Source organism: Saccharopolyspora hordei, from assembly GCF_013410345.1.
Lineage (GTDB): Bacteria > Actinomycetota > Actinomycetes > Mycobacteriales > Pseudonocardiaceae > Saccharopolyspora > Saccharopolyspora hordei.
On record NZ_JACCFJ010000001.1, the window covers coordinates 2780788 to 2896130 of the forward strand.

Annotated in this window: 103 protein-coding genes and 2 pseudogenes (1 of these 105 running past the window's edge); 60 read left to right on the top strand and 45 right to left on the bottom strand. The window is 71.8% G+C overall.

What is annotated here, in order from left to right; genetic code table 11:
* Positions 1-4: 4 nt before the first annotated feature.
* A complete protein-coding gene (locus HNR68_RS12965) occupies positions 5-922 on the bottom strand; it encodes a LysR family transcriptional regulator (protein ID WP_179720798.1) in 918 nt (305 codons plus the stop codon).
* A 114-nt stretch (positions 923-1036) separates the two neighbouring features.
* On the opposite strand from HNR68_RS12965, the gene HNR68_RS12970 reads away from it, so the two are divergent.
* The 9 genes and pseudogenes from HNR68_RS12970 to HNR68_RS27420 all read left to right on the top strand — a co-directional run bounded on the left by HNR68_RS12970 (position 1037) and on the right by HNR68_RS27420 (position 9789).
* Positions 1037-1327 carry a hypothetical protein gene (locus tag HNR68_RS12970; protein ID WP_179720800.1) on the top strand — a complete coding sequence of 97 codons (291 nt, stop codon included), beginning with the start codon at positions 1037-1039 and terminating at the stop codon, positions 1325-1327.
* Positions 1328-1335: 8 nt separating this feature from the next.
* The gene (locus HNR68_RS12975; protein ID WP_179720802.1) at positions 1336-2463 is read left to right on the top strand and encodes an FAD-dependent monooxygenase; all 1128 of its coding nucleotides are present in this window, start codon (positions 1336-1338) and stop codon (positions 2461-2463) included.
* Positions 2464-2499: 36 nt separating this feature from the next.
* On the top strand, positions 2500-3471 hold the full coding sequence (locus tag HNR68_RS12980; RefSeq protein ID WP_179724989.1) for a fumarylacetoacetate hydrolase family protein: 972 nt from the start codon (positions 2500-2502) through the stop codon (positions 3469-3471).
* A gap of 81 nt (positions 3472-3552) precedes the next feature.
* The gene (locus HNR68_RS12985) at positions 3553-4716 is read left to right on the top strand and encodes an alpha/beta hydrolase family protein (protein ID WP_179720804.1); all 1164 of its coding nucleotides are present in this window, start codon (positions 3553-3555) and stop codon (positions 4714-4716) included.
* A gap of 36 nt (positions 4717-4752) precedes the next feature.
* Entirely contained in the window at positions 4753-5790 is a 1038-nt protein-coding gene (locus tag HNR68_RS12990; protein WP_179720806.1) for a VOC family protein, read from the top strand.
* Positions 5791-6232: 442 nt separating this feature from the next.
* Positions 6233-7115 (top strand): annotated as a pseudogene (locus HNR68_RS12995) (manganese catalase).
* Positions 7116-7490: 375 nt separating this feature from the next.
* Positions 7491-8078, top strand: a complete 588-nt coding sequence (locus HNR68_RS13000; protein ID WP_179720808.1) for a VanZ family protein — start codon at positions 7491-7493, stop codon at positions 8076-8078.
* A gap of 93 nt (positions 8079-8171) precedes the next feature.
* A pseudogene (locus HNR68_RS27605) lies at positions 8172-9043 on the top strand (cytochrome ubiquinol oxidase subunit I); the annotation flags it as partial.
* 107 nt (positions 9044-9150) lie between these two features.
* Positions 9151-9789 carry a cytochrome d ubiquinol oxidase subunit II gene (locus tag HNR68_RS27420; RefSeq protein ID WP_218889817.1) on the top strand — a complete coding sequence of 213 codons (639 nt, stop codon included), beginning with the start codon at positions 9151-9153 and terminating at the stop codon, positions 9787-9789.
* Here the strand turns inward: HNR68_RS27420 and HNR68_RS13015 are convergent.
* Positions 9786-10292: a very short patch repair endonuclease gene (locus tag HNR68_RS13015; RefSeq protein ID WP_343050113.1), complete on the bottom strand. Its 507-nt coding sequence runs from the start codon at positions 10290-10292 to the stop codon at positions 9786-9788. The two genes, HNR68_RS27420 and HNR68_RS13015, sit on opposite strands and share 4 nt — an antisense overlap.
* Positions 10293-10600: 308 nt before the next feature.
* Here HNR68_RS13015 and HNR68_RS13020 point away from each other — a divergent pair, with 308 nt between their 5' ends.
* On the top strand, positions 10601-11110 hold the full coding sequence (locus HNR68_RS13020) for a hypothetical protein (RefSeq protein ID WP_179720812.1): 510 nt from the start codon (positions 10601-10603) through the stop codon (positions 11108-11110).
* Here the strand turns inward: HNR68_RS13020 and HNR68_RS13025 are convergent.
* Entirely contained in the window at positions 11070-12236 is a 1167-nt protein-coding gene (locus HNR68_RS13025; RefSeq protein ID WP_179720814.1) for a hypothetical protein, read from the bottom strand. The two genes, HNR68_RS13020 and HNR68_RS13025, sit on opposite strands and share 41 nt — an antisense overlap.
* 498 nt (positions 12237-12734) lie before the next feature.
* On the opposite strand from HNR68_RS13025, the gene HNR68_RS13030 reads away from it, so the two are divergent.
* Entirely contained in the window at positions 12735-14114 is a 1380-nt protein-coding gene (locus tag HNR68_RS13030; protein ID WP_179720816.1) for an MFS transporter, read from the top strand.
* A 981-nt stretch (positions 14115-15095) separates the two neighbouring features.
* Here HNR68_RS13030 and HNR68_RS13035 read toward each other — a convergent pair.
* The 4 genes from HNR68_RS13035 to HNR68_RS13050 all read right to left on the bottom strand — a co-directional run bounded on the left by HNR68_RS13035 (position 15096) and on the right by HNR68_RS13050 (position 19275).
* The gene (locus tag HNR68_RS13035; protein ID WP_179720818.1) at positions 15096-16889 is read right to left on the bottom strand and encodes a thiamine pyrophosphate-requiring protein; all 1794 of its coding nucleotides are present in this window, start codon (positions 16887-16889) and stop codon (positions 15096-15098) included.
* A 102-nt stretch (positions 16890-16991) separates the two neighbouring features.
* Complete coding sequence (locus tag HNR68_RS13040; RefSeq protein WP_246330442.1) at positions 16992-17222, bottom strand: non-oxidative hydroxyarylic acid decarboxylases subunit D; 231 nt, start codon at positions 17220-17222, stop codon at positions 16992-16994.
* Positions 17223-17245: 23 nt separating this feature from the next.
* Positions 17246-18670 (bottom strand): non-oxidative hydroxyarylic acid decarboxylases subunit C, encoded by a 1425-nt coding sequence (locus HNR68_RS13045; protein ID WP_179720822.1) that lies wholly within the window; start codon positions 18668-18670, stop codon positions 17246-17248.
* A 20-nt stretch (positions 18671-18690) separates the two neighbouring features.
* Positions 18691-19275, bottom strand: a complete 585-nt coding sequence (locus tag HNR68_RS13050; RefSeq protein ID WP_343050115.1) for a non-oxidative hydroxyarylic acid decarboxylases subunit B — start codon at positions 19273-19275, stop codon at positions 18691-18693.
* Positions 19276-19384: 109 nt separating this feature from the next.
* On the opposite strand from HNR68_RS13050, the gene HNR68_RS13055 reads away from it, so the two are divergent.
* A complete protein-coding gene (locus HNR68_RS13055; RefSeq protein WP_218888289.1) occupies positions 19385-20269 on the top strand; it encodes a helix-turn-helix domain-containing protein in 885 nt (294 codons plus the stop codon).
* On the opposite strand, the gene HNR68_RS13060 is transcribed toward HNR68_RS13055, so the two are convergent.
* Both HNR68_RS13060 and HNR68_RS13065 read right to left on the bottom strand, forming a co-directional pair.
* The gene (locus HNR68_RS13060; RefSeq protein WP_179720824.1) at positions 20239-20478 is read right to left on the bottom strand and encodes a hypothetical protein; all 240 of its coding nucleotides are present in this window, start codon (positions 20476-20478) and stop codon (positions 20239-20241) included. The genes HNR68_RS13055 and HNR68_RS13060 overlap by 31 nt on opposite strands.
* Positions 20475-21638, bottom strand: coding sequence for a putative sodium/potassium/calcium exchanger (locus HNR68_RS13065; protein WP_179720826.1), 1164 nt, complete (start codon positions 21636-21638; stop codon positions 20475-20477). The genes HNR68_RS13060 and HNR68_RS13065 overlap by 4 nt, the downstream gene beginning before the upstream one ends.
* A gap of 207 nt (positions 21639-21845) precedes the next feature.
* Here HNR68_RS13065 and HNR68_RS13070 point away from each other — a divergent pair, with 207 nt between their 5' ends.
* Positions 21846-22571, top strand: coding sequence for a hypothetical protein (locus tag HNR68_RS13070; protein ID WP_179720829.1), 726 nt, complete (start codon positions 21846-21848; stop codon positions 22569-22571).
* Between the two features lie 85 nt (positions 22572-22656).
* Here the strand turns inward: HNR68_RS13070 and HNR68_RS13075 are convergent, their stop codons facing one another.
* The 3 genes from HNR68_RS13075 to HNR68_RS13085 all read right to left on the bottom strand — a co-directional run bounded on the left by HNR68_RS13075 (position 22657) and on the right by HNR68_RS13085 (position 27882).
* Complete coding sequence (locus tag HNR68_RS13075; RefSeq protein ID WP_179720831.1) at positions 22657-26031, bottom strand: TM0106 family RecB-like putative nuclease; 3375 nt, start codon at positions 26029-26031, stop codon at positions 22657-22659.
* Positions 26032-26191: 160 nt separating this feature from the next.
* On the bottom strand, positions 26192-26782 hold the full coding sequence (locus HNR68_RS13080; RefSeq protein WP_218888290.1) for a hypothetical protein: 591 nt from the start codon (positions 26780-26782) through the stop codon (positions 26192-26194).
* Positions 26783-26937: 155 nt separating this feature from the next.
* Positions 26938-27882 (bottom strand): SDR family oxidoreductase, encoded by a 945-nt coding sequence (locus tag HNR68_RS13085; protein ID WP_179720835.1) that lies wholly within the window; start codon positions 27880-27882, stop codon positions 26938-26940.
* A 165-nt stretch (positions 27883-28047) separates the two neighbouring features.
* On the opposite strand from HNR68_RS13085, the gene HNR68_RS13090 reads away from it, so the two are divergent.
* Positions 28048-28887 (top strand): MmyB family transcriptional regulator, encoded by an 840-nt coding sequence (locus HNR68_RS13090; RefSeq protein WP_179720837.1) that lies wholly within the window; start codon positions 28048-28050, stop codon positions 28885-28887.
* A gap of 24 nt (positions 28888-28911) precedes the next feature.
* Here the strand turns inward: HNR68_RS13090 and HNR68_RS13095 are convergent, their stop codons facing one another.
* From HNR68_RS13095 to HNR68_RS13110, 4 genes are all read right to left on the bottom strand, one after another.
* Complete coding sequence (locus tag HNR68_RS13095) at positions 28912-30369, bottom strand: hypothetical protein (protein ID WP_179720839.1); 1458 nt, start codon at positions 30367-30369, stop codon at positions 28912-28914.
* A 243-nt stretch (positions 30370-30612) separates the two neighbouring features.
* Positions 30613-32028 (bottom strand): sugar porter family MFS transporter, encoded by a 1416-nt coding sequence (locus HNR68_RS13100; RefSeq protein ID WP_179720841.1) that lies wholly within the window; start codon positions 32026-32028, stop codon positions 30613-30615.
* A gap of 96 nt (positions 32029-32124) precedes the next feature.
* Complete coding sequence (locus HNR68_RS13105; RefSeq protein WP_179720843.1) at positions 32125-33138, bottom strand: sugar phosphate isomerase/epimerase family protein; 1014 nt, start codon at positions 33136-33138, stop codon at positions 32125-32127.
* Positions 33139-33170: 32 nt separating this feature from the next.
* On the bottom strand, positions 33171-34352 hold the full coding sequence (locus tag HNR68_RS13110; RefSeq protein WP_179720846.1) for a Gfo/Idh/MocA family protein: 1182 nt from the start codon (positions 34350-34352) through the stop codon (positions 33171-33173).
* A 238-nt stretch (positions 34353-34590) separates the two neighbouring features.
* On the opposite strand from HNR68_RS13110, the gene HNR68_RS13115 reads away from it, so the two are divergent.
* Entirely contained in the window at positions 34591-35613 is a 1023-nt protein-coding gene (locus HNR68_RS13115) for a substrate-binding domain-containing protein (protein ID WP_179720848.1), read from the top strand.
* Here the strand turns inward: HNR68_RS13115 and HNR68_RS13120 are convergent, their stop codons facing one another.
* Together HNR68_RS13120 and HNR68_RS13125 are read right to left on the bottom strand one after the other, a co-directional pair.
* Positions 35614-36507, bottom strand: coding sequence for a TIM barrel protein (locus tag HNR68_RS13120; RefSeq protein WP_179720849.1), 894 nt, complete (start codon positions 36505-36507; stop codon positions 35614-35616).
* On the bottom strand, positions 36504-37508 hold the full coding sequence (locus tag HNR68_RS13125; protein ID WP_179720851.1) for a Gfo/Idh/MocA family protein: 1005 nt from the start codon (positions 37506-37508) through the stop codon (positions 36504-36506). The genes HNR68_RS13120 and HNR68_RS13125 overlap by 4 nt, the downstream gene beginning before the upstream one ends.
* A gap of 136 nt (positions 37509-37644) precedes the next feature.
* On the opposite strand from HNR68_RS13125, the gene HNR68_RS13130 reads away from it, so the two are divergent.
* The 3 genes from HNR68_RS13130 to HNR68_RS13140 all read left to right on the top strand — a co-directional run bounded on the left by HNR68_RS13130 (position 37645) and on the right by HNR68_RS13140 (position 40113).
* Complete coding sequence (locus HNR68_RS13130) at positions 37645-38628, top strand: LacI family DNA-binding transcriptional regulator (protein WP_179724997.1); 984 nt, start codon at positions 37645-37647, stop codon at positions 38626-38628.
* Positions 38629-38783: 155 nt separating this feature from the next.
* Entirely contained in the window at positions 38784-38999 is a 216-nt protein-coding gene (locus HNR68_RS13135) for a hypothetical protein (RefSeq protein WP_179720853.1), read from the top strand.
* A 319-nt stretch (positions 39000-39318) separates the two neighbouring features.
* Complete coding sequence (locus HNR68_RS13140; RefSeq protein ID WP_179720855.1) at positions 39319-40113, top strand: mechanosensitive ion channel family protein; 795 nt, start codon at positions 39319-39321, stop codon at positions 40111-40113.
* Between the two features lie 165 nt (positions 40114-40278).
* Here HNR68_RS13140 and HNR68_RS27425 read toward each other — a convergent pair whose 3' ends face one another.
* On the bottom strand, positions 40279-40644 hold the full coding sequence (locus tag HNR68_RS27425) for an MmyB family transcriptional regulator (RefSeq protein WP_218888291.1): 366 nt from the start codon (positions 40642-40644) through the stop codon (positions 40279-40281).
* Between the two features lie 162 nt (positions 40645-40806).
* Positions 40807-42705: a glycogen debranching N-terminal domain-containing protein gene (locus HNR68_RS13150; RefSeq protein ID WP_179720857.1), complete on the bottom strand. Its 1899-nt coding sequence runs from the start codon at positions 42703-42705 to the stop codon at positions 40807-40809.
* Between the two features lie 157 nt (positions 42706-42862).
* On the opposite strand from HNR68_RS13150, the gene HNR68_RS13155 reads away from it, so the two are divergent.
* Genes HNR68_RS13155 through HNR68_RS13170 form a run of 4 tightly spaced genes read left to right on the top strand, consistent with a single transcriptional unit; the run spans position 42863 to position 47046 of the window.
* The gene (locus HNR68_RS13155) at positions 42863-43891 is read left to right on the top strand and encodes a substrate-binding domain-containing protein (protein WP_179720859.1); all 1029 of its coding nucleotides are present in this window, start codon (positions 42863-42865) and stop codon (positions 43889-43891) included.
* Positions 43888-45117 (top strand): sugar ABC transporter substrate-binding protein, encoded by a 1230-nt coding sequence (locus HNR68_RS13160; RefSeq protein ID WP_179720861.1) that lies wholly within the window; start codon positions 43888-43890, stop codon positions 45115-45117. The genes HNR68_RS13155 and HNR68_RS13160 overlap by 4 nt, the downstream gene beginning before the upstream one ends.
* Before the next feature lie 4 nt (positions 45118-45121).
* Positions 45122-46201, top strand: a complete 1080-nt coding sequence (locus HNR68_RS13165) for a carbohydrate ABC transporter permease (RefSeq protein WP_179720863.1) — start codon at positions 45122-45124, stop codon at positions 46199-46201.
* On the top strand, positions 46198-47046 hold the full coding sequence (locus tag HNR68_RS13170) for an ABC transporter permease subunit (protein ID WP_179720865.1): 849 nt from the start codon (positions 46198-46200) through the stop codon (positions 47044-47046). Before HNR68_RS13165 ends, HNR68_RS13170 begins: the two co-directional genes overlap by 4 nt.
* A 320-nt stretch (positions 47047-47366) precedes the next feature.
* Here HNR68_RS13170 and rpiA read toward each other — a convergent pair whose 3' ends face one another.
* The 5 genes from rpiA to HNR68_RS13195 all read right to left on the bottom strand — a co-directional run bounded on the left by rpiA (position 47367) and on the right by HNR68_RS13195 (position 52829).
* Positions 47367-48128, bottom strand: coding sequence for a ribose-5-phosphate isomerase RpiA (gene rpiA, locus HNR68_RS13175; RefSeq protein ID WP_179720867.1), 762 nt, complete (start codon positions 48126-48128; stop codon positions 47367-47369).
* 23 nt (positions 48129-48151) lie between these two features.
* Complete coding sequence (locus HNR68_RS13180; RefSeq protein WP_179720869.1) at positions 48152-48799, bottom strand: HAD family hydrolase; 648 nt, start codon at positions 48797-48799, stop codon at positions 48152-48154.
* Positions 48796-50295, bottom strand: coding sequence for a xylulokinase (gene xylB, locus HNR68_RS13185; protein ID WP_179720871.1), 1500 nt, complete (start codon positions 50293-50295; stop codon positions 48796-48798). The genes HNR68_RS13180 and xylB overlap by 4 nt, the downstream gene beginning before the upstream one ends.
* A 21-nt stretch (positions 50296-50316) precedes the next feature.
* Positions 50317-51765, bottom strand: a complete 1449-nt coding sequence (locus HNR68_RS13190; protein ID WP_179720873.1) for an aldehyde dehydrogenase family protein — start codon at positions 51763-51765, stop codon at positions 50317-50319.
* A 350-nt stretch (positions 51766-52115) separates the two neighbouring features.
* The gene (locus HNR68_RS13195) at positions 52116-52829 is read right to left on the bottom strand and encodes a FadR/GntR family transcriptional regulator (RefSeq protein ID WP_179720875.1); all 714 of its coding nucleotides are present in this window, start codon (positions 52827-52829) and stop codon (positions 52116-52118) included.
* Between the two features lie 244 nt (positions 52830-53073).
* Between HNR68_RS13195 and HNR68_RS13200 the strand changes: the two genes are divergently transcribed.
* Positions 53074-54270 (top strand): fumarylacetoacetate hydrolase family protein, encoded by a 1197-nt coding sequence (locus HNR68_RS13200; RefSeq protein WP_179720877.1) that lies wholly within the window; start codon positions 53074-53076, stop codon positions 54268-54270.
* Positions 54271-54350: 80 nt separating this feature from the next.
* Here HNR68_RS13200 and HNR68_RS13205 read toward each other — a convergent pair whose 3' ends face one another.
* The 6 genes from HNR68_RS13205 to HNR68_RS13230 form a co-directional block, all read right to left on the bottom strand.
* On the bottom strand, positions 54351-54845 hold the full coding sequence (locus HNR68_RS13205; protein ID WP_179720879.1) for a hypothetical protein: 495 nt from the start codon (positions 54843-54845) through the stop codon (positions 54351-54353).
* Between the two features lie 15 nt (positions 54846-54860).
* The gene (locus tag HNR68_RS13210) at positions 54861-55010 is read right to left on the bottom strand and encodes a hypothetical protein (RefSeq protein WP_179720881.1); all 150 of its coding nucleotides are present in this window, start codon (positions 55008-55010) and stop codon (positions 54861-54863) included.
* A gap of 22 nt (positions 55011-55032) precedes the next feature.
* Positions 55033-55308 (bottom strand): hypothetical protein, encoded by a 276-nt coding sequence (locus tag HNR68_RS13215; RefSeq protein ID WP_179720883.1) that lies wholly within the window; start codon positions 55306-55308, stop codon positions 55033-55035.
* A gap of 72 nt (positions 55309-55380) precedes the next feature.
* On the bottom strand, positions 55381-55839 hold the full coding sequence (locus tag HNR68_RS13220) for a YetF domain-containing protein (RefSeq protein WP_179720885.1): 459 nt from the start codon (positions 55837-55839) through the stop codon (positions 55381-55383).
* A 21-nt stretch (positions 55840-55860) separates the two neighbouring features.
* Positions 55861-57417 carry a meso-2,3-butanediol dehydrogenase gene (budC, locus tag HNR68_RS13225; RefSeq protein ID WP_179720887.1) on the bottom strand — a complete coding sequence of 519 codons (1557 nt, stop codon included), beginning with the start codon at positions 57415-57417 and terminating at the stop codon, positions 55861-55863.
* 133 nt (positions 57418-57550) lie between these two features.
* On the bottom strand, positions 57551-57832 hold the full coding sequence (locus HNR68_RS13230; protein WP_343050463.1) for a cytochrome P450: 282 nt from the start codon (positions 57830-57832) through the stop codon (positions 57551-57553).
* Between the two features lie 496 nt (positions 57833-58328).
* On the opposite strand from HNR68_RS13230, the gene HNR68_RS13235 reads away from it, so the two are divergent.
* The 4 genes from HNR68_RS13235 (at position 58329) to HNR68_RS13250 (ending at position 64372) form a co-directional block, all read left to right on the top strand.
* Positions 58329-59234, top strand: a complete 906-nt coding sequence (locus HNR68_RS13235; protein WP_179720891.1) for an alpha/beta fold hydrolase — start codon at positions 58329-58331, stop codon at positions 59232-59234.
* Positions 59235-59793: 559 nt separating this feature from the next.
* Positions 59794-61761 (top strand): beta-ketoacyl synthase N-terminal-like domain-containing protein, encoded by a 1968-nt coding sequence (locus HNR68_RS13240; protein WP_179720894.1) that lies wholly within the window; start codon positions 59794-59796, stop codon positions 61759-61761.
* Positions 61758-63170 carry an AMP-binding protein gene (locus tag HNR68_RS13245; RefSeq protein WP_179720896.1) on the top strand — a complete coding sequence of 471 codons (1413 nt, stop codon included), beginning with the start codon at positions 61758-61760 and terminating at the stop codon, positions 63168-63170. Before HNR68_RS13240 ends, HNR68_RS13245 begins: the two co-directional genes overlap by 4 nt.
* 5 nt (positions 63171-63175) lie before the next feature.
* A complete protein-coding gene (locus HNR68_RS13250) occupies positions 63176-64372 on the top strand; it encodes an NAD(P)/FAD-dependent oxidoreductase (protein WP_179720898.1) in 1197 nt (398 codons plus the stop codon).
* Positions 64373-64376: 4 nt separating this feature from the next.
* Here HNR68_RS13250 and HNR68_RS13255 read toward each other — a convergent pair whose 3' ends face one another.
* The 5 genes from HNR68_RS13255 to HNR68_RS13275 form a co-directional block, all read right to left on the bottom strand.
* Positions 64377-65954: a helix-turn-helix domain-containing protein gene (locus tag HNR68_RS13255; protein WP_179720900.1), complete on the bottom strand. Its 1578-nt coding sequence runs from the start codon at positions 65952-65954 to the stop codon at positions 64377-64379.
* A gap of 272 nt (positions 65955-66226) precedes the next feature.
* A complete protein-coding gene (locus tag HNR68_RS13260; protein WP_179720902.1) occupies positions 66227-67411 on the bottom strand; it encodes an NAD(P)/FAD-dependent oxidoreductase in 1185 nt (394 codons plus the stop codon).
* Entirely contained in the window at positions 67408-67599 is a 192-nt protein-coding gene (locus tag HNR68_RS13265; protein WP_179720904.1) for a ferredoxin, read from the bottom strand. The genes HNR68_RS13260 and HNR68_RS13265 overlap by 4 nt, the downstream gene beginning before the upstream one ends.
* 22 nt (positions 67600-67621) lie before the next feature.
* Complete coding sequence (locus tag HNR68_RS13270; RefSeq protein ID WP_179720906.1) at positions 67622-68848, bottom strand: cytochrome P450; 1227 nt, start codon at positions 68846-68848, stop codon at positions 67622-67624.
* Positions 68849-68913: 65 nt separating this feature from the next.
* The gene (locus HNR68_RS13275) at positions 68914-69348 is read right to left on the bottom strand and encodes a MarR family transcriptional regulator (protein ID WP_218888293.1); all 435 of its coding nucleotides are present in this window, start codon (positions 69346-69348) and stop codon (positions 68914-68916) included.
* 279 nt (positions 69349-69627) lie between these two features.
* Between HNR68_RS13275 and HNR68_RS13280 the strand changes: the two genes are divergently transcribed.
* The gene (locus HNR68_RS13280) at positions 69628-70056 is read left to right on the top strand and encodes a CBS domain-containing protein (protein ID WP_179720908.1); all 429 of its coding nucleotides are present in this window, start codon (positions 69628-69630) and stop codon (positions 70054-70056) included.
* A 130-nt stretch (positions 70057-70186) separates the two neighbouring features.
* Positions 70187-70684 (top strand): universal stress protein, encoded by a 498-nt coding sequence (locus tag HNR68_RS13285; protein WP_179720910.1) that lies wholly within the window; start codon positions 70187-70189, stop codon positions 70682-70684.
* Positions 70685-70722: 38 nt separating this feature from the next.
* Here the strand turns inward: HNR68_RS13285 and HNR68_RS13290 are convergent, their stop codons facing one another.
* The 5 genes from HNR68_RS13290 to HNR68_RS13305 form a co-directional block, all read right to left on the bottom strand.
* Positions 70723-71094 (bottom strand): CBS domain-containing protein, encoded by a 372-nt coding sequence (locus HNR68_RS13290; RefSeq protein ID WP_179720913.1) that lies wholly within the window; start codon positions 71092-71094, stop codon positions 70723-70725.
* Positions 71095-71175: 81 nt separating this feature from the next.
* Positions 71176-73851, bottom strand: coding sequence for a formate dehydrogenase subunit alpha (fdhF, locus tag HNR68_RS13295; RefSeq protein ID WP_179720915.1), 2676 nt, complete (start codon positions 73849-73851; stop codon positions 71176-71178).
* Positions 73851-74546: an NADH-ubiquinone oxidoreductase-F iron-sulfur binding region domain-containing protein gene (locus HNR68_RS26800; protein ID WP_343050118.1), complete on the bottom strand. Its 696-nt coding sequence runs from the start codon at positions 74544-74546 to the stop codon at positions 73851-73853. The genes fdhF and HNR68_RS26800 overlap by 1 nt, the downstream gene beginning before the upstream one ends.
* A 21-nt stretch (positions 74547-74567) precedes the next feature.
* Positions 74568-75536: an NAD(P)H-dependent oxidoreductase subunit E gene (locus HNR68_RS26805; protein ID WP_246331040.1), complete on the bottom strand. Its 969-nt coding sequence runs from the start codon at positions 75534-75536 to the stop codon at positions 74568-74570.
* Between the two features lie 13 nt (positions 75537-75549).
* Complete coding sequence (locus HNR68_RS13305) at positions 75550-76380, bottom strand: universal stress protein (protein ID WP_179720917.1); 831 nt, start codon at positions 76378-76380, stop codon at positions 75550-75552.
* Positions 76381-76561: 181 nt separating this feature from the next.
* Here HNR68_RS13305 and HNR68_RS13310 point away from each other — a divergent pair, with 181 nt between their 5' ends.
* The 5 genes from HNR68_RS13310 to HNR68_RS13330 all read left to right on the top strand — a co-directional run bounded on the left by HNR68_RS13310 (position 76562) and on the right by HNR68_RS13330 (position 83616).
* Complete coding sequence (locus HNR68_RS13310) at positions 76562-79213, top strand: acetate--CoA ligase family protein (RefSeq protein ID WP_343050119.1); 2652 nt, start codon at positions 76562-76564, stop codon at positions 79211-79213.
* Between the two features lie 184 nt (positions 79214-79397).
* Positions 79398-80282 (top strand): universal stress protein, encoded by an 885-nt coding sequence (locus HNR68_RS13315; RefSeq protein ID WP_179720919.1) that lies wholly within the window; start codon positions 79398-79400, stop codon positions 80280-80282.
* A 77-nt stretch (positions 80283-80359) separates the two neighbouring features.
* Entirely contained in the window at positions 80360-81688 is a 1329-nt protein-coding gene (locus HNR68_RS13320) for a nicotinate phosphoribosyltransferase (RefSeq protein ID WP_179720921.1), read from the top strand.
* A gap of 85 nt (positions 81689-81773) precedes the next feature.
* Positions 81774-82346, top strand: a complete 573-nt coding sequence (locus HNR68_RS13325) for a hypothetical protein (RefSeq protein ID WP_179720923.1) — start codon at positions 81774-81776, stop codon at positions 82344-82346.
* A gap of 316 nt (positions 82347-82662) precedes the next feature.
* Positions 82663-83616: a manganese catalase family protein gene (locus tag HNR68_RS13330; protein ID WP_179720925.1), complete on the top strand. Its 954-nt coding sequence runs from the start codon at positions 82663-82665 to the stop codon at positions 83614-83616.
* A 69-nt stretch (positions 83617-83685) separates the two neighbouring features.
* Here HNR68_RS13330 and HNR68_RS13335 read toward each other — a convergent pair whose 3' ends face one another.
* The 3 genes from HNR68_RS13335 to HNR68_RS13345 form a co-directional block, all read right to left on the bottom strand.
* Positions 83686-84093 (bottom strand): SRPBCC family protein, encoded by a 408-nt coding sequence (locus tag HNR68_RS13335; RefSeq protein WP_179720927.1) that lies wholly within the window; start codon positions 84091-84093, stop codon positions 83686-83688.
* 208 nt (positions 84094-84301) lie between these two features.
* On the bottom strand, positions 84302-84763 hold the full coding sequence (locus HNR68_RS13340; protein WP_179720929.1) for an SRPBCC family protein: 462 nt from the start codon (positions 84761-84763) through the stop codon (positions 84302-84304).
* Positions 84764-85083: 320 nt separating this feature from the next.
* Entirely contained in the window at positions 85084-85719 is a 636-nt protein-coding gene (locus tag HNR68_RS13345) for a PadR family transcriptional regulator (protein ID WP_343050121.1), read from the bottom strand.
* Positions 85720-85825: 106 nt separating this feature from the next.
* Between HNR68_RS13345 and HNR68_RS13350 the strand changes: the two genes are divergently transcribed.
* The 15 genes from HNR68_RS13350 to HNR68_RS13420 all read left to right on the top strand — a co-directional run bounded on the left by HNR68_RS13350 (position 85826) and on the right by HNR68_RS13420 (position 104973).
* Positions 85826-87394, top strand: a complete 1569-nt coding sequence (locus tag HNR68_RS13350; RefSeq protein ID WP_179720931.1) for a class I adenylate-forming enzyme family protein — start codon at positions 85826-85828, stop codon at positions 87392-87394.
* Between the two features lie 10 nt (positions 87395-87404).
* A complete protein-coding gene (locus tag HNR68_RS13355; RefSeq protein ID WP_179720933.1) occupies positions 87405-89849 on the top strand; it encodes a xanthine dehydrogenase family protein molybdopterin-binding subunit in 2445 nt (814 codons plus the stop codon).
* Between the two features lie 4 nt (positions 89850-89853).
* The gene (locus tag HNR68_RS13360; RefSeq protein WP_179720935.1) at positions 89854-90633 is read left to right on the top strand and encodes an enoyl-CoA hydratase/isomerase family protein; all 780 of its coding nucleotides are present in this window, start codon (positions 89854-89856) and stop codon (positions 90631-90633) included.
* A gap of 8 nt (positions 90634-90641) precedes the next feature.
* Positions 90642-91529: an FAD binding domain-containing protein gene (locus HNR68_RS13365; RefSeq protein ID WP_179720937.1), complete on the top strand. Its 888-nt coding sequence runs from the start codon at positions 90642-90644 to the stop codon at positions 91527-91529.
* Positions 91526-92749 (top strand): xanthine dehydrogenase family Fe-S subunit, encoded by a 1224-nt coding sequence (locus HNR68_RS13370; RefSeq protein WP_179720939.1) that lies wholly within the window; start codon positions 91526-91528, stop codon positions 92747-92749. The genes HNR68_RS13365 and HNR68_RS13370 overlap by 4 nt, the downstream gene beginning before the upstream one ends.
* 409 nt (positions 92750-93158) lie before the next feature.
* On the top strand, positions 93159-94499 hold the full coding sequence (locus HNR68_RS13375) for an MFS transporter (protein ID WP_343050122.1): 1341 nt from the start codon (positions 93159-93161) through the stop codon (positions 94497-94499).
* A 198-nt stretch (positions 94500-94697) separates the two neighbouring features.
* A complete protein-coding gene (locus tag HNR68_RS13380; RefSeq protein ID WP_343050123.1) occupies positions 94698-95972 on the top strand; it encodes a CaiB/BaiF CoA transferase family protein in 1275 nt (424 codons plus the stop codon).
* 48 nt (positions 95973-96020) lie between these two features.
* Positions 96021-97151: an acyl-CoA dehydrogenase family protein gene (locus HNR68_RS13385; protein WP_179720941.1), complete on the top strand. Its 1131-nt coding sequence runs from the start codon at positions 96021-96023 to the stop codon at positions 97149-97151.
* Positions 97148-98338: a CaiB/BaiF CoA transferase family protein gene (locus HNR68_RS13390; RefSeq protein WP_179720943.1), complete on the top strand. Its 1191-nt coding sequence runs from the start codon at positions 97148-97150 to the stop codon at positions 98336-98338. Before HNR68_RS13385 ends, HNR68_RS13390 begins: the two co-directional genes overlap by 4 nt.
* A 46-nt stretch (positions 98339-98384) precedes the next feature.
* The gene (locus HNR68_RS13395; protein ID WP_343050124.1) at positions 98385-99500 is read left to right on the top strand and encodes a zinc-binding dehydrogenase; all 1116 of its coding nucleotides are present in this window, start codon (positions 98385-98387) and stop codon (positions 99498-99500) included.
* Positions 99497-100630: a glycoside hydrolase family 88 protein gene (locus HNR68_RS13400; RefSeq protein ID WP_246330444.1), complete on the top strand. Its 1134-nt coding sequence runs from the start codon at positions 99497-99499 to the stop codon at positions 100628-100630. The genes HNR68_RS13395 and HNR68_RS13400 overlap by 4 nt, the downstream gene beginning before the upstream one ends.
* A gap of 47 nt (positions 100631-100677) precedes the next feature.
* Positions 100678-101835, top strand: a complete 1158-nt coding sequence (locus tag HNR68_RS13405; protein ID WP_179720947.1) for a GAF domain-containing sensor histidine kinase — start codon at positions 100678-100680, stop codon at positions 101833-101835.
* Positions 101828-102463, top strand: coding sequence for a response regulator transcription factor (locus HNR68_RS13410; protein ID WP_218888295.1), 636 nt, complete (start codon positions 101828-101830; stop codon positions 102461-102463). The genes HNR68_RS13405 and HNR68_RS13410 overlap by 8 nt, the downstream gene beginning before the upstream one ends.
* Before the next feature lie 143 nt (positions 102464-102606).
* Positions 102607-103515, top strand: coding sequence for an AMP-binding protein (locus HNR68_RS13415; RefSeq protein ID WP_343050464.1), 909 nt, complete (start codon positions 102607-102609; stop codon positions 103513-103515).
* A gap of 135 nt (positions 103516-103650) precedes the next feature.
* Positions 103651-104973 (top strand): MFS transporter, encoded by a 1323-nt coding sequence (locus HNR68_RS13420; RefSeq protein WP_179720951.1) that lies wholly within the window; start codon positions 103651-103653, stop codon positions 104971-104973.
* 184 nt (positions 104974-105157) lie between these two features.
* Here the strand turns inward: HNR68_RS13420 and HNR68_RS13425 are convergent, their stop codons facing one another.
* Positions 105158-105907 (bottom strand): IclR family transcriptional regulator domain-containing protein, encoded by a 750-nt coding sequence (locus tag HNR68_RS13425; protein ID WP_343050125.1) that lies wholly within the window; start codon positions 105905-105907, stop codon positions 105158-105160.
* Between the two features lie 124 nt (positions 105908-106031).
* Here HNR68_RS13425 and HNR68_RS13430 point away from each other — a divergent pair, with 124 nt between their 5' ends.
* The 11 genes from HNR68_RS13430 to HNR68_RS13480 all read left to right on the top strand — a co-directional run.
* Entirely contained in the window at positions 106032-107303 is a 1272-nt protein-coding gene (locus tag HNR68_RS13430; RefSeq protein WP_179720953.1) for an aromatic ring-hydroxylating dioxygenase subunit alpha, read from the top strand.
* The gene (locus HNR68_RS13435; protein WP_179720955.1) at positions 107303-107767 is read left to right on the top strand and encodes an aromatic-ring-hydroxylating dioxygenase subunit beta; all 465 of its coding nucleotides are present in this window, start codon (positions 107303-107305) and stop codon (positions 107765-107767) included. The genes HNR68_RS13430 and HNR68_RS13435 overlap by 1 nt, the downstream gene beginning before the upstream one ends.
* Complete coding sequence (locus HNR68_RS13440; RefSeq protein WP_179720957.1) at positions 107764-108735, top strand: 4-hydroxythreonine-4-phosphate dehydrogenase PdxA; 972 nt, start codon at positions 107764-107766, stop codon at positions 108733-108735. The genes HNR68_RS13435 and HNR68_RS13440 overlap by 4 nt, the downstream gene beginning before the upstream one ends.
* Positions 108732-109748: a 2Fe-2S iron-sulfur cluster-binding protein gene (locus HNR68_RS13445; RefSeq protein ID WP_179720959.1), complete on the top strand. Its 1017-nt coding sequence runs from the start codon at positions 108732-108734 to the stop codon at positions 109746-109748. Before HNR68_RS13440 ends, HNR68_RS13445 begins: the two co-directional genes overlap by 4 nt.
* 99 nt (positions 109749-109847) lie before the next feature.
* Positions 109848-111200, top strand: a complete 1353-nt coding sequence (locus HNR68_RS13450) for an MFS transporter (protein WP_343050126.1) — start codon at positions 109848-109850, stop codon at positions 111198-111200.
* Between the two features lie 429 nt (positions 111201-111629).
* Complete coding sequence (locus HNR68_RS13455; RefSeq protein WP_343050128.1) at positions 111630-113021, top strand: Rieske 2Fe-2S domain-containing protein; 1392 nt, start codon at positions 111630-111632, stop codon at positions 113019-113021.
* Positions 113018-113665 (top strand): 3-phenylpropionate/cinnamic acid dioxygenase subunit beta, encoded by a 648-nt coding sequence (locus tag HNR68_RS13460; protein WP_179720961.1) that lies wholly within the window; start codon positions 113018-113020, stop codon positions 113663-113665. Before HNR68_RS13455 ends, HNR68_RS13460 begins: the two co-directional genes overlap by 4 nt.
* On the top strand, positions 113662-113982 hold the full coding sequence (locus HNR68_RS13465; protein ID WP_179720963.1) for a hypothetical protein: 321 nt from the start codon (positions 113662-113664) through the stop codon (positions 113980-113982). Before HNR68_RS13460 ends, HNR68_RS13465 begins: the two co-directional genes overlap by 4 nt.
* The gene (hcaB, locus tag HNR68_RS13470) at positions 113979-114764 is read left to right on the top strand and encodes a 3-(cis-5,6-dihydroxycyclohexa-1,3-dien-1-yl)propanoate dehydrogenase (RefSeq protein ID WP_179720965.1); all 786 of its coding nucleotides are present in this window, start codon (positions 113979-113981) and stop codon (positions 114762-114764) included. The genes HNR68_RS13465 and hcaB overlap by 4 nt, the downstream gene beginning before the upstream one ends.
* A 21-nt stretch (positions 114765-114785) precedes the next feature.
* Positions 114786-114983, top strand: a complete 198-nt coding sequence (locus tag HNR68_RS13475) for a ferredoxin (RefSeq protein WP_179720967.1) — start codon at positions 114786-114788, stop codon at positions 114981-114983.
* A protein-coding gene (locus HNR68_RS13480) for an NAD(P)/FAD-dependent oxidoreductase (protein WP_179720969.1) crosses the window boundary here: on the top strand, positions 114983-115343 show its beginning. It continues 884 nt past the right edge of the window; only the first 361 of its 1245 coding nucleotides appear in the window; it begins with the start codon at positions 114983-114985; its stop codon lies off the right edge, out of view. The genes HNR68_RS13475 and HNR68_RS13480 overlap by 1 nt, the downstream gene beginning before the upstream one ends.

Below are 115343 nucleotides of genomic sequence, written 5' to 3' on the forward strand. Positions count from 1 at the left end.
GCGCTCAGCAGTCCTGGGCGGCTTCCGCGATGAGCTCGCGCAGCCAGCGGTGCGCGGGGTCGTGGGTGTTCATGGGGTGCCACCAGAGGGCTTCGACGAGCGGGTCCGCGGGGAAGGGGCACTCGAGCACGCGGAGGCCGGGAACACCGCGGAACCGGTCGGCGAGCCGGTGCTGGATGAGCGCCACCCGGTCGGTCCCGGTGATCAGCAGCGGCAGGGTCACGAAGCTCTCGACGACCATGCTGATCCGTGGCTCGATCCCCCTGGCGCGCATCTGCAGCGTGGCCGGCGTGAACGCGGTGGGGCGGTGGTAGGTGACCACCCACGGCAGCTCGGAGAGCTGGTCGGTGGTGAGCTCCTCCTCGACGGCGTCGTTGTCGGTCGACGCGAGGCAGACCCAGTCGTCGGTGTAGAGGTCGGCGTGGGGCAGGTCGCTGAGGAAGCCGTGCGGGAGCACCAAGGCGTCGGCGGTGCGCAGGACGTCGTGCGCGTGGTCCACGGCGTCGGTGCTGGTCTGCTGGACGTGCAGCCGGACCTGCGGTGCCCGGTGCGCGGTGAGGCGCGCGAGCGGTTCGCCGAGCACGGCCAGCGAGTAGTCGGACATCAGGACCACGAACTCGCGCGTGGAGTGGGCGGGGTCGAACGTCGGCTGGGCGCTGAACACCCGCCGCGCGGCAGCGGTGGCCACCTCGACGGGCTCGACGAGCTGCGCCGCCAGCGGCGAGAGCTCGTACCTGTTGCCGGAGCGCAGCAGCAGCTCGTCGCCGAAGTGCCGGCGCAGCTTGGCCAGCGCCGCACTGACCGCCGGTTGGGTGCGGCCGAGCCGTCGTGCCGCGCGGGTGACGCTGCGTTCGCTGAGCAGCGCCTCGAGCACCGACAGCAGGTTCAGGTCGAGGTTGGCGAGGTGCGTCGGTCTCCTCATGGTCGCCCGAGGGTATAAGCCGCGTGGATGTCGAGCATCAGGACTTCGCGCTTCCTCCATGGCCCCGTGTGAGGGGAGAGTGCGGGTGAGACCGAAGCGGAGGAGCGGGTGCCGGTGGTCGACATCGATCCGGCCGACCCGGGGGCGCTCGCCCGGGCGGCCGCGGAGTTCTCCGACCGGGGTCGCTGGGGTGAGGAGGACGTGCGCGGCACGGTGAACGTCCGCACCGAGGAGGAGCGCATCGCCGGAGCGCGCCTGGTGCGACGGGGTGCCGCGTTCTCGCCGGCGCAGCTGTTCGCGGCCGACGGGCGCGGGTGGCGGCGACGCACCCACCCGGTCCAGACGGTGCTGGACACGGGCGAGCAGGGCTCCGGTTCCCCGATCAACCCCATCGCGGTGAAGTGAGGAACGGCATGGCTGCTGTCGAATCGACCCTGATCGTCGGCGGTGGCACCGTGGGGTGCGCCCTGGCGACCCTGCTCGCCGCCGGCGGGGTCGAGGTGGAGATCGCCGAGATCCGGCAGGACTGGACCGTGCACGGGTCCGGGATCACGTTGCAGGGCAACGCGTTGCGCGTGCTCCGGCAGGTCGGGGTGTGGCCCCGGGTGCGCGAGCTCGGGTTCCCCTTCGACGGGATGGGGATCCGGTCGCACACGGGTGAGCTGCTCGCCGACCTCACCGACCAGCGGACCGGCGGCCCCGACCTGCCCGCCACGGTGGGGATGAGCCGGCCGAGGCTGGCGACCGTGCTCTCCGAGGCCGCGGTCCAGGCCGGCGCCGTGGTGCGGCTCGGCACCACGGTGGAGACCCTGCGGCGGGACGAGTCCGGTGTGGACGTCACCTTCGACGACGGCACCGCGCGTCGCTACGACCTGGTGGTCGGTGCGGACGGGATCCGGTCGCACGTGCGGTCGCTGCTGGGCATCGACGTCGTGCCGCAGCCCACGGGGTTGTCGATCTGGCGCGTCCAGGCGCGGCGGCCACCCGGCCTGGAGCGCACCGACATCTGCTACGACGGCCCGTGCCACATCGCGGGGTACTGCCCCACCGGCGAGGAGACGCTCTACGCGTACCTGGTGGAGCGCAGCCAGGACCGCACGCGGATGCCGCGTGCCGAGCAGTTGCAGACCGTCCGGCGCTTGGCATCCGGCTACCACGGGTTCTGGGACGAGATCCGGGACGACCTGACCGACCCGAGCGTGCTCAACCACACCGCCTTCGAGCACCTGCTGGTCCCGCCGCCGTGGAACCGGGGGCGTGTGGTGCTGGTCGGCGATGCCGCGCACGCCTGCCCACCCACGCTGGCCCAGGGCGCCGCGATGGGCCTGGAAGACGCCGCGGTCCTCGCCGAGCTCCTGCTGGGCTCCGACCGCGTGGCCGAGTCGTTGTGGGCGGCGTTCACCGAGCGTCGGTTCGCGCGGGTCCGGGCCGTCGTGGACGGCTCGCTGCAGATCGTCCGGTGGCTGCTCGGGGACGACACCGATGCCGATGTGCCCGGTCTCACCGGGCGGGTCGCAGAGCTGGTCAGCGAACCGGCGTGAACCGGCGGCCGCCGAACGCGGATGGGAGTGATGACGATGCGCTTCGCCACCTGCGAACACCGTGGCGAGGTGTTCGCCGGGGTGCTCGACCGGGAGGGGGAACACCTGTTCGCGGTCCCGGACGGGACCACGGTGCTGGACCTGGTGCGGTCGGGGCTCCCGGCGGCACTGGAGGCCGGTCGCGCCGCACTGACCGGCTCCGCCGTCCCGGTCGACCAGGTCCGGTGGCTGCCACCGCTGGAACCGCCGACCGTGCGCGACTTCGTCGCGTTCGAGGAGCACGTCGACGGGGTGGTCGCCTCGGTGAGCGGCAGGAACGGGGTGGTGCCGGAGTGGTACGAGGCCCCGACGTTCTACTTCACCGACCCGCACGCGCTGGTCGGCGCGCACGACGACGTCCCAGTCCCGCCCGGTTCGCGGGAGTTCGACTTCGAGCTCGAAGTCGCCTGCGTCGTCGGGCGTGATGCGGCCTCACCGGCCCCGAACGAGGTGGAGATCTTCGGGTACACGATCTTCCACGACTGGTCCGCCCGCGACCTGCAGCGCCGGGAGATGGAGGTCGGCCTGGGCCCGGCCAAGGGCACGGACTCCGCCACCACGCTCGGTCCGTGGCTGGTCACCGCCGACGAACTCGAACCCTTCCGGGACGCCGAGGGGCTCCTCGCGCTGGAGGAGCGCGTGGCGGTCAACGGTGTCGAGGTCGGCCGGGACCTGCTGTCCAACATGGGCTGGCCGTTCGAGGAGCTGGTCGCCTACGCCGGACGCGGCACCCACGTGCGCGCCGGTGACGTGCTCGGCTCCGGCACCTGCGGGAACGGCGGGTGCCTCGCCGAGCTGTGGGGACGCAGCGGGACCCAGCAGCCCCCGCCGCTGCGGCCGGGTGACGTCGTCGAGATGACCGTCGAAGGGCTCGGCACCACCCGCAACACCGTCGTCGAGTCCGCCGCCCTACCGCCTGTGCTCCCGCCGGCACGGGTGCGCCCCCGCCACCGGGAGCGACGCCCATGACGGCGACGGGCGTCATGGGGGAGGTCGTCACCGGTGCGGGGACAGCTGCCCCACGGACCGCAGACTTCTGAGAGGAAGGCCATGTTCGAGTACTTCCCCGGCAACTACGTGTGGAACCTGGGAGTCGTCGCGGCTCTCAACAGCGGCGGTCTGATCGACGAAGTGGACCGCGCCTGCCGCCCGATCCGTGAGATCGCGAGGAAGGGCGAGGACGTCGGCACCCCGGACTTCCTCCGGGCGTGGACCGCGCTGACCGACCAGCTCGTCGCCCAGGCCGAGCTGGCCGAGCGGGACGGCCGCACGCGCACCGCCGGCCAGACGTACTTCCGCGCGACCAACTACCTGTGCCAGACCGAGCGCATGCTCGCCCGGTCCGACCCCGACCGGGTCCCGACCTACCGCCGGGTGCTCGAGCTGGCGCGGAAGTCCTTCGCGCTGCGCGACCCCCGCGTCAGCCGGGTCGAGATCCCCTACGGGGGCACCGCGCTGCCCGCCTACTACAGCCAGGCCCCGGCAGCGGACGAGGGACCGGCACCGGTGGTCGTGCTGGTCAACGGGCTGGACTCCACCAAGGAGCACATGTACACCTCCAGCCACTGGGAGGAGCTCGCCGCCCGAGGGATCTCGTGCCTGATGCTCGACCAACCCGGCACCGGGGAGTCGCTGCGGCTGCGCGGACTGACCGCCAGGATCGACGCCGAGGCGTGGGCGAGTGCCGCCGTGGACTGGTTGCAGGAGCGGCCTGAGGTCGACGCGGCCCGGATCGGGATCGTCGGGTGGTCGCTCGGTGGCTACTACGCGCCGCGGGCCGCGGCCTTCGAGGAGCGGTTCGCCTTGGTGGTGGCGTGGGGAGCCAACCACGACTGGGGCGCGGTGCAACGCCGCCGCCGCGAGCGCGAGGGCGAACGCCCGGTCCCGCACTACTGGGAACACGTGCTCTGGGTGTGGGGGCACGACGACCTCGACACCTTCCTCGACTTCGCCGACGACATCCACCTCAACGGGGTGGTCGAGAAGATCGCGGTGCCGTTCCTCGTCGTGCACGGGCAGAACGACCGGCAGATCCCGCTGCAGTACGCGCACCAGAGCTACGAGCAGGCGGTGAACTCGCCGAAGCGGGAACTGCGGGTGTTCACGCCCGACGAAGGCGCCACCGAGCACATCGGACTCGACCACCTCCCGCTCGTCAGCTCGTTCGTCGCCGACTGGGTCGCAGGCACCTTCGCCGAACTCGACGAGCGCTGACGCCACCCGACCCCGCAAGCACCGAGGAGACCAGCGTTGTCCGAGATCCTGCTGTCCCAGCTCGCCCACGTGGAGCTGTTGAGCCCCCGGCCCGACGAGACCGTGCGGTGGATGAAGGACGTCTTCGGCCTGGAGGAGACCACCCGAGAAGGGCAGTCCGTCTACCTGCGCGGCTGGGCCGAGTGGCTGCACTCCAGCCTCATCGTCACCGAGTCCGACCAGCCGGGCGTGGGCCGCATCGGCTGGCGCACCTACGGGCCCGAGGACCCCGAGACCATCGCGAAGCGGTTGGACGGCACCGACGAAGCCGTCGGCTGGGTCGACGACTGGCCTGGGCACGGCGCCACCTTCCAGTACCGCGCCCCGGAGGGACGTCACCTCCACGAGGTCTTCTGGGAGGTCGATCGCTACGAGGCACCAGAGGACCGGAAGGACCCGTGCATCAAGAACCGCCCGCAGCGGTACCCGGGCCGAGGGATCGGTGCTCGCTACCTCGACCACGTCACCGTTCCCACGCCGAACATGCGAGCCGACATCGACTTCTACACGCGGCTCGGCGCCCGGCACACGGCGCAGACCGAGGTGGAGCCCGGCTTCTCGGTGTTCTCCACGTTGACCTGCAACGGCATCCGTTCCACCCACGACCTGGCCCTGGTGCCCGACTTCAGCGGCATGACCGGACGAGCCCACCACATCGCGTTCCGCGTGGACCAGCGCCTCGACGTGGAGCGCGCTGCCGAGCAGTTCCTCGCGCACGACACCCCGATCGAGTTCGGCCCCGGCGTCCACGGCATCGACGAGATCACCTACCTCTACGTCCGCGAGCCCGGCGGTTTCCGCATGGAGATCAACGCCGGCGGGTGGGTCAACACCATGCCGGACTGGGAGACCACCACCTACGACGCGGCGGGCGGCAACCCCGGTCAGAGCCTCTACCGCAACGTCGACGCCCCCGCGGGCTTCCACGACGCCTGGCCGCTGCCCCCGACAGGAGCCGCCGAGCGGGAACGGGACACCATCGCCAGCGACCGGCTGCGCCCCTTCTACGGCAGCACCGCGGGGAGCGGGCGGTGAGCCCGTCCGCCGGGCAGTGACCACAGCTGCACTTCGGCGTGCCGGGCGGTCAGCGTCGGCCTACTGCTGTGCACTGCACTGCGCCCAGCCGCGGCACGGCGATGAGCGCCGGGTGGAGGTGGTGCGCTGAGCCGGCACGAGCGACGCAGTGCTGCAGCCGCGCGTGGACGTGGACTCGGCCCGCGGTAGTGCTCCACCACCGCTCCAGACGTCCGCGGTCCCCGTGGTTCGTGATGTGCCCGGCGTCATCGTCCGATCGTGTTGATCGACTTGCGCGGTGGGCAGTCCCGCTCAACGTCGCCTCACCTGTCTGAGTGCTCGAATCCTTCGATCGTGCGGGTGATTCCGGGACCACTTACGCTCGCCACGCGAGAACGAGCGGCTGCTGACGTCGGAGCAGGCTGGCGGACAACGTGGCGGTCGAACGCACAGGAGGGGTTCCATGTTCCTTCACCGGCAAGAGCTGCAGTTCAAGGCACAGCCGGACCAACCGGACGCGGTCTTCGCCCGCAAGCTGCAGGAAGTGCTCGGCGGTCAGTACGGCGAGATCACCGTGGCGATGCAGTACATGTTCCAGGGGTGGAACATGCACATCCCGGGCAAGTACCGCGACCTCGTCTTCGGCATCGCCGCGGAGGAGATCGGCCACGTCGAGATGCTGGCCACCATGATCGCGCAGCTGCTGGAGAAGGCGCTTCCTGGGCATCACCGACGAGGCGGTGCAGAAGGACCCGACCGTCGCGGCGGTCATCGGCGGCACCGACGTGCAGCACGCGATCGTCGCGGGTGCGGGTGCGCGGCCGGTGGACAGCATGGGCAACCCCTGGATGGGGTCCTACATCACGGCGAGCGGGAACCTGCTCGCCGACTTCACCTCGAACGCCAACGCGGAGATGCAGGGACGGGTGCAGGTCGCCCGGCTCTACCACATGACCGACGACAAGGGCGTGCGCGACCTGCTGTCCTTCCTGCTGGCCCGCGACACGATGCACCAGAACCAGTGGCTGGCCGCCGCAGCGGAGCTCCGCGAGGACGGCGCCGAGGAGATGCCGGTGCCCAGCAACTTCCCGCAGAGCAAGGAACACCGCGAGGTGTCCTACCAGTACCTGAACTTCAGCGACGGCCGGCACGCGTCCGAAGGCCGCTGGGCGTCCGGCCCGACACCGGACGGCAACGGGGAGTTCAGCTACCACGACGGACCCACCACGACGGCGCCCATGCCGCCGCCCACGCACCCGGACGCCCGCTTCTACGGCACCACGGAACTGTCCAACACGGCGGAGAAGATGGCCGGAACCGCCCAGGACAAGCTCAAGAAGGAGTGAACCGACGACCTCGCAGCCGTCCCTCCCATGACGTAGTCGGGTCCCTCGCGGTGGCCCGCCCGGTTCGCCGGGCGGGCCACCGTCGCGTTCTGCCGGGCGCAGTGGCGGCCGTCGGCCTGCAGCGAACCTGCTGTGGGTGCTGGCCGGCGCGGTGCTGATCGCTGCGGTGTCCGGGCGAGCGCGGAGCGTCCTGAGATCGCGCGTACCGGCCACGGTCGGTGAGTGACGTCCTCGGCGAGCGCGATCGCGGCACTTCCGCCGTCTACAGAGGACTCCCGGCCGGGTGATCACCTCGCGGGAGCCGAGTACGATCGGCCCTGGTTCGAGCTGGTCGGTGATCGACCACGCTCCCGCTGTCGGTGTGGGAGGGGAAGGATGTCCGGCATCGAGGTCCCGGCTCTGGCGGTGCTCGGTCCGTTGACCGTGACGGCGATCGTCGCTGTGTTCTGGCGGCTCCGCAGCCGCGGAGAGGTGACGGTGCCGCGGCTGACCGCGGGTGTAGCGGCCTGCTTGTGCGGTGCGACGGTGCTGGACCACACGCTGTTCCCCTTCACCATCGCGCCGGACGACAGCAGACCGTGGTACGTGTGGCTGAACGTCGTGCCGTTCACCGACCTCGTCGACGACCCCATCGGGATCGTGCTCAACGTGGCGCTGTTCGTGCCGGTGGGCCTCCTCATGCCGCTCGTCGTGCGCGTGCGGTCGGTGGGGAGCGCTCTGCTCCACGGGTTCCTCCTCAGCCTGGGCATCGAGGTCGTGCAGTTGGCCGGTGACCTCGCGGTGAGCACAGGCCGCGTCGCCGACGTCGACGACCTGATCGGCAACTCCGCCGGGGCCCTGATCGGCTACGCCGCCTTCCGGCTCGCGCTGCTCGTCCCGCCCCTCGCCCGAGCCGTCGAACTCGCGTCCTGGCACCCCGTCGCGGCCACAGCACGGCCGGAGGTCGGGGACCGCGGCGCGTGAAGCGTCATCGAGGCGATCTCCTCGGCGTCTACCTCTACGGCTGGAACCGGGTTGTCGCCGCGGGTCCACGTGCTCACCGGCATCCCGGTGTGCGTGGCCGGCGTCGCGTCGGCGTTCGTCGTCGTCGCGGCCAACGCCTGGATGAACCAGCCGCGCGGCTTCGACCTGGACGACGGTCGGGTCGTGGCGGTCCGCCCGTGGGCCGCGCTGTTCAACCCGGCCACGCCGCCGCAGACGGTCCACATGATCCTCGCGGCGTTCATGGTGGCCGGCTTCGGGATGGCGTCCGTGTACGCGGCGGCCATGCTGCGGGGACGCACGGACCGGTACCACCGGCTGGGCTTCGCGGTGCCGTTCACCGTCGCCGCGGTGCTGACCCCGGTGCAGATCGCCGTCGGTGACTGGGCGGCGAAGTTCCTGGCGATCAACCAGCCCGCGAAGCTCGCCGCGATCGAAGGGGTGTACGCCACCTCGCGCACCGTGCCGTTGAACGTCGGTGGTCTCTACCAGGACGGCGAGGTGCCGTACGCGCTGGAGATCCCGTACGGGCTGTCGCTGCTGGCGCACTGGGACCCGCACGCGCTCATCATCGGCTTGGACAGGTTCGCGCCTGAGGACCGGCCGCCGGTGAGCGTGGTGCACTGGTGTTCCAGGTGATGGTGGGCATCGGCGTGCTCCGGCTGCTGTTATGCCTCTGGTTCGCCCTGGCGTGGTGGCGCCGGCGCACCCTGCCCGCCTCGCGCTGGTTCTTGTGGGGTTCCGCGGCGTCGGGTGCGGCGGCCGCGGTCGCGCTCGAAGCCGACTGGATCACGACCGAGGTCGGGGCGGGTTCCTGGGACCTGCTGGCCGGCGGCCCGGTGTGGGAGGCCAACCACGTCTGGTTGATCTTCGTGATCGTGCTCTGCTGGTCCGGGTGCCCCGAGGTGTTCGCCTCGGTGACGTCGACGATGTACGTGCCGCTGACGCTCGTGGCCCTCGGCATGATCGCCCGCGGTTCCGCGTTCGCGTTCCGAAGGCCTCGACGGAGCTCGGGCACCGGCGCGCCTACGGCGCCTGCTTCGCGCTCTCCTCGGTGCTCACCCCGTTCTTCCTGGGCACCGTCGCCGGGGGCATCGCATCCGGGCGCGTGCCGCTGGGCATCGCCGCGGGTGACCTGGTCACCAGCTGGCTCAACCCGACCTCGTTCCTGGCCGGGACGCTGGCCGTCGGGATCACCGCCTACCTGGCGGCCGTGTACCTGTGCGCGGACGCCCGGCGCGAGGGTGCCGCGTCGCTGGCCGAAGAGTTCCGGTTGCGGGGCATCGTGACCGGTGCGATCACCGATGCCATCGCGCTGGCCGGGATCGCGGTGCTGCTCGTCGACTCGCCGGCCCCGTACGACGGGCTGGTCGGGCCCGGACTGCCGCTGGTCCTCCTCTCGGCCGTCGCCGGACTGGCCTCCGCGGCGTTGCTGCTGCGGCGCAGTTGCCTGGCGGCCTGGGGCTCCGCCGCGGTGGCGGTCATCGCGCTGCCGTGGGGCTGGGCGGTCGCCCAGTATCCGCTGGTCCTGTTGCCGGACACGACGATCGAGAGCGCCGCGGCGCAGCCGACCGTGCTGCACGCGGTGCTGGTGACGACGCTCATCGGCGCGGTCCTGCTGGTCCCGTCGTTGATGTGGATGTACGCGCTGTTCCAGCGGAACACCGGGTCGGTCGCCGGTCGCAGGTCCTAGTCCGTGCTCTTCTCGTGGCCTCCACGCATCCGCTCGCGGGCCAGGCGTGCGATGCGGTCGGCTGCGGCCTCGGGGTCCTCGTGCTCCCAGACGCGGACGACCAGCCAGCCGGCGGCGGTCAGCTCGCGGTCGGTGTCGCGGTCGCGCCGGACGATGCCCTCCAGCTTGCGCCGCCACCACTCGCGGTTGTTCTTCGGCAGGTGGGCGTGCTCCGGGCAGGAGTGCCAGAAGCAGCCGTCGACGAACACGGCCATCCGGGCACCGCGGAGCACGATGTCGGCCCGCCGGCGGCGGTTGGTGCCGGGTGGGGCAGCGTCGACGAGGAACCGCAGCCCCCTGCGGTGGAGCGCGCGACGCACGCGCAGCTCCGGCTGGGTGTCCCGCCGCCCCGTGGCCCGCATGACCGCGGCAGCTCCGGGCGAGGACGCCTCCGGCGGTCGTCCCGGGTCGATGTGGGCGTAGCCCTCAGGCCCTTCCTCCGGTAGGACGCTTCCGGCGCTCATGGGTCCCCGAGTAGCACAGGACGGCCTCGAGCGTCTGCACCTCCGGTACCGACACACCGACGATCGCGAGCCCAGCGCCCCTCCCCGTTGTTGGGCGGGCGTGAGCTCGACCTTCAGCGGGTTCGGGGTGAGAACCGCGTGTTCGCGGCGCCCGGCGACCGCGCTCCTGGGGTGCCACGGGGCCGGGGCCTTCGCAGGAGTAGGTTGTGGCGGGCCCGATGAGTCGAGCGGCCGAGAGTGGTTCGAAGATGAGTGCTCAGTCGAGGTCGGCCCCGTCGCGCGCACCGCGGTCCCTGTCTTCCGCGGAGGTGCGCGAAGCCGCGGACCTCCTGGGGTGGGGGCCGCACGTCGCGCCGCGGATGACGTTGTTCGGGGTCGAGGTGCACCCGGTGGTCGCCATCGACGCGCGGGCTCACGAGCTGCGACGGCGGTCGCACCAGCCGCCGGTGCTCGACCACGACGTGCTCGCGATGTGGCAGTGGCCGGAAGCGGCTCCGATGCGGGCCCCGGAGGTCGTCACGCTGCGCGGCGTGCTGTGCAGCGCTCGCTCGTGGCGATCGGGGTTGTCCCGGGTGAGCAGGCTCCGGGGGTTCTGCAGCACGGCGGTGGTGGTGACGGCTCCGCTGGAGCGCGAGGAGGAGTGCCTGCTCGAGTGCAAGCTCCTCGGAGTCGGCGTGCTGGAGCGCGGTCCGAGCGGGCTGCGCCTGGTGGAACCCGCGCGGGACGGGCGGAGCCCGCAGGCGAGGCGCCGGACGCTGGACGCGTGGGTCGAAGAGCTCATCTACCGGGAGCTTCTTCGTGCGGGAATCTTGGTGTGACGTCCCGCTCCACGAACTCTTCCCCGATGATCCGCCACGCCTTGAGGGCAGCAGGGATGTTCCAGCCAACTCCCACGTTGCTTCTGATCTCTTCGTGGAAGAATCCCGCACCGCTGCACCGCGCGACCCAGGTCTTTCGCACCTGCTGCGGGGTCAATCGGCTGATCCGCAACTTCTCGTGCACTCGGAGCAAGACCTCCACCGAGTGCCGGAAAGCCTCCGTCCGCTGCTCACTGGGGTCGAGCATCGTTGCGAAGCGGTCGACCGTCCGGCTGTTGCAGGTGTCGCACCGACACTCCCACTGTTCCACCTGGTCAGGCGTGAGCTGCACGGCGGTGGCCAGCTTGTCCACGCTCACGTACGACAGGCAGTGCTTGACGAACACGGAGGTCAGCGGTGGCCTCGGCGGACCACCGTCCAGCACGGGGTAGAGGTGGCGGAGCTTCGACCGCGTGCCCGCAGCCGCCGCCACCGCGCCGAAGCACAACGCTCCCACCGCGGACACGTCGCTCCGCAGCAGGAGCACCGGGCTCCCGGTCGCCAGCAGGGTGAGGAAGCCGCGCAGCACCGCCTGGACGCCGAAGGGGTCGGCCTGGTGCTCGAGAACGAGAGCCACCACGACGCCGGAGTCGCGGATCTCCGCCTGGAGCACCTGCAGGTGCCGGGAGTTCCTCAACCAGCTCTGGTGCAGCGGGAGGCACGCGATCACACCGTCGCCCCACTGCTGTGCCTGCCGCACGATGGTGCGCAGTCCGTCGACGTCGCCCTCACCGACGTAGCCGGAGTCGGTGAGCACGGGGAGGCCCAGGTCGCGTTGCAGGGCGAGCCACTGCCTGCTGAACGACGCGGTGGCACGGAGCCGGTTCTTCCCGGCGTACCTCGCGGCGTCGCAGAGCAGTGGCGCGTCGAACCCGCGCTCGCGGAGGAGGCGGGCAGCGTTCAGCGCGTCGCGACCGGTGATGACGAGTCCGGCTCCGAGTCGTTGCTCGACGAGGTCGGCGGTCTCCTCCGCTTCCGACGCCTCGCACTGGATGAACAGCGTTCCCGCGATGGGGTCCAGCCAGCCGGCCCTCCTGTGCGGGACAGCGGTGGTGTCCGGTGTTGCGGTTCCGTGCGTGCCCGACATGGAATGCCTCCCACATCACGCCGCCAGACCACCGGAACCGCCCGAGCTGGTGTGCCTGAGCGGCCCGTGGACCGGCGCGCACCCCCCGCAGTCGGCCGGGTGATCGGGCCGAACGAGCCCGTCCCCGCTGCCGCACCGCCAGCGTAGCGAGCTCGAGCATGTCGAACCCGGTCGTGGATCAACGCGGAACGGGCAGGCGGCGTCGACGGGCGCCGTTCGGTTCGCAGTCGTCTTCGCAGGTGACGACCCGGTTCTCGGCGCGCGTCAGCCGGACTGCACGCCTGGTGCGGCCGGGAGGCCGCGCCGCTGAAGAACGACCGATCGGCCCAACGCTCGTCCCAGCGCGCGGAACCGGCTGCACGCCGGGTGCGGGAAGTCAAGGGCTCTCCTCCGCCGGTCGCGCGTGGCACACTGCCCCGCACGAGATCCGCGGCCGGTCGGGGTGCCGCCCGGAGCGGCGATCGCGCGGATCCGATGCGGGCGAAGGGAGTTCGGCACATGCCTCCGGGTTCGCGCTTCACCATCGACGACGTGCCGCCCGTCCGGTTCCACTACCGGATCGCCGCGCTCACCGGTGGCGGCAAGTTCATCGACGGCTACACGCTGGGCATCCTCACGATCGCCCTGGCCGTCCTGCCTCCGGACTTCGGCATGACGCCCTTCTACGCCGGGCTCGTCGGCTCGGCCGCCCTCGTGGGGCTGTTCCTGGGCAGCTTGCTCCTCGGCCCGCTCGCCGACCGGATCGGCCGGCGGACGCTCTACACCGCCGACCTGGTCCTGTTCTTCGTCGCCTCGCTCGCGCAGCTGCTCGTGCAGGACCCGGTGCAGCTCTTCGTCGTGCGCCTGGTGCTCGGCATCGCGATCGGCATCGACTACGCCGTGGGACCGACCTACCTCTCGGAGGTGCTGCCGAAGAAGCTGAGGGGCCCGCTGCTCGGCGGGCTGTCCGCGGTGTGGCGGTTCGGTTTCCTCGCCTCGATCGTCGTCGGCTACGTCCTGAGCGACCTCGGTCCCGGCGCGTGGAAGTGGATCCTCGCCACCAGCGCCGTGCCCGCGGCCGTGGTGATGGTCTTCCGGCTCGGTGTGCCGGAATCTCCCCGGTGGCTGGTGCAGCAGGGGCGCTACGACGAGGCGGACGCCGTCGTGAAGAAGTGGCTCAGCCTCGACGCGGGAGTCGACGACCTGGTGCGAGCACACGAGAGCGCGACCGGACCCCGCCGGTCGAACCTCGCGAACCTGAAGGCCCTCTTCAGCCGGCAGTGGCGGTCTCGCACGCTCTACGCGGGTTTCTTCTGGATCGCCCAGGCGACGCCGCAGACCGCGATCTTCACCTTCCTCCCGTCGCTCTTCGTCGCCCTCGGGCTCGCGGGCGGCCTGACTCCCACGCTGGTGCAGAACGCCTTCTTCGCCGTCGGCGGCATCGTCGGGATGGTCGTCGTCAACCTGGTGACTCGGCGGACCATGCTGGTGTCCACGTTCTGGCTGATGGCGGTCTCGGTCGCGGCACTGGCCGTCGTGCCGGAGCCCGGCGCGGTCGTCGTGGTGACCTGCCTGTGCACCTACGCGTTCATCGAAGCGATCGCGGGCAACCTGCAGTTCGTCTACCCGAGCGAGCTGTTCCCGACGTCCCTCCGCGCGGCGGGCGTGGGGACGGCGGCTGCGCTGAGCAGGATCGGGGCGGCCGTCGGGACGTTCCTGTTCCCGATCGTGCTCGCGACCTTCGGCGTGCAGGCACTGGTGTTCGGGACCGTCTGCCTGCTCGTCCTCGGCGCCGTGGTCTCGCAGCAGGTGGCCCCGGAGACCAGCGGCCGGGGCCTCGACGAGACCGCGGCAGAGCGGGAGGCCCCGCTGCCGCGCGACGTCCACGACCGCCGCTGACGGCCCGGTGGCGAATGATCACCTTCCGCTTCGGCGAACCCGCCACACCACGCTCCTCGCGACGCGGGTCCGATGCCATGGACGGGTGTGTCAGTTCTGGGCAGGACTGTCGCCGCTGACCGGAGCACCCGGACGGGTTGCAGGATGCGTCAGCCGTCCGCGGAGGGGTGAGGCCACGGGGCGTCGATCGGGACGACGAGTGGCGCGCCGTTCTGGTGGTCGACGACGCTCGAACCGACGTTCGCCCCGAGACCTGGTGTCGCACATCGTCGCTGGTCACCGCGAGTGCAGAACCTCCGGCACAGAGCCGAACCGAGCACGGATCGGTGCTGCTGGGGCCTGGCGCTGGAGCCGATTCGTCAATCAGCCACGAGAAGGGTGACCCGATTCGGCATCCGCTCACCGGATGGCCACAATGGGAGTGCACCGCGCGTTCTGGCGCTTCCGGGTGCTCGCTGTTCGACATCGATCTACAGGGGTGAAGACCGTGCCTGACCACGTCGCGTCCGACGAGGAATTCGTACCTGCTCCCGTTCAGGGCGGGCGCGCCTGTCCGATCACGATCACCAAGGTCACCATGCGCGGGCCGTGGGGGACGCGCAAGGCCACCCGCGTCGTCAGGTCCACCGGAGTCGTGTCGGCTGACGTCGTGGAATGCGCATGAGCGGACTGCGTGCGTGCGGGTCGGCGGCGCGGACGGCCTGCTGACGCACGACCGGGCCGCGGGCGCTCCTCGCGGCCCGTCGACGGCGCGACCGGTCGACCACCCGTGCGAACAGCGCGAACGCAGATGACGCAACAGGTGTTCGAGCCGTCACGGCCTCCTCGTGTGGGGGAGCACTGAGTCGTACCTGAGCACTGGGCCCAACGATCGTCGGTCCGTCCACTTTGGACGAGGACGGCGGGACTGCAGGACAGCGGATCACCGGCATTCGCATCTCAAAGACGCTGGACCGCAACACCCCCGATCTCCTCCGGGTGCTAGCGGTCGCGCTTGCCCGGCAGGTACTCCTGCATCTTGGCCTTCACACCCTCGCGGACCACCGACCAGGCCTCCGGGTCGCCCTTGAGCAGGGAGCTGGTGACCTTCTCCATCTGGTCGAGGTCGGCGCGCGGTGGGATGGGCGGGACCGACGGGTCGGTGACGAACTCCAGCACGACGGGGCGGTCGGCCGCCAACGCGCGTCGCCACGCGTCCGCCACCTGGTCCGGGGCGTCGATCTTGGCGCTGCCCAGGCCGAGCTCCTCGGCGATGGCGGCGTAGCCGACGTCAGGCAGTCGCTGGGACGGGATGAACTGCGGGGCGCCGCTCATCGCGCGCAGTTCCCAGGTGACCTGGTTGAGGTCGCCGTTGTTGAGCACCGCGACGATCAACCGCGGGTCCGACCACTCCTGCCAGTACTGCCCGATGGTGATCAGCTCGTTGAGACCGTTCATCTGCATCGCGCCGTCGCCGACGAGCGCGATCACCGGCCGGTCCGGGTGGGCGAACTTGGCGCCGGTGGCGTAGGGCGCGCCCGGGCCCATCGTCGCCAGGGTGCCCGACAGCGAGCCCCGCATCCCCCGGCGGATCTTGAGGTGCCGGGCGTACCAGTTGGCCGCCGAACCGGAATCCGCGGTCAGGATGACGTCGTCGGGCAGTTGCGGGGAGAGCTCGTGGAAGACCCGCTCGGGGTTGAGCGGTTCGGCGTCCACGTGGGCGCGGCGGTCCATGACCTCCCACCAGTCGCGCACGTTCCGCATGACCGTCTCCTGCCAGGAGCGGTCCTCCTTGCGGTCCAGCATCGGTGACAGCGCCTGCAGCGTGCTCTTGGCGTCGCCGAGGAGGTTGACCTCGAAGGGGTAGCGCATGCCGATGAGACCGGGGTCGATGTCGATCTGCACCCCGCGCGCTTGGCCGTACTCCGGCAGGAACTGGCTGTACGGGAAGCTGGAGCCGATCATCAGCAGCGTGTCGCAGTCCCGCATGAGCTGGTACGAGGGTTTCGTCCCCAGCAGACCCGCGGCGCCGGTGACGAACGGCAGGTCGTCGGGCAGCACGTCCTTGCCCAGCAACGCCTTGGCGACGCCGGCGCCGAGCCGGTCGGCGATCTCGACCACCTCGTCGGCCGCGTCCCGCGCGCCTTGGCCGATCATGATCGCGACCCGTTCGCCGGCGTTGAGGACGTCGGCCGCGGCGCGCAGCGCGTCCTCGTCCGGCAGCACCGTGGCGCCGGAGATCCCCGTGCTGGAGGGGACCATCTTGAACGCGTGCTGGGGCGGTGAGTACTCCAGCACCTGCACGTCGCCGGGGATGATCACCGCGGTGACCGTCTGCCGCGCCTGCGCGGTGCGCATCGCGCGGTCCAGCACGTTGGGCAGCTGCTCCGGGACCGTCACCATCTCCAGGTACTCGGAGGCGACGTCCTTGTAGAGCGCCATCAGGTCGATCTCCTGCTGGTAGGAGCCGCCCATGGCGGTGCGGGCGGTCTGCCCGATGATCGCGACCACCGGGACGTGGTCCAGCTTGGCGTCGTAGAGGCCGTTGAGCAGGTGGATCGCGCCCGGGCCGGACGTGGCCGCGCACACCCCGACCCGCCCGGAGAACTTCGCGTACCCGACCGCCTCGAACGCGGCCAGTTCCTCGTGCCGCGACTGCACGAACCGCGGCCGGTCCTCCGCTCGTCCCCACGCCGCCAGCAGGCCGTTGATCCCGTCACCGGCGTAGGAGAAGACGTGCTCGACGCCCCACTCCCGCAGTCGGCGCAGGACGAAGTCCGCTACCAGTTCCGACACCACGGCACCTCCCTCGCGTCCGCTGAGCCGACGTTGGCGACGGCTTGCCTGGCCCTACCCAGAAGTGCGGCCCGGCTAACACGGTGCGGCGCTGCGGTGCGGTCACCGGCGCAGCGGCGGCACGGTGGGCACCTCGGCGGCGCCGTCGATGTCCTCCGCGGTGAGGCGGAACTCCTCGGGGTAGTGCTCGCGGGTGGTGCGGCGGGCGGGCTCGGTGGTGCGCCACATGTACAGGCAGCGCGGGCACTGCCGCACCTCCCAGGCGCCGGGCACCGGCGAGGTCGTCACGGTGCGGATCTCCGGGTCGGCGCAGCGGGGGCAGATCGTCTGCACGGGTCCTCCCAGCACAGGGGTGGTCATCGGTCGGCCAGCAGGGAACGCAAGCGGTTCGTCCACTCGGCGGTCTCGGGCAGGTCCTTGGTCGGGGTGCCGAAGTTGCCGCGCACGTCGGGCGCCACCGGGGTGGTCGCGTCGATGATCATCTTGCTGGTGATGCCCGCGGGCTCGGAGGCCGGCGCCAGCGCCACCACCGACAGGTTCGGCACGATCACCACGTCCTCGGACGGGTTGACCTTCGACGACTGCGCCCACATCACCTGCGGCAGGTCGAACGGGTCCACGTCCTCGTCGACCAGGATGACCTGGCTGACGTAGCCCAGGCCGTGCGGCGTGGTCATCGCGCGCATGCCGACCGCCTTGGCGAAGCCGCCGTAGCGCTTGGCCGTCGAGATGATCACCAGCAGGCCGTGGGTGTACATCGCGTTGACGGCCTTGACCTCGGGGAACTCCGCGCGCAACTGCTTGAGCAGCGGGACGCAGGTGTTCGGGCCCACCAGGTAGTCGCACTCGGTCCACGGCATGCCGAGGTACAGCGACTCGAAGATCGGCCTCGTGCGGTAGGAGATCCGCTCGACGCGCACCACCGGCATCCGCCTGCCGCCGGAGTAGTGCCCGGTGAACTCGCCGAACGGGCCTTCGATCTGCCGCACCCGCGACTCGATGCGGCCCTCGATGACCACTTCGGAGCCCCACGGCACGTCGAAGCCGGTCAGCGGTGCGGTCGCGATCGGCATCGGCTCACCGCGCAGCGCACCGGCCATCTCGTACTCCGACTGGTCGTAGGCCATCGGCATGCCCGCGACGATCGGCACCACCGGGTCGTTGCCGAGGGTGATCGCCACCGGCAGGTCCTCGCCGCGCTCCTCGGCCTTGCGCAGGTGCTGGGCGATGTCGTGCATCGGCACCGGTTGCAGCGCGAGGCGGTCCTCGCCGATCACCTCGATCCGGTAGATGCCCAGGTTCTGCTTGTCGAAGTCCTCCGGAGCGTCCGGGTCGCGGGAGACCACGGCGGCCTTGTCCAGGTAGAAGCCGCCGTCACCGTCGTTGAGCCGGAACAGCGGCAGCACGTCGAAGAGGTCGACGTCGGAGCCGGAGACGCTGTTCTCCCGCCACGGCGCGTCCTCGCGGCGGACCGGGGTGACCGGGAAGTCGTCCCAGCGGCGGGCGAACTCCTCGACCTGCTCGCGGGTGGAGGTCTCTTTCGGCAGACCCAGCGCCAGCGCGTGGTTGCGCCACGAGCCGTGCACGTTCATCGCAATCCGCGCGTCGGTGAAGCCCGTGACGTTGTCGAACCACAGCGCCGGTGCGCCGTCCCCGATGCGGCCGGCCGCGTTGGCCGCCGCCGCCAGGTCGGGTTCGGGAGCCACCTCGTCACTGATCCGCAGCAGCTGCCCCTCCGCGTCCAGCGTGTCCAGGAACGACCGGAGGTCGTCGTAGGCCATGTGCCTCTCCTTCGTGGGACTCAGGAAACCTCGAGCTTGGCGGTGCGCAGGCCCTCCCAGCGCCGGGCGGCCGGGGCGGGCAGGTCCAGCTGGTCGAGCACGCGGGCGGTGATGTGGTCGACGACGTCGGCGATCGAGGTCGGGTTGTTGTAGAAGGCCGGCATGGGCGGGACGATCCGCACGCCCATCCGCGAGAGCGCGAGCATGTTCTCCAGGTGGATCTCGCTCAGCGGCGTCTCGCGCGGCACGACCACCAGCGGACGGCGCTCCTTGATCGTGACGTCCGCGGCCCGCGCCACCAGCCCGTCGGCGTACCCGGCGCGGATGCCGGCGAGGGTCTTCATCGAGCAGGGCACGATCACCATGCCGTCGGTGCGGTAGGAGCCGGACGAGATGCTCGCGCCCTGGTCGTCGGGGTGGTGCACGACGTCGGCGAGCTTGCCGACCTCCTTGACGCTCAGCCCGGTCTCCAGCTCCACGGTGGCCCGCGCCCAGCGGCTGAGCACCAGGTGGGTCTCCACCTCGGGCAGTTCGCGGAGCTGTTCGAGCAGTCGCACGCCGAGCGGCGCCCCGGTCGCTCCGGTCATCCCCACGACGAGTCGCACAGTTCTCCCTTTTCGGTCACCTCGGGCTGCCTCGTCCACGCTAAGCCCCGATGTCGCAGGTGAGCGGGTACGCTCGCGACACGCGATGGGAAGGATCGGACAGCTTCGGATGACCGAGATCACGGACGTGGCCTACCGGCCCGGGGTGAACGCGCCGATCGGCATGGACGTCATCGACTTCGCCGAGCTGCGTTCGCGGGCCCGGCGCCGGGGCATCGACCTGGCCGGGCCGCAGCGACCGGACTTCCACCACCTGATCCACGTGCACGCCGACGCGCCCGCGCTCGCGCACACCGTCGACTTCACCCAGCACGTCATCCCGCCCGGCGGCTACCTGTGGGTGCGGCCGGGCCAGGTGCACCAGTACGGCGCCCTGTCGCGCTCACGCGGCACGATCGTCATCTGGCGGCCGGGGTTCGTCACCGTCGACCCGCCGACCCCGCAGTCCCCGGTCCTGCCCGGTCCGTCGGCGCGCGAACCGGTCGACCTGGCGCTGCGGCACCTGCTCGCCGACTACGCCGACCTGGGTTCGATGACGCTGGAAGCGCACAACAGCACGCTGCGCATGCTGCTGTCGGTGCTGCTGGTCCGGCTGGCCCACGCGGGTCCGGAACCACCGCCGTCCACGCCCGCGGACGGCCCGTTCGAGCGCTTCCGGGCCGCGGTGGAACGCGGCTTCACGCGCACGCACCGGGTAGCCGACTACGCCGCCGACCTCGGCTACAGCACGCGGACCCTCACCCGTGCGACCCTGGCGGCCACCGGGCGCTCGGCGAAGTCCTACTTGGACGCTCGGATCGTGTTGGAGGCCAAGCGTCTCCTGGTGCACACCGACCGCGCGTCAGCGGACGTCGCGCGCCACCTGGGGTTCGCCTCCGCCAGCGACTTCAGCAAGTTCTTCCGCCGGCACGACGGGCGGACCCCGCTGGCCTTCCGGGCCGAGGCCCGCGGCACCCGCGGGCCTCACGGCTCGGGCGCGTCCTCGTCCAGGTAGGCCTCGATGCGGTAGTCGACGCGGATGTCGCGGTAGGTCACGTGGGGTTCGACCGGCCTCGGGAGGTTGGTGCGGTCACTGCCCGAGGTGGAGCGGTCATCGGTGTCCCCGGTGAACTCGACGTGGGTCTCGGGGACTTCGTCGAAGGTGAGCTCCTCGGCACGCACGGTGCTGGTGAACGTCACGTCCGGTTCTTCCTCGGGAGTCATTGGCGTCGGTCCCTCCTGGACGGTCGCGAGGAGGCGTCCCGGTTGGTGCGGCGGGTCCTGCGCTCGGGTTCCGCGCGGCGCCTGCGGGCCGACCCCTCCTCGGACGCGCCCGCGTCGCCCGAGTCCCTGCCGCCGGCGGCCTCGCGCGCGCCCCTGCCGGTCTCCGCGGCGGTGTCCCCGACGTCCTCGACGGCCTGGCCGGCGGCGCTGCCCGCCTGTTCGGCGGCTTCGCCGGCGCCTTCACCGACGTTCTCGGCGGCGCTGCCCGCCTGTTCGGCCGCTTCGCCGGCGCCCTCGCCGACGTTCTCGGCGGCGCTGCCCGCCTGTTCGGCCGCTTCGCCGGCGCCCTCGCCGACGTTCTCGGCGGCGCTCCCGGCGCCCGATCCGACTTCCTCGGCGGCCGAGCCCGCGCCTTCGCCGACGTCCTTGACGGCGCCGCCGGTGCCTTCGCCGACGTCCTTGACGGCGCCGCCGGTGCCCTCGCCGACGTCCTTGACCGCGCCGCCCGCGCCCTCGCCGACGTCCTTCACGGCCGAGCCGGCGCCTTCACCGACGTTCTCGACCGCACCACCAGCACCGGAGCCGATCTCCTTCACCGCAGAGCCCGCGCCTTCACCCACGTTTTCCACCGCACCACCAGCACCAGCGCCGACGTCCTCCACAGCGCTGCGGGCACCGGAGCCGACGTCCTTGACCGCCGACCCCGCGCCTCCGCCGACGTCCTTCACCGCGGAACTCGCGCCCTCGCCGACGTCCTCCACCGCCCGGCCCAGGCTGCTGGTGAGGTTTTCCAGGATCTGCGGGTTGCGGTCGATCGTCGTCAGGACCCGGTCGAGGACCTTGGCGACGTTGTCGAGGCGGACCCTGAGCTCGGCCTGGGCCTCCACGCCCGCGATGCGCAGCGCGACGCGACCGAGCTCGGCGTCGACGCCCACGTTGAGCTTGAGGAGGTCGAGGACCTCGGCCTGCAGGGACACCCGGGCGCGCAGGTTCTCCACCTCCAAGCCGATCTCGTCGACCTTCACCACGGGGATGTTGAGGTAGACGTCCGGGTACTCGTCCTTGGCCCCGTCCTCGCTCGCGGGCACCTGCTGTCCCTCGACCTCCGCCAGCTCGCCGTCGTGGCGGCCCTCCTCGGAACGCTCGTCCCTGTCGGCCATCGCTGGATCCCCTCACTCCTGCACCGTCGGCAGGCGCGTTCTCCGGTCCCCTCCAGCCCTAGTCCTCGCGGGCGTCGGTGGGAAGAGGCCTTCGTCCCCCGGCTGCGCACGGCGAGGGCGAGGTGTGGGCGCCCCCGCGTGGGGGTAGGTCTGGCGGGAAGCCGTGCTTCGCAGCCAAAGCCATCACGCCAGCGGGGGAGGACGTCGATGAAGAAGGGAGCTCGGATCGCGACGGCGGTGGCCATCGGGTACGCGCTCGGCCGCACCCGTCGGATGAAGCTCGCGCTCGTGGTCGGCGGCATGATGCTCGGCCGGCGCATGGGCGACCCGACAGAGCTGCTGGCGAAGGCGACGGGAGTCGGGGCGGGCCAGCTCGGCGAGCTCACCGACGTCGTCCGCGGGCGCCTGCTGGACGCGGCCAAGACGGCGGCGATCGCCGCGGCGAGCAACAAGATCGAGGCTCTCGGTGAGGACCTCTCCGCCCGCGCCGAGCAGATCCGCTCCCCGCGCTCCGCTCCTGCGGAACCGGAGGACGAGGAAGCCCCCGCCTCGGACGAGGACTTCACCGAGGAGGAGCCGGAACCCGAGGAGCACGAACCGGAGTCCGCCGAGGACGAGGGGGAGTCGGCGGAGGAGGAGCCGGAGGTTCCCGACCAGGAGGCGGAGCCTGCGGAGGGAGAGTCCGCAGAGGACGGTGCGCCGGAGGAGAACTCCTCGGGCGCTGCCGAGGACGAGTCGGAGTCGTCGGAGGGGGAGACCGCGGAGTCTGGTGACTCGGGGGAGGAACCCGAGATCCCGGAGCAGGAGGCGAGGACCGAGCGCGAGGCCGAGCCGGTGGGGAGCACCCGACCGCCGCGCAAGCCCTCAGCCCCTCGCCCACCGTCGACCGCACCGCGCACGAGGCGCGCGGCATCGAGCTCCGGCCGCGGCTAGCGCCGTGCTGCGGGGGTGGCAGGTCCAGAGCGGAACGGACGATCCGGCGCGCTGGCGTGGAGCACCGGCCCCGGCGGAACGGCGGTCAGGGCCGGACCCCGGTGGAGCCGGGCCAGGGGCGGGCGTCCCGCAGGAGCCCGAGCACCCCGGAGACGAGCCGCATCTGCTCGACCGTCCGGATGTCGGCCTCGAGCAGTCGTGGGCTGCACACCAGCACGGCCACCGACTGCGCGCGCGACAGCGCCACGTTCAACCGGTTCCGGGACAGCAGGAAGTCCAGTCCGCGGGGCAGGTCGATCGCCGCTGAGGACGTCATCGTGGTGACCACGACCGGCGCCTCCTGGCCCTGGAACCGGTCCACCGTGCCGACGCGCACGTCCCCGAAACCGGCGTCGGCCAACGTGCCCGCCACGGTCCGCGCCTGCAGGTTGTACGGGGCCACGACGAGGAAGTCCTCGTCGGTCAGCGGACGGCCCTGCCAGGTGCGGCCGTGCAGGTCCGCGATCACCGACACGACCTGCGCCGCTTCCTCGACCGACCGCGTGGTGTTCCCGCTGTGCTCCACCGACGCGAGGTACAGCCCGGGGGAGAAGCCGTCGATCGAGCGCTGCGCGGTCGGGTGCGAGCGCAGCCGGCCCGCGTACGACAGCCGGGAGACCGGTGCGCACACCTCCGGGTGCATGCGCCGGGTCTGGTCGAGGAAGTAGCCCAGCTGGGGCGGGATGATGTCCGCCTCGCCGATCAGGTGCCCCAGCGCGGAGGCGTCCGCGCCCGCCGGGTGCGTGCCCTGCACCACCTGCGGCAGCTGCTGCGGATCGCCGAGCAGCACCAGGTTCGTGGCGCACGTCGACACGGCCAGCGCGTCGGCGAGCGCGAACTGCCCGGCCTCGTCGATCACCAGCACGTCGAACGGTTCCTCGCGCACCGCGGCGTTGGCGAAGGTCCACGCGGTGCCGCCGACGAGGTGCCCGTCGTCGTGCTCGCGACGCCACGCGGCCAACGCGCCGTTCGTCTTCGGCTGGTCCCACGGCAGTTCGGGATCCGGCGTGCGGCGCGGCCGTTTCGCGCACGCCATCGCGGGCGCGTTGCCGAGGGCGGCGGACAGCACGTTCTCCACGGCCTTGTGGCTGGTGGACGTCACGCCGACCGTGCGGCCGGACCGCACGAGGTGCGCGATCAGCTTGCCCGCCAGGTAGGTCTTGCCCGCCCCGGGTGGGCCCTGCACGGCCAGCACCGACCCGTCGAGCCGGTCGACCGCCTCGATCACGGTGGCCACCGGGTCAGCCCCGACCGCGGGCAGCGGGCCGCCGCCGCGCAGCCGCGGGGTCCGGCGCAGCAGGTCCACGCCGGGGTGCGCAGGCAGTTCCGGGAGCGTCTCGCCGACGAGCCGCGCCAGGTCGGCCACGGCCTCGTCCTTCGGCGCGGGCCGCACCGGGGCACCCGGCAGGACCGCGAGCGGCTGGTCGTCCGACGTGCTGTCCGGGGCGCAGCTCTCCTCCAGCGTGAGCTCGACCGCGGACGCCGCCACGACCTTCGCGTCCCGGGCCTCGGAGCCGTAGCGCAACCGCACGCTGTCGCCGACCGTGAACGGGTGCGGACGGTCCGGGTCGCAGGCCACCACGAGAGTGCGCTTGGCCGTGCGCTGCCGGCCCGACGGCGGCACCCAGTCGCCCGCGGACACCGACACCGGCACAGCGCAGGTCGAGTCCGCTTCGAGGTCGGTGAGCGGTGCGGCGAGCTGCCGGAAGAACTCCCACCACGCCGGGTTGGTCTCGCGCTTGTGGTAGCCGACGGAGGCGGCGAGCAGCGCGCGAGCGTGGTCGTCCGGGGTGAAGTCGACCGGGTCGTCGGGCAACCCCGCCAGCAGGGGCTCGACGAGCGCCGCCACCTCGGCAGCGCGTTCGGCCCGGCGCAGCGCGGCCTCGTCCTCCTCGGCCCGCCGCACCAGCGCGTCCACATCGGACTCCTCTGGTGGGGCGGCGAGCTCGATGCCCTCCTCCTCGCGGACGCGGTGCAGGAACTCCAGCAGTCGCTGGGTGGACACGCAGTCGTACTCGTTGTAGTCGGCGATGCCGCGCAGCACCTCGTCGGCGCCGTCGAGGTCCCCGGCCTCGCGGAGCGTCAGGTAGTCCTCGTAGGCCTCGATGCTCGACACGGCCGTCGTCACGTCCCCGGCGCGCGCCTCGGGCATGTACAGCGGTTCGAGGTGCTTGATGGAGTAGGACCTCCCGCCGACGCGCAGGGCCTTGCGCACCACGGCGTACAGGTCGACCACCCGCCCGCTGCGCAGCAGCTCGTCCACGGCTTCCTCGCGCGTGCCGTGCACCGCGGCGAGCCGCTTGACGGCCGTGACCTCGTACGGCGCGTAGTGGAAGAGGTGCGCGTCGGGATCGGCGTCCAGCTGGGCGGTGGCGAAGTCGATGAACTCCTCGAAGGCGCGTTTCTCCTGCGCGCGGGAGTGCGCCCAGAACGGCGTGAAACCCGCGTCGCGCGTGACAGCTCCGAACAGGTACTCCAAGCCGGTGCCGCCGAGGGCGTACGGGTCGCCTTCCATGTCGACGAAGACGTCGCCCGGGCTCGGCGGCGGCAGCTCGGCCAGCGCCGACGGGTCGACGACCTCGTACGCCGGCTTCCCGGTCCGCTCCTGCCGCACCTGGATCGCGGCCTGCGCGCGCAGGGACGCGAACGTGCCCGCGGACATGTCGCGCGGCCGGTCGGACGGCTCGGCAGCGGCGAGCGCGTCGATGGTGCCGAGCCCGGCCGCGGCGAGCTTCCGTCGCTGCTCGCCGCGGATTCCCGCGACCAGCGAGAGGTCCCGGTCCGCGGCACGCGCGGACGCGCAGTGGTCGGCGAAACCGCAGCTGGAGCAGGCGGGACGCTCGTCGCCCCACAGACGTTCCGGCAACCGCGGCGGCCGCGTGCGAAGTCGGTCGCGCAGGCGCTCGAGCAGCGGTAGGAAGTCGTCCACGCGCAGGCTGCGCGTGCTGCCGTCACCGAGCAGCAGGTGCATCTCCGGCCCGGCCGGCCACCCGGCGCGACGCAACGCGTCGGCGTAGGCGGTGAGCTGCACGACCGCGGACGGCTTGGCGTGCCGCGCGAGCTTCGAGTCGTGGACCTCGTAGCGGCCGAGGTCGTCGCGGACCAGGAAGTCGGCCCGGCCGGAGAACTCGCCGTCGTGGAAGACGGCCTGGTAGACCACCGGAGCACCCGCCCGGAGCGCTTCCTCGGTGACCTTCGCCGCGGCGACCGGATCGCGCTCGTCGATCTCCACCACGGTCCCGTGCTCACCGCGCAGCCGTTCCAGCGCGGCCGCCTCGTGCGCGTGCCCGTGCTTGACGGCCAGCCGGTCGGGCTCGGAGCTCGGGCGCGGCGCACCGGGCAGTCCGGCCGCCAAGGCCTGCTTGAGGATGCTGCGGTGCTCGCATTCGAGCAGGTCGGCGAGGTCGGACGGGGTGTGCATCGCAGGGCAGTCTGCCATGCGCCCCCGCCCGCCCCGGAGCCGTGGGTCCCGACACACCGCGGGGTGTGGAGGCAGGCACCGCGCCGGGAGGGTGCGCGATGTCCTTGCGCAACGGTGTGGGACTGCTTCGCCGACGTCGTGCCCACCCGGTCACGGCGGGTCAGCCGCGCTGCCGCCACGCGTCGAAGTCCTCGGGCGTCCGCACGCCGTGGTCGAGCACCGCTCGGTAGACCTCGTAGCTGGCGATCGGGTCCTCCGGCCGGGTCGCCAGCTCGTGCTTGATCGTCACGATCGCGGCGCGCGCCGCATCGTCCAACCGAGGGGCCAGCGAGCGCAGGTGCGCCAGGTCCGGTTGACGTTCCGGTTCGTCGACGAACCAGATGTCGAGCGTCCACTCGCGGTCCGCGGTGTCCCGGCAGCGGACGTGCAGGTACAGGCCGTCCGGGTACTTCGGGTCGGTGTTCCACCGGCCGGTGTCGTCGCGGAACCGCACCTCGCGCACCTGCTCGTGGAGAGCCAGTTCCGCGCCGAGGCGGCTCACGGCCGCGTGGGTTTCCCGGTCGAGCTCGGAACAGGTCACGGTGATGTCGACATCGCGGCGCACCATCACACCGAGCGCCGAGCTGCCCACCCGGGTCGGCGAGCCGATCGCCGACAGCGTCGCCTCCAGCCCCAGCTCGGCCACCAAGGCGTCCGCTTCGCAACGGGTGCGCGCTTCGAGTTCCAGGATCCGCTGGGGAGTCACAGGCACGCGATTGTGCCAGCACGGCGAGCACTACCAGGGAGACGGCCGCGTAGCGGTCCGTCTGGATCACGTGGACGGTGGAGAGCGCCAGGGGATCAGCAACACCGCCGGCGGCAGCGGCACCCGGCCGTGGACCCCGAACGATGTCGCCGCCCCGGTGGTCAGGTGGTGGGGAACTCGGTCCCGGTGAGCCGTTCGGAGACCTCCCAGATCCGCGCGGCGTCCTCGGTCCTGCGGAGCGGCGGGTACAGCTCCTGCTCGGCGGGCGGGCCGCCGAGGTGGCCGGGGCCGCTCGGCCCGTGGAGCACGCCGCCGCCGGCTGCGGGGTCGGTGGCGGCCACGAGCGCGGGCAACGTCGCGGAGTCGACGGTGCCCAGCAGGATCCCCCGCTCCGAGAGCAGCCGGACCAGGCGGACGGTCGGGGTGTCCGTGCTGCGGCCGAGTTCGGGGCGGGCGGCGAGGAGGCTGGTGGGGGCGACACCGGGGTGCGCGAGGTTGCTCGTGATGCCCCACCCGTGGGCGCGGCTGCGGCGGTCCAGTTCGAGGGCGAACAGACCGAACGCGATCTTGGACTGGCGGTAGGCGCGTCGCCCGTGGTAGCGGCGTTCCCAGTGCAGGTCGTCCCAGTTGATGGTGCCGCGGCGCGCGGCGACGCTGATCTGCGACGTCACGCGGGCGCGGCCCGCCCGCAGCAGTGGGAGGAGGTGGGCGACGAGCGCGAAGTGGCCGAGGTGGTTGGTGCCGAACTGCAGCTCGAAGCCGTCTGCGGTGGTCTGCCGGTGCGGCGGCGTCATCACCCCGGCGTTGCCGACGAGGAGGTGGAGCGGGCGTCCCTCCGAGCGGAGCACGCCACCGAGGGCGGCGACCGAGTCCAACGAGGACAGGTCCAGGCTGCGCAGGGAAACGCGAGCGCCCGGGACGTTCTGGCGGATCCGCGCGATCGCGTCCTCGCCCTTGCCGGTGTTGCGCACCGGCATGATCACCTCGGCGCCGGCGGCTGCGAGCCGTTCGGCGATCCGCAGTCCCATCCCGTCGCTGGCGCCGGTGACGAGCGCGCGCCTCCCGGTCAGGTCGGGGATCGTGATGTCGGTGACGTCGCGTCGCATCGTCCTGCTCCTCCTCGGTCGGGAGTCCACTGTCACCTGCACCGCGGCGGCCGTCCAGGGACTCCTGATCCCCCGCTCGGAGCGGAGGGTGGGACCGCCGGTCCGCGGTTCGCGTGGCGCGGGAGGAGTAGAACCGTGGCAGGACCGCGAGACGGGGGAGGGGCCGTGATCGATCGCGCCGGGTTGGCGGAGTTCCTGCGCAACCGTCGGGAGGCGTTGCAACCCGAGGACGTGGGCCTGCCGCGCGGCCCCCGCCGGAGGGCCAGGGGACTGCGCCGTGAGGAGGTCGCCGGGCTGTGCCACATGTCCACCGACTACTACTCGCGGCTCGAGCAGGCACGGGGTCCGAGGCCGTCGCACGAGATGCTCGCCTCGATCGCGCAGGGACTGCACCTCTCGCTCGACGAGCGCGACCACCTCTTCCGCCTCGCGGGACAGAACCCGCCCGCGCGCGGCGGGACCAGCGAGCACGTCAGCCCCGGGCTGCTCCGCGTCCTCGACCGGCTCCACGACACCCCCGCGGAGATCGTGACCGAGCTGGGGGAGACGCTGCGGCAGACCCCGATGAGCGTCGCGCTCGTCGGCGACCTGACCAGGTACACCGGGCCGGCGCGCAGCGCGGGGTACCGGTGGTTCACCGACCCCGCCGCGCGGGAGCGCTACGCGCCCGACGAGCACCCGTTCCTCAGCCGGATGTACGCGTCGGGGCTGCGCGAGGTCCTCGCCCTGCGCGGCCCGGACTCCCGCGCGGCGACCCTCGCCGAGCTGCTCCCGGCGCAGAGCGAGGAGTTCCGGTGCGTGTGGGAGCAGTGCGAGGTCGGGGTGCGCCCGCGCGAGGTCAAGCGCTTCGTGCACCCGGAGGTGGGCGCCCTGCAGCTCTCCTGCCAGCGGCTGGTCGACCCGGAGCAGGCGCACTGCCTGCTCGTCTACACGGCCACTCCGGGCAGCGAGAGCTACGACAAGCTGGAACTGCTGTCCGTCATCGGTGCACAGCAGCCCGGCTGAGCTGTTCCCGTCGCCGTTCGAGTGCTATGGAGCCGGGGCAGTAGCGCTGATCGGTGTCCTCGCTGGCCTGCGCCGTCGAACGACTTCCCCACCTTCCGGGAGCAGTCGCATGGCGAGAACGGACCCGTCTGGGTGGATCGACACCGGGCCACCCCAATCGTCGTCCCAGGTCGTGTGGGGCCACTTGGTGCGGCGACGGTAGGTCTTGCGACGGTACTCCGCCACCTCACCCCGCACGAGGTGGCCGAGCAGGTCGCGCGCCACGCCGGAGAAAGCCTCAACACGGGGACCGTTGAGGCGGAAGATGTGGTCGGTGCCGGAGAAGCAGATGCCGAGCAAGTCTTGTTCCGCGTCCTGCACGCTCTGCGCGGCTGCGTGCTCGAAATCGGTCTCGAAGTACTCCTTGCCTTGGCGCTTGGTGAGGTACTGGGCGGTTGCGTTGCCGTGACCTGCGAAGGCTGTGAGTCCCGCTGCGTCAGTGCGGGCGACCACCCGGGCGAACCAGTCGAACTGCTTCTTCGTGATGTGGAAGCCGAGGTCCGAGCGTGGAGGTTCACCACCTCTGGCGGGAACCGTGATGTTCGGCGGCTGGTTGACATCTTCGAGCGGGGTGTCCACACCTGGACCCGTGCCCCGAGGAGCGCTCAGCCAGCCGCCGTTCCCTCCAGCGCGGAGCGCGTGCACGGTCACATGCCTGTCCTTGTCCGAGGGCAGGGTCGTGCTGAAGATGAGAGCGGGTGTTTCGTTCCACGGCCCGATGTGCACTGCTTCGACGTGCGCAGAGGCGGAGGCGAGTTGCCGGGAGCAGTAAGCGGTGTTGCTGTGGCTTCCTTTGCACGCCACCGGCACCACGAGCGAAGGCTCTCCCGGTTTCCACACTTCGGCGAAGAACTGCGGGCGGTAGGAGTACTTGATCCTCGTGCCCTTCTCCTTGCTCGTCAGGGCCCAACCGGCTCTGAGTGCGGTGTCCGCGGGCACGATCGAGACGACGCGATCGGGGTACCGGTGTGACAGCACCCGCTCCGCGATCGCCAGGGCGAATCCGATGCCGAGTTCGTTCGACTGGATCGCCTTGTAGCGCTGGGACGTGCTCGACTTCCCCTCGACCGACAGCTTCATGAACCTGCTCATGTCGTCTGTCAACGCTTGGCTGTACTTCAGCGCGCCCCAGTGCTCGGCCAGTCCGCGTGCTGCTCCTCGTCTTGACAGGGCGATGGCGCGTCCGAGCGTGTGCAGCACATCCCACGGCGTCAGCGGGATGGCGCGCTCGTTCCACGCACGTATGGGAAGCAGTTCGGGTTTCCGCCGCAGAGCGGTGTCCTCGTTCTTCGGCTTCTTCGCCTCGGCCTTCTTCTTCGCTCGTTCCTTGTCAGCCGCCGTTGCGGCTCGGGCGACGGCACGAACGAGTTCGTCATTGGAGTGGAGCGAGATGTTCGAGCTTCGGGCGAGGTCCTCCAGGACGTCTTCTGCCGACTTGCGCAAGGTTCCCCCTGTGGGCCTACTGGAACGAGCAGCACTCACATGATCGACACCAGTGGAGGACCCTACTTTCCCTTGCGCTACGCCGCTTCCGCGCAACGAGTGATGTGTGCTGAGAACCGATCGCTTCGCGGAGAGGTGGCTCCAGGAGGGGTAGGCATCAGAAACATCCCTGCAACAGGAGGTTTCGGGCTCCACCGCTCTGCGATGGAGCCCGAAGCAGTCGAGGGAGTCGAAGACCTCGCTTCAGCTGTACCGGGTGCGGACCTCGGCTTCGAACTCCTCCAGGGTCTTGCCCCGCGTCTCCGGCACCTGCGTGAGGGTGAAGACGATGCCCAGCACGCCGATGGCGGCGAAGATGAAGAACGTCGGGGCGATGCCCACGGCCGCGACCGTCGGCGGGAAGCCGAAGGTGACGCCCGCGTTGGCCATCCACAGCGTGAACACGGACACGCCCATGGCGAAGCTGCGGATCCCCAGCGGGAAGATCTCCGACAGCATCAGCCACACCAGCGGCCCGAGGGTGCCCTGCATGGAGAACACGAAGGCCACCACGAACAGCAGGATGACGTAGGGCTTGGTCGGGCTCTCCGGCAGGAGCAGCGACGAGGCACCCACCAGGACGTGGAACGCGGCGATCAGCGCGAAGCCGCCGATCAGCATGACGCGCCGGTCGATCTTGTTGATCAGCGCGATGCCCACGCTGACGCCGAGCACGCTGAACAGGCCGTTGGCGGTGTTGGCGATGACCGCGCCGTTGCTGGAGAAACCCGCGGTCTGCAGCAGCTGCGTCCCGTAGTACATGATCGAGTTGATGCCGGTGAGCTGCTGGAAGATGCCGAGGATCGCGCCGATGACCACCAGCCGCCGGATCCACGGCACGGCCAGGTCGGCCCAGCCGCCGGTCTGCGAGCGCCGGTCCTCCTCGGCGAGCGCGCGGACCTCGGCCATCTCGGCCTCGGCGCGTTCCGGCGGCCGGACCTGCTTGAGCACCGCGAGCGCCTCGTCGTCGCGGCCCCGGGAAGCCAGCCAGCGCGGGCTCTCCGGCAGCCGCAGCATGCCGAGCAGCAGCGCGATCGCGGGCAGCACGGCGACCACGAGCATGGCGCGCCACACCGACGTGTGCTCGCCCCAGAGGTTGATGATCAGCGCGTTGATCAGGAAGGCCGCGAACTGGCCGGACACGATCATGACCTCGTTGCGGGTCACCAGGCTGCCGCGCCGCTCCGCGGGTGCGACCTCGGCGAGGTAGACCGGCACCGTGGTGGAGGCACCACCGACGGCGAAGCCGAGGACGAAGCGGAACGCCGCGAGCACCTGCCAGGTCGGTGCCAGGGCGCAGCCCACCGTGCCGACGATGAAGATCCCGGCGAGCACCAGGACGTTGTGCCGTCGGCCGTAGCGGTCGGCGAGCCGCCCGCCGACCGCCGCCCCGATCGCCGCACCGAAGATCAGGATGCTCACCACGAAGCCCTCGGTGACGGGGGTGAGCCCCAGGTCGGCCTTCATCGGGTCCAGCGCGCCGTTGATGACGCCCGTGTCGTAGCCGAACAGCAGCCCGCCGAAGGTGGCGACGAAGGCGACCAACCCCAAGCGCCTGCGGTGCGGGCCGGGGGTCTCGGGCGCTGCCGGTTGTCTTCGTGGAGTTCGGGTGCTGCTCATCGGGGCGATCCTCCGTCGTTGGGGGTTTCGGTGTTTCCTGTTCTCAGTGGACGGTCCGGTGCCGACCGCCGGCGGCCCGGGGTTGGGCCACCGGCCTCACCCGACCGCGGAGCGCAGGCCAGCCGCGGCGGCGTGCAGGTTCCGGGCGGCGAGCGCGAGCCCCTCGGTCTGGGAGTAGTCGGCGTCCTCGTGCTCGATGTTGACGGCCAGGTCCGGGTCGACCTCCGCCAGGGCAGCGAGGAACTCGGTCCAGTACGCGGTGTCGTGACCGATGCCGACCGCGACGAACTTCCACGCCGGGTCCTCGGGCCAGGCGTTGCACCAGAACCCGATCCCGGTGGGGACCTTGCCGGGTGCGTCAGCGGGCACCCGCGAGAAGGACGTGTCGAGCACGCCGCGCACGTCGACGCCGGGGCAGACCATCGCGTCCTTGGCCGCGGCGTGGAACACCAGCGGACCCAAGTCGCGGATGCAGGCCACCACGTCCATGCCCTGCCACATCAGGTGCGAGGGGTCCATCTCGGCGCCCAGGTTGGTGGCGCCGACCAGCTCCACCAGCTTCTTCAGCGTGACGGGGGAGAAGACCAGGTTGTGCGGGTGCATCTCGATGGCGACCCGCACGTCGTGCGCGCGGGCCAGCGCGTCGATCTCCGACCAGAACTCCGCGGCCACACCCCACTGGTAGTCCAGGACGTCCATGTACACGCCGTCCCACGGGTTGACCACCCACGACGGGTACTTCGCGTCGGGGTCCGAGCCGGGAGTGCCCGACATGGTCACCACGGTGCGGACCCCGAGCAGACCCGCGAGCCGGATGGTGCGCCGCAGGTCCTCGGCGTGCTTCGGGCCGACGCCCGGCAGCGGGTTGAGCGGGTTGCCGTTGCAGTTCAACGCGGTCAGCTCCATGCCGCGCGAGGTGAACAGCGCGAGGTAGTCGCGGCGGGCGTCAGCGGAGGCCAGCAGCAGGTCCACCGGGCAGTGCGGGGCGGGGAGGAAGCCACCGGTGTTGACCTCCACCGAGGTCAGGCCGTTGTCGGCGAGGAAGTCGAGGGCGTCCGCCAGCGGTCGGTCGTGCAGGCAGGCGGTGTAGGCACCGAGCTTGAGCGGCATGGTGAGACCTCTCGTCGAGTGGGGGCGGGGTGTCAGTGGACGTCGACTGCGGCGCCGCCGCGCTCCGCGGACCGCACGACCGCGTGCGTGACCCGCATGGTGTGCAGGGCGTCGGCGAACGTGGCGCAGGCGGGCAGCGGGTCGGGGGCTCCGGTGACCTCGTCGAGGAACGCGCGGCACTGGTAGACGAACATCTCGGCGTTGCCACCGCCGACGCCGGGCGCCTCCATCGGGTAGCCGCCGGCGAAGTAGGGCAGCTGCGGCCCGGCGATGACCTGCCGGGCGCCGCGCGTGCGGGCTTCGGGCTGGGTGTCGTCGAAGAGGTACTCGGCGGGCCGGTGCCAGTCGAACGCCGCGCGGCCGGAGAGCCCGCAGACGTCGAAGGCGAGACCGTTGGGCAGGCCGAAGGCGGTGCGGGACACCGAGAACGACCCGGTCAACCCGGACTGGAACCGCGCCGTGAAGACGGCGGTGTCCTCGTTCTCCACCTCGCCGACCTCGTCGCTGACCGGTGCCGCGCCGTGCCCGACGACCGGCCCCAGCGGCAGCGGGCGCTTCGGGACCTGCGTGGACAGCGCGCCACCGGAGACCGAGGTGATCGGTCCGCAGACGTGCTCGGCGACGTCGATGACGTGGGCGCCGATGTCGCCGAGCGCCCCGCTGCCGGGGCCGCCCTTGAACCGCCAGCTCAGCGGGCTGCGGGGGTCGGTGGCGTAGTCGCACCAGTAGCGGCCGCTGAACAGGGACAGCTCGCCCAGCTCGCCGCGCCGCACGTGGTCGCGGATCGCGGAGATCGCGGGGGAGCGGCGGAAGGTGTAGCCCACCGCCGTCACCACCTCGGCGGTCTGTTCGGCCGCCACCATCGCCTCGGCGTCGGTCAGCGAGCCCGCCAGCGGTTTCTCGCACAGCACGTGCTTGCCCGCGCGGATCAGGGCCTCGGCGATCGGGCGGTGCAGGTGGTTGCCGACGACGATGCTGACGGCGTCGATCGACGGGTCGTCGACGATCTCCTCCCAGCTGGCCACGGCCTTCTCGTAGCCGTAGCGGCGGGCGGCGTCGGTCGCCAGCTCGGTGTTGGCGTCGGCGATCGCGGCGAGCCGGATCGGCGGGAGACCGTCGCCGAAGACGGTGTTGACCTGGCGGTAGCCGGCGGCGTGACTGCGCCCGGCCATGCCGGCGCCGATGACCGCTACGGACAGTCGTTCCTTCGACATCGCGTGCGCTTCCTCCTGCGTCGCTGGACCGCCTGGTCGGTGCCGGAAGGCCTGTTCAGAAGGTGGATCACCGGGGCGGCCGCGGCACGCGGTCGCTGCCGGGAACGGCTGCACAGGGTGACCAGAACGTTCCGGTAGTCTGTGGCCACGAACACTATGCAGGGCTCGTGCTTATGTCAAGACAAAGTGGCGGCCCAGTTGTCGGGGCAGGCCAACGGCGTCGGAGAGGTGGGTTCGCGTGGCGAGGAAGAACGGGCGCACGACGATCGTGGACGTGGCGAGGGCCGCGGGCACCTCGGTCGCCTCGGCATCGGTGGCGCTGCGCGGGGAGCGCGGGGTCTCGGAGAAGACCCGGGCGCACGTCCTCGCGGTCGCCGACCGTCTCGGGTACCGGCCCGACCAGCGCGCCCGGCTGCTCCGCGAGCAGAAGTCCCGCCTGCTCGGCGTGACCTTCTCGGTCGGCCAGACCTTCCACGCCGAGGTGATCGAGCACCTCTACCGCGCCGCCGACGCCCGCGGCTACGGGCTCGTGCTCAGCGCCACGACGTCGAGCCGCTCGGAACCGGAGGCGATCGACGACCTGCTGCGGGACCGGTGCGAGACGCTGGTCCTGGTCAGCCCGGAGCTCGGCGAGGAGCAGCTGGCCGACCTGGCGACCCGGGCCTCGGTGGTCACGATCGGCTCCGACCTGCGCGTGGACGGCGTCGACTCGCTGCGCTCGCACGAGCACCAGGGCGTCGCCGACGCCGTCGCGCACCTCGTCGAGCTGGGGCACACCGACATCGCCTACGTCGACGGCGGCGCGATGACCATGAGCTCGACCAGGCGGGCGGCCTACCTCGACGCGATGGCCGAGCACGGCCTCGACCAGCGCGCCCGGGTGATCCCCGGCCGCCCCACCGAGGAGTCCGGGGTCGAGGTCGCGACCAGGATGCTCGCCGGGCGGGAGCAGGTGCCGACCGCGGTCCTCGCGCACAACGACATGATCGCGATCGGCCTCCTGCTCACCCTGCGCGGCGGCGGGGTGGCCGTCCCCGGCGACGTGTCGGTCGTCGGCTACGACGACACCAAGATGGCGGCCCTGGCCTCGATCCAGCTGACCTCGGTCAGCCAGGACGCCGCCAGCCTGGCAGCCGCCGCCGTGGAACGCGCCATCCTGCGCACCGAGGGCACCGTCGAGCCGGCCGAGGTCGTCACGCCCGCCCAGCTCGTGGTCCGCGAGACCACCGGGCCACCACGTCCGCCGCACGACGTGTCCTGATCACACGCGGTCCGGCTGGAGCTCCCGCAGCCGGGAGAACACGCGGTCCAGGTAGGCCAGGCTGCGCTCGGTGTCCCGGCGGGGCACGTCGACGGGTGACCGCTCGTCGAGCGCGGTGTCCTGCTCGAGCACGTACCAGCCCGCGTACCCGGCCCGGTGCACCGCGCGGACCATCGCCTCGGTGTCGACGTCGCCGTCGCCGAGCGGGACGAACAGGCCCTGCGCGACGGCGGAGGCGAACGGGACCTCCCCGGCGCGGACCCGCTCGGCGAGGTCGGCGCGCACGTCCTTGAGGTGGATGTGCCCGATCCGGTCCGGGTACCGCTGCGCCAGCGCGACCGGGTCGGTGCCGCCGATGAGCAGGTGGCCGGTGTCCAGGCACAGCGGCATCGGCGAGTCCGCGACGAACCGCTCCACCTCCGCCTCGGTCTCCACGTGGGTGCCGACGTGCGGGTGCAGCACCGTCCGCAGCCCGTGCTCGGCGACGACCTCCGCGACGCGCCCGGAGGTCTCGATGAGCGTGCGCCACTCCGCGTCGCTGAGCGCGGGCCGCTCGTCGTAGCCGTCCAGGCCGGTGGCGGCGGCCAGCACCACCACCTCGCCGCCGCAGCGCCCCATCCGGGCCGCCGCCTCGGAGGCGGCGTCGACGTTGCGCTGCGCGGTGGCCTCGTCGTGCAGCGGCACCGCGAGGAAACCGCCGACCAGGTCCAGGCCGTGGCGGGCCAGGTCGGCCTGCGGGTCCGGCAGGTAGCCGGGCGGTCCCAGCTCGGTGGCCCGCAGCCCCAGCTCGGCCATCTCGCCGAGCACGTGGTCGGGCTCCAGCACGCGGCCCCATCCCGGGACCTCGCACACGCCCCAGGAGATCGGGGCTGCGGCGATCTTGAACTCGGTCATGCGGGCACCTCCAGTGACACCGGCCCGCCGGAGCGGGCTGATTCCTCGCACGCCAACGCCAGCCGGAGGCTGACGAGGCTCTCCCGCGGCGGCGACGGGTTGGCGACCCGACCCGCGATGACGTCGAGGAACACCTCGGTCTCCCGGACGTAGGCGTCGTGGTAGCGGTCGGTGAACGACTCCCACGGCTGCTCGGGGCTCGGGCCGTCGTTCTCCAGCGAGCGCAGCGGGGTGCGCGCGTCCACGCCGGTGGCCAGCGAGTCCCGGCTGGTGAAGACCTCCAGGCGGCAGTCGTAGCCGACCGGGTCGTGCCGGGACGCCGACAGCAGGGCGTGCGCGCCGCCGGCGAAGCGCAGCGTCACGACCGCGTTGTCCACGTCACCGGCGTCGGCGAACGCCTGGTCGACCAGCACCGAGCCCGAGGCGTAGACCTCGGTGACCCGGTCGCCGACCAGCCACGGCACCGCGTCGAGGTCGTGGATGAGGCAGTCGCGGAACAGCCCGCCGGAGGTGGCCACGAACTCCTTCGGCGGCGGCAGGTGGTCGTTGCACACCGCGCGCACCAGGTAGACGGACCCGGCCTCGCCGGAGCGCAACCGGCGGTGCAGCTCGGCGGTCGCCGGGTCGAACCGGCGCTGGAAGCCGACCAGCACCGGCACCCCGGACGCCTCGATCTCGTCGACCAGCGCCTCCGTCGAGGACAGGTCGGGGGCGAGCGGCTTCTCGCAGAGCACCGGTGTCCCGGCGGCGATCGCCCGGCGCACCACGTCGGGGTGGGTGTCGGTGGGCGTGGCGACCAGCACGCCGTCGGCGGCGACCAGGTCGTCCACGGTGTCGACCGCCTCGACGGCCGCGGCCGCGCCCCCGAGCGCGGCGGCGGCCTCGGCCGCCCGTCCGGGCACCGGGTCGTACAGCACCAGCTGGTCCACGTCGGTCAGGGCGGCGAGGTTCGCGGCGTGCATGGAACCGATCCGGCCGACCCCGGCTACTCCGATCTTCATCTCGGCTACGGCCTCGTTTCGTCTGGGGGTGGGGCGTTAGAGCGCTCTAACCGTTGGAGCGCTCCAATGCTGTAAGCTCCTTCACATCGGTGTCAACCCCCTGTTCCCCGAGGAGGTCCGCACGGTGCGGCCAACCATGGAGGACGTCGCGGCCCGCGCCGGGGTTTCCCGTGCGCTGGTCTCCCTGGTCATGCGCGGTTCACCGAAGGTGAGCCAGGAGCGCAGGGAAGCGGTGCTGCGGGCCGCGGAGGAGCTCGGCTACTCGCCGCACGCAGTGGCGCGGTCGCTCGCCTCGCGCACGTCGACGCTGCTCGGCGTGATGGTGTCCGACCTGCACAACCCGTTCTTCGCCGAGATCGTCGACGGGGTGGAGGCGTTCGCCCGCAGTGAGGGCTTCGAACTGATCATCAACACCGGCGGCCGCAGCGCCACGCGCGAGCGCGCGGCCGTCGAGAGCCTGCTGTCGTTCCGGCCCGCCGGTCTCGTGCTGCTCGGTCCGGTCGTGCCCGCGTCCGGCATCGCCGCCGCCGCGGAGAAGGCGCCCGTCGTCCTCGTGGCCCGGGAGAGCAGGTTGTCCTCAGTGGACACGGTCAACGACGACGGCAAGCACGGTGCGGCGGTGGCGGTGGACCACCTCGTCGAGCTGGGGCACCGGCGGATCGTGCACCTCGACGGCGGCCGCGGCTCGCAGGCCGCGGTCCGCAAGCGCGGCTACGTCGCGGCGATGCGCAAGCACGGCCTGGAACCCGTGGTGCTGAGCAGCGAGTACACCGACAGCGCCGGCGCCAAGGCCGCCGGGCAGCTGCTGGAGCGGTTCGACCCGCTGCCCACCGCGATCGTCGCCGCCAACGACGTCAACGCGGTCGGCGTGATCTCGGCGCTCGACGAGGCCGGTTTGCGGGTGCCGCACGACGTTTCGGTCGTCGGCTACGACAACACCTCGCTGGCGGGGCTCGCGCGCATCGGGCTCACCACGATCGACCAGCCGCGGCGCGAGATGGGCAGGCTCGCCGCCGAGGCGCTGCTGCAACGCGTCCGCGGCAGCCGCGCCGAGCCGGTCCGCCACCTCCTGCAACCCCGCCTCGTCGTCCGCAGCACCACCGGCTCGCCCAGCTCCTGACCGTCCTGGGTGACCGCAGCGGCGGCGGATCCCGCCTGGTACTGCCCCTCCTCGGCGCCTTCGGACGGGGTTCGTCGTGGGGGAAGGACATCAACATGCGCCCGGTGCTCCGTGCTGCAAGCCTGAGGATCCAGCACACGACGAAGGGAGCGACCATGTTGGCGAAACTGCGCGACGCCGGGGTCACCTCGGATCACCTGTTCACCGCCGGCTTCGTGTCCATCGGACTCAGCCTGGTGAGCTGGTTGATCTCCACCAAGGCCGAGCGGGTCGAACGTGCCGACCGCTGGGGCATCTTCGTGGGCGAGTGGGCGCCGACCTTCTTCGCGCTCGGGGTCGCTCTCCGCCTCGACGAGAAGTCGTCCCGCTGAGGACCGCTCGCCGACAGCGTGCCGTGTGATGGCCGGCGGACGGGGCGCCGTTCGCCGGACCCCATGTGTCCGGAGCAGCGCCGTCCCGCGCGGGTGGCGCGCCGGCCGCCCTGAGCTCCGAACGAGCCGTGGCTGGGCCGACACCCTCCCCGCCGCTGCCGAGCTCCGTTCGGCAGCGGACGGCCGGTGCCGCCGCCTCCCGCTTCGCACGGTCGTTCGCCGCGGACCCCGAAGCACCACCCCCCGACGCCGGGTGAGCGCACCGTTTGGGTAGCGCCGAACCGGGGGATCCCCGGAGTGGAAGAGGAGGGAGTGCGGCATGTTTCTTGCTCAAGTGCCAGGGGGGATCATCCCGACTCTGCTCAGCGGTCTCCAGGCGCTCATCCAGTTCATCCCGGTTCTGATCGGCGCCTTGGTGATCCTGCTGATCGGTTACGTAGTCGGGAAGCTGCTGCAGAAGGGCGTGACCAAGCTGCTGCAGAAGGCCGGCGTGGATCGGAGGATGAAGGACACCCATGTCGGGGCCTGGCTCGAACGCGGTGGCGAGCAGGCGACGGTCTCCCGGTTGACCGGGCGGGTGGTGTTCTGGCTGGTCTTCATCTTCGGGCTGGTCACCGCCCTCGGTGCGCTCGGCATCGCGTCCGTGACGACGTTCATGAACCAGGTGCTCGCCTACCTGCCGAACGTGCTCGCGGCCATCGCCATCATCGTGGTCGCCGGGCTCGTCGCGGGGGCGGTCGGTGGCATCGCGCGCCGCACCCTCGGCCAGACGGCCACGGGGAGGGTCGTGTCCGCCGCCGCACCCGCGCTGATCATGGGGATCGCGGTGTTCATGGTGCTCACCCAGCTCGGCATCGCCCCCGAGATCGTGGTGATCACCTACACGGCGATGATCGGAGCGCTGGCCCTGGGCCTCGCGCTGGCGTTCGGCCTCGGCGGTCGGGAGATCGCCGCGGAGATGCTGCGCACCGGCTACCGCAGGGCGCAGCGGGACCAGCAGGCCGCTGGGGCCACACGGACGGAGGCCGAGGCCCCCGCGGGCGACGCGGGCTGGAGCACCACGCCCGCCGAGTCCCGCGGCGAGACGCCCAGGCACGCGGCACCCGGCAGCTGACCGGGAGCAGCCGCCCCCTCGGCGTCGCGAGCCGGCGACCGGCTTCGGGTGCGGGACGCAGGAGACGCGACGTGCACGGGACCTCCACCGGAGGCCCCGTGCACCTCCCGTCCGAGCGGACCGCACCCGTCCACGTGCCCGCACTGTCCACAGCGGACCCTGCGCTCAGGCGCGGATCCGGGGCTGCTCGCCCGCGCCGCCCTCGATCCCGTCGACGACCGCGGGGTCCGTGTCCAGCAACGACATGGCGCGGTGGTCCGGTGTGCCGGGCGGGGCCTGGTAGGAGACGAGGCGTTGCCCGTCGGTGTGCAGGATGGTCATCCCCTCGAAGGTGAGGGTCATCGGACCGACCTCCGGGTGCTGGAAGCGCTTGCTCCCGCCCGCGCTGCTCATGGTGCCGCTCGGGGGCGGTGGCGCGCTGGCCGTGCCCGCGCTGACGAGCCTGGTGCTGGAGACCGTCCCCGGTGAGCGGGCGGGCACGGCGGCGGCCGTGCTGAACACCAGTCGCCAGGTGGGCGGCGCGATGAGCACCGCGGTCTTCGGCGCCTCCTCGCGCCGGGCTTCGCCACGGGGATGCGCAGAGCCTCCTGCTGGCCGAAGCGCTACGGCGCTCGGCGCCACGGCACTGCTGCCGAAGCGCTGGACCACCGGCGGCGGTCCGCCGAGCGGACCTCCGCCCGGCGGGCCGCGACCTCACCACCAGCCCTGCAGGTACCCGACCACCGCCGTGGCACCGGCGGCCGACCAGGCCTGCGGGCGGCAGGACGAGGGGTAGGCCGCCACCGGGTCGCCCGCCGCGCGGTCGGTCCCGGCGAACAGCTCCGGCAGCCGGTACCCGAAGTCGACGCTCGCCCGCACCAGGCCCTCGGCCAGCGACCGCGCCTGCTCGTGGAAGCCCTCCGCGGCCAGGCCGAGCACGGCGATCGCGGTGTCGTGCGGCCACACGCTCCCGCAGTGGTAGCTGAACGGGTTGAACCCGCCCACCCGGGACGAGAGCGTCCGCAAGCCGTAGCCGCTGTTGAGCGCGGGACCGCCCAGCTGCTGGGCGACGAGCTCGGCCTCGTGCGGGTCGAGCAGCCCGGTGCCCAGCAGGTGCGCCATGTTCGACGCCGGGCCGCTGACCGGGCGCTTGGCGCCGTCGAGCGCGATGGCGGGGTAGCGGCCGTGCTCGTCGTCGAGCCAGAAGGCCGCGCGGAACCGCTCGCGCAGCTCCGCCGCCCACTTGCGGACGGTCGAGGCGTCCTCGCCGAAGTGCTCCAGGACCGCGGCGCCGGAGATCGCCGCCTCGTAGGCGTAGCCCTGCACCTCGCACAGCGCCAGCGGGCGCTCCGCGATCGTGCCGTCGGACCAGCGCACGCCGTCACCGGAGTCCTTCCACCCCTGGTTGCTCAGCCCGGACCCGTCCGACCCGCGGTACTCCAGGAACCCGTCACCGTCGGCGTCGCCCGGCCCGCGCATCCACTCCAGGGCCGCGCGCAGTGCCGGCAGCAGAGCCTCCACTTCGGACTCGGGCAGGCCGGCGCGCCACGCGTCGTGCAGCAGGCACACCCACAGCGGGGTGGCGTCGATCGTGCCGTAGTACAGCGGGGGCAGCCGCAGCGGGGAGGCGCCGCCCATGTCGATGGCCACCCGCCGTTGCTCGTGCGGGATCTTGCCGGGCTGCTCCTCGGTCTCCGGGTCGGTCCGGGTGCCCTGCCGGGCGGCGAGCACCCGCAGCGTCCCCGCGGCCAGCTCGGTGCTCAGCGGCAGCAGCAACCGCGCCGCCAGCAGCGAATCCCGGCCGAACAGGGTGAAGAACCACGGACTGCCCGCGGCGAGGAACGCGGTCTCCGGAGAACCGTCGTCGGACAGCAGCAACCCGTCCAGGTCCTGCAGGCTCCGCTCCAGCAGCCGCCCCGCGTCCCCGCTGAGGTCCGCGGCCTCCGGCGCGCGCAGCGGCACCGCGGGCGAGGGACGCAGCGGCAGGAAACCGGGCCGGTCGGCCTCGTGCTGCACGACCTCGAAGGAGAACGAACGCGCCTGCCCGCTGCCCAGCTCGACGTGCCAGCTCCAGGTGACCACACCGTCCGCCGCGGAGACCTCCTCGGCCGCCTCGCCGAGGTCCAGCTGCACCGTGCAGCCGTCCTGCTCCCAGGTCGCCGCGCGCTCGGAGGCCGACGGCTCCACCAGCGCGGGCTCCTCACCGGCCTTGACCTGGTCCATCCGGGCCAGGTCGGTGGCGGCGCGCAGCGTCACGGTGAGCCGCACCGTGTCGCCGGAGGTGTTGCGCAGGATCCAGCTCTCGCGCACCGAGTCCGCGGTCACCACGCGGTCGTGCACGTAGTGCAGCGCGGGGTCCGGGGTGGTGTCCCCGTGCTCGCGGACGACGCCCTGGAACCGCACCCGCCCCGCCCCGCTGGACGCACTGCCGACCGGCACCAGGTCCGCGGTCGGCACGGCGAACTCGGCCTGCGCCAGGCTGCGCCGGTCGTGGCGGTACGCCCCGGTCGCGTCCCCGCAGGTGATCCGGCCGCTCGGGGAGCTGAGCACGACGTTCGGGGCGCACAGCGCCGTCGTCAACTCGTGGAGCGCGGGCTGCTGGCTGTTGGGCATGGGATCTCCTGAGAGCTTCTTGACAACGTCGGGGTGTGAGGTCAACCTTGTCCCTCGATGTGAACGTTCAAACGCGGTTTGAACGTTCACATCCGCGGGGCGCAGTGTGGCACGCCCGCACCCCGCGGATCCAGTCCGCAGACGGAGGAGCAGTCAGGTGGCTCGGGCAACGACGCTGGAGCAGGTCGCTGAGCGCGCCGGTGTGTCGAGGCAGACGGTCTCGAACGCGATCAACGCGCCGGAGAAGCTGCACCCGGACACGCTGCGCCGGGTCAGGCGGGTGATCGACGAGCTCGGCTACCGGCCGGACAGCGGGGCGCGCGCCCTGCGCACCCGCTCGAGCGGCCTCATCGGCTACTGCGTCGCCGAGCGCCAGGACGGCTCGATCAACGTCTTCATGGACCGCTACCTGCGCGCGCTGACCGCCGAGGTGGAACGCACCGGACGGCACCTGCTGCTGTTCACCGCTCCGGACGGGGAGGACGGCCTCGCCGTCTACGAGGACCTGCTGGCGCGCAGCGCGGTGGACGGGTTCGTGCTCAGCAACACCACGGTCGGCGACCCCCGGCACGCGTGGCTGCGCGCCAGGGAGGTGCCCTTCGCTTCCTTCGGCCGCATCTGGACCGGGGAGCCGCAGCCCGGCCCGTGGGTCGACGTCGACGGTGCCAGCGGGACCGCCCAGGCCGTCGAGCACCTGGTCGCGCAGGGGCACACCAGGATCGGCTTCCTCGGCCTGCAGGCGGGCAACCCGGTTGGCGACGACCGCGAGCGGGGCTGGCGGCGCGCCTGCGCCGACCACGGCGCGCAGGTCGACGACCGGCTGGTCGCCCGCTCCGCCGACGAGCACCGCGACCAGGGCGAGGCGGCCGCGGCCCTGCTGGACTCCGACGACCCGCCCACCGCGCTGGTCGCCGCCAACGACGCGATCGCGCTCGGCGCCTACGCGGCGCTGGAGGCGCGCGGCCTGCGACCGGGGACCGACGTGGCGCTCACCGGTTTCGACGACAGCCCCACCGCCGCGGTGGTCCGCCCGGGCCTGACCAGCCTGCGCCAGCCGATCGAGCAGATCGCCGCGCGCGTGGTGCGGCTGCTCGACCACCCGGAGGACGACCGGGGCGAACTGCTCCGCCCGGAGCTGGTGGTGCGCGCCAGCAGCGTCAACGACGACGGAGGACGGAACGGATGAGCAAGCACGGGAAGCGGCTCGCGGCGGTGGTGCTGGCCGCCGCGGTGGTCGCCGCCGGCTGCGGACGCGGCTACGACAGCGAGATCGAGCAGCAGCCCGGCCCGGCCACCCTGCGCCTGCTGGTGGGGTCCGGCACCACGGCCGAGGCCCGGGTGCTGCACGAGCAGACGCAGGAGTGGGCGCAGCGGACCGGCAACGAGGTCGAGATCGTGCGCGCCGCCGAACTCGACCAGCAGCTCGGCCAGGCCTTCGCCGGCGGCACCCCACCGGACCTGTTCTACCTCGCGCCGGGGGCGTTCGAGCGCTTCGCTGGCAACGGGTCGCTGCACCCCTACGGCGACGGGCTGCGCAACGCCGGGGCGCTCTACCCGAACCTCAAGGAGACCTTCACCCGCGACGGCAAGCTCTACTGCGCTCCCAAGGACTTCTCCACGCTGGCGCTGCTCATCGACACCGACTCCTGGCGGGAAGCGGGGCTCACCGACGCCGACATCCCGCGGGACTGGAACCAGCTCGCCCAGGTCGCCCAGCGGCTCACCACTCCCGAGCGCAAGGGTCTGGTGCTGGACGACAGCGCCGACCGCGTCGGGGCCTTCATGAAGCAGGCGGGCGGCTGGCACGTCGACGAGAAGGGCATGCCGACCATCGACAGCCCGCAGAACCTCGAAGCGCTGCGCTACCTGCAGTCGCTGCTGCGGTCCGGCAGCACCGCCTTCTCGTCCAGTGTGGACGCCGGTTGGGCGGGTGAGGCGCTCGGCAAGGGCACCGCGGCGATGGTGATCGAGGGCAACTGGGCCAGCGGTGGGCTGGCCGCCGACTACCCGGACCGGCGCTGGCGCTCGGTGGAGCTGCCGGCGGGGCCTGCGGGCAAGGCGACGCTGTCGTTCACCAACTGCTGGGGCATCCCGATGCGCACCGCGCACCGGCAACAGGCCCAGGACCTGGTGGACTTCCTGGTGGAACGAGCGCAGCAGGAACAGGTGGCGCGCGAGGTGGGCGTCACGCCCGCCAACCAGGAGGCGACCGCGGCGCTGACCGCGGGCAAGCCCGAGATGGAGGGCTTCGCCGCGGGCGCCGCCTACGCGCAGGGCGAGGTGACCACCAAGGGCTGGGACTCGGTGGAGAAGGACTTCGACTCCCGCATGCTGGGGCTGGCCCAGGGCGACGACCCCGCGAAGATCCTGCGGGAACTGCAACGCGACGCCGAACTGACGCTGAAGGGCTGAGGACATGGTCGACACCACCCTGCGGCCCGCGCCGCCCACCACCGGGCCGACGACCCCGCGGCGCCCGGTGAACGCCGAAGCGCGCCGGGAGAACCGAGCGGGCTGGTTGTTCGTCGCACCGGCCGTCGTGCTGGTCCTGCTGTTCCTGGTCGTGCCCGCGGTCCTCGCGCTGTACGTGAGCCTGCTGGACTGGAACGGCACCTACAGCCCGCTGACCGGGCGGGCCCCGTTCGTGGGCTTGGAGAACTACCGGGAGCTGCTGTTCGAGGACGGGCTGATCCGGCGCGACTTCGTCACCAGCGTGCGCAACACGCTGTACTTCGTGCTGTTCGTGGTGCCCAGCCAGACGCTGGTGGCGCTGCTGCTCGCCGTGGTGGTGAACAACCGCGCGCTCCGCGGGCGGGCGTTCTTCCGCTCGGCGTTCTACTTCCCGTCGATCACCAGCTCGGTGGCCATCTCGGTGATCTTCCTGTTCCTGTTCTCCGGCTCGGGCGCGGTCAACGCGATCCTGGAGTTCCTCGGGATCCAGGGGCCGAACTGGTTCACCGACTCCCGCGGGGTGCTGCACGAGGCGCTGGCACTGTTCGGTGTGGACAGTCCGCCGAGCGTGCTCGAGGAGACGACCGTGGGCGGGTTGCCGCTGTGGGACTGGCTGTCCGGGCCGTCGGTGGCGATGATGACGATCATCGCGTTGGTGGTGTGGACGACGTCGGGCACCTACATGCTCATCTTCCTGGCCGCGCTGCAGAACCTGCCGGACAACGTGCACGAGGCCGCGCTGGTCGACGGCGCCGGCTGGTGGCAGCGGTTCTGGAAGGTCACGGTGCCGCAGCTGCGGCCGACGATCTTCCTGGTGGCCACCCTCGGGCTGATCGGCACCTGGCAGGTGTTCGACCAGGTCTACGTGATGAGCCAGGGTGACCCGGCCAAGACGACGCTCACCCCGGCGTTCCTGTCCTACCAGCAGTCCTTCGCCGAAGGCTCCTTCGGCGTCGGTGCGGCGATCGCGCTGCTGCTGTTCCTGCTGATCGTTGGAGTCACCACGGTGCAGCGGATCCTGCTGCGGGACGGGAGGAACTCGTGACCACGAAGCGCGCGCGGCTGGTCGGCGCCGCGCTGGGATACCTGGTGCTGGTCCTGGGCGCGGTGCTCTACCTGGGCCCGTTCCTGATCCAGGTCGCCACGTCGTTCAAGAGCGACGCCGACGCGGTGGCCCACCCGCTGTCGCTGGTCCCGGAGCAGGTCGACACCAGCAGCTACGAGCGGGTCGCCACCGACCCCGCGGTGAACGTGCCGCTGTGGCTGGGCAACTCGCTGCTGGTGACGCTCTGCGTCACCACCGGGCGGCTGCTGGTCGACGCCATGGCCGGCTACGCGCTGGCCCGCCTGCGCTGGCGCGGGCGGGGCGTGGTGTTCACCGGGCTGCTCATGGTGATGGCGGTGCCGCCGGTGGTGCTGCTCATCCCGAAGTTCCTGGTGCTGCGTGAGCTGTCGCTGTTCGACTCCTACGCCGGGATGATCCTGCCGCTGCTCGCCGACGCCATGGGCATCTTCCTGATGAAGCAGGCCTTCGAGCAGGTCCCGAGGGAGGTCGAGGAATCGGCCACGATGGACGGTGCCGGCATCGTCCGCCGCTGGTGGAGCGTGGTGCTGCCGATGGTGCGCCCGGCCACCACCACCCTGAGCATCCTCGCGTTCCAGGCGTCGTGGAACGAGTTCACGCACTTCCTGGTCTCCACCTCCAGCCCCGGGTACGAGACGCTGACGGTCGGCCTCGCCCGCCTCGTCGGCGGCGCACTGGGGGAGGGCCAGCAGCTCCCGCTGAAGCTCACCATCGCCCTGGTCGCGACCATCCCGGTGGCCGTGGTCTTCCTCGTCAGCCAACGCCACCTCGTCCGAGCCCAACTCAGCGGCGCGGTCAAGGGCTGACGAGCACGCCGCCGGGGTTCACGAGCCCCGGCGGCGTCGCGCGGTCCAGAGGCGCGTCCGCACCGATGCCGGATGACGGGGGCTCCCCGGCCCGCGACGAACCTGGTCCGTGGCGAGTCCTCGAGGACTCGGCCACCCATCACGGGCCGGCTCGACGGTGCCCGTCATCCCAATGGTGACCGGCTCGGGGAGTCGGCGACAGTGGTCGTGGCGCGGCGTGGCGCCCTCGTTCCTGAGCGCCACGCCACACCATCGACCTGCTCATCTTCGGCCTCGACGGTGGTGGTCGCGGTCCCGTCAGGTCGGCGCGTGCGCGTCGCTCACTTCCCCTTCCGGGACGTCGTCGACGGGCGCGCGGACGGGGCGGAGCTGGTGTCGCGGACCTCGTGCTTGCCCGAGGGGTAGCCGATGACCATCTCGTCGGCGATGCCGGTGAACAGCCCGTTCTCCACCACGCCGGGGATCCAGTTCAGCTGGGCGTCCAGGGCGAGCGGGTCGTCGATCTTCTGCAGGTGGGCGTCGATGATGTGGTTGCCGCTGTCGGTGACCACGACCTCCCCGTTGGCGGTGCGCAGCCGCAGGTCCGGCTCGGAGTAGCCGAGGCGCTGGAGCAGCCGGGCGATGGAGCGCTGGGTGGACTCCCAGGAGAACGGGATCACCTCAATGGGCAGCGGGAACGTGCCGAGGGTGTCGACGACCTTGCTGTCGTCGACGACGGCGACCATCCGGTCGGAGGCGTCGGCGACGATGCGCTCCCACAGCAGGCACGCGCCGCCGCCCTTGATCATGTTGCCGTCGTGGTCGATCTCGTCGGCACCGTCGACGGTGAGGTCGAGGCGCTGGACGTCGGCCAGGGTGGTCAGCGGCACGCCGACCTCCAGCGCCAGGTCGCGGGTGCCGGTCGAGGTGGGCACGCCCACCACGTCGAGCCCCTGTGCCACGGCCTCCCCGAGCGCTCGCACGAACCAGTGCGAGGTGGTGCCGGAGCCGAGGCCGAGCTTCATGCCGTCGCGGACGTAGGTCTCGATCGCGGCGGTGCCCGAAGCCCACTTGGCCTTGTCCTGATCAGTGCTCGGTCGCATCGTTCCCTTTCCTGGCGGTGTTCTCAGACCACGAGTTCCAGCAGGCTGCGGAACGTCGTGATGGTGGTGCAGTGGTCGACGGCCCGGCCCCACGCGACGTGGCGGTAGGGCACACCCGCGCGTCGCGCGGTCAGGGCGTCCACGTCGGTGTCGCCGACGTAGACGGTCTCGGCAGCGGACACGCCGAGCTCGTCCAGCACGGTGGTCAGGTGCACCGGGTCGGGTTTCCCGGCCGGCACCGAGTCGATCCCGGCCACCGCGTCGACCAGCTCGGCGAGACCGGTCCCGGCCAGCACCTCCCGCGTCAGGCCGGCGCGCTTGTTGGTGCACACGCCGACCGCGACACCGCGCTCCCGCAGCTCGCGGAGAGCCGTGTGCGCGTCGGCGTGCACGGTGGTCTCGGCGACCGGCTCGGCGGCGTAGGCGGTGGTGTAGTCGGCGAGCACGGCATCGGTCAGCGCGGGATCCCCGCCGACCACGGCGATCGCCTCGCCGACCAGGGCACGCGCGCCACCGCCGAGGATCGGCCGCACCTGCTCGGCGCCGATGGGCCCCAGCGAGTGCCGGGACAGGGCCGTGCTGAGCGCCCGTGCGATGTCGGGTGCGCTGTCGACGAGCGTGCCGTCGAGGTCGAAGACCGCGGCGCGCAGCTGTGCGGGGACGGTGCTCATCGGGCCAGGGCGTAGACGGGCTTGAGCTCGTCGTAGAGCCGGCGGTGCGTCTGGAAGATCCGGTCGTACTCCTGCGCGGTCGCCTGCTGCGGCACGAACGTGCGCTCCACCTTCACCCCGGCCAGCGCCTCGTCGAAGTCGCGCCACTGGCCGGTGCCCACGCCCGCGGCCAGCGCGGCACCGTAGGCACCGCCTTCGGACGAACCGGTCACGGTGACGGCTTCCCGGTCGAGCACGTCGGCGAGGAGCTGCAGCCACAGCGAGCCGCTCGTCGCGCCGCCGGACGCGACGACGCGCTCGCACTCCAGCCCGGCCTGCCGGCACACCTCGAGGATCTCCCGCATGTTCAGCAGCACGCCTTCCATGACGCTGCGCGCCATGTGTCCGATGTGGTGCATGGGCGTCAAGCCCACCCACGCGGCGGTCGCTTCCGGAGCCACGTGCGGTGACCGCTCGCCGAGCAGGTAGGGCAGGAACAGCAGCCCGTTGCAGCCGGGTTCGACCTCCTTGGCCAGGCGGACGAGCTGCTCGAAGGAGACCGGGTCGGTCGTGGTGGCGGGCGCGAGCGCGTCGCGCAACCACTGCAACGCCCCGCCCGCGCTGAGCGACACGCCCATGACGTGCCAGCGGCCGGGGGCGTTGCCGCACGACACCTGCACGCGACCGCCCGGGTTGTCGGGGCAGGACGCGGCGCCGCCGGCGACGATTCCCGCGGTGCCGAGGGTGAAACCCACTGGTCCCGCGTCGACCAGGCCCATCGCGGTGGTCTGGATGACCGCGTCCCCACCACCGCCGAACACCGGAGTGCCTTCCGGGACGTTCCAGCGCGCGGCCAGCTCGGGCAGGACGTGCCCGGTGCGGGCGGTGGACTCGACGACGTCGGGCAGCAGCGCGCGGTCGATGTCCAGCAGCTGCAGCAGCTCCTCGGACCAGCACCGGCGCGCGACGTCGAACAGCCCGGTGCCGGAGGCGTCGGAGACGTCGGTGGCGTGGACGCCGGTCATGCGCAGCCGCAGGTAGTCCTTCGGGTTGAGGATGCGCGCCGTGCGGGCGAAGAGCTCCGGCTCGTTCTCCCGGAACCAGACGATCTTCCCGCCGGTGAAGCCGGGCAGCATCCGGTTGCGGGTCATGCGCAGGAGCTCGTCGAGCCCGCCGGCCCGCTCGGTGATCCAGTCGCACTGCGGGGCGGCCCGCTGGTCGTTCCACAGGATCGCGTGGCGCAGCGGTTCGTCCGCGGCGTCCAGGGCGGTGAGCCCGTGCATCTGCCCGCACAGGCCGATGCCGGTGACCTCCTGCCCGGACTCGGGCAGCGAGGCGGTCAGCGCGCTGATGGCCTCGTCGGTGGCGCGCCACCACTCCGCGGGGTCCTGTTCGGCCCAACCCGGCCGTGTGTTGATCATCCGGTAGTCGCGGCTCTGCTTGGCGACCACCTCGCCGGAGCCGTTCACCGCGATCACCTTGCAGGTGGAAGTGCCCAGGTCGATGCCGATCAGCATGGTGCTACGTCCTTCCGCGCCTCATCGCGCGCCGTGGCGAAGCCTGATGTGCTTGAGTTGCAGGTAGTTCTCGAGTCCTTCGTGGCCGTGTTCGGAGCCGAAGCCGCTCTCCCGCCGACCGCCGTAGGGGGCGTTGATGATCCCGGCGTCGACGTTGTTGACCGCGACGTTGCCGAAGTCCAGCTCCCGGGCGAGCGTGAACGTCTCGCGGGTGTCGTCGGTGTAGGCGTAGGCCGCCAGGCCGCCCGGTGCGGCGTTGGCCCGCGCGATCGCCTCGTCCAGGTCGGAGTACCGGGCGACCCCGACGAGCGGCCCGAACGTCTCCTCGTGCATCACGAGCGCCTCGTCCGGGGCGTCGGCGACGACCGTGGGGCGCAGGAACAACCCCGGCGCCAGCTCCTCCACGGGACCACCGCCGGCGACCACCGACGCACCGCGCTCGCGGGCGTCGGCGATGTGGTCGAGCGTGCGGCGGTAGGTCTCGTCCATGGTCAGCGACCCGACGTCGGCGGAGGGGACCGCGATGCCGTCGGCGACCTTGAGCGCGTCGGCCGCGTCGGCCAGGCCGGTCACGAACTCGTCGTAGACCGAGTCGTGCACGTAGATGCGGTTGATCGCGATGCAGATCTGCCCGGCGTTGCGGAACGAGCGGCGGGCGGCGCCCTTGACCGCCGCGGCGACGTCCGAGCGCCCGGTGACGACCATCGGGCAGCTCCCGCCGAGCTCCAGCGACAGGCCGGTGATCCCGGTGACGGAACGGAAGATCTCCTGCCCGGTGCGCATGGACCCGGTGAACGCGACCTTCGCGATCGCCGGGTGCTCGACCAGCGCCTTCCCGGTGCTGCCGTCGCCGTGGACGAAGTTGACCACGCCGGGCGGGAAGACGTCGGCGACGCACTCGGAGAGCACCTGCGCGCATCCCGGGGTGTACTCGGAGGGTTTGATGACGATGGTGCAGCCGGCCGCGGTCGCCCCGGCCAGCTTCCAGCCGATCAGCTCGATGGGGTAGTTCCACGGCACGATGCCGGCGACCGGTCCGACCGGCTCCTTCTCCACGATGCTGGTGAACCCGGCGACGTCGTTCGGGATGGTCTGGCCGAAGACCCGCTGCGCTTCCTCGGCGTAGTAGTGCAGCGCGGTGATGAACTTGCGGACCTCGCCGCGCGCCTCGTCCAGCGGCTTGCCCTGCTCGCGGGTGATCGCGGCGGCCATGTCGTCGATGCGGGGCGTGCAGGCCGCCGCGAGGTCGTGCAGGCAGCGCGCGCGCTCGGCGGGGAGGGTCCTGCGCCAGGTCCGGAAGGCCTCGACGGCCGATGCCACGGCGGCGTCCACGTCCGCCGCCGTCGAGCGGGGGGCGAGGGCGGCCAGCTCGGTGGTGGCCGGGTTGTGCCGCTCGATCGGGCCGTCGGAGGCGTCGTGCCAGGTCCCGCTGTGGAAGTTCCGGCAGGTGATCACTGGGTTCTGGGACATCGGGTTCCGCTCCCGTGGCGCTGGCGCGAGGGCCGACGAGCGGTGTGGCCGATCGTCGGCGAGGACGTGCGTGTGGAGGTGAAGTCGGTGCGTGCCCGACTGTCGGGCGGGCGGTTCAGCGGCGGTGTGTCTCTGCGTGACTTCGTATGATGATCGGACGATAGTTCGCGGGAGGTCCGGTCGCAAGACCTCGACCTGACGGGCCGGTCGCCGCGCTCGGACGAGGTGGCGGTGGAGCGGTCCCGCGGGAGTCCCGCGCACCCACGAGCGTGCCGCAGGTCCGTGCCGAGCGTCGAGTGCTGCCGGCGCGAGACCCACCGGGTCGTGTCGCAGCGGCTCCCTCGGAGGCCTCAGGCCGAGGCGGTCTCGGTGTCGCCGGCGAGCAGCCGGTGGCTGTGCCGCACGATGCGCCGGAGGTGGTTCTCCATGGCGAAGCGGGCGCGCGAGGGGTCGCCGGCGCTGATCGCCTCGGCGATCTCGTGGTGCTCCTGCACGGTGTTGCGCGCTTCGACGGAGTAGCCGGGGCCCTTGCGGTAGGCGTCCCGCAGGAACCCGGTGATCGGCCGGACCATGAGGGAGAAGAAGGGGTTCCCGCTGGCCTCGGCGACGATCTCGTGGAAGGTCAGGTCGGCGTCGAGGAACTCCTCGGGGTCGTCGATGGCGGCTTCCAGGCGCTCGTTGGCCTCGCGCATCGCGGCCACGTGCTGCTCGGTCCGCCGCGCCGCCGCGAACACCGCCATCTCCACCTCGAGCACCAGCCGGACTTCCTGGAGCTGGTCGAAGGAACCGTGGCTGAGGCGCAGCAGCAGCGAGTACTGGTCGGCGATCAGCCGACCGTCGAACTCCGCGACCGTCATCCCGCGACCGGGCTTGACGGTGACCAGACCGCGCTGGACCAGCAGTCGGGCGGTCTCGCGCACCACGGTGCGGCTCACGTCGAACCGCTCGGCGAGCTCGGTCTCGGTGGGGAGCCGGTCGCCGGGCGAGAGCGTGAGGATCTCCTCCTGGAGGGTGTCCGCGAGGGACTCCGGGAGGCGCTTCCGCGGGCCGAGTCGGTCGGTCATGGACGAATTGTACGATGATCGAGTACCCGCTGGTCACGTCGCCGCTGGGCCGTTCGGGCAGTTCAGGTCCGTGGTCAGCGCGCGGGCGCCGCGGTGAAGCAGAAGTGTGACCCAGGTAACATCACGTTGACTGGGTGTGTTCGTATGACGAGAGTACGTCCGCCGCGGGCGAGTCGCTGGTCGTCAGCGCTGCTGCCTGCGGCAGCCGTCCGTCCGAGGCCGACACCCGCAGGAAGGCGACACCGTGAACCTCACCGCCCACGCCGACTCGGTCCCGCCCCGCGACGCCGACCGCGCCACGCTGCTGGGACGGGTCTTCGACCCGGAGTGCCACGGCCCCTGCGTGGTCGCCGTGCGCGGCGACGAGGTGGTCGACCTGACCGAGGTCGAGCCGACCGTGTCCGGCCTGCTGGACCGGCCCGACGCCGTGGAGGTGGTGCGCGGCCACTCCGGCGGGCGGGTCTGGCGGTTGTCCGACCTCCTGCGGGCGACCCTCGCCGGGGACCGGGCCGAGCCGCACTTCCTCGCTCCCGTCGACCTCCAGGTGCTGAAGGCCGCCGGCGTGACGTTCGTGCGCAGCATGCTCGAACGCGTCATCGAGGAGCGCGCCGACGGCGACCTCCGCAGGGCCGAGGCGGTGCGCAGCAAGCTCGCCGACCTGGTCGCGGGCCGGATCTCCCAGGTGGGGCCCGGCACCCCCGAGGCCGAGCGCGTCAAGGAGGTGCTCGTCCAGGAAGGGCTGTGGTCGCAGTACCTCGAGGTCGGCATCGGGCCCGACCCGGAGATCTTCACCAAGGCACCGGTGCTGTCCGCGGTCGGCACGGGCGCCGAGATCGGCGTGCTCGCGCGCTCGACGTGGAACAACCCGGAACCCGAGCTGGTGCTCGCGGTGACGTCCCGCGGTGAGCCGGTGGCCGCGACGCTCGGCAACGACGTCAACCTCCGCGACTTCGAAGGGCGCAGCGCACTGCTGCTGACCGAGGCGAAGGACAACAACGCCTCGTGCGCGATCGGGCCGTTCCTGCGCCTGTTCGACGACGGGTTCACCCTCGACGACGCCCGCGACCTCGAAGTCTCGTTGCAGATCACCGGCAACGACGGCTTCCAGCTCGAGGGCGTCAACCCGGTCGCCGAGATCAGCCGCGACCTGCAGGACCTGGTCGGCCACGCCTGCGGCCGCCACCACCAGTACCCGGACGGGTTCGTGCTGTTCACCGGCACGATGTTCGCCCCGACCGAGGACCGCGACGAGCCCGGTCAGGGCTTCACGCACAAGCCCGGCGACGTGGTGCGCATCTCCTCCCCAGCGCTGGGTTCCCTGGTCAACGTCGTCACCACCGCCGAAGACGCCCCGGACTGGGAGTTCGGCATCCGCGCCCTCATGGACAACCTCGCCACCCGCGGCCTCCTCGGCCGCGGCGGGTCTGGAGCGACGGCCTGACGTGCACCGGCACCCGCCCCACGTCGACGGAGCGCTCCGACCCGGACCTCCGCTGTCGGCCTTCCGCGGCCGACGCGTCCTCACCGGCTGCTGAGCTTGTGGGCGAGGTCGCTGTGCATCTGCTCGACGACGTGCAGTTGCGCGTGGGCGCGGCCGAGCAGCTCGCGGAGGAGGGAGGGGTTCAGCTCGCTGACGCGGTCGGACAACGCCAGGAGGGTGCGCCAGCACGCGATCTTGCCGTGGATGCCCATCTGGAGGGCTTCGAGTTCGATGAGCCCGCTCAGCGGTGACCGCCGGACCAACCGCCCGTTGGTCTTCATCGAACCGGCCCGCTCGGCCAGCCACGCCGCGAACGGCTTGTAGCGGGTGGGCCGCACGCCGAGCGTGTGCATGATGTGCAGGAGCGTGCGCCGGTCTTCGGCGATCTCCTCGGCCAGCTCCTGCAACTTCGCGTCGTGGTGGGAGCTCGCCGAGCGCTTCGCCAGGTTCACACCGCCGGTCGCCCCGGCGAGGTGGTCGTTGAGGTAGATGGCGAGGAACCGCGGCCGCGTCCCGGCCCGTCGTGGTCGGCGCATGGCTCCTCCCGCGGGTCAGTCCCTGGACACGGTCGTGTGGGAGGTGCTGTCCGCACCATCCGACTTCTTGAGCTGGCAGAGCAGTTCGAGCCCTTCGGCGTCGCACTTCTCGAACCACTGGGGGATCTCGTCGTGGTCGGAAGTCGTACGGGTCTCGGCGCCCATGCGAACCCCTCCAAGAAGTGCGTCAGGCGACTTGCGCGAGAACTACCCGGAGACCGGCCCCGGGAAACGCTTCGACACGAGAGTCGGCGCGGTCTTCGGGGTTCTCGGGTGCGTCCGGGAGCGTGGGGGAGTCCGGCTTCTCCGGGGTGGGCGCCTTCGGCTTGTCCGGGAACTTCGGTGAGCCCGGGAACTGGTGCTTGCTCGGCGCGGTCGGCTTGTCCGGGGTGGTGGGGCCCTCGGGCTCCTCGGGCTCGTCCGGGTCTCCCCGCCAGCGGTCGAGCAGTGGCGTGCTGGACATGATCCCTCCACCGCGATCTCGTCGTGCCCACCGGATACCCCCGATCACCGACGAGCCAATCCTGGGGAGGGATCAGGGGGATTCGCGGTCGCGGGCCGGGATGATGCTGATCCCGCCGGACCGCTCCAGCACCGCGTAGTCGATGTCCTCCAGCCTCAGCAGCCCCTGGCTGGTCCGCGCGGCGGCGAGGACGTCCTCGACGCTGATGTGCTCCTTCCGCAGGCGCTCTTCCAGCGGCCGGCCGTGTTCGACGAGGATCATCGGCGTCCCTTCGGTCACCCGCGACACCGACGTGAAGCGCCACTTCAGCCAGTCGGCCAACCGGTCCACGGAGACCAGCGTGGTGATCACCAGCGCCGCGTTGGTCAGCGAGTAGTCGTCGCCCAACAGCGCCTGCTGGGTGGCCTCGCTGATGATCAGCAACAACACCAGGTCGAAGGTCGTGGCCTGCGAGAGCGTCCGCTTCCCGGTGATCCGGAAGAGCGTGAGCACGATCAGGTAGATGACCACGGCTCGCAGCACGCTGTCCACGGTGCGCCTCCTCTGCAGGGATCACGGATGCACCCAGTGCCACGTGCGGACCTGCGGGGAGGTGCCCACGCCGAAGGAGCACTCCTGCAGGCCCGTGGTGTCGCTGGGCCGCACGTCCAGCCGCAACGTCAACGCGGAGTCCGCGCCGGCCGGGAACCCGAACACCAGCCGATCACCGACCGCCGTCGTGACCGTCGGCTCGGGCTGCATCGACTGCACCTGGTAGGAGTCGAGGCACGGCTGGTCCACGCTGAGCTGGAGCGTCCCGCCGCGTGCGCTGCCGCGGTCGGCGTGGACGACGATCGACGTCTGGCCGATGGTGCGCACGAAGCGCTCGTAGGACACCGACAGCCGCCCGTCGGCGCTGGTCGTCGTGACCGTGCTGAGCACCCCGCTTCCCCAGAACCCGAGCAGGCCCAGCAGCACCACGAGAGCCATGACCACCCAGCCGACCCGTTCCACGCGCCACTCGCGCTCGTGGGGGCGAGGGTCTTCCCCCACGAGCGACGCACCACTCGGTTCGTCGTCTCTGCTCACGCGATCCGACCTCGCCTCGTGCCCTCGGTGACGGTGTCGGCCGGGTACCCGGTGCCGGGCGTTCCCACGCAGCCCACCCCGGACCAGCTCACCGTCGGTCAGCTCTCGGAGTGCTGGACCACCCTCGGCCGGCTGGACGAGAGCGGTGGGCGGCTCCCGCCGCACGCGGTGGTCTGGGCGGCCGACCTCCTCACGGCGCCGGGGTACCAGCCTCGCCAGCGTGGTCGGGCGTGGGGCGCAGCTCGACGCCCGTAGCGCCCAGACGTGGGGCTGTCCGTTCGAGGCGGTGGTCCCACCGTCGACGGGGACGACGGCGCCGGTGATGTAGCGCGCGGCGTCACTCGCCAGGAACAGGAACACCGGTGCGACGTCTTCCGGCTCGCCCAGCCTGCCCAGCGCGGTCCGCTCTTCGTGCTTCGCGACCAGCTCCGGGTTGCTGGTCATCGACGCGACCGGCTCGGTCTTGGTCAACGACGGGGCGACGGCGTTGACCCGCACGCCGCGAGACCCCCAGTCCAGGGCGAGGGCGCGGACGAACTGGGTCACCGCTCCCTTGGTGGCGTTGTACGTCGAGAGCTTCCAGTCACCGCCGAGTCCGGACACGCTGCTGGTCGCGATGAAGGAGCCGCCGGTGTCGGCCAGTGACGGCAGCGTGGTCTTCGCGAGGTGGAAGAGGCCGTCGATGGTGGTCCGCCGCATCAGCTCCCCGTCATCGGTGCTGACGTCGGTGATCTCACCTGGGACGTGTCCCGCGGCGTTGCTGATGACGACGTCGAGTCGGCCGAACCGGTCGTGGACGCCGCGGGTGATCCGCTCGACGTCGTCGGGGAGGCCGACGTCGGCGCGGACGGCGGTCGCGCGGTCGGTGGGGAGCCGTTCGAGTGCCGTGTCGAGCCGTCCCTGCGTCCGACCGGTGATGACGACGTTCGCGCCGGACCGTGCGAACGCCTCGGCGGTGGCGAGGCCGATGCCGCTGCCCCCTCCCGTGATCAGGACCGTCCTACCGGTGAAGTCGGAACTGACATCAGTGGGTGTGTTCATGACGCGACCGTCCGAGGGAGTGTGGAGGCCTACCCGGAGAGCGTCGCGGCGAGGAGGCGTCGCGGCGAACTCGCGGGGGCCGGGGTTCCGCCGAACAGAGCTGCGACCGTGGGCGCTCGGGACGACAGCTGCATCACCAGCCATCGTGTGAGCACCAGGTGGCGGGCAGTTCGCACACGCCGTGGCGGACTCCGTTCTCTTCGAACGGGAGCTGGTCGAGGCCGGTCGCCGACCGGAGGTCGGGGAACCGGCGGAAGAGGCGCGGGAACACCGTCTGGAGCTCGACGCGGGCGAGCGGCTGGCCGAGGTGCTGGTGGTCGCCGAAGCCGAAGGCCATGTGCCGCCGGGCGTCGCGGGTGAGGTCCAGCTGGTCGGGCTCTGGGAAGTGGGCAGAGCGTGGCGGCGGAGCGCGCAGGCGGCGAGGTCGGAGACGTCACGCCGGGAGACGCTCCGTTGGCGGGTGAACCGAGATCGCCTCGCCTCCGTGTTGGTGGTGAGCGCGCGACGAGGTGGTTGCGCTCGGCGGTGCCCACGGCGCACCGCCTGGATGGGGGAAGGATGCCTGCGAGGTGGAAGAGCGCCTGTCCGAGCCATCGGTGCCACGGGCGATGACGTCCCGTGCCGGAACGGCTCCGACACCGAACCGAACCGCCATGCCGGGCGAGGTGGTCCGTCGGAACAGCTCCCGGCCGGGACCGACCGGCCGCGATCCCCGGTGGCGGCTCCACGCAGCGGCGGCTGCCCCGCGCTAGCTCACTCTTCCCACCTCCCACCGGCTTCGCCACCACCATCGCGCACCGCGATGGGTCGGCCCCGTGGGCTTCCCGCGGCGACCAGACCCGCTCGGCGGAGGCCCGCTCGCACCGTGACCCCGCGGTTCGCGGGAACCACTACCAGTTGAGGAGAACGACGTGTTCCACCTTCCCAAGGCGACCGGTGTGACCGCCCTGGTCTGCGCCGCGGTCCTGGCGCTCACCGGGTGCGGCGCAGGCGCGGACGGCGACCTGCAGTCGCTGGACCAGCTGGACGAGCTCGACCAGCTGGACGGCGAGCTGTTCACCGGCACCCAGAAGATCGACGTGGGCGGCAAGGCGGTGAACGTCTCCTGCGCCGGGAAACCGGTCGACGGCAAGCCAGGGATCATGCTCCTGCTCGGGTTCGGCGACGGGCTGGAGGCGATGAGCGAGCTGCAGAAGTCGCTCAGCGCGCACAACCGGGTCTGCTCCTACGACCGGCTGGGCGAAGGCGCCAGCGACGAGCCGGACGGCCCCCAGGACTTCGCCAGCAACGGGCAGGTCCTCACCGCGGTCCTCGACAAGGCGATGGGCGACCGGTCGGTCGTGCTCGCCGGGCACTCCATGGGTGGGCTGCTCGCGGCTCGGTACGCCCCGGACCACCAGGACCGGGTCACGGGCCTCGTGCTGCTCGACGCCACCGGGCCGACGGCGATCTCCGACACGCTGGAGCTGATCCCCGAGGGCGACGCCGGCCCGGCCTCGGCCGTGCGCGAGCAGATGATCGCGATGCGTGAGGGCGCCAACCCGGAGCAGCTGCGCGTCGAGGACGGCGAGGTCCGCTCCGCCGGCGACATCCCGGTGGAGGTCGTCCAGCACGGCCAGCAGTACCTCGCGGCCATCCCGCAGTACGGGGCGGAACTGGAGCGGATCTGGGCCGAGGGCCAGCGGAAGTGGCTCGCGCTGTCTCCCCGCAGCACCCTGGTCACGGCCACCGGGAGCGGCCACTACATCTACGTCGACGAGCCGCAGCTCGCCGTCCAGAGCATCGAACGCGTCGTCACCCAAGCAATCGACGAGTGATCCCGGACCAGCGCACCGGGTGGGCGGCCGAGGCGGTCGCCCACCCGGTGCGGCTGTCTCGGGACGATCCGCGCGGATGCGCCGACCACCACGCAGTTCGGGCAAGGCGTCGACGGCGGTGCGGTGCACGCTCCGCTGACACGGTGAACACCCGTCTGCCGTGCGGGTGGAGTCTGAGGCCCGTCCGGCTTCGCTGATGCCCCGGCCGATGGGGGGTTGCGGTCGGGTGTTCCCCTCGCGGCAAGGCCGCGCCCGCCACGCCGAGAGCGTCCCGGGACGCCGTGGAACCGCTGGTCAGAGGCTCGTTCTCATCCCGGGACGGGGGTGGGACGGGAACTGGTTGTTGCTCTGATCGAGTGCTGCCATCGTGCTGGGCAGTGATCGAGTGCTGCCATCGTGCTGGGCAGTGATCGAGTGCTGCCATCGTGCTGGGCAGTCAGCCGCGTTCCGAGTTCTGGGGGTACGGGACCGGTCCGGCCGGGTGGTTCTGGGCGCTGTCGGCGCCGTGCCCGGCGCGCTCGCGCGCTGGCTGCCGAACAAGAGAAGACATGGGGGACACATGGGGGACCAACAGTTCCGTGGCATCACCGATCGGGAGGCCGCGGCGGATGCGCGATCCGTCGCCGTGATCGGGATGGCCTGCCGGCTCCCCGGCGCGTCGGGGCCCGACGCGCTGTGGGACCTGCTGCGTGAGGGCGTCGACGCCACGGGCGTGACGCCGTCGGAGCGCTACGACGCGGACGCCTTGCACGCGCCGGGGCGGGCACCGGGGAAGCTCGCCGCCCGACGCGGCGGGTACGTGGACGGGATCGCGGAGTTCGACGCCGAGTTCTTCGGGATGTCCGATGCGGAGGCCGTCGAGATCGATCCGCAGCAGCGGTTGCTGCTGATGACGGCGTGGGAGGCGTTGGAGGACGCGGGCCAACGACCCGACCGGCTCGCGGGCAGCCGGACGGGTGTGTTCGTCGGCTGCTCCCGCGCCGACTACCTGGAGAACGCCCTGCAGCGGGGGCTGGAGGAGGCGACCGCTGCGCAGCTCGGCAACGTCCGGTCGCTGCTGCCCGCGCGGGTGTCGCACTTCTTCGACCTGCGCGGCCCCAGCGTCGTGGTGGACACCGCCTGCTCCTCGTCGTTGGTGGCCGTGCACCAGGCGGTGCAGAGCCTGCGCGCCGGGGAGAGCCCGGTCGCGCTGGTCGCGGGGGTGAACCTGCCGCTCCGGCCGCACGAAGGGGTCATGATGTCGCAGGCCGGGGGCATGGCGCCCGATGGCCGCAGCAAGTTCGGGGACGCGCGTGCCGACGGCCACGCGCCGAGCGACGCGGTGTCCGTCGTCGTCCTCAAGCCGCTGGCCGCCGCGCTCGCGGACGGCGACCGGGTGCGGGCCGTCATCGCCGGCAGCGCGATCGGCAACGACGGCCGCACCAGTGACACGGTGCTCAGCCCGTCGCTGACCGGGCAGTGCGACGTGCTGCGACTCGCCTGCGCGGACGCCGGACTGAGTCCGTCCGATGTGGACTTCGTGGAAGCGCACGGCTCCGGGTCCCCGCTGCTGGACCCGCTGGAGCTCACCGCGCTGGACCGGGTCCTCGGCGAGGGACGCCCGGCGGACCGGCCACTGCTGGTGGGCTCGGTCAAGTCGAACGTCGGGCACGCCGAAGCGGCGTCGGGCCTGACCGGGCTGATCAAGGCGGTGCTGTGCCTGGAGCACCACCAGGTCCCGGCGAGCCTGCACGTCGTGGACCCGAACCCGCAGGTGCCCTGGGACGAGCTGCCGCTGGAGATCCCGGCCCGGTTGCGGGACCTGCCCGAGCTCGGACGTCCGGCGGTCGCCGGGGTGTCCGCGCAGGGCTCGTCCGCGTTGAACGCGCACGTGGTCCTGCGGCAGGCCGAACCGCAGGAACCGCGGGAGGACCAGGCTGATCCGGCCGACGAGCACCTGCTGGTCCTGTCGGCCGCGACGCCCGAAGCCCTCGCCGACCTGGCCCGCGCGTACGTCGACCACCTCCGGGGGCCGGGCGCCGGGTTCGCGCTGCGCGACATCTGCCGCAGCGCGGCGACGCGCCGCCAGCACCTGCAGCACCGCCTCGCCGTCGTGGGCCGCTCGCACGCCGAGCTCGCCGACGCGCTCGAGGGGAAGGGCAGAGCGCCGGCCGATCCGGTCCTGGCCGAGATCGCCGACCAGTACTGCGCCGGCGGACCGGTCGACTGGGACGAGGTGTTCGGCCCCGACGGCGCGTTCGTCCCGCTGCCCACCTACCCGTGGCAGACCCAGCGGTACTGGCCCGGTGAGCAGCACGACGAGGGCGACGACCTGGCGACCTGGATCCTGGGCCGGCACACCCGGACCCGCTTCCACGCCGACTCCGCGCTCGTCGACATCGGCATCGACTCGCTCGCGAAGCTGCAGCTGGTCGTCGAGCTCCAGAAGCGCACCGGTCGCGAAGTGGACCTCGGGGAGCTGGACCAGGTGCGCACCGTCGGCGACCTGCGCCGCTGGGCGCGCGAGCTGGAGGGGGCCGCGCGATGACCGAGCCGCAGAACGCCTACGCCTGGTTCGAGCGCTCCGCGGACGCCTTCGGCGACGCCGTCGCGCTGGAGGTTGCGGGGGAGCGGCTGACCTACGACGAACTGCGTGGTCGGGCGGAGGAGCTGGCCGCGCGCCTGGCCGGGGGCGGCGCCCAGCGGGTCGGCCTCCTGGCCGGCCGCTCGGTGACGGCCTACGTCGGGTACCTCGCCGCGCTGCGGGCCGGCGCGGCCGTCGTGCCGCTCAACCCGGAGCACCCGGCGTCCCGGACCCGGAGTGTCGTCGAGGCCGCCGGTGTGGACCTGCTCATCACCGAATCGGAGCTGGTGCCCGGCGTCCCGGCGCCGCCCCGCGAGGCCGGGCCGGACGACCTCGCCTACATCATCTTCACCTCGGGCTCCACCGGAACGCCCAAGGGCGTGCCGATCAGCCACCGCAACCTCGGCGCCTACCTGCGGCAGGTGGCGCCCCGGTGCGGGATCGGCCCGGGCAGCCGGGTCTCCGGCAACTTCGAGCTCACCTTCGACGGCTCGGTGCACGACCTGTTCGTCACCTGGTCGCAGGGCGGCACGCTGGTGGTGCCGCAGCGCAGCCAGCTGCTGTCCCCGGTCCAGGCGGTCAACGCCCTGCGCCTCACGCACTGGTTCTCGGTCCCGTCGCTGATCTCGTTCGCCGCCCGCTTGGGCACCCTCGCACCGGCGAGCATGCCCACGCTGGAACGGACCACCTTCGGCGGCGAGGCGGTCCCGTTCGACGCCGTCCGCCAGTGGAAGACCGCCGCACCGGGCAGCGCCGTGGAGGTCCTCTACGGGCCGACGGAGCTCACCGTCGCCTGCACCGGCTACCTGCTGCCCGAGGACCCCGCCGACTGGCCGGAGACGCCCAACGGCACCGCGCCCATCGGCACCTGCTTCCCCGAGGTGGAGCACCTGGTGCTCGACGACGACGGTGCCCCGGCCGAGCGCGGTGAGCTGTGCTTGCGTGGCCCGCAGCGCTTCGGCGGCTACCTCGACCCTGCCGACGACGAGGGGCGCTTCCTGCCCGGGGGCTGGTACCGCACCGGTGACCGGGTGGCGGTGCAGGACGGCCTGCTGGTCCACCTGGGGCGTCTCGACGACCAGGTGAAGGTCCGCGGCCACCGGATCGAGCTGGGCGAGGTGGAGGCGGCGCTGCGCCGGCAGCCCGGTGTCCGCGACGCCACCGTCCTCGCGGTGCCGACCACCGACGGCGGGCCGGAGCTGGCCGCCGCGGTCTGCGGCACCGGGTGCGTTGCCGAGCAGCTGCACGCCGCGCTCGGCGACAGCCTGCCGCCCTACATGCTGCCGCGCCGGATCACCGTCCTCGACCAGATGCCGCTCAACGCCAGCGGCAAGGTCGACCGGCGGGCCCTGCGCGCCGAACTCGGGAGTTGAGGCCCATGTTCGACGCCATCGTCGTCGGAGCCCGCTGCGCGGGCTCACCCACCGCCATGCTGCTCGCTCGCGCGGGACACCGGGTCCTGCTGCTGGATCGAGCGTCGTTCCCGTCCGACACGTTGTCCACCCACGTCATCCACCAGCCCGGGGTCGCGGCGCTGGCCCGCTGGGGCGTGCTGGACGCCGTGCGCGCCACGGGGTGCCCGCCGCTGGACCTGGTCCGCTACGAGGTGGCCGACGTCCGTGTGGAAGGCTGCGCGCACGGCGTCGCCGGGCAACGCGCCTCGTACGCGCCGCGCCGCCACGTCCTGGACACGATCCTGGTCGAGGCCGCCACCGCGGCCGGTGCGGAGCTGCGGGAAGGGTGCCGGATCACCGGGCTGCTGCACGACGACTCCGGCCGCGTCGTCGGGGTCGAGGGCAGCCACCGCGGTCGGCGCTTCACCGAGCGGGCCCGCCTGGTGGTCGGCGCGGACGGCATGCGCTCCACCGTCGCCCGCCTCGCGGAGGCGCGGTGCACCGTCCGGGACCCGAAGCTGACGTGCGCGTACTACTCGTACTGGACGGGTGTGCCCGCCGCGGTCGAGCTCTACGAGGAGGCGGGCAGCTGGGTGGCCGCGGCGCCGACCAACGACGGCGCGACCCTCGTGCTGACCTACTTCCCGCAGTCCCGCTTCGGCGAGGTGCGCGCCGACCCGCTCCGCGCGCACCTGGAGCGGGTGCGCACCACGGCGCCCGCGCTGCACGACCGGCTGCGCGGCGGGGAGCGGATCGAACGGCTCCGCGGGACCGGTGACCAGCAGAACTTCTTCCGCCAGGCGGCGGGACGCGGCTGGGCGCTGGTCGGCGACGCCGGGCACCACAAGGACTCCATCACCGCGCGCGGGATCAGCGACGCCTTCCGCCAAGCGGAGTTGCTCGTGCAGCGGGTGGCAGACCGGCTCACCGGTGACCCCGCCCTGCTCGACCAGGCGCTGGCGCAGTACGCGCAGGAGCGCGACGCCGCGCTGTTGCCGGGGTACCGGTCCACGATCGAGGTGGCGCGGCTGGCACCGCCGAACGAGCGTCGGCTCGCGCTGCTCCGGGCGGTGCAGGCCGACCCGGAGCTCACCGCGACCTACTTCGACGTGTTCGCCGGCACCAGACCCGCCAGCGCCCTGCACACCCCGAGGTTGCTGGAACTGCTGGGGGCGGCGTGACGGCTCAGCCCCGCTCCAGCAGCACCGGTCGACCGGTGACCTCCATCGGGACCGCCGGGTCGACCGGTGCGCTGGTGCCGTCCAGCCGCCGGACCGTCGTGGTGCCGGGGTCGGGCGCCACGCGCGCGGTGCCCTCGTGGGTCCACCGGATGAGGAACGGCGTGCCCCGCCGGAGGAACCGGCACTGCCACACGTTGTCCGGCAGGTGCGCTTCCACGCCGTGGCCGCAGGAGGTGATCTCCGCGTCCGCGAGCCAGCGGTGCAGCTCACCGAGGAACAGACCGGCCCGGTTCGGCGTGGAAGCGCCGGCCTGCGACGGGACGCCCCAGCTGGAGGAGTAGGAGCGGTCGTACCAGCGCCAGAGCGCGACCAGGTAGGAGCGGACCGCGTGGTCGGCGGCGAGTTCGGGGTCCACCCGGGCCTGCTGGGTGACCTCGGGTCCCCACCCGGTGGCCCACAGCGCCGGCTCGAGCCGGGCGCGGGCCAGCGTCTGCTCGACCTCCTCGGCGAGGTCCATCATCGTCTCGGGCGGGTCCGAGGCGCGGCGCGGGTTCAGCTTGACCGCGACGTAGTCGCAGTGCTGGTAGCCGCCCAGCTCGGCGAAGCGCTGCACGACCCGCTGGTTCGCGGGCTCCCACAGGTCGGTGAAGCCGGGGCAGACCACGTTGGCGTCCGGGTCCAGCTCGCGGATCACCCCGCTGGCGATCCGCGTCATCTCCACCAGCGTCTCGAGGGAACCGGTGAAGAACGGCGGGGTCCCGACGTCCCACAGCTCGTAGGACTCGATGCGCCCGTCGGTGTGGGTCACCAGGGTGCGCACGAACCGCTCCCAGTCGGCCAGGTCGTCGGGCGGGGCGGACCGGGAGCCGTCCCCGTACGGCGTGCGAGGTCCGTTCGGGGCGGCCCAGCCGGGCGTGCCGCCGAAGACGTAGACCACCGGCAGGTCCTCGGCCGCGGCGCCCGCGAGCTGCCGGTCCAGCACCGTCCAGTCGAACCGGCCGCGCTCGGGCTCGAGGCCCTGCCAGCGGGTCCGCGCGTCCCACAGCCGCACCGAACCGACCGGGAACGACGGCATCGCACCGGTCGCGCCGGTGAGGGTGACCCCGACGAACTCGGGCGAGACCGGGCTGGGGTCGAAGGTCCAGCTGGGGGCGCTGATCTCGCGCCGCGGTCGCACCTCGGTGCGCTCTTCCGGCAGGTACGCGTAGACGCCGACGACGGCGGTGACGACGGCGACGGCGACCAGCCACCAGCGGTGCCGCTTCGGCGGCACCTCCGCGGCGGGAGGTGCGGGGGCCGGTTCCTCGACGACAGGTGCTGCGGCCGGTGCGTCCTCCGCGCCGGTCGCCTGCTCCCACAAGCGGTAGAGCCGGGAGAGGGTCTCCCGGTCGGCGCCGCACACCTTCGCGATGAGCTCGACGGTGCCGAAGCTGGCGGGCACGCTCTGCCCGCTGCAGTACCGGTGCACCGTGGAGCGGCCGAGGTGGGCCCGGTCGCCGATCTGCTGGAAGCTGTAGCCGCTGGAGCGTTTCAGCTCGGTGAGCGCGTCCGCCAGCGTGGCGGTGCCCGCCGCTCGATCCATGTCAGTCTCCCCCAGGTAGGCCGACATCATCGGACAGGAGTGTCCCACGCGATCACCGCTCCACGAACCGAATTGCCCAAAGGTGGATACCTCGGGTTCACAGGGGCGCCGACCATCCGCTGCGGGGATCCGCGGGTGCCGTGGCGCCCCCGGGGCGAACCACCACGGCCGCGCTGCCCGATCGTCCACAGTGGACATACCTGGATCGGGGGACGCCCTGATCGGGCTGCGGTGCGCGGGCGATCACCCGCGCACCGCAGCGAGGATCGGCCTCAGCTCGCGACGTCGAGCGACGCCCGGTCGACGACCAGCTTGCGGGCCTCACGCAGCGTGCGCGGGTGGTTCCAGCCGAGCACGCCGACGACCACGTCGTCGACGAGGTACGCGGCGACGAACGCGCGCTCGTCCGGGTCGCCGTCGAGCACCTGGACCCGCGCGCCGTCCGGGAAGGTCCCGTAGGCCTGGAGCTTGGTGTCGTACTGGTCGGTCCAGAAGTACGGGATCGGCGCGAACGGCCGCTCGTCACCGACGATCGCCGAGGCGATCGCCATCGCCTGCTCGGTGGCGTTCATCCGGTGCTCCAGGCGCATCCGGGTCCCGAAGTGCGGGTTGTACCAGGACGCGACGTCGCCGCCGGCGTAGACGTCGGGCGCCGCGCGGCAGTGGTCGGTGCACTCGACACCGTTGCCCAGCGGCAGGCCGGAGCCCTCCAGCCACCCCGTCGCGGGCACGGACCCGACCGCGACGAGCACGACGTCGGCGTCGAGCACCGATCCGTCACCGAGCTCGACGCCCGTGACGCGTCCTCCGCTGCTGCGGAACCCCGCGACCTCGGTCCCGCACCGCAGGACGGTGCCGTGGTCGCGGTGCATCGCGCCGACCAGCTCGCCGACCTGGGGGCCGAACTGGCGCAGCATGGGCACCGGCAGCGGGTCGACCAGGGTCACCTCCAGCCCCATCTCCCGGGCGACGGCGGCGACCTCGGCACCCAAGAACCCGGCGCCGACGACGACCACCTTCGGACCGGCCAGCAGCGCGGCGCGCAGCGCGAGCGCGTCGTCCAGCGTCCGCAGGCGGTGGACGCCGTCCAGGTCCGTCCCCGGCAGGTCCCGTGGCGTGACTCCGGTGGCGACCACCAGGGCGTCGTAGCCCAGCGCGGTGCCGTCACCGAGGCTGAGCTCCTTGGCGCCGAGGTCCAGGCCCGTCGCGGGCTGCCCCAGCACGAGCGTCACGTCGAGCTCGGCGAGCGCGTCCTCGCTCCGGAGCAGGACGCGCTCGGGCTCCCAGGTGCCCGCCAGGACCTGCTTGGACAGCGGCGGGCGGTCGTAGGGGAGGTGCTCCTCGTCGCCGACGAGGGTCAGCTTCCCCTCGTAGCCCTGCCTCCTCAGGTGTTGCGCGGTGGTCAGGCCGGTGGCGGACGCGCCGACGATGACCACGTTCTCGGGAGTGGCGCTCATCCCTCGATCCGGATCGCCAGTGCGGGGCAGACGGCGGCGGCCTGGCGGACGTCCTCGGCGCGCTCCTCCGACGGGTTCTCCTGCAGCAGCACGGCGATGCCGTCGTCGTCCTGGTCGAAGACGTCCTCGGCAGCCAGCACGCACTGCCCGGATCCGACGCAGGCGTCCTTGTCGACGATGACCTTCACAGTGGGTTCTCCTTTCCGGGGTTCACCAGGTGACGGGCAGTTCGTAGACCCCGTAGACCTGGCCGTCGTGCTTGAACGGGACCTCGTCGACGCTCGTCGCCAGTCGCAGTCCCGGGACGCGGCGGAGCAGGGTCGGGTAGGCCACCTGCAGCTCCACGCGCGCGAGCGGCTGTCCCAGGCACTGGTGCACGCCGAAGCCGAAGGCGACGTGCCGCCGGGCGTCCCGGGTGAGGTCGAGCCGGTCCGGGGCGTCGAACACCTCGGGGTCCCAGTTGCCGGCCTCGCCGGCGAGCACCACGCCCTCGCCGGCCCGGATGGTCTGGCCGCCGTGCTCGATGTCCTCCAGCGCCACCCGGCGTCGTCCCATGTGCGTGATGGTGAGGTAGCGCAGCAGCTCCTCCACCGCGCCCGCGACGAACTTCGGGTCCTCGGAATCGCGCAGCAGGGCCAGCTGGGCCGGGTTCTCCAGCAGGGCCAGGGTGCCCAGGGCGATCATGTTCGCCGTCGTCTCGTGACCGGCGACGAGCAGCAGCATGCCCATGGACGCGGCGCGGGCGCGGGTGAGCTCGCCGTCGTTGACCCGCGCGGCGAGGGAGGAGAGCAGGTCGTCGGCCGGCTCGGTGGTCTTCCGCGCGATCAGGTCGTCGATGTACTCGATCAGCCGTGCCTGCGCGGCCATCGACTCCTCCGCCGTGGCGTCGCGCTTGACCAGGACCCGGCTGTTCTGCTGGAAGAAGTCGTGGTCGGTGTAGGGAACGCCGAGCAGCTCGCAGATGACCAGGGACGGCGTCGGCAGGGCGAACGCCTCCACCAGGTCGACGGGCTTCGGGCCGGCGAGCAGGTCGTCGACGAGGTCGTCGACGATGCGCTGGACCCGCGGTCGCAGCGCTTCGACGCGCTTGATGGCGAACGGTGCGGTCACCATGCGACGGAGCCGGGCGTGCTCCGGGTCGTCCATCGAGATGAACGTCGGGTTCGTGCTCCGCCGCGCCTTCAGGCCGGCACTGGGAGAGGGGTAGCCGTCCTTGGTCGCGTCCGCGCTGAGCCGGGGGTCGGCCAGCAGCGCCCGGTAGTCCTCGTACCGGGTGACCAGCCACGGAGTGCTGCCGTCCCACAGGCGGACTCGCGTGAGCGGAGCGCGGCTCTGCAGGTCACGCACACCAGGAGCGGGGGCGAACGGGCACCGTCCGTCCCGGGGCTGGGGGTACTCCGGCACGGCGTTCGGGTCGGTCTCGACCGGGGCGGCCATCATCTCTCCTTCGATCGGACTGGATCTCGTTCAGCAGGCACGCCTGCGGGGTGATCGGCGGAGCGTCAGGAGTCGACGTCGTGTGCCAGGTCGGTCAGCTTGCGGACGATCGGTGTGGCGACCTGCATCGCGAGCTGCAGCGTGGCGGCGTCGTTCGCCGGCAACGACGCCATGAGCTTCTCGAGCCGCTGGCGCTGTTCCCGGCGCAGGACGGTGATCAGCTCGCGGCCGTGGTCGGTGATGGCGATGAGCGTGGCGCGACCGTCGTCGGGGTCGTCGGTCCGGGTCACCAGGCCCTGCCGCTGGAGCCGGTGGACCAGCTGGCTCATCGACGGCTGGCTGACGTTCTCCGAGGCGGCCAAGGCGGTCAGGCGGGTGGGGCCCTCGCGGTTCAGGCGGCCGAGGCAGGCCATCGCCGTCCTGGACAGGCCGTGCCGGTCCAGGAGGTGCCGCCCCACGAAGGCGGCCACCTCGTAGAGCCCGTCCGCGACGTCATCCACACCCCCACATGTATCATGAGCCTTGCTAAGTATTCAATCCTGCACGTGTTGTTCGTCCGAATTTCAAGGTGATCCAGATTTGCGACGCGCTGAGTTGCATAGGATGCCTGGGTAAGTGTGGCCAGCTCGGCGGCGTTGGTGCGCGCACTAACGAACGACCTTCGTCGGTGAAGTCCCTGCCGCGGCCGCCACCCGGTGACCAACTCCCCTGGCGCGTCTGCCCGGCAGACGCGATCGTCGTCTCAGGACGGCAGCGGAGCCGGAGGTGGTGGGACCACCATGAGCAGCGCGCACGAGCTCGCGACGTCTCCGGTGGTCGCGGTGCGGCCGGAGCTGGACGCGATGGTGGCCCTGCAGGAGATGTACCGCCGCGGCGTGCACCACCTCGCCGTGGTGCGCGGCGACGACGTCCTGGGGCTGGTGAGCACCTCCGACCTGCTGTTCGGCATCGCCGCCGAGCGCATCGGCGAGGTGGTCCCGGTGGGGTCGGTCTGCCACGCACCGGCGCCGCGGGTGGACGCCGGCGCCGACCTCTCCGACGCCGCGCGGCGCATGATCGAGGCCCGCACGGACGCCCTGCTCGTCCTGCGCGGCGACCAGGTGTGCGGGGTGCTCACCGCGGTCGACCTCGTCCGGGACATCGCCCAGCGCGGACAGTCCGAAGACGCGACCGAGGGGTCCGCCGCCCCCGGTGGTCAGCGGACGTGACGCAGCCCTGGCGACGAAAGGCCCTCAACCGGAGCCAGAGCGGCACCGAAGCTGGAGACAGGCAGCCCTGCCCGTGCGGAGCCGTCTGCGCGGGGGCAGGGCAGCGGGTGCGGGAAGTGGGCGGAGGACCATGGTTGCTCGACGACCCTTGGTGGTCGGTGTCGACGGTTCACCGGCGAGTGCACGCGCGCTGCGCTGGGCGTGGGGCGAGGCCCGTCGGCGCGGTGCGCCGGTGCACGTGCTCATGGTGTGGCACTCGCACGCGGTCCTGGCCGGTCCGCTGCTGATGCACCCGGAACTGGCTCCGCACCACGTCCGCGAACAGCGCTGGCGGGAACTGACCGACCTCGTGCGCGACTGCGTGGGAGGGGAGTCCGGGCCGGAGGTGCACGTCGAGCTCGTCGACGGGGACGCCGCCGAGGTCCTCGCGGACCGGTCGGCGGACGCCGCGCTGCTGGTGCTCGGCGACCGCGGGAGCGGGCGGGTGGCCGACGCGGTCCTGGGCAGCACGGCGCTGCGCTGCATCCACCGGGCGCGCTGCCCGGTGGTGGTCGTGCCGCCGGGCGTCCGACCGGACCAGGGTGGCGTCGAGCCGGGAGCCGCGTCCCGCGACCCCGTCCTCGGCTGATCACCACGCGCCGGCCCGACACGGACGCCGGCCCACCCTCACAGCCACGTCTCGGCGGTGAGGAGGTCGCGCATGGACACCACGCCGATGACCTCGTGGCCCCGCTTGACCGGGATGTGCCGGATGCCGGCCTCGAGCATCCGGCGCGCGACGTCCCGGGTGTCCTCGTCGCACGCCGCCGTCTCGACCCGGTGGGTCGCGTACGCGTAGGCGGCGGCCCCCTCCGTGTCGGCCCCTTCGGCGATGGCCCGGACGAGGTCGCGTTCGGAGATGATGCCGACGAGCTGGTCACCGTCGAGGACGGCGAGGGCGCCGACGCGCTCGTCGACCATCGTTCGCGCCACGTCGGTGAGCGACTCGGTCGTTCCGCAGACGAGCGTTCCGGGGCGGCAGACTTCCTCGACTCGCATGGCGTCCTCCTGACGACGGGTCGGCGCCACCACCACTGTGCGGGCGGGGAGAGCCGACCGGCAGGGGCGATCGGCCCCGCCTCACGGTGGGCCGGGACGGACCTGGACGGCGGTGACCTTGTACTCCGGGCAGCCGGTGGCGGTGTCGGTGTGCGGGGAGGTGAGGTCGTTGACGGTGGCCCCCGGGAAGTGGAACGCCGCGAACACCTGGCCGGGCACCACGTCCCGGGTGAGGTGCGCGGTGAGGGCGGCCCGTCCCCACCGGCTGGTGACGGTCACGTCCGCGCCGTCCACCACGCGCAGGTGCGCGGCGTCGGTGGGGTGGATCTCGAGCGCTTCGGCGGGCAGCAGCTCGGCGTTCGGGGTGCGGCGGGTCATGGACCCGGTGTTGTGGTGCTCCAGCCGCCGACCGGTGATGAGCAGGTACGGGAACTCGCCGTCGGGCTGCTCCCCGGGCGGGAGGTGGGGGAGCGCGGCGAGCGCGGCGCGGCCGTCCGGGGTGGCGAACCGGTCGAGGTGCAGCACCGCCTCGCCCGGCTGGTCGGGCGCGCGGCAGGGCCAGTGCAGCGGACCTCCGGCGTCGAGCCGCTGGTGCGACAGGCCGGCGAACACCGGGGTCAGCGCGGCGCACTCGGCGAGCGCGTCGGCGGGGGTGGGGCAGCCCAGGTCCGCCCCGAGGGCGTGGGCGATGCGGTGCAGGACGGCGAAGTCGCTGGCCGCTCCTCCCGGCGGGCTGACGGCCGGCCGGACCCGTTGGAAGCGGCGGTCGAAGTTGACGAACGTGCCGTCCTTCTCCAGGAACGAGGCGGCGGGCAGCACGACGTCGGCGTGCTCGGCCGTGCGGGACGGGAAGACGTCGTGGCAGACCACGAGGTCGCAGGCGCGGAGGGCGGCGCGGACGTGCTCGGCGTTCGGGTCGCTCTGCACGACGTTCTCGCCGATGACGTGGATCGCCCGCACCTCACCGGCGATCGCGGCGTCGAACATCTGCGGGATCCGCAGTCCCGGGCGTTCCGGCACGGGCCGGCCCCAGGCAGCGGAGAAGCGGTCCCGGACCGCGGCGTCGGTCACCGGCTGGTAGCCGGGCAGCAGGTCCGGCAGCGCCCCCATGTCGGAGGCGCCCTGCACGTTGTTCTGCCCGCGCAGCGGCAGGATCCCGCAGCACCCGGGGGTGCCGACCGCGCCGCGCAGGAGGGCGAGGTTGGCCAGGGTGCGCACACCGTCGGTGCCGTGGCGGTGCTCGGTGACGCCGAGCCCGTAGACGATGGCCGGGTGTCGTGCCTGGCCGAAGAGCCTCGCCGCGGCGACGAGGTCGGCGGCCCGCACCCCGGCGATCTCGGCGGTGGTGTCCGGCGGGTAGTCCCGCACCAGCTCGGCGAGGGCGTCGAAACCCGTGGTGCGGCGGTCGAGGAAGTCGTGGTCGAGGTGGTCCTCGGTGATGAGCACGTGGGCGAGCCCGTTGAAGACGGCGACGTTGGAGCCGGGGACGGCCTGCAGGTGGACGTCGGCGAGGGCGGCCAGTTCGGTGCGGCGGGGGTCGACGACGACCAGCCGCGCCCCGGCCAGGACGCGCTGCTTGATGCGGGCGCCGACGACCGGGTGCGCGTCGGTGGGATTGGCGCCCACCAGCAGGACGCAGTCGGTGTGGTCGAGGTCGTCGAGCGGGTTGGTGCCGCCGGCGAGGCCGAAGGAGGCGCTGAGCCCGGTCGCGGACGGCGCGTGGCACAGGCGGGAGCAGTTGTCGACGTTGTTGGTGCCGATGACGGTGCGGACGAACTTCTGCGCCAGGTAGTTCTCCTCGTTGGTGGCCCGGGCGGAGGAGATCATCGCGATGGCGTCCGGGCCGTGCCGGTCCCGGACGGCGGCCAACCGGTGCGCGACCGTGCGGACGGCGTCGTCCCACGTGGTCGGGACGAGCCGGCCGTCGCGGCGGACCAGCGGTGTGGTGAGGCGGTCCTCGGCGCGGGTGAAGCCGTGTGCGAAGCGGCCCTTGACGCAGGCGTGCCCGCGGTTGACCGGCGCACCGCGGGTCGGGGTGACGGCGGCGACCTCGCCGTCCCGGACGTGGACGTCGAGCGTGCAGCCGACACCGCAGTACCCGCAGGTGGTCGTGGTCGTCGACGTGGTGGGCCGGGGGTCGAGCAGGCCGGGCTCGGACAGCGCGCCGGTGGGGCAGCTGTCCACGCACCCGCCGCACCCGACGCAGGGCGAGGACACCCACGACCCACCGTCCCCGGGCGTGACGACGGTGTCGAAGCCGCGGCCGGTCAGGTCCAGGGCGAAGGTGCCCTGCACCTCGGCGCACACGGCCACGCACCGCCCGCACGCGATGCACAGGTCGCGGTCGAGCTTGACGTAGGGGTGGGAGTGGTCCACCCCGCGCTGGTGGCCGCCGCGGGCCGAACGGTCGGTGGGGATGCCGAAGCAGGCGCACGCCCGGACGAGTTCGCTGCGCTCGGCCGGAACGTCCCACGCCCGCCCGGGGAGTTCCGAGACGACCAGTTCCAGCGCACCCCTCGCGGCACCTCGGGCGACGGGGTCGGCGAGGCTGACGCGCATGCCGTCCACGGCGGGCGTGGTGCACGCGGCGACGACGCGGCCGTCCGCCCCGACCAGGCAGGTCCGGCACGACCCGCGCGGCGACACCCGGTCGTCGTGGCACAGCGCCGGCAGCTCGGCGCCGGCGGCGCGCACGGACTCCAGGACGGTCGCGCCCTCCGGAACGTCCACAGTGGTCACGTCGACGTGCACGCGCATCAGGGTTCTCCGGCGAGCAGTTCGTCCCGGTAGACGCGCACCAGGCTGCGCACCGCCGTGGGCACGCCGCGCCCGAAGGCGCACAGGCTGCCGGTGGCCATCACCTCCAGCAGGTCGTCCTGCCGCGACAGGACCGTCCTCGCTCCCGCCGAGTCGCCGGTCAGCTCCAGGCCCCGTCGTGTGCCGACGCGGCAGGGCGTGCAGGCGCCGCAGCTCTCGGCGGCCGCGAACCGCCACACGTGCCGCAGCAGCTCGTGCGCGGTGATCCGGTCGTCGACCGCGACGAGACTGCCGTGCCCCAGCGCGACCCCGGCGTCGGCGAGGGCGTCACCGAGCAGCGGGAGGTCCAGCTCGTCGGGGGAGAGGAAACCGCCGAGCGGCCCGCAGACCTGCAGGCACCGCAGCCGGTAGCCGGGTTCGACGCCACCGCCGAGGGCGTCGACCAGGTAGCGCAGCGGGACGACGAGCTCGACCTCGTACACGCCGGGGTTGCGGAACCGCTGGCTCAGGCAGACGAGCTTGGTGCCGGTCTCGGCCGGGGCGCCGAGCTTCGCGTAGGCGGCACCGCCGTGGCGCAGCACCCAGGGCACCGCGGCGAGCGTCTCGACGTTGTTCACCGCGGTCGGCCGCCCCCACAGCCCGGAACCCGTCGGGTACGGCGGCCGGGGGCGCACGGTGCCGCGCAGCCCCTGCACGGCGTGCAGCAGCGCGGTCTCCTACCCGGCGACGTAGGAACCCGCGCCCTGCACGACGTCGACGTCGAAGTCGACCGCCGACCCGTGCACCCCAAGCCCCAGGTGTCCCGCGGCGCGGGCGGCCTCCACCGCGGCGCCCATCGTCGCGGCAGCCGCCGGGTACTCGGAGCGGACGAACACCACACCGCGGCTCGCGCCGGTCGCGAACCCGGCGAGCGCCAGGCCTTCCAGCACGCGCTCGGGGTCGCGCTCCATGAGCAGCCGGTCGCAGTAGGAGCCGGGATCGCCCTCGTCGCCGTTGGCCACCACGAACCTCGGCGCCGGACCGGTCGCGGCGGCCCGCCACTTGGCCGCCACCGGGAACTCCGCACCACCTCGGCCGCGCAGCCCGGCGACCGCCACCTCGGCGCGGACCTCGGTGGCGGAGCCGGTGCGGACGACCTGCGGCCACACCTGCCACGGTCGGTCCGCTCCGGTCAGCCCCGCGAGCACCACGGCCTGCCGGGAGGCCACGTGGAAGGGGATCGCGGGAGCCGGGGCCGGCCCGGGACCGCAGTGCAGGTGGTCGGCGAAGCCGGGGCCGGTGACCGGGGTGTGCCCGTCCAGCGCGGTCGGTGCGGCGTAGCAGTACCCGAGGCAGTGCGCCTCGGCCAACGACACCGAACCGTCGGCGCTGGTGCGTCCGGACGGCACGCCCAGCGCGGCCTCCGCCAGCGGAACGGCGTGGCCCCCGGCCGAGACGAAGCACGAGGTGCCTGAGCAGACCCGCACGTGCCGGGTCCCGCGCGGCGCGCCGAGGTCGGCGTAGTACCCGGCCGCGCCCGTCACCGCGGCCACCGGCCGCCCGAACTCCTCGGCGATGGCGTGCAGGTCGTGCCGGTCGATCCGGCCGTGTCGCGCCGCCGCGTCCTGCAGCCGCTCCAGGACGGCGGTCTCGTCGTGCCCGAACCGACGTGCCCACTCGACGAACGCGTCCCGCACCACGCACATCCCCGCCACGCGGTCAGCTCGGTACCACCGCGACCGGGCACGGCGGGTGGTGCAGGACCCCGCGGGCGACCGAGCCCACCAGCAAGCCCGTGAACCCGCCCAGTCCGCGGTGCCCGACCACGAGCAGCTGCGCGTCCTGACCGGCCTCGCGCAGCGCCTCCACCGGCGGGACGTTCGACACCACCTGGCGCACCGGGACGCTGGGGTGCTCGCGGCTCGGGGCCGCCACCTGGTCGGCGAGCCCCTGCTCGGCCTGGGCGATGAGCTCGTCGCGGTCGGGGTGGTCGTAGGGGCCGGGGATGAAGTAGGCGTTCGGCAGCGCCTGCAGCGCCACCAGCTCAGTGCCCAGCTCCTCGGCCGCGGTGAAGGCGAACCACAGCGCCGGCGCGCACCCCGGCGAGCCGGCGACCCCGACGACGACGGGCCCCGCCGTCGGCAGCGGCGCAGCCGGCACGACCACGACGGGCGAGGACGCGTGCGTGGCGACCGCCGCGCTGGTGGACCCCAGCAGGACCTCCCGGAACGCACCTTGCCCGCGGGAACCGACCACCACCAGCCGGGCGGAGGCCGACAGGCGCACCAGTTCCTCGGCGGGGTGCCCGGTGCTGACCTCTTCGGTGATCTCCAGCTGGTCCGACACCTGCCGGCAGGTGTCGCTGACGTCGCGCACCACCGCCTTGGCGTGCGGCTCGCGCTCCGGGTCGTTGGTGACCAGGACCAAGCGGAGCGGAGCCGACGAGCGGAGCGCTTCCGTCGCCGCCCACGACGCCGCGCGCACCGACGACTCCGAACCGTCCACCCCGACGACGACGGCCTGCTGCGAACGCCCCTGCGGTGCGGCCATGGTGACGATGCTGTCGACTGCGCTGCTCCCGCCGACAGGGCCGATGGGCCCTGGTTCGCCCCGCCGCGCCGGGTGTCCGCTCACGGATGTGCGGTACTCGCTCGGCAGGGGAGCCGGTCCGGGGTCGACGCGCACGGGGAGCCGTCCGGACGGGCCAGGAGCGGAACCGGCCGTCCGCGCGGTGCTCACCGACGGCAGCGTGGTGACCGTCCGCGCGGTGGGGCCGCGCGACCTCGGCGAGCTCGAACGCCTGCACAGCGCGCTCTCCGCCGAGGACCGCTACCTGCGGTTCTTCGGCGCTGCCTCGGACACGTCCGTCGAACGCTTCCTGCGACGCCTGGTCGAACCCGGTGGTGCCGCGGTGCTGGCCCTGGGCGCGTTCGCCGGGGAGCGCCTGGTCGGGGTGGGCCACTTCGAGGTGGTGGTCCCCGACGTGGCCGAGGTGGCGTTCCTGGTGGAGCACGCCCGGCACGCCCGCGGCGTGGCGACCCTGCTCCTGGAGCACCTCGCCGCCGCGGCCCGCCGGCGCGGGGTGCGGGCCTTCGTGGCTGAGGTGCTGGCCGAGAACGCCGCGATGCTGCGCGTGTTCCGCGACAGCGGGCTGCCGTACGAGGCCCGCCTGGACGGCCCCTCGTACCAGGTGAAGCTCTCGCTCGACGCGGGAGAGCCCTACTACGCCGAGGTGAGCGACCGGGAGCGGGTCGCCGACACCGCCAGTCTGCGCCGGGTGCTCTGCCCGTCCTCGGTCGCCGTGGTCGGGGCGAGCCACCGGGTCTCAGCGGTGGGGCACGCCGTGCTGCGCAACCTCGTCGAAGGCGGGTTCACCGGGACCGTGCACGCGGTGAACCGCCGTGGCGGCGAGGTCTGCGGCCTGCCCGCGTCCCGTTCGGTGGCCGACCTCCCCAGCGCGCCGGACCTGGCGGTGCTGTGCGTGCCCGCCGAGCAGGTGCCCGGGGTGGCGGAGGACTGCGGACGCCTCGGTGTGCGGGGACTGCTGGTGATCAGCGCCGGGATCACCGGTCGTCCCGCGATCACCGACGGGCTCGTCGGTGCGGTCCGCCGGTGGGGGATGCGGCTGGTCGGGCCGAACTCCCTCGGCGTGGCCAACTCCGACCCCGGGGTGCGCCTGGACGCGACCTTCAGCGCCGCCGGCCACCCCGCCGGCGAGGTCGGCTTGGCCACGCAGTCCGGTGGCGTCGCGATCGCGGTGCTGGAACGACTCGCCCCGCTGGGGCTCGGCACCTCCACCATGGTCTCCACCGGCGACAAGTACGACGTGTCCGGCAACGACATGCTGCTGTGGTGGGAACGCGACGACCGCACGCGCATCGGCGTGCTGTACCTGGAGTCGTTCGGCAACCCGCGCAAGTTCGCCTGGCTGGCGCGGCGGTTCTGCCGGCGCAAGCCGCTGGTCGTGCTGCGCAGCGGAGCCAGCCCGGTCGCGCAGCAGGCCGCGTTGTCGCACACCGCGGCGGCCGTGACCCCGAGCAGCACCCGCGAAGCGCTGCTGCGGCAGACCGGTGCGATCGGCGTCGACGACCTCGACGAGCTCGTGGCCGTGCTCGCCTCGCTCAGCTGGCAGGCACTGCCTGACGGCCCGCGCGTGGCGGTGGTCAGCAACGCCGGAGGCCTCGGCGTGCTCACCGCCGACGCGTGCGCCCGAGCGGGGCTGGAGTTCGCGGCGCTGGACCGGTCGGCCGCCGAGCTCACCACGCTGCTGCCGGACCAGGCGAGCGCGCGGAACCCGGTCGACACCACCGCGGCGGTCGACGCCGGGACCTTCGGCCGCGCCGTGGAGGTCGTGCTGCACGACCCCGCGGTCGACGCGGTCATCGTGCCGCTGCTGCGGACGGCGGTCGGCGACCCGCTCCCGGGGCTGGTCGAGGCCGTGACCCGCGCCCGCGCGGCCGGGTGCGCCACGCCCGTGCTCGCGGTGCGGGCCGGGCAGCAGGAGTCGGTGACCTCCCTCGCCGTCGGCGAGCACCGGATCCCGGTGTTCACCGACGCCTCGCTCGCCGCTCGTGCGCTGGCCGACGTCACCACCCACGCCCGCTGGCTGGCCCGCCCGCAGGGCGTGGTGCCCGACCTCGCGCACGTCGACGTCCCCGCGGCACGGGAGCTGGTCGACGCCGCGCTGACCCAGCTGCCCAGCGGGGGCGGGTGGCTCGACCCCCGCCAGGTGCAGGACCTCCTCGCCGCGTTCGGCCTCCCGGTCGTGCCGTCGACGGTGTGCACCAGCGAGGAGGACGCGCTCGCGGCGTTCCGCGCGGTCAGCGGGAGCGCCGCGCTCAAGGTCCGGGCCGACGGTGTCCTGCACAAGGCACGCGCCGGGGGAGTCGTGCTCGGGATCGCGACGGTCGCCGAGCTCCGCGCGGCCTGGGCACGGCTGGCGGCCGAGTTCGGCGCCAGGTTCCGCGGTGCCGTGCTGCAGCCCGTGGTCGAACCGGGACGGGAGTTGCTGGTCGGGGTGTACCGCGAGGCCGCCTTCGGTCCGGTGGTCGTCCTCGGCCTGGGCGGCACCGATGCGGAGCTGATCGCCGACCGCAGCCGACGGCTCGTGCCGCTGACCGACCGGGACGCCCACGACATGCTCCACGAGCTGCGGGCCGCGCCCCACCTCGTCGGCCCGCACGCCGACCGACCGGTGGACGCCGACGCCGTGGTCGACGTGCTCCTGCGGGCCGCGCGGATGGCCGAGCTGCTGCCGGGCGTGGTGGAGATGGACCTGAACCCGGTGATCGTCACGGACCGGGGCGCGCAGGTCCCGGACGCCCGCGTCCGCGTGGAGCCGCGCGAACCCGACGACCCGTTGATCCGCCGGCTCCGCCTGTGACCTGGGCCGTGACCATCGTCCCTACCCGGGGCGCGGAGGCTGCGCGATGGTCGGATCGCGACCAGCGCAGTGGCGGCGGGTGCCTCGCCTGCGACGAGCCGGCTGGTCCGTGCGGGGGAGCCGTGACCCCGACCGAGGTGTCGCGGCTCCAGCGGTTCGGGCACGCGACGGAGGTGCGACGCCCGTGACAGCTGCGAGGACGAGACCGGTCGTCGTGGGCATCGACGGCTCGTCGGCCGCGCTGGCGGCCACCCGGTGGGCGGCCGCCGAGGCCCAGCGGCGCGGCACGCGGTTGCGCGTGGTGTTCGCCAACGTCTTCGCCCTGGTCTACATCCCGGACCTGCCGACCGTCCCGCTGCCGGAGAGCTCCGCCCGGGCCATGGAGCGCCAGGGCGAGCAGTGGCTGCGGCGCGCGCACGAGGAGGCGACCGCCGTGGCTCCGGACCTGGAGGTCGTCACCTACTCGCACAAGGCCGGGGCCCTCGCCACGCTCGTCGAGGAGTCCCGGCGCGCGCAGCTCGCCGTCGTCGGCAGCAGCGGGCTCGGCGCCTTCACCGGGCTGTTCGTGGGGTCGGTCGCGGTCGGGTTGTGCGCGCAGGGGCACTGCCCGGTCGCGGTGGTGCGCCCGCTGCCGACCGACGACCCCGGCGCCCCGGTCGTCGTGGGGGTGGACGACGCCCCGAGCACCGAGCGGGTGCTGGAGATCGCGTTCGAGGAAGCGTGGATGCGCGGTGTCGCGCTCGAAGCCGTGCACGCCTGGCACCTCATCGGCACCACCGGAGCGTGGCGGAGCTTCCACCGCAGCGGACAGGGCGCCGCGGTGCAGGACGAGGAGGAACGCGTCCTGGCCGAGACCATCGCGGTGTGGAGCGAGAAGTACCCCGCTGTCGAGGTGCGCCGGATCGTCGTGCAGGACAAGCCGGCGCGGGCGCTGCTCGACCGCGCGCAGCACGCCCAGCTGGTGGTCGTCGGGTCCCGCGGACGGGGCCCCGCCACGGGACTGCTGCTGGGATCGACGAGCCAGCAACTGGTGCACCGAGCCCCGTGCCCGCTCATCGTGGCGCGGTGAGGTGACGGCGGTGGTCGGCGCATCGGAACGGCGCACCGGCGAGTGGTGCCGCCGTTGAACCGGAACGGGGGCACGACATGACGGGTCTGCGCACCGACCTGTACGAGATCAGGATGGCGGCCAGCTACCTGCGGCGGGGCATGACCGCACCGGCGACCTTCAGCCTCTTCGCGCGAAAGCTGCCGCGCGACCGGGGTTTCCTCGTCTCCGCGGGCCTCGCGGACTGCTTGCGCTTCCTGGCGGACCTGCGGTTCACCCCCGACGAGCTCACCTACCTCGCGGACGAGGTGCACCTGCCCGACGAGGACCTGGCAGCCCTGGAGGCGCTGCGCTTCACCGGGGACGTGTGGGCCGTGCCCGAGGGCAGGGTGGTGTTCGCCGACGAGCCGTTCCTGGAGGTGACGGCGCCGCTGCCGCAGGCGCAGCTGGTGGAGACGGCGTTGCTGAACCACGTCACGTTCCAGTCGGTGGTGGCGTCCAAGGCCGCGCGGTGCCGGCTCGCCGCGCCGCACGCGGGACTGGTCGACTTCGCCGCCCGCCGCACGCACGGCCTGGAAGCCGCCAGGGCGGTCGCCCGCGCCGCGGTCATCGCCGGGTTCGGCGGCACCAGCTACGTGGCCGCCGCGCGCGAGTTCGGCGTCCCGGCCGTCGGCACGATGGCGCACTCCTACGTCGAAGCGTTCCCCGACGAGCGCGCCGCGTTCCGCGCGTTCGCCGAGGACTTCCCGGACGCCACGGTGTTCTTGGTGGACACCTACGACACGCTGCACGGTGTCCGCACGGCGATCGAGGTCGCCCAGGACCTGCCCGCCGACCGCATCGGGGTCAGGCTGGACTCCGGGAACCTCGGCGAGCTGGCGCGCGCGACCCGCCGCCTGCTGGACGACGCCGGGTTGTCCGGGGCACGGATCGTGGCCAGCGGGGGCCTCGACGAGCACGCGCTCGCCGACCTCGCCTCCGCGCCGATCGACGTCTTCGGGGTGGGCACCCGCATGGGAGTGTCCTCGGACGCCCCGTCGATGGACAGCGCCTACAAGCTGGTCGAGTACGACGGGAACCCGGTGATGAAGCTGTCGGTGGGAAAGCTGACCGCCCCCGGCGCCAAGCAGGTCCACCGCGGTGCGCCCGGGCGACCCGATCTCCTCAGCCTGCGTGACGAGGGGACTCCAGCGGATCGGGAACCGCTGCTGCGACCCGTGATGCGGGGTGGGGTGCGGCTGGCCGACCCCGAGCCGCTGTCGGCCGCGCAGCGGCGGTGCGAACAGGACCTGCGGTGGCTTCCCGAGCAGGCCCGCGCGCTGACGGGTCCGACACCGCTCGACGTGGTCTGGTCCGCGGAGCTGACCGAGCTGACGGAGGCGTTGCACCGGTCGATCGCGGCCCGGAACGACCTGGCACACGCCTAGTCGCGGCGGGAGGGACTGCTGTGACGCGTGCTGTGCCCAGCACGAGCGTGGTGTGGTGCCCCGCCGCGGGCGGGTACTCGCGGGCATGGGGAAGAGCAAGAAGGACTACGAGCGCGACTACACCGATCCGCAGTTGCGGGAGCGGCTGAAGGAGGAGGTGAAGGCCTCCGACAAGGGCGGTGCGCCCGGCCAGTGGTCGGCCCGCAAGAGCCAGCTGCTCACGCAGGAGTACGAGAAGCACGGGGGCGGCTACCGGAACCCGCCGGAGCAGCGGACCCGCGAGCAGCGCAACCTCGAGGAGTGGACCGAGCAGGACTGGCAGACCGAGTCGGGGTCCGCTGAAGCCCGCCACGACGGCGAGACCGAGCGGTACCTGCCGAAGAGCGCCTGGGAGGAGCTGTCGCCGCAGGAGCGTCGCGAGACGCAGCGGCGCAAGCGGAGCGAGTCCCGCAAGGGCGAGCAGCGGTCGGCGAACCCGCCGGCGGCCAAGGCCGCGCGCAAGGTCGCCGAGCTCGACGCGCTCTCCGCCAAGGAGGCGGTGAAGCGCGCTCGCGACCTGTCCCCGCGCGAAGCGGAGCAGGCCCTGCAGCACGAACGCGACCACAAGGCCCGCAAGACGGTCCTGGACCAGCTGGACAAGGCCGTCCACCGCGGGTGAACCGCGCGGGCCACCGGGGCTTGCCGCCCACCGGTCCGGTGTGGACACCACGGCGTGCGGAGTCGGCGATCGCGGCTGGTCCTGCGGAATCGCGCTCGCTGTCGCAGCCTGGAGTCCTGACCGCCTTGCCACGGCACACTGCGCGCAGGGTCACGGCAGTGTCGGTGCCGTGGACGGTCAGTCCGAGGAGGACGTGCCGGATCCACGCGGCGCGTCCTCTGATCGACGATGTCGAGAATCCTCGCTGATGAGCGAGTGAACCGGTTGGTCGACGCGGTGTCGAGTGCGCGCCGCACGATGGTGAGGGGGCCGAACCATGTTCTTCCACGTGCAACGGATGATCAACGAGATCGTGCCGGACGAGCCCGACCCCGGCGCGGCGAACGCGCTGCAAGAAGGTCTGGGCGGGCAGTTCGGCGAGATGCGCACGATGATGCAGTACCTGTTCCAGAGCTTCAACTTCCGCGGCAAGGCCGCGAAGCCCTTCCGGGACCTGCTGCACGGCGTCGGGACGGAGGAGATCAGCCACGTCGAGCTGATCGCCACCACGATCGCGCGCCTCACCGACGGGTCGCCGCGCTACCAAGGATCCCCGACCGAGCTCGACGAACCCGCCGCGGGCGGGGAGACGCCGCTGAAGAACGCCCTGTCGCAGGGCAACATCCACCACTTCCTCGTCGGCGCGCAGGGCGCCCTGCCGGTCGACGCCGTCGCGAACCCGTGGATGGGGTCCTACGTGTACAACAGCGGCAACCTGGTGCTGGACCTGCTGTACAACCTGATGCTCGAGTCGACCGGGCGGCTGCAGAAGTGCCGGATCTACGAGATGAGCTCGAACAAGACGCTGCGGTCCACGGTGGCCTACTTGATCGTGCGGGACCACGCGCACGAGAACGCCTACGCCAAGGCCCTCGAGTCCCTCGGCGTCGACTGGGGCAAGGTCCTGCCGATCCCCAAGACCAGGGCGGAGCGGTACCCCGAGGTCAAGACCTTGCTCGAGCAGGGGCTGGAGAACAAGCAGTACACCTTCAGCCTCGACCACCTGTCCGAGGCCGGGAAGATCTTCCGCGAGGCGTCACCGTCGGACGACGACAAGACGCTGAGCACCGCACAGGCGCCGGAGGGCGTGCCGATCGAGATCGCCGACCCACGGCCGGAGGAGTTCGCGCCGGGTCTGGACCCGGCGCTGCTGGAGCAGGTGCAGGCCGTCGCGGAGCGGGAACTCGCCGAGGCCGACGAGCCGTGGCGCTACGGCCCCACCCAGCAGTGACGCCGTCGACTCCGGAGCAGGAGATGCCCGGCGGGAGTGCCCCGCCGGGTACCGCCTGTCGCGGCCGGGTCACCCGGCGGGTTCGGTGCTGCTGCCCTCGACCTGTTGCTTGATGTTGGCCAGTGTCCGCTCCAGTCCCGCGCGGATCGCGGGACCGTCCGCGCGTTCGGTGTGCAGCGTGACGGTGACCGTGGCGCCCTCGTCGCCGGCGTCGGTCACCTGCAGCTCGCCGTGGTAGCCGTTCGGGCCTTCCGAACGCCAGCGCATGGTGCGGGTCTCCGGATCGGTGTGGAACCAGGCGTGGCCCTCGCGGCGTTGCCCCTCGACTTCCGCGACGACGTCGACCTCTTCTCCACCCATGTCCTCCGCCGAGTCCATCGAGTCGAAGTAGCGGGGGAGGTTGCCCACGTCGGCGAGGTAGCGGAACAGCGTGTCCGCGTCACAACGCAGTGTCGTCCAGTGCTCGTAGTCTCCCATGGCCCCCTTGTACTCCGTCACCACGCGACCCGCACTCCGGGAACTCCCAGCGGATCCCTTCCGTGCTCAGTGGACAGACGAGCTCCGCGCAGTGAGGCGCAAACGGCCCAGCACCGCCTGGTGCGCACCAGGGGTGCTGGGCTTACGCCGTCGTCCCGACCGGTCGCCTTCCGGCAACGGGTCGGACCGTTGCGAGGTCGGTGCGACCTCAGCGCGTCGATGACTCGGGGTTCTCCATCAGCTCCTTGAACTTGTCGAGCGCCCGTTCGACCTTCTGCTGCGGGTCGGCGAACAGCGTCGCCACCGCGTCGACCACCGCCCCGCCCGGCGGCTCGTACTGCAAGCTGACCTCGACACCGGTCGTGTCGCCGTGGTCGTCGAAGCGGACGGCTCCGGCGGTGGCCACGGTGTTCGACTTCCCGGTGTCCTGTTCGACCGACTTCCAGGCCACCTTGCGGCCTGGCTCGTCCTCGACGATCCGCGCGTCCCACTCGACGCTCTTGCCGGCGGGGCCGGTGACGACCCAGTGGGTCATGTCGGCTTCGCCGCTGCGCGGCTCAACCTTCTGCACGTCGGGGAAGATCATCGGCATGTGCGTCAGCGGCCGCCACCAGTCGTAGCACCGCTGAGCAGGGGCCTGGATCTCCAGGTAGTGCGCTACTGAACCCATGGAACCTCTCTCCGTCGCCTTCCGGTGCCCCTGCACTACCCACCCGAGCCCGGAACCACACGTCGGCGAGGACCAGCCGCGGGCGGCGAGGCGCCTGGGCGACCTCGTGAGCGCGGGCATGTGATGACGCCAGGACCTCGAGCTGGTCCGCGCCTGCGCTGGAGGGTGACTACGGCGCCGTGCCGCGGTCTGGCGGGTCAGCACCACTGGAAAGCGCGGATCAGCGGGGCCGCAGGCCGATTTCACAGTGTGCGAGGTCGCGGTCAGCAGCCCGGAGGGAGCGATCGACGGCGGAGGGTGGCCCGGGAGGCGGGCACCGTTCAGGTGTCAGAACTCCGCGGTCGTTCCTCGGTTGAGAAGTTCGTCGGGCTGCTCGCGGGCGGAGCCGAACGGTCTGCGCGAGCGTGGTCCTCGAACTCGCCTCGCTCGGCGCGTTCGGCGAGCGAGGTCCAGAACCGCAGGGCCGCGTGCTCCATCTCCAGGCCGAGACCGAGCGTGACCATGCGCCGTGAGATGGCCGAGTCGTGGCCGAAGCGTTCCTGCATCTGCTCGTACTCGGCGATGCGGGCCTGGTGCTGCTTGATCTGGTCGTGCGCGAGCCGCTTGATGTCGTCGGGGTCGGCGAGCTCGTTGAAGAAGAGCTTGATCTCGGCGATGTCGCGCAGCTCGAAGTGCTGCTCCGTGGGTTCGGCCAGCCACGAGCGCAGGGCCGAGAGACCGGTGTCGGTGATCGTGTAGGTGCGGCGGCGACGGCCGTCGTCCTCCTCCTCGACCTCGAGCAGTCCCAGCTGGGCGAGCCGCTTGGGCTCGGAGTAGAGCTGGGCGTGCGGGAAGTGCCAGAAGTAGCCCACCGAGTGTCCGATGGCCCGTTTGAGGTCGTACGAGGTCGAGGGCCCGCGCATCGCGATCATCCCCAGCACGACGTACGAGGTCGTGGAAAGCCGAACCGTTGACACGCTCTGGATCCTACCGTACGTTACCAACCGTCTGTTTCAGACGATGTGGAACGGATGATTCGATCCGGACCTGTGTCGCACCGCTGATGTTGCGAGAGGACTTGGGATGGACCTCGGGACAGTGCTGAGCTGGACCGCCGAGCGGTACCCCGCCCGACGCGCGGTGGGTGGCGAGCTGTCGATGACCTACGCGGAGTGGGACGCGCACACCAACCGGCTGGCTCGGGCCTTGGCCGCGCTCGGTGTCGGGCACGGGGACAGGGTCGTGTTCCTGCTCGCCGGTGGCGAACCGATGGCCTCGCTGCACCTGGCTGCGCAGAAGCTCGGCGCCGTCTCGGTTCCGCTCTCCTTCCGCTTCGGTGTCGACGAGCTCGCCTACTGCTTGTCCGACGCGGCACCGACGTTGCTGGTGACCGATGAGTCCACGGTCGAGGCGGCGTGCCAGGCGCTCGAACGCACCGAGCCCGTGCCGCACGCGCACGTCGGTGACGGCGTCCCGCCCGGCGGCGCAGCGCTGCTGGACCTCGCCGCCGACCAGACCGAGAACGCCCTCGACGTGCAGGTCCGCGATTCCGACACGAGCGTCATGCTCTACACGTCCGGCACCACGGGGAAGCCCAAGGGCGTTCCGCGCACGCACAGCGCCGAGTTCCACGCCTCCCTCGCGCACCTGCACCAGAGCCGGTCGGCTCCGTTCGAGACGACCCTCGGCGTGATGCCCATGTTCCACACGATGGGACTGCGCACGCTGCTGTCGAGCGTGGTCAGCGCCGGCACGTGGGTCCCGCAGGTCCGGTTCGACGCTGAGCGGTCGTTGGAGCTGATCACCCGAGAGCGCGTCTCGGCACTGTACCTGGTGCCCACGATCTACTGGAGCCTGCTGGGCACGGGGCGGCTGGGGGAGACCGGTGTCCGCAAGCTCGCCTACGCAGGCGCCGCGATGACCCCCGCGCTGGCGGAAGCGCTCGTCGACGCGCTCGAACCCGAGGTGTTCGTCAACCACTTCGGCAGCACCGAGATCTACACCTTCACCGTCGGGCCGGACGTCGCGGCGAAACCGGGCTGCGCCGGACGTCCCGGCGTGTTCACCCGGGTCCGCCTGGTCGACCCGCACCCGCAAGCCGGCCCGGACGCGCTCGTCGGTGCTGGTGAGCAGGGCCAGATCGCGATCTCGATGGAATCGCCGGAAGCGTTCTCCGGGTACTGGAACCGGCCCGACGCCGACGCGAAGTCCATCCGCGACGGCTGGTACTTCCCGGGCGATCTCGCCGTCGCGGACGAGGACGGAGACCTGTGGGTGTCCGGACGCGTCGACGACATGATCAACTCGGGCGGCGAGAACATCTACCCCGACGAGATCGAGAACGCGCTGATCCGCTGCCCGGAGGTCGCCGACGTCGTGGTCGTCGGGATGCCGGACGACCGTTGGGGGCAGGCCGTCACCGCGTTCTTCGTCCCCGCGGTGGGGCGCACCCCGGACACTGCGGCCGCCGCGCTGAGCGAGTACATCCGCTCCGGCTCCGGACTGCCGCGGCTCAAGCGGCCCAAGAGAGTGGTCGCGGTCGCCGAGATCCCCAAGTCCGCGGTGGGCAAGATCCTGCGCCGCGAACTCGTCGACGGGCGGTTCAGCCCGCTGGCGGAGCTGTCCCCTGCTTCGACCGGATCGCGAAAGTGAGCACACCTCGATGACCCCTGCACGCACCACGGCACGCATCGAAGACCCCGCCCTGCTGACCGGGCGCGGCCGGTTCCTCGACGACCTCGACCCGCTGCCCGGCACGTTGACCGCGGCGGTCGTGCGCAGCCCGCACCCGCACGCCCGCATCCGGGGCGTCGACCTCACCCGAGCCCGATCGCACCCCGGCGTGGCGGCGGTGATCGGTCCCGACGAGGTCCTCGCGGAGTTGAACCCGTTCCCGCTGTCGCTGAAGACGCCCATGCCGTACTACCCGACGGCGACCGACCGGGTGCGCTTCGTCGGTGAACCCGTGGCGGTCGTGGTCGCCGCCGACCGCTACGCCGCCGAGGACGCCGCAGAGCTGGTCTCCGTGGACTACGAGCCGCTGCCGCCGGTGGTCGACGTCGACGCCGCGCTGCGTCCCGACGCGCCGCGGCTCCACGACGACGCCGACAGCAACGTCGCCAGCGACCGCACGTTCCAGTTCGGTCCCGTGGACGAGTCGTTCGCCGCAGCGGACCACGTGGTCTGCGGTGAGTACCGGTTCCCGCGCTACTCGTCGACTCCGATGGAGTGCTACTCGGTGATCGCCGACTGGCAGGACGAGGTCGACGGTCCCGCGATCACCGCCTGGGCGAACTTCCACGGCCCGTTCTCCATGGTGCCGGTGATCGCGGGCGCGCTGGGAGTGCCGACCTCACGGGTACGGCTGGTGGTCCCGGCCGACATCGGCGGCAGCTTCGGCATCAAGGCGGGGATCTACCCCTACGTGGTGCTGATGGCGCTGGCGAGCAAGCACGCTGGCCGGCCGGTGCGCTGGACCGAGGACCGCAGCGAGCACCTGCTGGCCAGTTCAGCGGGCTCGGACCGGGCGATGCGCTTCGAAGCCGCCGTCACCGCAGACGGCAAGGTCCAGGCCCTGCGGGCGGACCTCGTCGACAACGTCGGCGCCTACCTGCGTCCGCCGGAACCGAGCACGCTCTACCGCTGCTTCGGCAACATCACCGGCGCCTACGACATCCAAGCCGTGCAGATCCGCTCGCGCGCGGTGGTGACCAACAAGACCCCGACCGGGCTCAACCGCGGCTTCGGCGGCCAGCAGCTCTACTTCGGACTGGAGCGGCTGATGGACAAGATCGCCGCGACCTGCGGGATCGACGTCGCGGAGGTCCGCCAGCGCAACTTCGTGCCGCCCGAGGCGTTCCCGTACCGGACGGCGACGGGCGGCATCTACGACTCGGGTGACTACCCGCAGGCCCTGGCCCTGGCGCTGAAGAACGCTGACTACCCGGCGCTGCGGGAGCGCCAACGGGAAGCGCGCGAGCGCGGTGAGCACTTCGGCATCGGACTGGCCACCATCGTCGACCCGTCGGCGACCAACATCGGCTACGTGGGACTGGCCACCCCGGCCGAGGAGCGTCCACCGGGGCGCGGCAAGTCCGGTTCCACCGAGCACGTCCGGGTCAGCGTCGACGTCAACGGGACGGTCTCGGTGCTGCTGGGCACCGTCCCCCAGGGCCAGGGGCACGCCACGGTCGCCCAGCAGGTCGTGGCGGAGCGGCTCGGACTGCCGCTGGAGAAGGTCAGGCCGGTGGTGGAGATGGACACGGCCACCACTCCGTGGACGATCAGCTCCGGGAGCTACTCGTCGCGGTTCGCCCCGCTGCTGACCAGCGCGCTGGTCGAGGCGTGCGACCGGCTCGCCCACACGTTGCGGACGGCGGCCGGGTCGATGCTCGGGCTGGAGCCGGAGGAGCTGGAGCTCGTCGACGGGCGGATCCGACACCGCGAGGACCACTCGAGGGCGGTGGAGTTCCGCCACGCCGCGGGTGTGGTGCACTGGGACCCCGGATCGTTGCCGGACGGGACCTCGGCCCGGCTGTACGAAGAGGCGGCCTTCACCCCGCCGCAGGCCAAGGCCGCGAGCCGGGACGACCAGATCAACTCGAGCCTGTGCTACGGCTTCGTCGCCGAGCTCGTGGTCTGCCGGATCGACCCGCAGACCTACGAGGTCGACCTGGAGCTGGTGTCCACGGTCCACGACGCCGGCACCATCCTGAACCCCGTCCTGCTGGAGGGGCAGGTCCACGGTGCCCTGGCGCACGCCATCGGCGGTGCGCTGTACGAGGAGATGCGCTACTCCGACAACGGGCAGCCCACCTCCGCGACCTTCATGGACTACTTGTGCCCCACCACCGCAGAGGTCGGCTACGAGCTGCGCAGCGACCACCTGGAAACGCCCTCGCCGCTGACCCGCCTCGGCGCCAAGGGCTGTGGCGAGGGCAGCTGCATGAGCCTGCCGGTGGCCATCGCCAACGCGGTCGCCGACGCCCTCGGGCCGTCCGGCGTCGACATCACCACGCTGCCGATCCACGGCGACGTGATCCACCGCCTGCTCACCGCGGCGACGACGGAGACCGCGGTGCTCGAAGGAACAGAAGGGGAGAACTGACGACATGGCGCTCACCGGAGGCGAGATCAAGTTGGACCGCGGCCACGACGGCCGGGTCGCCTACCTGACGCTGGACCACGGCAAGTACAACATCATCACCTGGGAGACCCGGCAGGTCATGGCCGACCGGTTCGCCGAGATCGACGCCGACGACGACATCCAGGTCGTGGTCATCCGGGGCGAAGGCGAGCACTTCTCCTCCGGTGGCGACATCGCCGGCTTCATGGAGGTCGAGCCGATCGACTTCACCGACCTCGGCCACAACGTGACCGCGCCCGCGCGCAGTCCCAAGGTCGTCGTCACCGCCGTCGACGGCTACTGCTTCGGCGTCGGTTTCGAACTCGCGCTGGCCTCGGACATCCGCGTGGCGACCGAGCGCAGCGAGTTCGCGCTGCCGGAGATGAACCTCGGCATGATCCCGGGTTCCGGCGGCACGCAGCGCCTCGCCCGGCTCATCGGGCTCTCCCGTGCCAAGTACCACGTGCTGACCGCGTCCCGGATCAACGCTGCCGCCGCCAAGGACTGGGGGTTGGTCGCCGACCTGGCCGCGGACCGAGCGGAGCTCGACGAGAAGGTCGAGCGGCTCGTGACCAAGTTGCTCGGGTTCTCCCCGCTGGCCGCGCGCACCGCCAAGGAGGTCCTCGACCGCGGTGTCGACGCTCCGCTGTACAGCGGGATCGAGCTGGAGCGCAAGGCCTACGCGATGCTGCGGTCCAGCAAGGACTTCGCCGAAGGCGTGGCCGCGTTCACCGAGAAGCGCGCCCCGAAGTTCCAGGGGCGGTGAGGGGCTAGATGAAGGCCGCACCTTTCGCGTACGCGCGCCCCGCGGCGTTGTCCGACGCCGTTGCCGAACTCGTCAACGCCGACGGAGGCGGCAAGGTCATCGCCGGCGGGCAGTCCCTGGTGCCGGTGCTGGCCATGCGGCTGGCGCGGCCGACCACCCTGGTGGACATCAACGCGGTCACCGGGCTCGACGCGCTGCGGGCGGTCGGCGACCGGCTCGAGGTCGGCGCTACCGTCCGCCAGCGTCGAGTTGAGCACGCGCTGGAGTCCGCTCAGGTGCCGCTGCTGCGGCTCGCGCTGCCCTGGGTGGGGCACCGCGAACTGCGCAGCCGCGGCACGGTGTGTGGGAGCCTGGCGCACGCCGATCCGGCCGCCGAGCTGCCGGCAGTCGCCTGCTGCCTGGACGCCGAGCTGAGACTGGCGGGTCCCGACGGGGAACGCACCGTGCGAGCTCGGGAGTTCTACGCCGGGGCGATGACGACCGCGCTGCGCCCGGAGGACGTCCTGGTCGCGGTCTCGTTCCCCGTAGCCGGGCCGCGCGAGGGCTTCGGGTTCGCCGAGATCGCGCGCCGGCACGGTGACTTCGCGTTGGCCGGAGTCGCGGCACACGTCCGCGCCGACGACGCCGGCGACGTGTCCGCCGCGACGATGACGGCCTTCGGTGTCTCCGACCGGCCCGTCACCCGGGACGTGACCGGTCTGGTCCGCGCGACCGGTGGCGACCGGTCCGAGCTGGTCGGTGCGCTCGACGACGTGGTGCGCGAGCTCGTCGACACCGACGGTGACGCGCACGCGTCGAACGGCTACCGGCGGCGCCTCCTGCGCGCGCTGGCAGCCCGGGAAGTGGCCAAGGCGCACCGCCGCGCGGTGCGCGGCACAGCGGAGGTGGGAGCATGACGAGCATCGAAGAGCCCGTGCAGAAGGGCCTTCGGCCGGTGCGGGCGGAAGCCGACGACACCGTCGAGGTGAGGTTCACGGTCAACGGCACACCCGTGGTGCTGGACCTTCCCGCTCGTGTCACGCTGGCGGACGCCCTGCGCGACCACTTGGGGCTGACCGGGACCCACGTCGGGTGCGAACACGGGGTCTGCGGCATGTGCACCGTGCTGGTCGACGGCGAAGCCGCCCGCGCTTGCCTGCTGTTCGCCTGCCAGCTCGACGGCGCGGAGGTCGTCACCGTCGAGGGGCTCGGGCGTCCGGACGACCTGCACCCGCTGCAGGAGTCCTTCGGCCGGAACCACGCCCTCCAGTGCGGTTTCTGCACCCCGGGTTTCCTGCTGAGCGCCTACGACCTGCTGAACAACGAGCCCGAGGTCACCGACGAGGAGCTCCCGGCGGAACTGTCCGGCGTGATCTGCCGCTGCACCGGGTACCGGAACATCCTGACCGCCGTTTCCGAGACCCGCGCCGCGTACCCCGAGGGGATCCCGGAACCGGGCAACTGCGCGCGGCGGACGTTGGTCGGCCGCTCCGGTGGACGGTCGGCGACGGTCGCCGAGGAGCACGCAGAACCGTCGGACGAACCCGCCAGGACCGTGGAGATCGTGCTCCCGGAGGGAGAGCCGACGATCGCGGTGCAGGTGGACACCGCCCTGGACGTGCCGTTCGACGAGGTGTGGCGCGTGCTCGCCGACGTGCACGTGCTGGCGGGATGCCTCCCCGGCGCGGAACTCACCGAGGAGCTCGGCGAGCAGCTCTACGCCGGACGAGCGCAGGTGGCGGTCGGGCCCATCAAGCTCTCGTTCCACGGGATCGCCCGGGTGCTCGAGCAGGACCGGGAGACCGGGACGATCCGCGTGCTCGCGGAGGGGCAGGACACCGGAGGGGCGAGGACCCAGGCCGACATCACGCTGCGTGCGAGTGCGACCGCTGCGGGGACGGACCTCCGCGCCGACGCGGCCGTGTACCTGACCGGCCGGATCGCCCAGTTCGGCCGTGCGTTGGCCGGCGACATCAGCCGGCGCATGTTCGAGCAGTTCGCCGAGTCGGTCCGCCAGGTCGCCACCACCGGGGAAGCACCGCAGCAGTCCCACGCCGCTCCGAGCGCGTTCCGCATGGTGGTCGCCACCTTGGTGGACCGGATCAAGCGCATCGGCCGTCGCCGAGGTGGGGAGTGAGGGAGGTCCCCTCCACTGGCCGACCCGGTGGCGCACCGGGCGGCGCGGACCGTTGACACCAGGCACGGTCCTCGTGCACCCGGGGCGACCTGCTCGGCCCGCTCGGAACCCACCGACGATTCGGCCGTGCTCGCGACGATGTCCCGCGTGACCGCGGTCAGCTCCGATGAGGACAGGTTCGTCTTCGGCGAGGACGAGTGGGGTCGGCGTCAGCCAATCCCGGGGTTGTTTCGCGTCGTGGTGTCGGGGAGTCGCCGAAGAACCATCGAACATAGTCTACTTTGGACGGAGTTGTCGGGGTTCGATCCGGCGCTCGGAGTGACCTCCGTCCCGCTCCGCACACTGCCCCGTGTCCAGGCCGTCGCCTGGACACGCGACACACCAGACAGACCTCGTTGAGGAGGCGGACGTGTCCACGACGAACACCGGACTGTCCAGAAGAGCCATGCTGTACGCGAGCTTCGCCTCAGTAGCGGGATGGGCGTTCGACCTGTTCGACCTGTTCATCCTGCTCTACGTCGCCGGCACCGTCGGCGACCTGATCTTCCCGGTGGCGAGCCCGACCTTGAGCCTCGCGGCGGTGTACGCCTCGTTCGCCGTGAGCGTGCTGCTCCGTCCGGCCGGAGCCGCGATCTTCGGTGCGATCGCCGATCGGAGCGGGCGCAAGCGGACGATGGTCATCGTGCTGGCCGGCGTGGGCACGTCCACCGCCGCGATGGGAGCCGTGCCGACCTACGCCGTGGCCGGCATCGCCGCTCCGTTGCTGTTCCTGGCCTTGCGGTTGGTGCAAGGCGTGTTCGTCGGTGGTGTCGTCGCGGCGACGCACACGCTGGGCACCGAGAGCGTCGGGCAGCGGTGGCGAGGCCTGATGTCCGGGCTGATCGGTAGTGGCGGAGCGGGCATCGGTGCTGCCCTGGCCAGCGGCGTCTTCATCGTGGTCAGCGAGGTCTTCCCGGGCGAGCAGTTCGACGTCTGGGGATGGCGGGTCATGTTCTTCACCGGGCTCGGGGCGGCGTTGATCAGTTTCCTCGTGCTCCGCGGTGTCGAGGAATCGCCGCTGTGGCGGGCACAGCGGACGAGCCGCGGGCCGAAGACGCGCTTCGTCGACCTGGTTCGCAACGGCAGGGGAGGGTTGTTCGTGCTGAACTTGGTGCTGGTTTCAGGCGCCGGTTCGCAGTACTACCTGACCTCCGGTTTCCTCCCGACGTTGCTTGGCGAGGTCAGCGGTGTCGCCCAGAGCGCCCAGGGCGTGATCCTGCTGGTCTCGAGTCTGGGAGTGGTCGTCGCCGCGATCACGGCGGGAGAGCTCAGCGAGCACTTCGGACGCCGACGCACGATGCTGGTGATCGGCGCGTTCAACCTCGTCGCTCTGCCTTCGCTGGTGTGGTTGATCACGAGCACCGATCCGACGAACACGGCCTTGATCATGTTCTCCGCGTCGGCCCTGGCCTTCTTCGCCAACGCTGCCTACGCTCCGGTCCTGGTGTTCCTCAACGAGCGCTATCCGACGGCGCTGCGGGGACGGGGGACCGCGATCTGCTGGAACCTCGGCTTCATGGTCGGCGGCCTGATGCCGAGTCTCGTCAACCTCGCCAGTCCGGAGCTGGCTGACGTGCCCGGTCGGCTCATGGTGTCCCTCTTCGCGGTGGTCCTGGTCTTCGTCGTCGCGGGAGCGCTGAGCCCGGAGACACGTGGCGCGATGGACGTCGAGGAGACCGATCGGCGAGCGGCGCAGCCCGTGGGTGACTGAGGACCGCCCTCGTCTCCGGCGGCGGTGGTCTCGGGCGCAGCCGGACCGGGTCGGGAGGCGGTCTGTCCACCCCGAGGACGCCCAGACCCGGTGCAGGGCACGCCCTTGACCTCCTCCTCCGGTGCTCGCGAAAACCCGCTCTCAGAAGGGGAATCTCTCCGAAGAGGCAAGCATCGATCGCCGATCGGCCATCTCCAGGTGGAGGTACCGACGCCGCTGGAGACCGGGCGAGCATGGGTGCACGCGGACCACCGCAACCTCGACGAGGAGGACGGAATTGCTCTGCTCGCCATGCTCATCCCACCACACGCGCCGGTCGACCGGAGGTGCCCGGTGACCGGCAAGACGGGACCGCTGGCCGGGATCCGGGTGCTGGACATGACCCGGCTCGCCCCCGGCCCCTACGGCAGCATGCTGCTGGCCGACCTCGGGGCCGAGGTGATCGTGATCGGCGGCGGTCGCTCCGGCCTGCCGGTCCCCGCGCTCTCCCGCGGGAAGGAGTTCATCACCCTCGACCTCAAGACGGACGAGGGGCGCGCGGCGCTGCACCGCCTGGTCGCCGAGTCGGACGTGTTCATGGAAGGGTTCCGGCCCGGTGTCGCTGACCGGATCGGCGCGGGCTACGCCGAACTCAGCGAGATCAACCGGCGGCTGGTCTACTGCAGCGTCACCGGCTACGGGCAGACGGGTCCGTTGGCCGGCCGAGCTGGTCACGACATCAACTACCTGGCGATCGGGGGTGCGCTGGGTACCTTCGGCCCGGCGGACGGCCCGCCGGTGCCGCCGCTGAACCTGGTCGCCGACTTCGCCGGCGGCGGCCTGCTCGCGGCCTTCGGCATCGTCGGTGCCCTCTACGAGCGGGAACGCTCCGGGCACGGGCAGTACCTCGACGCGGCGATGGTCGACGGCGTGCTGTCCATGATGGGCATGAACTTCGTGGACTGGGGAGGGAGATCGCTGCCCCGCCGCGGGGAAGGAGTGCTCGCCGGGTCGATGCCGGCCTACCGCTGCTACGCCTGCGCCGACGGCGGGTACGTGGCGGTCGGCGCGCTGGAGGACGCGTTCTTCGCCAACCTCTGGAAGGCGCTGGACTTGGGAGAGGTGCCGAACCACCTCGACCCGACGAACTGGGACGTGATCACCGAACGGCTCGAGACGTCGTTCCGCAACCGCACGCGCGCCGAGTGGACCGAGTTCTTCGCTGAGGTCGACGCCTGCGTGACACCGGTGCTGGCACCGCACGAACTCGCCGGTTCCGACCAGATCGCGCACCGTCACCCGGGCTTCCGAGCCGACTCGGTGCCCGCAGTGCCGGTGTACTCCCGCACCGCGGCGAGGCCGGGTGAGACGGACACCGAGGACGTCACCGAACGGGTGCTGGGGCGATTCGGCATTCCGCCTGAGGACGCCCGTAAGGCGGCCGGCTCGGCCGGCGGCGGTGCCGTGAAGGGGCTGCGCTGGCCACCTGTCTGACGAGGGCCGCACGTGCCGACGACGACACTTCGAGGAGCGCGAGAGCAGATGGACACCGAACACCAAGACTTCCGTGACAGCGTGCGAAAGCTGGCCGCCGACCAGATCGCACCGCACGCCGCCGCTGTGGACGACGAGGAACGCTTCCCCGTGGAGGCGTGGCAGGCGCTGCGGGAGGCCGAACTGCCCGGCCTCCCCTACGACGAGGAGCTCGGAGGATCCGGTGGCGACCTGCTGTCCCAGGTGATCGCCGTGGAGGAGGTCGCCGCGGCATGTGCCAGCTCCGCGCTGGTCCTGCTGGTCAACTGGGCAGGTACCTCCACCGTGGTCAGCCACGGATCCGACGACCTGCGCGCGGAGGTGGTGCCTGGGGTGGCGTCCGGCGAGGCGGGCGCAGCCTGGTGCATGACCGAGCCGACTGTCGGTTCCGACCTGTCCGGCATCAAGACCGTCGCCCGGCAGGACGGGAGCGACTGGGTGCTCACCGGGCAGAAGCGGTTCATCAGCAACGCTCCTTGGGCGGACTGGTACGCAGTGCTCGCCCGCACCGGTGAGCAGGACTTCGGGGTGTTCATGGTGCACCGCGACGACCCCGGGGTGTCCTTCGGTCCGCACGAGAAGAAGATGGGCATGCGCGGCAGCCCCACCGCCGACGTCGTCCTCGAGGACACGCGGATCCCTGCGCGTCGCGTGGTCGACGACCCCAAGCAGGGCTACCGCTACATCAACGCCGAGCTCAACGTCAGCCGCGCCCTGATCGCCGCGCAGGCGCTGGGCATCGCGCGGGGGGCCTTCGACCAGGCGTTGGCCTACACCGCCGAGCGTGAGCAGTTCGGCCAGTCGCTGTCCCGCTTCCAGATGGTGCGCGGCATGGTCGCCGACATGGCCGTGAGGATCGAGTCCGCCCGTGCGCTGCTCTACGACGCGGTGGCGCTGATCGAGGTCGGCGACCCGCGCGCTCGGTCCCGTGTCTCCATGGCGAAGTTGCTGTGCAGCGACAACGCGATGTCGGTGACCACCGACGCGCTGCAGCTGCACGGCGGTTACGGGTTCACCCGTGAGTACCCGGTGGAACGGATGATGCGCGACGTCAAGATCACCCAGATCTACGAGGGCACCAACCAGATCCAGCGGTTGGTCATCGCCAAGGACGCCTACGCGAGGCAGGTGCGCTCATGACCCGGGCACAGGCGCTCGCCGGGATCCGTGTCCTGGACCTGGGCGAGATCATGCAGGCCCCGCTCGCGGCCCAGGTGCTCGGGGACTTCGGCGCCGAGGTGATCAAGGTCGAGCGGGGTGTCAACGGTGACATGATGCGGTCGCTGGACCGGCGCGCGGTCGAGGAGGGCGAACCGTGCTCCTACTTCGTGGCGGTCAACCGGAACAAGCGCAGCGTCGGGCTGAACCTGAAGACCCGCGAGGGCATGGCGGCGCTGCACAGGTTGCTCGAGCGGACCGACGTGCTCGTGCACAGCTACCGGCCCGCGGCCGTGCGGCGTCTCGGACTGACCTACGAAGAGCTGTCCGAACGGTACCCGAAGCTGGTCTACGCCTCCGCCTCCGGCTTCGGGGAGACGGGGCCGTACGCGCACAAGGCCGGTCAGGACATGCTGGCCCAGTCACTGAGCGGGATGGCCCGCACGGTCGGTGACCCGAACCTGGCCGCGCACATCATGCCGGTGCCGGTGGTCGACTACGCCTCCGGCATGGCGCTGGCGCAGGGGATCCTCGCCGCCCTGCTGGAGCGGGAACGGTCCGGGTGCGGGCAGAAGGTGAGCGTGAACCTGCTGGACACCGCGCTCGCCCTGCAGACCCTGGAGTGCTCCTCCGTGCTCATGAACGGGCGGACCACGAACTGGGTGACCGACTGGTACAGCGGGGTCTTCGAGACCAAGGACGGCATGGTCACCGTGCTGGGCCTGTTCCGGGAGAACGCGCTGCGCCTGCTGTGCGAGGCGCTCGAGGTGGACGACCTCAGCCGCCGGCCCGAGTTCGCCACTGCCGACCTGCAGGCCCGCAACAAGGAACGGGCCAACGAGGTTCTGCGGGACGTCGTCCGCGGACTCACCACCGAGGAGGCGATCGAGCGGTTCGACTCGGTGGACCTGCTCTCCGCTCCGCTGCTGACCCTCGACGAGGCACTGCATCACCCGCAGGTGCTGGAGAACGGGACGATCACCCGGGTCGAGGTCGGGGGCCGGGCCTCCACGCGGATCCTGGGCAACCCGGTGCGGCTCTCCTGCACCCCGGCCACGATCACCCGGGGCGTCGCGGACGTGGGCCAGCACACCGAACCGGTCCTGCGCGAGTTCGGCTTCACCGAGAGCGAGATCGACGCTCTTCGGCAGAGCGGGTCCCTCCGGTGAGCCCATCGACATGGCCGCGACGCGGCCGGAACAGGGAGACGAGCGAGTGAGCGAGCGGAACGCGGCGGTGCTCAGGGAGTTCGGCACCGACTTGGAGATCACGTCCTTCCCGGAGGTGGAACCGAAAGCGGGTGCGGTCGTCGTCGACGTCACCCACGCCGGGATCTGCGGCACGGACATGCACCTGCAGCGCGGCAAGCTGCCGATCCCGCTGCCGGTGGTCCTCGGGCACGAGGCCGTCGGCCGGGTGCGGTGGCTCGGGGAGGGGGTGCGCACCGACGCCACCGGGGCGCCGCTGCACGAGGGTGACCTGGTCTCCTGGGCCTCGAACATCCCGTGCGGCACCTGCTCCTACTGCACGGACGAGGACGAGCCTTCGCTCTGCGAGACGCGCAAGGTCTACGGCATCAACCAGAGCTGCGCCCAGTGGCCGCACCTGTCCGGTGGGTGGTCCGAGCAGATCTACCTGCAGCCCGGCTCGACCATCGTGAAGCTGCCCGAAGGCGTCACCCCGGAACAGGTCATCGCGCTCGGCTGCGCCGGTCCGACGGCGGTGCACGCGGTGCTGGACATCGGCAAGCCCCAGGAGGGCGACGTCGTGGTCGTCCAGGGCAGTGGCCCGGTCGGCCTCGCCGCCGCGATGTACGCGACGATGGCGGGCGCGGCGAAGGTGATCGTCGTCGGCGGACCCGCCAACCGGCTCGAGACGGCACGCCGGCTCGGCGTCGGCGACGTGCACGTCGACATCTTCACCTCGACCGACGTGGCGAGCCGGGTGGCGGAGGTGCTCGCCGAGACACCGGACGGCCGCGGTGCGGACGTCGTGATCGAGGCGACCGGTGTCCCGTCCGCGGTGGCCGAGGGCATCGACCTGACCCGCAAGGGCGGGAAGTACCTCGTCGTCGGGCAGTACACCGATCACGGCCCGACCCCGCTCAACCCGCACCTGATCACCCGCAAGCAGCTCCAGGTGTTGGGCAGCTGGGCGTTCTCGCCGGCGAACCACCTCCATCACGTGCGGTCCGTGCCTCGGCTGGCGGCGCGTTTCGATCTGTCCCAACTGGTCACCCGGTACGACCTGAGCGCGGTGAACCAGGCCCTGGCCGACATGCGCTCGGGCGCGACGCTCAAGCCGGTGCTGGTGAGCGGGGAGGTGTCATGACCGAGATGGATGCACAGACCGTGCGGCGCTTCGACGACGCCGTGGCCCGGATGCTGTCCCGGGCCGAGATCACCGAGCGGGCGGCGACCCGGGGCTTCCCGCACTTCGCCGACCAGAACACGGGGGAGTGGACCCTCTCGCCGGACGGCCACTGGACGGGCGGGTTCTGGGGCGGTCTGCTCGCGCTCGCCGCGGCCACCACGGGCGAGGCACGTCACGCGGAGCTGGCCGGTGACGTCGCCCGTCGGCTCACGGTGCGGGCGAGCTCGAAGACGGCCTTCCGCGGGTTCCTGTTCTTCTACGGCGCCGGGGTGGCGCACCTGATCGGCCAGAGCGCACCGGCACGCGAATCCGCGCTCGCCGGGGCCCGGGGGCTTGCGGCGAGCTTCAACCACGACGCTGGGGTGATCCCGCTGGGTGATGAGGCCGAGGAGGCCGACGCAGTGGGCGAGGGCGCGGCGAACATCGACGCGGTGCCGGGCACGGTGCCGTTGCTCGCCTGGGCCGCGGGCGAACTGGACCAGCCGGAGCTGGCCGAGATCGCCCGGCGCCACGCGGAGCGGCACATCGAGTACTGCGTGCGCGCGGACGGGTCGGTCTGCCAGTCGGCGGCCTTCGACCAGAGCACCGGTGCGCTCGTCCGGCGGTACACGCACAAGGGGCTCGCCGACGACAGCACCTGGGCCCGTGCCCAGGCCTGGGCCATGCTCGGCTTCGCCCAGGCCACCCACTGGGTGTCGCGAGACTTCTTGGACACCGCGCTCACGGTGGCGGACTGGTGGTTGGAGCACCTGCCCGCCGACCACGTCGCGCCGTGGGACTTCGACGCCGGGGCCCCACGGGACACCTCGGCGACCGCGATCGCCGCCGCTGCGCTGCTGAAGCTGTCCGTGCTGGCGCCGGACCGCACGCACTACCGCGAGCGGGCGCTGGCGATGGTGGACGCTCTCGTCACGCGTTTCCTCACGCCGGTGGGAGAGGACGACACCCGACCTGCCGGGATCCTCACCAGTGGCTGCTTCGACCACCGGCGCGGGCTGGCCATCGACAACGAGCTGGTGTGGGGTGACTACTTCCTCGTGGAATGTCTGCTGGTGCTGCGGGGAGTGATCAGAGCTACGGCGCTGTAGGTGACACCCGGGCTAGTATCCGGGGATCTCGACGAGGAGAGACTGCCATGGCGGGTGCTTCGGACGCTGATGCGGACACCGTGCTCGACCAGCTCGCGCTGCGGCACTCCGAGCTGCTGGTGCTGCTGGACGAATCGATCGCGATGAACGTGGTCGCCCGCCGCGTCCGTGAGCTCGGCGCGTTCGACATGTCACTGGTCGGCCGCGTGGAAGCGGGGAACCGGATGGTGCACCGGAGCTGGCAGGGCACGACGAGCACGGCACTGCACCGGCTCGTCGTGCCCGAGGGCCTCGGGCTGGGCGGCAAGAGCATCGCGCAGCGCAAGCCGGTGTGGGTGCGGGACTACCGGTCGTCGGACGCGATCACGCACGAGTTCGACGACCTGGTCGCCCAGGAGGGGCTGCGGGCCATGCTGGCCGTCCCGATGATCTACGACGGGGAAGTGCTCGGCGCCGTGTACGTGGGCATCCGCAGCCAGACGTCGTTCGGGGACCTGGTGATCGCGCAGCTCGAGGACGCTGCGGCGGCCGCTTCGACCTCCCTCATCGCCTCGCACCGGGCCAAGATGCACACAGACCTCGCGCTGGGCGCCGATCGCCGGCGGATGGCGGCCAAGCTGCACGACTCGGTCAGTCCGGTGCTCTTCCGGATCGGTGCGGAACTGCGCAGCCTGCGTTCGATGCACGACCTCGACCGGATCCGCGGCCGCATCGACGAGGTCGAGCGCCAGGTCGAGTCGGTGACCGCGATGCTGCGCAGCTCGCTGGCGCAGCTCAACGAACAGCCCCCGGAGCGTGAGCTCGCGGTGGTGGTCCAGGAGGACTGCGAGGCGTTCGAGGAGCGGACCGGGATCCCAGCCAGGTTCGTCGCGCTCGCCGAGATCCCGGAACTGGCGCCCGGCCGCGTCGACGCGCTCGCCAGCGTGGTGCGGGAGGCGCTGGTCAACGTGGAGAAGCACGCACACGCGTCGACCGTGGTGGTGAGCGTGGTCGTCACGGACGGACAGCTGACCGTGGCGGTCGCCGACGACGGGCACGGCTGGGCCGACAGCGACGCGGTCGGGGCCGGTCACCTCGGCCTGCCGCTGTCCGTGCGCCGGATGGAACGGGTGGGTGGCGGCGTGTCGATCATCGGCAACGAGGACGGCGGCACCACGGTGCGCGCCTGGGTGCCCTGTGCGGTCGAAGGTGCTGACGATGGATGAACAGACCGAGATCCGGGTGCTCGTGGTCGACGACCACCCGGTGATCCACGGGGGCGTCGAACTGCTCGCGGCCGAGGACCCGTTGATCAGCGTGGTCGGCAGCGCGCGCCTCGGGCACGAGGCGATCGAGCTGGCGCAACACGTGCCGGCCGACGTGATCCTGCTCGACCTCCGGCTGCCGGACGTGCCGGCCCCAGAGCTGGTCGCCCGGCTGCGCCGGGTGGCACCGGGGGTGAAGATCCTGCTCTTCACCGCCTTCGCCGACCACGGCGCGATCGACGTGCTGATCGACGCCGGCGCGGACGGCTGCCTGGTCAAGGACGTCACCGGTGGTGACTTCTCCACCGCGGTCCGGCGGGTGGCGCGAGGGGTGCGGGTGGTCGATCCTCGGTTGACCGGTTGGCACGCCTCGGCGACGCCGGAACTGCTGTTCCGGGTCGGCCTCACCAAGCGGGAGTACGAGGTGCTGCGGTTCGCCGCGATGGGGCACAGCAACCCGGAGATCGCCGACCAGGTCGCCCTCGCGCGGAACACCGTGAAGACCTACCTGCAGACGGCGATGCAGAAGCTGAACGCGCGGAACCGGGTCGAGGCCATCGCCAAGGCGCACGAGCTCCGGTTGCTCTGAACAGATCGCTGAGTCCGACACCGTGGGGACTTCCCGCGGTGGCCGTGCTGCCCGGAGGAAGGAGGTGTGTGCCGTTGACTGCTCGTCCGTGCTCGCCAGAGGCGCTCGGGCCGGACTGGCCGAGTGGGTTGGCGGACGCGTGGGTGGGGTTCGGGGCGCGTCCGGCGATGGTCTGGGTGCGCCGCGACGGGCGGCCTCGAGTGCTGACCTTCGCTCACCTCGCCGACCGGGTCAGGCGGTTCGCCAACCTGCTCGCGAACCTCGGGGTCGCTGCGGGCGAGTCGGTCGTCGTGCAGCTGCCGAACGTACCCGAGTGGTGGGAGGTGGCGGCCGGAGCGATGCGGGCGGGCGTCTCCGTCGCGCCGGTGCCCCACGACGCGGGGGCAGCCGGGTTGACGGACCGAGCGGCGGCCACCACCGCCGGCATCGTCGTGGTGGACGCGGCGCACGTCGAGGACGGCCTGGCCACTCGACGGGCCTGCCCCTCGGTGCGGCACGTGCTCTGCGTCGGTGGCCTGCCCCGCGCCGACGCGGTGAACTACCACGCGGTGATGCACCTGGAGGAGCCCGATGACGCACCGGTGGTACCGAGGGACCCGGTCCTGATCACCGGCACTGGGCAGGAGGTCTCCGCGCACGGACGCACCGACCTGCTGCGGGTGTGGGCCGAGCTCGGCCCCGCCCGGTGTGCCAGCCGGCCGGGCGACCTGCACTGGAACGGCACTCCGCGGGAGACCGTCACCGGCTTCTCGCTCGGTCTGGTCCAGCCGTGGTCGGCCGGGGCGGCGATCCTGGTCGACGAGACCGGGTGTGACACCCGCGCGCTGCTGGAGCGGTTCCCGGTGACCACGGTGTCCGCGCCCGGCTCGTGGTACGCGGAACTCGCCGGACCTGGGTCGGGAAACCTGCGGCGCTCGGCTCTGCGCTGGGCGCTCGCCACCGGCAGCCGGCCGGACGAGGACGTGGTCCGGGCCTGGTTCCGCGAGACCGGTCTCCGGATCCACCCCGTTGCGGTGCGCGCCGAGCCGTCGGCGGCGCCGTCCTCCCGGTAGCTCGTCCGGACACATCGGGAAACCCGAGAGGTCCCGCGAGGAGAACGGCACTCTCCAGGTGGAGGTGTCGCGATGTGAGCACCGTGAAGACGATTCCTCTCGTGCTACGACGACGTCTGAGACCGAGGAGTGCTGATGTCCCTGATCTCGCGCAGCGGAAGAGCAGGATTCGCGAGCGCCGTCGGTACCACCGTGGAGTGGTATGACTTCTTCATCTACGGCACCGCCGCCGGCCTCGTCTTCAACGAACTGTTCTTCCCCCAGTACGACCCGCTGCTCGGCACGCTGCTGTCCTTCGTGACGTTCTCCGCGGCGTTCGTCGCACGGCCGATCGGCGGGGTGCTGTTCGGGCACTTCGGGGACAAGGTCGGTCGCAAGTCGATGCTGGTGCTCACCCTGAGCATCATGGGGACGACCACGTTCGCGGTCGGCGTGCTCCCCAGCTACCAGACCATCGGAGTCGCCGCGCCGATCCTCCTGGTCACCCTGCGGTTCGTCCAGGGGCTCTCGCTCGGCGGTGAGTACGGAGGTGCGGTGCTGATGGCCGTGGAGCACGCACCGTCCCGCCGCCGCGGGTACTACGGCAGCTGGGTGCAGATGGGTGTGCCGGCGGGCCTGATGCTCGGCAACGCGGTGTTCCTCGCCTTCGGGGCCATGTCGCAGGAGACCTTCCTGGCCTGGGGCTGGCGGATCCCCTTCCTGATCGGTGGCGTGTTCGTGCTCTTCGGACTCGTCGTGCGGCTGAAGCTGGGTGAGAGCCCGAACTTCGCGCGGTTGAAGCAGGACCAGGACGTGGTCGCGTTGCCGATCGCGGTGCTGCTGCGCAGACACCCGAAGCAGGTGCTGTTGACCGGAGGTGCGTACCTGTCGATCGGCGTGACGTTCTACCTCGCCACCGTCTTCGGCCTCAGCTACGGAGCCCAGCAGCTCGAGTACGGCCGCAACGCGATGTTGGTCCTGGTCTTCCTGGCGATGCTGCTGACCTTCATCACGCTGCCTCTGTTCGGCGCCCTGTCCGACCGGATCGGCCGCCGACCGGTCTTCATCGGCGGCACGGTGGCCATGGGTGCGCTGGCCTTCCCGTGGTTCTGGACGCTCGACACCGGTTCGTTCTTCATCGCCGCGATCGGGTACCTGGCGATCTGCACGGGGTTCTCCGCCGCGTTCGGCCCGCTCGCCGCGTTCTTCGCGGAGGCGTTCGAGACCGAGATCCGCTACTCGGGCATCTCTTCCGGGTACACGCTCGGCACGCTGGCCAGCAGCGCGCTCGCGCCGATCTTCGCCACCTGGCTGCTCGACCGCACCGGCGGGTATTCGGCCGTGGCCTGGTACATGATCGGCACTGCAGTGGTCTCGGTGGTGTGCGCGGTCGCGCTGCGGGAGACCTACGCCTCGGGCTTGCCGGACAGGGCCCCGGCAGAGGAGTCGAAGACCGAGGCGGCGCGGGTCGCCGACTGATCGGCGATCCGGCGCGGCGGGTGAGCGGTAACGCGTTCCGTGGAGTCGGCGGCCAGCGAGCTCGTGCAGGCTGACCGCCGACCGGACCTCACCGTCACCCACCGGCCGCGATGACCGACTCACGGAAGTGCCGCGCCAGAGGGCAGTACGAGGCTCGGGCCGGCACCGGTCCTGGGACAGCACCTCATAGTTGTCGGCCCAGGAGCGACGCGTGTTCCTCGAGGACCGGCTTGACCCCGTCGAGCAGTTCCTCGACCGCGACGCGAGAGGCCGACGCGCTCACTGACATCGCCGCGGCGATCCGACCCGTGGAATCGACCACCGGGACGGCGATGGACCGCAGCCCGAGTTCGAGCTCCTCGTCGGTGAGGGCGTAGCCGTCCGTCCGGACACTGTGGACACGTTTCGCGATCTCGTCCTTGTCGGTGGGTGTCTTCGGGGTGCGCGCGATGAGCTCGACCGAGGCGAGGTAGTCGGCGAGCTCGGAGTCGGTGAGGCCTGCCAGGAGGACGTGCCCGGTGGCGGAGGCGTAGAGCGGGAGGCAGGCACCCACCCGCACCCCGGTGTTGACGATGCGCGTCACATCGCTGCGTGCGACGAAGAGCGCTTCGTGGTCTTGGAGGACGGCCAGCGAAGCGGATTCACCGACCGCCTCCCGCACGGCCGCGAGCAGTGGTTGCGCGAGCGACGGCAGTTGAGCGGTCCTCCCGTAGACGGCGCCGATGCGCAGGAGGCGCGGCGTCGGTGCGTAGTACTTGCCGTCGTAGGTGAGGTAGCCCAGATCCGTCAGGGTCGTGAGGCACCGGCGAGCGGTCGCGCGCGTCGTGCCCGTGGCTCGTGCGGCGTCGCTGATGGTGAGGCTCGGGCCGTCGGTCCCGAACGCTTCGAGCACTGCCAGGCCCTTGGCCAACCCCGCCATCCCTTCGGCCGTCACGAAAGCACCCCTTGACAGGTCGTGATGCGGTCCACTCTACTGCCATGTGTTCGGAAATATGACATGTGTTCGTTATACGAACACTACGGTGGGGATGTCAAGCATCCTGTGGCAGAGGAGATGCATGGTGAAGGGGAACGGGGTGGCGGCCGCGATGGCGGAGCGGAGTTGGCCCCGGTCACTGACCGAGGTGCCGTACTGGGTGTTCCAGGACGAGGACGTCTACGAGGCTGAGCAGGCCAACATCTTCCACGGCCCGTTCTGGAGCTACCTCTGCCTCGAGGCCGAGCTGGCAGAACCCGGCGACTTCTGCGCCACGTTCATCGGTGAGCAGCCGGTCCTGGTGACTCGTGACCACGACGGCGAGGTCTACGCCTTCGAGAACCGGTGCGCTCACCGGGGTGCGCTGATCGCGATGGAGCACTACGGGCACGCGCGGGAGTTCACCTGCGTCTACCACGCGTGGACCTACAACCTCCAGGGGGACCTGACCGGGGTCGCCTTCGAGAAGGGCATCAACGGCAAGGGCGGTATGCCGGAGAGCTTCTGCAAGGCCGCGCACAGCCCGCGCCGCCTGCGGTTGGCCAACGTGCACGGCCTGATCTTCGGCAGCCTCGACAACGACGTCCCCGACATCGAGGAATACCTCGGTCAAGAGGTCCTCGACCGGATCGAGCGGGTCCTCGGCGGCCGCAAGCCCGTCGTGCTGGGACGCTTCACCCAGACGCTGCCCAACAACTGGAAGCTCTACGTGGAGAACGTCAAGGACTCCTACCACGCGAGCATCCTGCACCTGTTCTTCACGACCTTCGGGCTCAACCGGCTCTCCCAGAAGGGCGGCATCATCGTCTCCGAGTCCGGTGCCCACCACGTGAGCTGGTCGGCGATCGATCGCGAGGCCGAGGCCGACAGGTACTACAAGGAGCAGAACATCCGCTCCGAAAGCGAGTACCAGCTCGAAGACCCGTCCTTGGTGGACAGCTTCAGCGAGGTCGGTGACGACATCACGCTGCAGATCCTGTCGGTGGCGCCTGGTTTCGTCCTGCAGCAGATCCAGAACTCGATCGCAGTGCGCCAGATCCTGCCGACGGGGGTGGACCGCACCAACCTCAACTGGACCTACCTCGGTTTCGAGGACGACACCGAGGAGCAGCGCCTGATCCGGATGAAGCAGTCGAACCTGGTCGGGCCGGCCGGGTACGTGTCGATGGAAGACGGCGCCATCGGCGGCTTCGTCCAGCGCGGCATCGCCGGCGCGAGCACCGAGTTCGCCACCGTCCAGATGGGGGGCGACCAAGCCGTCTCCAGCGAGAGCCGGGTCACCGAGGCCTCGATCCGCAGCTTCTGGAAGGTCTACCGCGAAGCGATGGGCTTCAGCATCGAGGAGGCGGCGTGATGGACGCGCTGAACCTGATCAGCCGGGCGCAGGGCCACTACGTGCGGGCGATCGACGACGGCCCGATCGAGGACTGGCCGGAGTTCTTCACCGACAACGCCTTCTACAAGGTGACGACCGCCGACAACCACCGCCGCGGTCTGCCCGCGGGCATCATCTGGGCCAACAACAAGGCGATGCTCAAGGACCGGGTCTCGGCGCTCAAGGAAGCCAACATCTACGAGCCGCACGCGTACCGGCACCTGCTCGGTCAGCCCGCGATCTTGGAGGAGAGCGAGTCCGGTGCGACGAGCGAGACCTCGTTCGTGGTCCTGCGCGTCACCGGCAACGGCCCGACCGACGTCTTCGCCAGCGGGCGGTACCTGGACCGCTACGTCTTCGTGGACGGCAAGACGCTGATCGACGAGCGGATCGTGGTCTGCGACAGCTCCCGCACCGACACGCTGCTGGTGTTGCCGCTGTGAGCCGCCTGCTCCTCACCACCGGCGACCCGAACGGGATTGGACCGGAGATCGCTGTCAAGGCCGTCGCCGCGCTGGGCTCCCAGGCACCGGTGGTCGTCGGGGACCGGCACGTGCTGGAGGAGCCCGCGCGACGTGCCGGCCTCACGCTGCGCGCCGCCGAACCCGGCGCGGTGCCGACCGCCGGCGTCTGCGACGTCGTGGACGTGGGTGCCCTGGACCCCGCTGACCGAGAGGTCGGGCAGGTCACCGCGGCGGCCGGTGCGGCCACGATCGAGTACACCAAGACGGCCGTGCGGCTCGCCGCGGACGGCAGCTTCGCCGGTGTGGTCGCCTGCCCCCACTCCGAGACCGCCGTCACCAGGGCGGGCATCGCGTTCGGCGGTTATCCGCGGCTGATCGCGGAGCTCCTCGGCGTCCCCGCCGACCGGGTCTTCTTGATGCTGGTCGGTGGTGGTCTCCGCATCGCGCACGTGACGCTGCACGAACGGCTCGCCGATGCGGCGGAGCGGGTCTCCCCGAAGCTCGTCACGGAGGCAGGCCTGGCCCTGCACCGCGCTCTTGCTGCGATGGGGATCGACGAACCCCGCATCGGCGTGTTCGGGATCAACCCGCACGCCGGTGAGAACGGCCTCTTCGGACGGGACGACCAGGAGGTGGTGGTGCCGGCCGTCGCGGCGCTGCGCGAGCGCGGCCTCGACGTGGACGGACCCACCGGCGCCGACGTCCTGCTCGGCGGCGACCGCGACCACGACGCCTACCTCGCGATGTACCACGACCAGGGGCACATCCCGGTCAAGACGCTGGCTGGGCGGAGGGCGGCGGCGGTCACCATCGGCGCCGGCGCACCGTTCTCCAGCGTCGGTCATGGGCCGGCTTTCGACATCGCCGGCCGCGGGATCGCCGACCCCAGCGCGGTGCTGGCCGCGCTGCGCTTGCTCGCCCCGACCCGGAAGGGGGTCCTCACATGACGTTCACGATCAGCGTCCGGGGCTCGGAGATCGCGTTCGACTGCGAGCCCGAGCAGAACGTGCTGGACGCTGCGGAGACTGCGGGCTGGGCGATCCCGTACTCGTGCCGGAAGGGAGTGTGCGACACCTGCGTCGGCGGCCTGAGCACGGGTGTCCTGGACGTCCCGGGCCAGGGCCGTGTCTGCGGGCCTGCCGAGGTGCGCCTGTGCCGGGCCCGTCCGATGAGCGACGTGGAGATCGTGCCGCGTCGGGTCGAGCACCGCGCTCCGCCCGTCCGCAAGCAGCTGACCAGCGTCGTCCACCGCATCAGGCGGCCCAACGACCGCGTCACGATCCTCGACCTGCGCTATCCGATCGGACGGCGCACCCCGTTCCGCGCCGGTCAGTTCGTCAACATCGTCCTCCCCGACGGAGACACCCGGCCGTACTCGATGGCGAACCCGCCACAGCACAACGACGCTCTCCAACTGCACATCCGGACCGAGCCCGGCGGCCGGTTCTCCGACGGGATCCTGAGGGAACTCCAGTTCCACGACCCGGTCGAGATCGAAGCGCCGTTCGGCGACTTCGTCGTCGCTGATCCCGCAGACCCCGCCAGACCGGCGGGCGATCCGGTCATCCTGCTGGCCACCGGCACCGGTTTCGCGCCGATGCGGTCGATCGTCCTCGACCACATCGCCCGTCGGCTCGACCGCCCGGTCCACCTGTACTGGGGTGCGCGCACCATCGACGACCTCTACCTGATCGACACCGTCACCGCCTGGGCGAGGCGGTACCCGTGGTTCCGGTTCACCCCCGTGCTCTCCCGTCCGCACGCGGGCTGGGACGGCGCGACGGGGTGGGTGCAAGAGGCCGTCCTCGCGGACTACCCCGACCTGACCGAGCACCACATCTACGCATGCGGCAGCGAAGCCATGACCGTCTCGGCCGCCGACGTCCTGGCGCGGGAACGAGACGTGGCGCCCGACCGGTTCCACGCCGACGCCTTCGTCTCCGCCGCAGGCGCGCACTAGTCCCCTCCGCAGAGCTCGCCGGGCCAGTGGCACTCCCTGGCCCGGCGAGCCCAGCGCACCCAGAACCACGGGTCCAGGACCCGGAGTGGAGGTTCGGCCGTGTCTGACACCGAAACACCGTCGACGAGAGCACGCGGCGAGGGCCCGCTGCGCCTGCCCGGGTTCGTCGACGACCGGCGCCCCAACCGGTTCCAGCTCGACACAGTGCTGCTGTGCGGTCTGGTGATGTTCCTGGACGGGTTCGACACGCAGGCCATCAACTACATGGCACCGGCCATCACCGAGGACTGGGGCCTGTCCAAGGCGGACCTGGGGCCCATCTTCTCGGCCGCGCTGGCGGGCTTGATGATCGGCTACCTGGTGCTGTCCCCGCTCGCGGACAGGTACGGCCACAAGCGGCTCGTCGTGGGCGGGGCGACGCTGTTCGCCCTGACCACGTTCGCGTCGGCGTGGGCGCGGGACCCGGGACAACTGCTGCTGCTGCGCTTCATCACCGGCATGGGCCTCGGCGCGGCGACGCCGAGCACCATCGCGCTCACCGCCGAGTACAGCCCGAAACGCGTCCGGGCCAGCTTCGTCCTGGCGATCTACTGCGGCTTCTCACTCGGGTTCGTGGTGGCCAACTACGTGGCCGACGCCCTCATCCCGGTGCACGGGTGGAGGTCGGTGTTCCTGGTCGGAGGGGTGGCACCGCTGCTGCTCGTCGTGGTGTTGCTACGGGCCCTGCCCGAGTCCATGTCGTACTTGCTCCGCCGTGGTGACACCGGTCGGGCCTACGCCCTGTGCCGCAAGATCGACCCCACGTTGCCGACGGGTAGCGCCCCGGAGATCGAGACCGAGGACGCCGCGCAGGGGAAGCGGGTGACGTTGCGTGAGCTGGTCGTCGGCGGCAGGCTCGGGAGCACCGTTCTGCTGTGGACCGTGTTCGTGATCAACCTCGGGATGTTCTACGGACTGCAGAGCTGGATGCCCACCATCCTGAGCGAGCGGGGTCACTCCGCCGCCACGCTGGCGACGGCCTCGTCGATGACCACGATCGGCGGCATCGCCATCGCCTTCGTCATCGGCCCGGCGATGGACCGGTTGGGCACCTTCAGATCGCTGGGAACGCTGTACCTCGTCGGCTGCGCGTTCCTGGTGCTGATGAGCGTCGCGCTCGGTGCACCGGTGTGGCTGCTGATGACCGCGACCTTCCTCATCGGCTGCGTGGTCAGCGGTGGGCAGAAGAGCGTCATCGCGCTCGCCGCCGTGTTCTACCCCGCTGAGGTCCGCTCCACCGGGGTCGGCTGGGCGCTCGGCATCGGGCGGGCCGGGGGCATCGCGGGCCCGCTCATCGTCGGTGGTGTCCTCTCGGCCGGCTGGAGCGCGGAGACGCTGTTCCTCGCCCTCGTCATCCCGTCGGCGATCTGCGGCCTCATCGTCCTGCACCTCGGCCGGCGCGCCGCTTCGTGAACTCCCCGGTGCCCGTGGCGCTGATCACCGAGCCCTCGATGGCCGTCCCTCCGTGCGGGACGACCCACTAGGTCGGGAGACCCGCTGCCGCGCAGCGTTCCGAGGTTTCGTCCGCGGACCGGTCGGCTGAGGACCGTCCCGCGCGCCGGAGTCCCGTGCCCGTGCTCTCCACCGTTCAGCGGTCCGCGCGCATCGTGCGGTGGCAGCAGGTGGGGGTGCTCGCGGCCTGCTCAGCGCGGGCCCGCTGGCCCGCGCTGCTCGGAGGACGACCGCACCTTTCTCGAGGCGTTGCTGCGCTGCGCCCACGAGGAGGTGCTGCCCGATCACCTGCTCGATCCCGACGAGTCGGCGCTTGACAAGACCTCTGCACTCTGTCTTAGATTCTGCATAAAGGATAAGAATTCTGCTTAACAGAGAGTGAGTGTTCGCGTGTCGGTGGTGGACCAGGACGTGTTCCGGGATGTGCGCAGGGGGATGGTCCCGGCGCACATCTACAACGACGAGGAGATCTTCCGGCTGGAGCGCGAGCGCTTGTTCAGCCGGGCGTGGCTGTTCGTCGCGCACGAGTCGGAGATCCCGTGGCCGGGCGACTACGTGGTGCGCAGGGTGCTGGACGACTCGTTCATCATCGCGCGCGGCGAGGACGGCCAGGTGCGAGCGATGTTCAACATGTGTCTGCATAGAGGAATGCAGATCTGCCGGGCAGAGATGGGCAACGCGTCGCACTTCCGCTGCCCGTACCACGGGTGGTCGTACCGCAACGACGGCCGGATCGTCGGCTTGCCGTTCCACAAGGAAGCCTACGGCGGTGAAGCGGGGTTCCGGCGCAAGGGTCAGACGCTGCTACCCGCTCCCTCGCTCGACTCCTACAACGGGTTGATCTTCATCAGCATGGACCCGGACGCGCCACCGCTGCGGGAGTACCTCGGCGACTTCGCCTTCTACCTCGACTACTACACCAAGCAGTCCGCCTCGGGGATCGAACTGCGGGGCCCGCAGCGCTGGCGGATCAAGGCGAACTGGAAGATCGGTGCCGAGAACTTCGCCGGGGACATGTACCACACCCCGCAGACCCACACCTCGGTGGTGGAGATCGGGCTGTTCCGTGAGCCGAAGGCGGAGAAGCGCAAGGACGGCAACACGTACTGGGCGGGCAACGGCGGTGGCACCACCTACAAACTCCCACCTGGCCCGTTGGAGGAGCGGCTGCGCTACGTCGGGTACCCCGACGTGATGATCGAGAAGATGAAGCAGCAGTGGTCCGCGGACCAGCTGGACGTCATCGGTCGCGACGGGTTCATGATCTCGGCGGCATCGCTGTTCCCCAACATGAGCCTGGTGCACAACTGGCCCAAGGTCGAAGACACCGACGACGTCCTGCCGTTCATCTCGCTGCGCACCTGGCAACCGGTCGGCCCCGACGAGACCGAGGTGCTGTCGTGGTTCGCGGTCGACGCCGAGGCGCCCGAAGAGTTCAAGAAGCTGTCCTACAAGGCGTACCTCATGTGCTTCGGCAGCACCGGCATGTTCGAGCAGGACGACGTGGAGAACTGGGTCTCCCTGACCAACACGGCGGCGGGGACCATGGCACGCCGCCTGCTGCTCAACAGCCGGATGGGACTGCTCGAGGACGGCACCGAGGTCGTCGCTCCGCTGACCCGGGAAGAGTTCGCGGGGCCGGGGGAAGCGCACGTCGGCTACGGCGAGTACAACCAGCGCCACCTGCTCGCCCGGTGGGCCGACTACCTCGAGCGGCCTGTCGACGAGGTCGGGCACGTCGAGGTCTCTGGTGTCGGGGACGATGGGGAGGTCTGCGCATGAGCGTCGAGACGACCGCACCGAAGGCGGCGCACGAGGAGGCGGGGGCCAAGCCCACGGGCAACGGCGGACCCTACTCCGCTGCGTCGAGTCTCGGTGGACACGCTCCGACCACCCAGCGCATCGGCCGCAGCCTGCCGTTCTCCGACCCGCGGCACCTGGACGCACACCAGTGGCTGGTCGACGAGGCCTACGTGCTCGACGCGCAGAACTACGAGGAGTGGCTCGACCTGCTCACCGAGGACATCCACTACATCATGCCGGTGCGCGTCACCACCGCGCTGACGGCGGGCTTCGACTCCGCGCCCGGCATGGCCCACTTCGACGAGAACAAGTACTCGCTGCGCCGGAGGGTGGAGCGGTTCGCCACCGAGCACGCCTGGACCGAAGACCCGCCTTCCCGGCTGCGCCACTACGTCACCAACGTACGGACCTTCGCCACCGACAACCCGGACGAACTGGTGGTGGACTCTGCCGTGCTCCTCTACCGCAGTCGTGGGGACGTGCGCGCGGCCGCGGTGATCTCTGCCGGGCGCGAGGACGTGTTGCGCCGTGCGGAGAACGACTCGGGCTGGCAGCTCGCGCGTCGCACGATCCTCGTCGACGACTCCGTGCTGCGGACCCAGAACCTGGCGGTGTTCCTGTGAGGCCGGAGCTGCGCTGGGAAGGTGAAACCGAGCAAGCGGAGGCCGCCGCACGGGCGGCTGAGGAGCTGCGGGAGCTGCAGAGCCGGCGGACCGGTGAACCGATCGTGATCGGCAACGAGTTCTCCGAGATCCGGGTGTGTCGCGTGGAGACCCGCAACGGTTCCCGGCTGCTGGTCGAATCGCCCAAGTCCGGTCAGTGGGTCGCGCTGTGCCCGCTCGAGCTGGAGGCGCTGACCTGGCAGAACACCGACACGTTCGCCGCGATGATCGGCCACCCCTTCGGGCCGCTGATCGGAGCGGGAGGTGAGGGGCGGTGAGCGCCTGGTTGGACGGGCGGCGCGCGTTGGTCGTCGGAGCCGGTTCCGGGATCGGGCGAGCGGTGGTCGACGTGTTCCGCTCCGAGGGCGCATCCGTGGCGGTCCTCGAGCGGGACGCGGACAAGTGCGCGAAGCTGGCGGCCGAGATCCCCGAGCTGCCCGTCGTCAACGGAGACGCCACGATCGGCGAGGCCAACGAGCGGGCGGTCGCCACCGCGGTCGAGGCCTTCGGCGGGATCGACGTCCTGGTCAACTGCGTCGGCGTCTTCGACTTCTACCGCGGTGTCGGGGAGCTCGAGGCGGCGGAGATCGACGGTGCGTTCGACGAGATCTTCCGCACCAACGTCAAGAGCCACTTGCACTCGGTGAAAGCGGCCTTGCCCGAGCTGGAGAAGAGCCGCGGGGCGGTCATCCTCACGGAGTCGACCTCGGCGTACTACCCGGGTCGAGGTGGGGTGCTCTACGTGGCGACGAAGTTCGCCGTTCGCGGTCTGGTGACCGCGTTGGCGCACGAGCTCGCGCCGGCGGTCCGGGTCAACGGTGTGGCTCCTGGAGGAACGCTGAACACGGACCTGCGCGGGTTGGACTGTCTCGGCCTCGGCGACAAGCGGCTCAACGACGCGCCGGGGCGAGCGCAGGAGCTCGCCGCGCGCGTCCCGCTCGGAGTCGCGCTGTCAGGGGCCGACCACGCCTGGAGCTACGTGTTCCTCGCCTCGGAGCGTGCGCGCGGCATCACCGGCGGAGTGGTGCACCCGGACGGAGGCATCGGAGTCAAGGGATGAGCTCGCTCGGAGGAGTTGGACATGGCTGTCGTGAAAGCGGACCTCGGTGCCTGCCAGGGCTACGCGAACTGCATCATGGGCGCCGACGACGTGTTCGACATCGATGACGACGGTGTGGTCGTCGTGTTGCGGACCGAGGTCGAGGAGTCCGAGCGCGCGCGGGTGGAAGCCGCCGCGCGCAGCTGCCCGGTCAGTGCTCTCGCGGTCGAGGACCGGTGATGGCTCGCACGGTGATCGTGGGTGCCTCGGTCGGCGGGGTGCGCACGGCGCAGGCGTTGCGCGCAGAAGGCTACCGGGGCGAGATCGTCCTGGTGGGCGAGGAGGAGGTCGCGCCCTACGACAAGCCGCCCTTGTCCAAGGCGCTGCTCGCCGGCACCGCGACCGCGAAGTCGATCGGCATGCTCCCCGAGCGGGCCGCGATCGATGCCGGGATCCGGTGTCAACGGGGCCGTGCCGCTACCGCGGTGTCCTTGCGGGAGCGGCGAGTGCAGCTCGCCGACGGCACCGCGATCGAGTTCGACGACCTCGTGGTCGCGACCGGGGCTCGCGCCCGCACGTCGCCGTGGGGCAACCCGCCTG

Coding starts and splice junctions, on each gene's coding strand:
- HNR68_RS12965 (WP_179720798.1), bottom strand. CDS start 922: ATGAGGAGACCGACGCACCTCGCCAACCTCGACCTGAACCTGCTGTCG.
- HNR68_RS12975 (WP_179720802.1), top strand. CDS start 1,336: ATGGCTGCTGTCGAATCGACCCTGATCGTCGGCGGTGGCACCGTGGGG.
- HNR68_RS12980 (WP_179724989.1), top strand. CDS start 2,500: ATGCGCTTCGCCACCTGCGAACACCGTGGCGAGGTGTTCGCCGGGGTG.
- HNR68_RS12985 (WP_179720804.1), top strand. CDS start 3,553: ATGTTCGAGTACTTCCCCGGCAACTACGTGTGGAACCTGGGAGTCGTC.
- HNR68_RS13000 (WP_179720808.1), top strand. CDS start 7,491: ATGTCCGGCATCGAGGTCCCGGCTCTGGCGGTGCTCGGTCCGTTGACC.
- HNR68_RS13015 (WP_343050113.1), bottom strand. CDS start 10,292: ATGAGCGCCGGAAGCGTCCTACCGGAGGAAGGGCCTGAGGGCTACGCC.
- HNR68_RS13025 (WP_179720814.1), bottom strand. CDS start 12,236: ATGTCGGGCACGCACGGAACCGCAACACCGGACACCACCGCTGTCCCG.
- HNR68_RS13030 (WP_179720816.1), top strand. CDS start 12,735: ATGCCTCCGGGTTCGCGCTTCACCATCGACGACGTGCCGCCCGTCCGG.
- HNR68_RS13045 (WP_179720822.1), bottom strand. CDS start 18,670: ATGGCCTACGACGACCTCCGGTCGTTCCTGGACACGCTGGACGCGGAG.
- HNR68_RS13055 (WP_218888289.1), top strand. CDS start 19,385: ATGACCGAGATCACGGACGTGGCCTACCGGCCCGGGGTGAACGCGCCG.
- HNR68_RS13060 (WP_179720824.1), bottom strand. CDS start 20,478: ATGACTCCCGAGGAAGAACCGGACGTGACGTTCACCAGCACCGTGCGT.
- HNR68_RS13065 (WP_179720826.1), bottom strand. CDS start 21,638: ATGGCCGACAGGGACGAGCGTTCCGAGGAGGGCCGCCACGACGGCGAG.
- HNR68_RS13070 (WP_179720829.1), top strand. CDS start 21,846: ATGAAGAAGGGAGCTCGGATCGCGACGGCGGTGGCCATCGGGTACGCG.
- HNR68_RS13075 (WP_179720831.1), bottom strand. CDS start 26,031: ATGCACACCCCGTCCGACCTCGCCGACCTGCTCGAATGCGAGCACCGC.
- HNR68_RS13085 (WP_179720835.1), bottom strand. CDS start 27,882: ATGCGACGCGACGTCACCGACATCACGATCCCCGACCTGACCGGGAGG.
- HNR68_RS13100 (WP_179720841.1), bottom strand. CDS start 32,028: ATGAGCAGCACCCGAACTCCACGAAGACAACCGGCAGCGCCCGAGACC.
- HNR68_RS13105 (WP_179720843.1), bottom strand. CDS start 33,138: ATGCCGCTCAAGCTCGGTGCCTACACCGCCTGCCTGCACGACCGACCG.
- HNR68_RS13110 (WP_179720846.1), bottom strand. CDS start 34,352: ATGTCGAAGGAACGACTGTCCGTAGCGGTCATCGGCGCCGGCATGGCC.
- HNR68_RS13120 (WP_179720849.1), bottom strand. CDS start 36,507: ATGACCGAGTTCAAGATCGCCGCAGCCCCGATCTCCTGGGGCGTGTGC.
- HNR68_RS13125 (WP_179720851.1), bottom strand. CDS start 37,508: ATGAAGATCGGAGTAGCCGGGGTCGGCCGGATCGGTTCCATGCACGCC.
- HNR68_RS13130 (WP_179724997.1), top strand. CDS start 37,645: ATGGAGGACGTCGCGGCCCGCGCCGGGGTTTCCCGTGCGCTGGTCTCC.
- HNR68_RS13135 (WP_179720853.1), top strand. CDS start 38,784: ATGTTGGCGAAACTGCGCGACGCCGGGGTCACCTCGGATCACCTGTTC.
- HNR68_RS13140 (WP_179720855.1), top strand. CDS start 39,319: ATGTTTCTTGCTCAAGTGCCAGGGGGGATCATCCCGACTCTGCTCAGC.
- HNR68_RS13150 (WP_179720857.1), bottom strand. CDS start 42,705: ATGCCCAACAGCCAGCAGCCCGCGCTCCACGAGTTGACGACGGCGCTG.
- HNR68_RS13160 (WP_179720861.1), top strand. CDS start 43,888: ATGAGCAAGCACGGGAAGCGGCTCGCGGCGGTGGTGCTGGCCGCCGCG.
- HNR68_RS13165 (WP_179720863.1), top strand. CDS start 45,122: ATGGTCGACACCACCCTGCGGCCCGCGCCGCCCACCACCGGGCCGACG.
- rpiA (WP_179720867.1), bottom strand. CDS start 48,128: ATGCGACCGAGCACTGATCAGGACAAGGCCAAGTGGGCTTCGGGCACC.
- HNR68_RS13180 (WP_179720869.1), bottom strand. CDS start 48,799: ATGAGCACCGTCCCCGCACAGCTGCGCGCCGCGGTCTTCGACCTCGAC.
- xylB (WP_179720871.1), bottom strand. CDS start 50,295: ATGCTGATCGGCATCGACCTGGGCACTTCCACCTGCAAGGTGATCGCG.
- HNR68_RS13190 (WP_179720873.1), bottom strand. CDS start 51,765: ATGTCCCAGAACCCAGTGATCACCTGCCGGAACTTCCACAGCGGGACC.
- HNR68_RS13195 (WP_179720875.1), bottom strand. CDS start 52,829: ATGACCGACCGACTCGGCCCGCGGAAGCGCCTCCCGGAGTCCCTCGCG.
- HNR68_RS13205 (WP_179720879.1), bottom strand. CDS start 54,845: ATGCGCCGACCACGACGGGCCGGGACGCGGCCGCGGTTCCTCGCCATC.
- HNR68_RS13210 (WP_179720881.1), bottom strand. CDS start 55,010: ATGGGCGCCGAGACCCGTACGACTTCCGACCACGACGAGATCCCCCAG.
- HNR68_RS13215 (WP_179720883.1), bottom strand. CDS start 55,308: ATGTCCAGCACGCCACTGCTCGACCGCTGGCGGGGAGACCCGGACGAG.
- budC (WP_179720887.1), bottom strand. CDS start 57,417: ATGAACACACCCACTGATGTCAGTTCCGACTTCACCGGTAGGACGGTC.
- HNR68_RS13240 (WP_179720894.1), top strand. CDS start 59,794: ATGGGGGACCAACAGTTCCGTGGCATCACCGATCGGGAGGCCGCGGCG.
- HNR68_RS13245 (WP_179720896.1), top strand. CDS start 61,758: ATGACCGAGCCGCAGAACGCCTACGCCTGGTTCGAGCGCTCCGCGGAC.
- HNR68_RS13250 (WP_179720898.1), top strand. CDS start 63,176: ATGTTCGACGCCATCGTCGTCGGAGCCCGCTGCGCGGGCTCACCCACC.
- HNR68_RS13255 (WP_179720900.1), bottom strand. CDS start 65,954: ATGGATCGAGCGGCGGGCACCGCCACGCTGGCGGACGCGCTCACCGAG.
- HNR68_RS13260 (WP_179720902.1), bottom strand. CDS start 67,411: ATGAGCGCCACTCCCGAGAACGTGGTCATCGTCGGCGCGTCCGCCACC.
- HNR68_RS13270 (WP_179720906.1), bottom strand. CDS start 68,848: ATGGCCGCCCCGGTCGAGACCGACCCGAACGCCGTGCCGGAGTACCCC.
- HNR68_RS13280 (WP_179720908.1), top strand. CDS start 69,628: ATGAGCAGCGCGCACGAGCTCGCGACGTCTCCGGTGGTCGCGGTGCGG.
- HNR68_RS13285 (WP_179720910.1), top strand. CDS start 70,187: ATGGTTGCTCGACGACCCTTGGTGGTCGGTGTCGACGGTTCACCGGCG.
- HNR68_RS13290 (WP_179720913.1), bottom strand. CDS start 71,094: ATGCGAGTCGAGGAAGTCTGCCGCCCCGGAACGCTCGTCTGCGGAACG.
- fdhF (WP_179720915.1), bottom strand. CDS start 73,851: ATGCGCGTGCACGTCGACGTGACCACTGTGGACGTTCCGGAGGGCGCG.
- HNR68_RS26805 (WP_246331040.1), bottom strand. CDS start 75,536: ATGTGCGTGGTGCGGGACGCGTTCGTCGAGTGGGCACGTCGGTTCGGG.
- HNR68_RS13305 (WP_179720917.1), bottom strand. CDS start 76,380: ATGGCCGCACCGCAGGGGCGTTCGCAGCAGGCCGTCGTCGTCGGGGTG.
- HNR68_RS13320 (WP_179720921.1), top strand. CDS start 80,360: ATGACGGGTCTGCGCACCGACCTGTACGAGATCAGGATGGCGGCCAGC.
- HNR68_RS13325 (WP_179720923.1), top strand. CDS start 81,774: ATGGGGAAGAGCAAGAAGGACTACGAGCGCGACTACACCGATCCGCAG.
- HNR68_RS13330 (WP_179720925.1), top strand. CDS start 82,663: ATGTTCTTCCACGTGCAACGGATGATCAACGAGATCGTGCCGGACGAG.
- HNR68_RS13335 (WP_179720927.1), bottom strand. CDS start 84,093: ATGGGAGACTACGAGCACTGGACGACACTGCGTTGTGACGCGGACACG.
- HNR68_RS13340 (WP_179720929.1), bottom strand. CDS start 84,763: ATGGGTTCAGTAGCGCACTACCTGGAGATCCAGGCCCCTGCTCAGCGG.
- HNR68_RS13350 (WP_179720931.1), top strand. CDS start 85,826: ATGGACCTCGGGACAGTGCTGAGCTGGACCGCCGAGCGGTACCCCGCC.
- HNR68_RS13355 (WP_179720933.1), top strand. CDS start 87,405: ATGACCCCTGCACGCACCACGGCACGCATCGAAGACCCCGCCCTGCTG.
- HNR68_RS13360 (WP_179720935.1), top strand. CDS start 89,854: ATGGCGCTCACCGGAGGCGAGATCAAGTTGGACCGCGGCCACGACGGC.
- HNR68_RS13365 (WP_179720937.1), top strand. CDS start 90,642: ATGAAGGCCGCACCTTTCGCGTACGCGCGCCCCGCGGCGTTGTCCGAC.
- HNR68_RS13370 (WP_179720939.1), top strand. CDS start 91,526: ATGACGAGCATCGAAGAGCCCGTGCAGAAGGGCCTTCGGCCGGTGCGG.
- HNR68_RS13385 (WP_179720941.1), top strand. CDS start 96,021: ATGGACACCGAACACCAAGACTTCCGTGACAGCGTGCGAAAGCTGGCC.
- HNR68_RS13390 (WP_179720943.1), top strand. CDS start 97,148: ATGACCCGGGCACAGGCGCTCGCCGGGATCCGTGTCCTGGACCTGGGC.
- HNR68_RS13400 (WP_246330444.1), top strand. CDS start 99,497: ATGACCGAGATGGATGCACAGACCGTGCGGCGCTTCGACGACGCCGTG.
- HNR68_RS13405 (WP_179720947.1), top strand. CDS start 100,678: ATGGCGGGTGCTTCGGACGCTGATGCGGACACCGTGCTCGACCAGCTC.
- HNR68_RS13410 (WP_218888295.1), top strand. CDS start 101,828: ATGGATGAACAGACCGAGATCCGGGTGCTCGTGGTCGACGACCACCCG.
- HNR68_RS13420 (WP_179720951.1), top strand. CDS start 103,651: ATGTCCCTGATCTCGCGCAGCGGAAGAGCAGGATTCGCGAGCGCCGTC.
- HNR68_RS13430 (WP_179720953.1), top strand. CDS start 106,032: ATGGTGAAGGGGAACGGGGTGGCGGCCGCGATGGCGGAGCGGAGTTGG.
- HNR68_RS13435 (WP_179720955.1), top strand. CDS start 107,303: ATGGACGCGCTGAACCTGATCAGCCGGGCGCAGGGCCACTACGTGCGG.
- HNR68_RS13445 (WP_179720959.1), top strand. CDS start 108,732: ATGACGTTCACGATCAGCGTCCGGGGCTCGGAGATCGCGTTCGACTGC.
- HNR68_RS13460 (WP_179720961.1), top strand. CDS start 113,018: ATGAGCGTCGAGACGACCGCACCGAAGGCGGCGCACGAGGAGGCGGGG.
- HNR68_RS13475 (WP_179720967.1), top strand. CDS start 114,786: ATGGCTGTCGTGAAAGCGGACCTCGGTGCCTGCCAGGGCTACGCGAAC.